Annotated in this window: 77 protein-coding genes, 8 tRNA genes and 1 pseudogene; 31 read left to right on the forward strand and 55 right to left on the reverse strand. The window is 39.4% G+C overall.

The genetic code is table 11. The annotated features are described in order from the left end of the window. Positions 1–105: 105 nt before the first annotated feature. Positions 106–264, reverse strand: a complete 159-nt coding sequence (locus FTV17_RS10415; protein ID WP_179999344.1) for a hypothetical protein — start codon at positions 262–264, stop codon at positions 106–108. Between the two features lie 376 nt (positions 265–640). Here FTV17_RS10415 and FTV17_RS10420 point away from each other — a divergent pair, with 376 nt between their 5' ends. The 5 genes from FTV17_RS10420 (at position 641) to FTV17_RS15540 (ending at position 7976) form a co-directional block, all read left to right on the forward strand. Further along, a complete protein-coding gene (locus FTV17_RS10420) occupies positions 641–1348 on the forward strand; it encodes a nitroreductase (RefSeq protein WP_179999346.1) in 708 nt (235 codons plus the stop codon). Between the two features lie 146 nt (positions 1349–1494). Next, positions 1495–3669 (forward strand): YccS family putative transporter, encoded by a 2175-nt coding sequence (yccS, locus tag FTV17_RS10425; RefSeq protein WP_179999348.1) that lies wholly within the window; start codon positions 1495–1497, stop codon positions 3667–3669. A 101-nt stretch (positions 3670–3770) separates the two neighbouring features. After that, on the forward strand, positions 3771–4331 hold the full coding sequence (locus tag FTV17_RS10430) for a YcxB family protein (protein ID WP_035268336.1): 561 nt from the start codon (positions 3771–3773) through the stop codon (positions 4329–4331). Positions 4332–4486: 155 nt separating this feature from the next. Continuing rightward, complete coding sequence (locus FTV17_RS10435; RefSeq protein ID WP_179999350.1) at positions 4487–7093, forward strand: sulfite reductase flavoprotein subunit alpha; 2607 nt, start codon at positions 4487–4489, stop codon at positions 7091–7093. Between the two features lie 391 nt (positions 7094–7484). Further along, positions 7485–7976, forward strand: a complete 492-nt coding sequence (locus FTV17_RS15540) for a YdcF family protein (RefSeq protein ID WP_257219927.1) — start codon at positions 7485–7487, stop codon at positions 7974–7976. A 5-nt stretch (positions 7977–7981) separates the two neighbouring features. Here FTV17_RS15540 and FTV17_RS10445 read toward each other — a convergent pair whose 3' ends face one another. The 11 genes from FTV17_RS10445 to FTV17_RS10495 form a co-directional block, all read right to left on the reverse strand. After that, positions 7982–8452, reverse strand: a complete 471-nt coding sequence (locus tag FTV17_RS10445) for a DUF2750 domain-containing protein (protein WP_179999352.1) — start codon at positions 8450–8452, stop codon at positions 7982–7984. A gap of 76 nt (positions 8453–8528) precedes the next feature. Further along, positions 8529–8604 (reverse strand) — tRNA-Val (locus FTV17_RS10450). Between the two features lie 92 nt (positions 8605–8696). After that, positions 8697–8773, reverse strand: a tRNA-Asp gene (locus tag FTV17_RS10455). A 51-nt stretch (positions 8774–8824) separates the two neighbouring features. Beyond that, positions 8825–8900: transfer RNA gene (locus FTV17_RS10460), tRNA-Val, on the reverse strand. A 23-nt stretch (positions 8901–8923) separates the two neighbouring features. Then, a tRNA-Asp gene (locus FTV17_RS10465) sits at positions 8924–9000 on the reverse strand. Between the two features lie 13 nt (positions 9001–9013). After that, positions 9014–9089, reverse strand: a tRNA-Val gene (locus FTV17_RS10470). A gap of 22 nt (positions 9090–9111) precedes the next feature. Next, positions 9112–9188: transfer RNA gene (locus FTV17_RS10475), tRNA-Asp, on the reverse strand. A gap of 49 nt (positions 9189–9237) precedes the next feature. Beyond that, a tRNA-Asp gene (locus FTV17_RS10480) sits at positions 9238–9314 on the reverse strand. Between the two features lie 22 nt (positions 9315–9336). Then, positions 9337–9412, reverse strand: a tRNA-Val gene (locus FTV17_RS10485). 212 nt (positions 9413–9624) lie between these two features. Beyond that, on the reverse strand, positions 9625–10152 hold the full coding sequence (gene elsL / locus FTV17_RS10490; protein WP_179999354.1) for a cell wall-recycling L,D-carboxypeptidase ElsL: 528 nt from the start codon (positions 10150–10152) through the stop codon (positions 9625–9627). 36 nt (positions 10153–10188) lie between these two features. Then, complete coding sequence (locus tag FTV17_RS10495; RefSeq protein WP_179999356.1) at positions 10189–10557, reverse strand: YbaN family protein; 369 nt, start codon at positions 10555–10557, stop codon at positions 10189–10191. 96 nt (positions 10558–10653) lie between these two features. On the opposite strand from FTV17_RS10495, the gene FTV17_RS10500 reads away from it, so the two are divergent. From FTV17_RS10500 to dapE, 3 genes are all read left to right on the forward strand, one after another. After that, positions 10654–11502, forward strand: a complete 849-nt coding sequence (locus FTV17_RS10500) for a DUF1853 family protein (RefSeq protein WP_179999358.1) — start codon at positions 10654–10656, stop codon at positions 11500–11502. 126 nt (positions 11503–11628) lie between these two features. Beyond that, the gene (locus FTV17_RS10505; protein WP_092766976.1) at positions 11629–11781 is read left to right on the forward strand and encodes an entericidin A/B family lipoprotein; all 153 of its coding nucleotides are present in this window, start codon (positions 11629–11631) and stop codon (positions 11779–11781) included. A gap of 138 nt (positions 11782–11919) precedes the next feature. After that, positions 11920–13053: a succinyl-diaminopimelate desuccinylase gene (gene dapE / locus FTV17_RS10510; RefSeq protein ID WP_179999360.1), complete on the forward strand. Its 1134-nt coding sequence runs from the start codon at positions 11920–11922 to the stop codon at positions 13051–13053. A 72-nt stretch (positions 13054–13125) separates the two neighbouring features. Here the strand turns inward: dapE and FTV17_RS10515 are convergent, their stop codons facing one another. From FTV17_RS10515 to pilG, 5 genes are read right to left on the reverse strand one after another with little or no spacing between them, the layout of a single operon-like run. Then, positions 13126–17184, reverse strand: a complete 4059-nt coding sequence (locus FTV17_RS10515) for an Hpt domain-containing protein (RefSeq protein WP_179999362.1) — start codon at positions 17182–17184, stop codon at positions 13126–13128. A 7-nt stretch (positions 17185–17191) separates the two neighbouring features. Then, entirely contained in the window at positions 17192–18811 is a 1620-nt protein-coding gene (locus tag FTV17_RS15545) for a methyl-accepting chemotaxis protein (RefSeq protein ID WP_179999364.1), read from the reverse strand. A 34-nt stretch (positions 18812–18845) separates the two neighbouring features. Beyond that, positions 18846–19400 carry a chemotaxis protein CheW gene (locus tag FTV17_RS10525; RefSeq protein WP_179999366.1) on the reverse strand — a complete coding sequence of 185 codons (555 nt, stop codon included), beginning with the start codon at positions 19398–19400 and terminating at the stop codon, positions 18846–18848. Beyond that, positions 19397–19771 carry a response regulator gene (locus tag FTV17_RS10530; protein WP_035269071.1) on the reverse strand — a complete coding sequence of 125 codons (375 nt, stop codon included), beginning with the start codon at positions 19769–19771 and terminating at the stop codon, positions 19397–19399. The genes FTV17_RS10525 and FTV17_RS10530 overlap by 4 nt, the downstream gene beginning before the upstream one ends. 18 nt (positions 19772–19789) lie before the next feature. Further along, complete coding sequence (gene pilG / locus FTV17_RS10535; protein ID WP_179999368.1) at positions 19790–20176, reverse strand: twitching motility response regulator PilG; 387 nt, start codon at positions 20174–20176, stop codon at positions 19790–19792. 276 nt (positions 20177–20452) lie between these two features. Here pilG and FTV17_RS10540 point away from each other — a divergent pair, with 276 nt between their 5' ends. The 4 genes from FTV17_RS10540 (at position 20453) to FTV17_RS10555 (ending at position 27183) form a co-directional block, all read left to right on the forward strand. Further along, a complete protein-coding gene (locus FTV17_RS10540) occupies positions 20453–21097 on the forward strand; it encodes a hypothetical protein (protein WP_257219928.1) in 645 nt (214 codons plus the stop codon). A 34-nt stretch (positions 21098–21131) separates the two neighbouring features. Further along, a complete protein-coding gene (locus FTV17_RS10545) occupies positions 21132–22253 on the forward strand; it encodes an efflux RND transporter periplasmic adaptor subunit (RefSeq protein WP_179999370.1) in 1122 nt (373 codons plus the stop codon). 15 nt (positions 22254–22268) lie between these two features. Then, on the forward strand, positions 22269–25373 hold the full coding sequence (locus FTV17_RS10550) for an efflux RND transporter permease subunit (protein ID WP_179999372.1): 3105 nt from the start codon (positions 22269–22271) through the stop codon (positions 25371–25373). 94 nt (positions 25374–25467) lie between these two features. Then, complete coding sequence (locus tag FTV17_RS10555; RefSeq protein WP_179999375.1) at positions 25468–27183, forward strand: proline--tRNA ligase; 1716 nt, start codon at positions 25468–25470, stop codon at positions 27181–27183. Positions 27184–27219: 36 nt separating this feature from the next. On the opposite strand, the gene FTV17_RS10560 is transcribed toward FTV17_RS10555, so the two are convergent. The 8 genes and pseudogenes from FTV17_RS10560 to apbC form a co-directional block, all read right to left on the reverse strand. Further along, positions 27220–28173 (reverse strand): DUF6160 family protein, encoded by a 954-nt coding sequence (locus tag FTV17_RS10560; protein WP_257219929.1) that lies wholly within the window; start codon positions 28171–28173, stop codon positions 27220–27222. Between the two features lie 32 nt (positions 28174–28205). Then, positions 28206–30674: a DUF6160 family protein gene (locus FTV17_RS10565; protein WP_179999376.1), complete on the reverse strand. Its 2469-nt coding sequence runs from the start codon at positions 30672–30674 to the stop codon at positions 28206–28208. Between the two features lie 25 nt (positions 30675–30699). Then, positions 30700–31389, reverse strand: a complete 690-nt coding sequence (locus tag FTV17_RS10570; protein ID WP_179999378.1) for a hypothetical protein — start codon at positions 31387–31389, stop codon at positions 30700–30702. A 106-nt stretch (positions 31390–31495) separates the two neighbouring features. Next, positions 31496–32905, reverse strand: a pseudogene (locus tag FTV17_RS10575) (hypothetical protein); the annotation flags it as partial. Positions 32906–33124: 219 nt separating this feature from the next. Next, the gene (gene dcd, locus FTV17_RS10580) at positions 33125–33694 is read right to left on the reverse strand and encodes a dCTP deaminase (RefSeq protein ID WP_004694514.1); all 570 of its coding nucleotides are present in this window, start codon (positions 33692–33694) and stop codon (positions 33125–33127) included. Between the two features lie 114 nt (positions 33695–33808). Beyond that, positions 33809–34402, reverse strand: a complete 594-nt coding sequence (locus FTV17_RS10585; protein WP_179999382.1) for a LysE family translocator — start codon at positions 34400–34402, stop codon at positions 33809–33811. A 272-nt stretch (positions 34403–34674) separates the two neighbouring features. Further along, entirely contained in the window at positions 34675–34830 is a 156-nt protein-coding gene (locus FTV17_RS10590) for a hypothetical protein (RefSeq protein WP_179999384.1), read from the reverse strand. Between the two features lie 143 nt (positions 34831–34973). Next, positions 34974–36257: an iron-sulfur cluster carrier protein ApbC gene (gene apbC / locus FTV17_RS10595; RefSeq protein ID WP_179999386.1), complete on the reverse strand. Its 1284-nt coding sequence runs from the start codon at positions 36255–36257 to the stop codon at positions 34974–34976. 376 nt (positions 36258–36633) lie between these two features. Between apbC and FTV17_RS10600 the strand changes: the two genes are divergently transcribed. Continuing rightward, a complete protein-coding gene (locus FTV17_RS10600) occupies positions 36634–36912 on the forward strand; it encodes a hypothetical protein (RefSeq protein ID WP_179999388.1) in 279 nt (92 codons plus the stop codon). 40 nt (positions 36913–36952) lie between these two features. On the opposite strand, the gene FTV17_RS10605 is transcribed toward FTV17_RS10600, so the two are convergent. The 3 genes from FTV17_RS10605 to FTV17_RS10615 form a co-directional block, all read right to left on the reverse strand. Next, a complete protein-coding gene (locus FTV17_RS10605) occupies positions 36953–37303 on the reverse strand; it encodes a hypothetical protein (RefSeq protein WP_179999390.1) in 351 nt (116 codons plus the stop codon). Positions 37304–37451: 148 nt separating this feature from the next. Next, positions 37452–38258, reverse strand: a complete 807-nt coding sequence (locus tag FTV17_RS10610) for a hypothetical protein (RefSeq protein WP_179999392.1) — start codon at positions 38256–38258, stop codon at positions 37452–37454. Beyond that, positions 38251–39495 (reverse strand): hypothetical protein, encoded by a 1245-nt coding sequence (locus FTV17_RS10615; protein WP_179999394.1) that lies wholly within the window; start codon positions 39493–39495, stop codon positions 38251–38253. The genes FTV17_RS10610 and FTV17_RS10615 overlap by 8 nt, the downstream gene beginning before the upstream one ends. 120 nt (positions 39496–39615) lie before the next feature. Here FTV17_RS10615 and metG point away from each other — a divergent pair, with 120 nt between their 5' ends. Beyond that, a complete protein-coding gene (metG, locus tag FTV17_RS10620; protein WP_179999396.1) occupies positions 39616–41673 on the forward strand; it encodes a methionine--tRNA ligase in 2058 nt (685 codons plus the stop codon). Positions 41674–41968: 295 nt separating this feature from the next. Here metG and FTV17_RS10625 read toward each other — a convergent pair whose 3' ends face one another. Further along, complete coding sequence (locus tag FTV17_RS10625; protein ID WP_306669586.1) at positions 41969–42118, reverse strand: hypothetical protein; 150 nt, start codon at positions 42116–42118, stop codon at positions 41969–41971. Between the two features lie 171 nt (positions 42119–42289). Between FTV17_RS10625 and FTV17_RS10630 the strand changes: the two genes are divergently transcribed. Both FTV17_RS10630 and FTV17_RS10635 read left to right on the forward strand, forming a co-directional pair. Next, positions 42290–43261 carry an MBL fold metallo-hydrolase gene (locus FTV17_RS10630; RefSeq protein ID WP_179999398.1) on the forward strand — a complete coding sequence of 324 codons (972 nt, stop codon included), beginning with the start codon at positions 42290–42292 and terminating at the stop codon, positions 43259–43261. A 75-nt stretch (positions 43262–43336) separates the two neighbouring features. After that, positions 43337–43693, forward strand: coding sequence for a hypothetical protein (locus tag FTV17_RS10635; RefSeq protein WP_035267298.1), 357 nt, complete (start codon positions 43337–43339; stop codon positions 43691–43693). Between the two features lie 60 nt (positions 43694–43753). On the opposite strand, the gene FTV17_RS10640 is transcribed toward FTV17_RS10635, so the two are convergent. From FTV17_RS10640 to FTV17_RS10650, 3 genes are all read right to left on the reverse strand, one after another. Next, positions 43754–44872, reverse strand: coding sequence for a DUF6670 family protein (locus FTV17_RS10640; RefSeq protein WP_179999401.1), 1119 nt, complete (start codon positions 44870–44872; stop codon positions 43754–43756). A gap of 133 nt (positions 44873–45005) precedes the next feature. After that, positions 45006–45629: a LysE family translocator gene (locus FTV17_RS10645; RefSeq protein ID WP_179999403.1), complete on the reverse strand. Its 624-nt coding sequence runs from the start codon at positions 45627–45629 to the stop codon at positions 45006–45008. 188 nt (positions 45630–45817) lie between these two features. Next, the gene (locus FTV17_RS10650; protein WP_179999405.1) at positions 45818–46012 is read right to left on the reverse strand and encodes an NF038215 family lipoprotein; all 195 of its coding nucleotides are present in this window, start codon (positions 46010–46012) and stop codon (positions 45818–45820) included. A 144-nt stretch (positions 46013–46156) separates the two neighbouring features. Here FTV17_RS10650 and FTV17_RS10655 point away from each other — a divergent pair, with 144 nt between their 5' ends. Together FTV17_RS10655 and FTV17_RS10660 are read left to right on the forward strand one after the other, a co-directional pair. Then, positions 46157–47017 carry a 1-aminocyclopropane-1-carboxylate deaminase/D-cysteine desulfhydrase gene (locus FTV17_RS10655; RefSeq protein ID WP_179999407.1) on the forward strand — a complete coding sequence of 287 codons (861 nt, stop codon included), beginning with the start codon at positions 46157–46159 and terminating at the stop codon, positions 47015–47017. A 102-nt stretch (positions 47018–47119) separates the two neighbouring features. Continuing rightward, positions 47120–48319: an NAD(P)/FAD-dependent oxidoreductase gene (locus tag FTV17_RS10660; protein ID WP_179999409.1), complete on the forward strand. Its 1200-nt coding sequence runs from the start codon at positions 47120–47122 to the stop codon at positions 48317–48319. 119 nt (positions 48320–48438) lie between these two features. Here the strand turns inward: FTV17_RS10660 and FTV17_RS10665 are convergent, their stop codons facing one another. The 3 genes from FTV17_RS10665 to FTV17_RS10675 all read right to left on the reverse strand — a co-directional run bounded on the left by FTV17_RS10665 (position 48439) and on the right by FTV17_RS10675 (position 50848). Beyond that, positions 48439–48648 carry a hypothetical protein gene (locus tag FTV17_RS10665; RefSeq protein WP_035267292.1) on the reverse strand — a complete coding sequence of 70 codons (210 nt, stop codon included), beginning with the start codon at positions 48646–48648 and terminating at the stop codon, positions 48439–48441. Positions 48649–48724: 76 nt separating this feature from the next. Continuing rightward, positions 48725–50395, reverse strand: coding sequence for a mechanosensitive ion channel (locus FTV17_RS10670; RefSeq protein WP_179999411.1), 1671 nt, complete (start codon positions 50393–50395; stop codon positions 48725–48727). A 201-nt stretch (positions 50396–50596) separates the two neighbouring features. Continuing rightward, positions 50597–50848 (reverse strand): hypothetical protein, encoded by a 252-nt coding sequence (locus tag FTV17_RS10675; protein WP_035267289.1) that lies wholly within the window; start codon positions 50846–50848, stop codon positions 50597–50599. Positions 50849–51006: 158 nt separating this feature from the next. Between FTV17_RS10675 and FTV17_RS10680 the strand changes: the two genes are divergently transcribed. Next, positions 51007–51429: a hypothetical protein gene (locus FTV17_RS10680; RefSeq protein ID WP_179999413.1), complete on the forward strand. Its 423-nt coding sequence runs from the start codon at positions 51007–51009 to the stop codon at positions 51427–51429. A 97-nt stretch (positions 51430–51526) separates the two neighbouring features. Here the strand turns inward: FTV17_RS10680 and FTV17_RS10685 are convergent, their stop codons facing one another. Continuing rightward, positions 51527–52288 carry a ferredoxin--NADP reductase gene (locus FTV17_RS10685; protein ID WP_179999415.1) on the reverse strand — a complete coding sequence of 254 codons (762 nt, stop codon included), beginning with the start codon at positions 52286–52288 and terminating at the stop codon, positions 51527–51529. 84 nt (positions 52289–52372) lie between these two features. Here FTV17_RS10685 and gigC point away from each other — a divergent pair, with 84 nt between their 5' ends. Continuing rightward, positions 52373–53251, forward strand: a complete 879-nt coding sequence (gene gigC, locus FTV17_RS10690; protein ID WP_179999417.1) for a LysR family transcriptional regulator GigC — start codon at positions 52373–52375, stop codon at positions 53249–53251. A gap of 29 nt (positions 53252–53280) precedes the next feature. Here the strand turns inward: gigC and FTV17_RS10695 are convergent, their stop codons facing one another. From FTV17_RS10695 to ndhC, 15 genes are all read right to left on the reverse strand, one after another. Continuing rightward, the gene (locus FTV17_RS10695; protein ID WP_179999419.1) at positions 53281–54270 is read right to left on the reverse strand and encodes a hypothetical protein; all 990 of its coding nucleotides are present in this window, start codon (positions 54268–54270) and stop codon (positions 53281–53283) included. A gap of 117 nt (positions 54271–54387) precedes the next feature. Continuing rightward, on the reverse strand, positions 54388–55023 hold the full coding sequence (gene upp, locus FTV17_RS10700) for a uracil phosphoribosyltransferase (RefSeq protein WP_035267277.1): 636 nt from the start codon (positions 55021–55023) through the stop codon (positions 54388–54390). Positions 55024–55155: 132 nt separating this feature from the next. Next, positions 55156–56712, reverse strand: a complete 1557-nt coding sequence (nuoN, locus tag FTV17_RS10705) for an NADH-quinone oxidoreductase subunit NuoN (protein WP_035267275.1) — start codon at positions 56710–56712, stop codon at positions 55156–55158. Positions 56713–56715: 3 nt separating this feature from the next. Continuing rightward, positions 56716–58335 carry an NADH-quinone oxidoreductase subunit M gene (gene nuoM / locus FTV17_RS10710; RefSeq protein WP_179999421.1) on the reverse strand — a complete coding sequence of 540 codons (1620 nt, stop codon included), beginning with the start codon at positions 58333–58335 and terminating at the stop codon, positions 56716–56718. Between the two features lies 1 nt (position 58336). Further along, positions 58337–60232 (reverse strand): NADH-quinone oxidoreductase subunit L, encoded by a 1896-nt coding sequence (gene nuoL / locus FTV17_RS10715; RefSeq protein WP_092766949.1) that lies wholly within the window; start codon positions 60230–60232, stop codon positions 58337–58339. Continuing rightward, positions 60229–60537: an NADH-quinone oxidoreductase subunit NuoK gene (gene nuoK / locus FTV17_RS10720; protein ID WP_004695395.1), complete on the reverse strand. Its 309-nt coding sequence runs from the start codon at positions 60535–60537 to the stop codon at positions 60229–60231. Before nuoK ends, nuoL begins: the two co-directional genes overlap by 4 nt. Then, positions 60537–61055: an NADH-quinone oxidoreductase subunit J gene (gene nuoJ, locus FTV17_RS10725; protein WP_171076777.1), complete on the reverse strand. Its 519-nt coding sequence runs from the start codon at positions 61053–61055 to the stop codon at positions 60537–60539. The genes nuoK and nuoJ overlap by 1 nt, the downstream gene beginning before the upstream one ends. Next, on the reverse strand, positions 61055–61597 hold the full coding sequence (gene nuoI / locus FTV17_RS10730; RefSeq protein ID WP_035267267.1) for an NADH-quinone oxidoreductase subunit NuoI: 543 nt from the start codon (positions 61595–61597) through the stop codon (positions 61055–61057). The genes nuoJ and nuoI overlap by 1 nt, the downstream gene beginning before the upstream one ends. An 18-nt stretch (positions 61598–61615) precedes the next feature. Then, positions 61616–62626, reverse strand: coding sequence for an NADH-quinone oxidoreductase subunit NuoH (gene nuoH / locus FTV17_RS10735; protein WP_179999423.1), 1011 nt, complete (start codon positions 62624–62626; stop codon positions 61616–61618). Between the two features lie 3 nt (positions 62627–62629). After that, on the reverse strand, positions 62630–65308 hold the full coding sequence (nuoG, locus tag FTV17_RS10740) for an NADH-quinone oxidoreductase subunit NuoG (protein WP_179999425.1): 2679 nt from the start codon (positions 65306–65308) through the stop codon (positions 62630–62632). An 11-nt stretch (positions 65309–65319) separates the two neighbouring features. Further along, the gene (gene nuoF / locus FTV17_RS10745) at positions 65320–66651 is read right to left on the reverse strand and encodes an NADH-quinone oxidoreductase subunit NuoF (RefSeq protein ID WP_179999427.1); all 1332 of its coding nucleotides are present in this window, start codon (positions 66649–66651) and stop codon (positions 65320–65322) included. Then, positions 66648–67157, reverse strand: coding sequence for an NADH-quinone oxidoreductase subunit NuoE (nuoE, locus tag FTV17_RS10750; RefSeq protein ID WP_035267260.1), 510 nt, complete (start codon positions 67155–67157; stop codon positions 66648–66650). Before nuoE ends, nuoF begins: the two co-directional genes overlap by 4 nt. A gap of 12 nt (positions 67158–67169) precedes the next feature. Next, entirely contained in the window at positions 67170–68957 is a 1788-nt protein-coding gene (gene nuoC / locus FTV17_RS10755) for an NADH-quinone oxidoreductase subunit C/D (protein WP_179999429.1), read from the reverse strand. 88 nt (positions 68958–69045) lie between these two features. After that, the gene (locus FTV17_RS10760; protein WP_035267257.1) at positions 69046–69726 is read right to left on the reverse strand and encodes an NADH-quinone oxidoreductase subunit B family protein; all 681 of its coding nucleotides are present in this window, start codon (positions 69724–69726) and stop codon (positions 69046–69048) included. 6 nt (positions 69727–69732) lie between these two features. Further along, positions 69733–70281, reverse strand: coding sequence for an NADH-quinone oxidoreductase subunit A (gene ndhC, locus FTV17_RS10765; RefSeq protein WP_035267255.1), 549 nt, complete (start codon positions 70279–70281; stop codon positions 69733–69735). 470 nt (positions 70282–70751) lie between these two features. Here ndhC and FTV17_RS10770 point away from each other — a divergent pair, with 470 nt between their 5' ends. Beyond that, positions 70752–71108 (forward strand): hypothetical protein, encoded by a 357-nt coding sequence (locus FTV17_RS10770; RefSeq protein WP_035267254.1) that lies wholly within the window; start codon positions 70752–70754, stop codon positions 71106–71108. Between the two features lie 55 nt (positions 71109–71163). On the opposite strand, the gene bfmS is transcribed toward FTV17_RS10770, so the two are convergent. Then, positions 71164–72813, reverse strand: a complete 1650-nt coding sequence (gene bfmS, locus FTV17_RS10775; protein WP_373687204.1) for a sensor histidine kinase BfmS — start codon at positions 72811–72813, stop codon at positions 71164–71166. A 47-nt stretch (positions 72814–72860) separates the two neighbouring features. After that, entirely contained in the window at positions 72861–73577 is a 717-nt protein-coding gene (bfmR, locus tag FTV17_RS10780) for a response regulator transcription factor BfmR (protein ID WP_035267251.1), read from the reverse strand. Positions 73578–74180: 603 nt separating this feature from the next. On the opposite strand from bfmR, the gene FTV17_RS10785 reads away from it, so the two are divergent. The 4 genes from FTV17_RS10785 (at position 74181) to FTV17_RS10800 (ending at position 79211) form a co-directional block, all read left to right on the forward strand. Then, positions 74181–77006 carry a ribonucleoside-diphosphate reductase subunit alpha gene (locus FTV17_RS10785; protein WP_179999432.1) on the forward strand — a complete coding sequence of 942 codons (2826 nt, stop codon included), beginning with the start codon at positions 74181–74183 and terminating at the stop codon, positions 77004–77006. 348 nt (positions 77007–77354) lie between these two features. Beyond that, positions 77355–77621 carry a hypothetical protein gene (locus FTV17_RS10790; protein WP_179999435.1) on the forward strand — a complete coding sequence of 89 codons (267 nt, stop codon included), beginning with the start codon at positions 77355–77357 and terminating at the stop codon, positions 77619–77621. A gap of 29 nt (positions 77622–77650) precedes the next feature. Further along, positions 77651–77782 carry a preprotein translocase subunit YajC gene (locus FTV17_RS10795; protein ID WP_179999438.1) on the forward strand — a complete coding sequence of 44 codons (132 nt, stop codon included), beginning with the start codon at positions 77651–77653 and terminating at the stop codon, positions 77780–77782. Positions 77783–77927: 145 nt separating this feature from the next. Further along, a complete protein-coding gene (locus tag FTV17_RS10800; RefSeq protein ID WP_179999441.1) occupies positions 77928–79211 on the forward strand; it encodes a ribonucleotide-diphosphate reductase subunit beta in 1284 nt (427 codons plus the stop codon). A gap of 180 nt (positions 79212–79391) precedes the next feature. Here FTV17_RS10800 and FTV17_RS10805 read toward each other — a convergent pair whose 3' ends face one another. After that, positions 79392–80078, reverse strand: a complete 687-nt coding sequence (locus FTV17_RS10805) for a hypothetical protein (RefSeq protein WP_179999444.1) — start codon at positions 80076–80078, stop codon at positions 79392–79394. Between the two features lie 91 nt (positions 80079–80169). Here FTV17_RS10805 and FTV17_RS10810 point away from each other — a divergent pair, with 91 nt between their 5' ends. From FTV17_RS10810 to FTV17_RS10835, 6 genes are all read left to right on the forward strand, one after another. Further along, positions 80170–80370, forward strand: a complete 201-nt coding sequence (locus FTV17_RS10810; RefSeq protein WP_179999447.1) for a hypothetical protein — start codon at positions 80170–80172, stop codon at positions 80368–80370. Next, positions 80367–80864: a DUF4123 domain-containing protein gene (locus FTV17_RS10815; RefSeq protein ID WP_179999449.1), complete on the forward strand. Its 498-nt coding sequence runs from the start codon at positions 80367–80369 to the stop codon at positions 80862–80864. Before FTV17_RS10810 ends, FTV17_RS10815 begins: the two co-directional genes overlap by 4 nt. Further along, complete coding sequence (locus FTV17_RS10820; RefSeq protein ID WP_179999452.1) at positions 80857–81201, forward strand: hypothetical protein; 345 nt, start codon at positions 80857–80859, stop codon at positions 81199–81201. The genes FTV17_RS10815 and FTV17_RS10820 overlap by 8 nt, the downstream gene beginning before the upstream one ends. Beyond that, entirely contained in the window at positions 81202–81846 is a 645-nt protein-coding gene (locus tag FTV17_RS10825) for a Tox-REase-5 domain-containing protein (RefSeq protein ID WP_179999454.1), read from the forward strand. It begins immediately after the preceding gene. 15 nt (positions 81847–81861) lie between these two features. Beyond that, positions 81862–82554 (forward strand): hypothetical protein, encoded by a 693-nt coding sequence (locus tag FTV17_RS10830; RefSeq protein WP_179999457.1) that lies wholly within the window; start codon positions 81862–81864, stop codon positions 82552–82554. 64 nt (positions 82555–82618) lie between these two features. After that, positions 82619–83302, forward strand: a complete 684-nt coding sequence (locus tag FTV17_RS10835) for a hypothetical protein (protein ID WP_179999459.1) — start codon at positions 82619–82621, stop codon at positions 83300–83302. A 1237-nt stretch (positions 83303–84539) separates the two neighbouring features. Here the strand turns inward: FTV17_RS10835 and FTV17_RS10840 are convergent. After that, on the reverse strand, positions 84540–88813 hold a 4274-nt coding region (locus FTV17_RS10840; RefSeq protein ID WP_179999462.1), incomplete at its 5' end, for a type I secretion C-terminal target domain-containing protein.

Genomic DNA, 88813 nt, shown 5'->3' on the forward strand with positions numbered 1-88813 from the left:
AAAGTCATTTGAATGATTTCTTCTTGGTCTACGTGTCATAAAATACTCCATATATTGATGTTTATAACATCATTTGGGGAGCAAAATATCACTTATAAGTGTTGTTCAAATTTCCTGATCCACCTCTTTTAACGCTTCAACTTCTTGGCGTAATTTTTGAATTTCATCTTTTTCAGTCGCTGCTTGTGCAGTAGAAACTGCAAAAGTTGCAACTGCGATTGCTAAACTTTTCTTTAAAAATGTTTGATGTTTTGATTGACTCATTAAAAATCTCCAATTATTTCATCTTGCATCCGTGCATATATGCTTGGTCAACCTGCTGAATCCCAATCACAACGTTTGATTAATTTAAAATAATCAACGATGCACTAAACTGCTTTTTTTAAAATTTGATGAATTGATTAAAATAAATACGTAACATAATGTGTATTCGTTGTAACTTAATCTAGCAACTTATGTTTCATAATTAAATGTTTTTTATTGTCAAAACCAATTTTCTCAATCACAATTTCTGATGATGAATTGAAAAAAGTTTATATCTGTATAATTTATAAAATCTTTATTTAAAAGCATACTCAAAATTATACCTTAGTCGTAGAGACATCATGGATCATCCAAAATCATTCAAATAGGAGTTGCAATGTCCACAGAACATACTCAAGCCGTTGATGAAGTGATCACTGGCCGCCAATCTATACGTGCCTTTTTAGATCACCCCGTAGACACAAAACTTATCCAAGAAATCTTAGAAGTCGCATCAAGAGCACCTTCTGGCACAAATACTCAACCCTGGAAAGTCTATGTGGTGACAGGCGCACGTCGTCAACGGTTAATTGATCAAGTTTGTCATGCACAAATGCAACTTTATCAAAACCCTGAACTTGCTCAACAATACACAGAGACTTTTGCTTATTATCCAGAAACATGGATTTCCCCGTATATCGATCGTCGTCGTGAAAATGGTTGGGGACTTTATGGATTGCTGGGCATTCAAAAAGGTGAAAAGGATAAGATGGCTGCACAACATCTTAGAAACTATCAATTGTTTGATGCACCTGTTGGCATTTTCTTTACCGTGGATAAAGCTATGGGCATTGGCTCTAAAATGGATATTTCCATGATGATTCAAAATGTTATGCTTGCAGCAAAAGCACGTGGTTTAGATACATGCCCTCAAGCGGCATGGAATCATTTTCATCAAATCGTCACTGATGTTCTTGAAGCTCCTGCCAACGAAGAACTCGTTTGTGGGATGGCTTTAGGCTATGCCGACCCAGATGCGCTTGTGAATACTTTCAGAACACCTCGAGTTCCAGTTGAAGAGTTTGCTGTTTTCTTGGAAGACTGATTTTTTAAGGATCAAAACGCTCATTCAGTTAGGGTGGTTTTATAAAGACAAACAGTTAATTTCAAGCATATAATCCCAATTTAAATTAGATGAATATTCAACTAATATTCATCTATCCCTATCCTATATTTATAAAGGGTTCTGGTTTGAACAAATGGCTGATTCAGCTTAAAAAAGCAACCTATAATACTTCATTCATGTATAACCTGCGGATGATTGTGGCTTTCGCAGGTACCGCGTTTATTCCCTATCTGTTAGATCAGCAATTAATGACGATCCCATTAACATTAGGGGTTGTTGCTGCTGGGCTGAGCGACATCGATGATCGCTTCTCAGTACGAATTATGAATCTGATTTATACCTATATTGGTTTCTTTATTGCGGCAGCTTCTGTTCAACTGTTATTCCCATATCCTGTGCTTTTTGCTTCAGGCCTGATCATCTCTTGTATTGGTCTCATTTTACTAGGCTCATTAGGCAGACGTTATGCCACCATCTCATATGGTTGCTTAGTAATTTCTGTATATGCCATGCTAGGTGTTGATATTTTTGACGAATGGTACATGCAACCTAGTCTTTTGGTGATTGGTGCCATTTGGTATGGGATTTTGTCTACGCTTAGTTTCTTGCTTTTTCCAGCTCGACAAGTTCAAGATCAGCTCTCGAAAAGCTATTCTTCACTCGGTGATTTCCTTTTTGCTAAATCCAATCTCTTTGATGTGGATATGACAGCGAATAGCTACCAAAAAAGTATGATCAGCTTGTCATTGGAAAATGGGAAATTAGTAGGTATTTTCAATGATATGAAAACCACACTCCTTACCCGATTAAAAGGAGATCGTGGTCAAAGTGATACCCGTCGCAGCTTACAATATTATTTTATTGCACAGGACATTCACGAGCGAGCTGACTCGGCACATATTGATTATCAACAATTAACCAAAGCCTTTGAACATAGTGATATTTTATTTCGCTTCCAACGTATTCTTACACTGCAAGCAAAAGCATGTAAAGATTTAAGTGAAAGCATCTTAAATCGCACAACTTACCAGCATAATCCACGTTTTGAACATGCATTTAGTAATCTCAGAAAGTCATTAGAAAAAATCCGTGATGAACAAAAACATGATCTTATCTGGGTTAATGCTCTTTTTGCCTTACTCCAGAACTTAAAAGCCATCGATGCTCAATTACGAAATCTTGAAACTGAACGGCATATTAAATTTGACCGCACTAAACATTTAGAAAACCAACTTAAAGATGACGATCTGAAAGGTTGGGAAGATATCGTTTCTCGTATCAAACAAAATTTAACCCCTGAATCCGTACTCTTTCGACATGCAATTCGTGTTTCCATCGTACTTTTCATCGGATATGTTTTTGTTCAAGTCACCAATATCGAATACGGTTATTGGGTACTGTTAACAGCCCTATTTGTTAGTCAACCAAACTTCAACGCCACAAAACGTCGACTGAGACTCAGGATCATGGGAACACTTGGTGGCATTATTCTTGGTTTTGCAATTCTGTATTTCGTTCCTTCTGTCGAAGGTCAACTTTTATTATTAATTGTGAGTGGTGTCCTATTTTTTGAATTACGCAGTAAGCAATATGCGCAAGCCACTGCCTTTATTACGATCTTAGCCTTAATTAATTTCAATTTGGACGGTTTAGGTTTCCAAGCGGCATTTCCTCGAATGTTAGATACTTTAATTGGCTGTGCATTGGCATGGTTTGGGGTGAGCTTTATTTTTCCAGATTGGAAATTCAGACGACTCCCCCATTCAATCAGACGTTCACTTGAAGCTCAATGCCAGTATCTTACTGAAGTCGTCCAACAGTACCATCATGGACGTAATAACAGTTTGAACTACCGCGTAGTCCGCCGCACTGCACATAATCGTGATGCTGATGTTGCATCACTCATATCGACATTAGCAACAGAACCTGATTTTGATCCAACACAAAAAGCTTTAGCATTTGAGTTCCTCTGTCTCAATCATACATTTATCAGCTATATTGCTGCGCTAGGTGCACATCGTGAAAAAATTCAAGATCAGTCAACATTAGAACTACTTCAACAAGCGTTAAATGATATCCAAGGTGCTTTTTTGCGAGATGAAGTGCCTGAGCTAAATCTGACAAATTTGGAGTCCGCGATTCGTGAACGTTTGAATAAAGATGATCAGGATTCACATAAATCATTGATTGTTTTACAGCAACTTTCTTTAATGCTTGGTGTATTAAGACGATTAAGTACATTAAAACAAAGTTTAAGTCATGAACATGATACTCAATCCAGCGCATTGGCATCACTGTAAACGTTGAATTTTCAAGGCAGTAAATTAGTACAATATACTCCCTGATTGTATTAATTTAATGCTAAACTCTGCTCAGATATACACATTTTGTTAACGAAACTATGACTGCAAAAAACTTATACGCCTATACTTTACAACCCGTTCCTTACGAGGTTACTGAAGCTGAACAACGCCATGCGCAACTCGCAATCTGGCGCAGCACAAATAAAATTGGAACTAAAGCTTGGGCTATTATGGGTGCAATTACTGCGCTTGCAATTTTGGGTCTAATTTTTATTAAAAATTACTCTACTGTATTTTGCTGGGTGGCTTTAGTCTGTGTGCTGACATACTTTTTAGTACGAAAGTTTGGACTAGAATGGTACGCTAAACGCAAAATGAATGAGTTTCCAGTACAAGAAATTACTGGAATTAAATTAGGTGTTCAGCCTCATGGTATCGTGATGCGTCAAAAAATGGGACTACAAGAAGGTGTAGGTTCAATTGGTTGGAAAGATATCTATGAGTGGTATAACACGCCAGATTTCATTTTGGTGAACTTTAAAGTTAAAGGTCAGCAAGGTGCTTATATCCTGCCAAAACGAATGAACAGCAAAAATTTCTCTTTCGAGACCATCCGTAAACATCTTAAAGAAAGCGTTGGTGAGCCAAAATCACTGTAAATACGGCTTTATATTAAAACCTCCAACTTTGGAGGTTTTTTTATCACAATTTTTTATATGAGAATGAGAATAAATATTATCTTCAAATACATTCCACTTTTTTTGAGTTAGGTTATAATCGCACCATTCAAAAATTCCAATTCACTCAGACCCTTATGTTCAAGAAAATATTTTTCCAGTTACACTGGTTTTTCGGAATAACAGCAGGCCTTATTTTGGCACTTATGGGTGTCACTGGGGCAATATATTCTTATGAACAGCAAATTATCAAGCTGATCAATCAGGAAAGTTATACAGTTGTTGCTGAACAACGCCCAAAATTAACGCCAGCTGAAATTTATCAACATTTCCAGCAGGAGCATCCTAATCTTAAAATCAATAGCATTACGATTGCTGCTCAACCTACTGACTCATCGAGTATCAATGTTGCGAAGGAAGGCGAACGTCGTGGTTTGACCATGATGATCAATCCCTACAGTGCTGAATTACTTCCTGAAATTAAAGGTCGAAAATTCTTTGCATTCGTACAACAACTTCATCGTAACTTGACAGTCGGACCTGTTGGAAAACAAATTACCGGTGCATGTACACTGATTCTTATTTTCTTTGTCCTCAGTGGCTTATATCTACGTTGGCCGAAAAAACACAGTTTCAAACAATGGTTTTCAGTTAAACCCAAATTAAAAGGTCGAAACTTTATTTGGGATTTACACGCAGTCGTTGGAACATGGGTGGCCATTTTCTATCTCATGTTGGCTTGTACAGGTTTATATTGGTCATATGACTGGTGGCGCAACGGCATGTTTAAAGTGCTTGGTGTTGAGCGCCCGCAACCCCAAATGCAAGCGGGTGGTCTTGGTTCAAATGCTGGACCAAACGCTCAACGTGAAGGACGTGAAGGACGTGAAGGACGTGAAGGACGTGAAGGACGTGAAGAGCGTAAATCACTCCAAACAGAACAGATTCAATTTGCGCTCAACCAATCTTGGTCTACATTTAATCAACAGTTTAAAAATCAATTTTCTTCCGTAACCTTCACCATTCCTAAACGTGCAAACGGTGAATTAGAACTGAGTTTCATTGATCCTGTTCCGCAACATGAACGTGCTCGCAACAAAGCGACTGTCGACTTAAATACGAATCAATTGAAAGATGTTGAATTGTACGAAGACAAAAAGCTCAATGAAAAAATCATGAGCAGCATGTTACCTGTACACCGTGGCAGCTTCTTTGGTCCTATTTACCAGTTCTTCGCGATGTTAGCTGCACTCGCTATGCCGTTATTCTTTGTGACGGGCTGGATGCTCTACCTCAAACGCCGCAAGCAAAAACAATTGACCCGTGAAGCGAAGCAAAATTTAGCAGTGGTTGATGTTGATCCAAATGCTAAACCTTGGCTCATCGCTTATGCAAGTCAAACTGGTGTATCCGAGCAATTGGCTTGGCGTACAGCTTCAATTCTGCAAGCAGCACGCCAACCCGTCACTGTTAAATCAGTGCAAAGCCTGACCACTGATGAGCTCCAAACAGCATCTCAAATTCTAGTGGTCGCGAGTACTTACGGTACAGGTGAAGCTCCAGACTTAGCTGCAAGCTTTGAAAAGAAATTGATGTCTCATCCACTGAATCTAAGTCATGCTCAATTCGCAGTTATGGCACTTGGTTCACGTGAATATCCTGACACTTATTGTAGTTTTGGTCATCGTATTTATGACTGGTTCAATGCATCTGGTGCAACTCCGCTCTTTAAGGTAATTGAAGTGGACAATGCCAATAACCAAGATATTCAAAATTGGACAGATGCACTCGCACAAGCTGCTCAATTGGAATTAGCAACACTATCTATTGATAAAGTCTTTGATCAATGGAAACTTCAAAAACGCACACTGCTCAATCCAAACAGTTTGGGTCAACCTGCTTATAATTTAGAGCTTGAGTCTGATCACGACGCGATCTGGCAAGCTGGAGATATTGCGGAAATTCAACCTAGCAATAACATTGAACGTATTCAAGCATTTTTACAACAGCACAACTTAAATGAGGCTTTAGTTCTCGCAACTACAGGTCAAACCTTAGTTGAAAGCCTGTGGAATAAAAATTTAAATAGCGAGATTCAGCCATTTGCTACAGCAGAAGAACTCGTTGAGCAGCTTGAAAATTTACCTACTCGTGAATATTCGATCGCAAGTATTCCAACTCAAGGCATGATGCGCTTGGTGGTACGTCAACAACGTGATGAACAGCAACAACTCGGCTTAGGCTCAGGCTGGTTAACACATCATGTTGCGGTTGGTACTCAGGTACAACTTCGTATTCGAACCAATGAATCATTCCATTTAATTGATGATAATCGACCGATTATCTGTATCGGTAACGGGACAGGGATCGCAGGGCTAATGAGCTTGATTTCAGCTCGCGTACGCTTGGACTACACTGACAACTGGCTCATCTTCGGTGAACGTCAACGCGAACATGATTTCTTTTATAAAGAAACAATCGAAGCTTGGCAAAATACAGCGATGTTAAAGCGTATTGATCTTGCGTTCTCTCGAGACCAACCAGAAAAAGTCTATGTACACCATATTCTGCGCCAAAATGCGGATGAAGTCGTTAAATGGATTCATCAAGGTGCTGTCATCTATGTGTGCGGCAGTATCAATGGTATGGCAAGCGATGTTGATCTAGCCTTAGTTGAAATCTTAGGTGAAACTACTGTAGATGAATTAAGACAAGCTGGTCGCTACCGTAGAGACGTTTACTAACACGGTTATTATGATCAGAACCGAGCACGATTTTTATTTAATCTGCTCGGTTTTTTTATGCGATATACTTTTTCTCATTTCCCACTAGTGATGACATCCAATGTATATAAAGATTTTAAAATTTTTCGCTTGGTTAATAGCATTGATACTATTAATCGATGGAATCATTTTAATGAGTCAAAATAAAATTCATTTGGGTACTGTACTTCCAGCATTTATTGGCATAGTGATCATTGTATGTCTACTTTTTAATAGGAAAATCCAACACTACCGTTTGAATCATTCTAACTTTAACTTGTTTTGGAAAATGTGATGGACAATTTTTTCCATCTGGTTAATCAGCTTGGCTATTTTTTTTAATTTTTTAGCTAAATCAAATCATTCCCCCATCATGAATACACCACCTGATGCGATTATTATTTTGGGTAGTGGTTTAATCAATAACCAACCCTCCCCAACGCTTCAGGCTCGATTAGACCAAGGGGCAACGATCGCCGCTCAATATTCCAGTAGTTCTATTATTGTAACTGGCGGTTTAGGTTTTGATCAGAAAATTACTGAAGCAGCAGTGATGAAAGCATATTTGATCGATAAGTATCGTATTCATCCACAGCGTATATTTGAAGAAAGTCAAAGCACCAGCACCGAATTCAATCTAAAAAACAGTGTTCCGCTGCTAAACAGAATAGGCTTAAACCAAGATAGTCATATTGTAGTTGTGACTAGTGATTTTCACACACCACGTGCCGCAGCTATTGCCCGATTTCAAGGTTATACCCAAATTACATCAGTCAGTGCTGAAACTCCTTTGGCCACACGATATAACGCATGGTTTAGAGAGTATTTTGCTTATATTAGTGGTTGGATTTTAAGAGAATACTAAATTTTCTATTTATCATGTATTCGGATTTTTCGAGGCGAAGGAACCCCTTCTTTATTTAATTTTTCAGGTTGATCGATCGATAACTGGTATAGATAAGCTTTTAGGTCAATTAGAAATTGTCGCCCCGATACCAAAACATTTTGACCTTCTGGCATCAAGTTAAGTGACAAATGAGTATTGTGTTGTCGAATATAAGGAACAACTTGTTCAATAAATGGTATCAGTTGGATTTCCTCCACATGATATTTTTCCCACTTATCACGAACCAATAATTGTGCCATACCTTTACTTTGCCAAACAGCAAGCGTGCGCTGACCAGATGGAGTGGAGCACAATGCCCAGCCATCATTATATAAACTATAAACTTTAGCCTGAGCGACAATTGTTTCCATAAATTGTTGGTATTGTTCTTTTGGAGAGACAACTGTAGAGGCAATAGAGGTACTTGAAGGCTTACGCTGGTATGGATTTCTCATAATTCTATTATAAACATGAATTCATCATATTTTATATAAATTATAGAAACTTAAAAGACTTTTTATAGAAAGAATATGGTGGGCGCTGACGGGATCGAACCGCCGACATTCTGCTTGTAAGGCAGACGCTCTACCAACTGAGCTAAGCGCCCTTGAGGAATAAAAATAGCACCGCTATTTTTAAGATGCAAGAAAGAAATCTTGCTGATTTAAACCATTATATCTAGACAAGGGATCTAGAAAATGGCGCAGCGGACGGGACTCGAACCCGCGACCCTCGGCGTGACAGGCCGATATTCTAACCAACTGAACTACCGCTGCAACGGCAACTGCTTACGCAATTAGGGTCATATAAGCTTTCCAGCATGAATATGGTGGGCGCTGACGGGATCGAACCGCCGACATTCTGCTTGTAAGGCAGACGCTCTACCAACTGAGCTAAGCGCCCTTATTAGGCTTTGATTTTTAGGATGGCGCAGCGGACGGGACTCGAACCCGCGACCCTCGGCGTGACAGGCCGATATTCTAACCAACTGAACTACCGCTGCATCACAAAAAATCTGGTGGGCGCTGACGGGATCGAACCGCCGACATTCTGCTTGTAAGGCAGACGCTCTACCAACTGAGCTAAGCGCCCTTAATAAGGTCATTACATAAAATGGCGCAGCGGACGGGACTCGAACCCGCGACCCTCGGCGTGACAGGCCGATATTCTAACCAACTGAACTACCGCTGCACTTATGTAATATCTCTATTAAAGTACAAACAATCTATTAAGCTTAAAGTGGCGCAGCGGACGGGACTCGAACCCGCGACCCTCGGCGTGACAGGCCGATATTCTAACCAACTGAACTACCGCTGCATTAAAACTTAACGTAAAGGCTTGGTGGGCGCTGACGGGATCGAACCGCCGACATTCTGCTTGTAAGGCAGACGCTCTACCAACTGAGCTAAGCGCCCTTTACGACTTCATCGTTTGTGTGGTGCATTATAGAGAATCCTCAGATACTGTCAAACGCTTTTCTACAGGTTTCTCAGTTTTTCAGTTTGAATGATTAAAAAATAGATCATTTCTCTTAAAAAATCGCTTTTTTGTCTATTATTTGCCTGATTAGAGATATGTTTTTATTTTTATTCAAAGTTTTTATCACAACACATTTTACGATTCTGATTTAAATTTGATCCAATTCGATCTCTTGTTCTGAAATATAGACTAAAGCGCCTTCGTCCAATGTATCAAATAGCTCAATGACATCTGCACTGTGCATTCGAATACATCCATGTGATTTAGGAATACCTAAAGGTTCTGACTCTGGCGTACCATGAATATAGATATATCGATTATAGGTATCACAACCCTCCCCTTGATTAAAACCAGGTTCTAAACCTGCTAACCAAAGAATTCGCGTTAGAATCCAGTCACGTTCTGGAAATTGCTTGCCAAGTTCCACATCATAGATCTCCCCAGTCCAAATACGTGCTTTAAATACAGCATTGATTGGGTGGTCATCGCCAACTTTTTGTTCAATACGATGCCATCCTCTTGGGGTTTTACCTGAATTTTCCTGTTCACCTATACCGTTCAATCCAGTAGACACCAAATAGCTTTTTTTCATACGTGGGACATATAGAACTTGTTTCGCCATATCAATCAGGATATCCGCCTGACTTAGGGTATAACTTTCAAGATTTGGGTTCATACAAAACTCAGCGTTAAATTATTTTTAATCATTTATTTAAACAATATTTTTTGATTCAGGTCTTAACCACAACCAAATCGCGACAATTAGCATGGTGAGATTCGTAAAAATTTTTACTAAATCAGGAGCATTTGAATAAAGCATAAGAATACCGCTGATCAACATCATCATCGAGGCGAGCCATTTTGCTTTGCGTGGAACTGTGCCATGCTCACGCCAATTTCGCAGTGTTGGTCCATATTTAGGATGATTGAGTAGCCAATCATCAACCTGTGGCCAACCTTTTGAAGCAGCCCATGCGGCAAGAATTAAAAAGACTGTGGTTGGCAATCCTGGCAATAGCGCACCAATAAAACCTAGAGTCACAAAAATAATGACCAAGCTCCGCCAAAACACGATTTTCATACCGCAACTCATTCAGTTGAATCTCACTAGTATATATGCTTTTGTGGTAGTGTCTGATTGTAAATTTATTTTCAGTTTTGAATTCTAGTTGGAGTAATGGTGCAATCTGATTTTTATGAGCCATGGCAGAACTTTCATCATGCAATTGTACGTCAACTGGCTTTTGTCATCGCAAGTCCTAATATTATTCGTTTTGCGCCTAAAGAATTAACGATCGTTCATCCTTTTGAATTGCACCATGAACAATTTTGGCAAACTCAGTACGAAAAATATATCTCCAGACTTCATGATCTAGATCAAAACCCACAAAAACTGATTGATTTTATTCAGCAACTTAAAAGTACGCGTCTAGGTTTGCGCTTTGAATATTTAATGTGGTTCTGGCTGCAAGATGATCAACGTGATCAAGCTGATTTTTCGCTGTTAGATCACAGTGTTCAAATCATTGACGGCCGCCATACTTTGGGTGAAATTGACTTTGTGATATTAAATCATCACACCCAAGAAATTGAACAATGGGAAGTTGCACTGAAATTTTATTTAGCAGAACAAGACTTTCAACTTCAACATTGGTACGGATTAAATCGAAGTGACACCCTATTTAGAAAGCTCAATCATTTTACGCAAAAACAATTTCAGTTTACTCAAGCCAATACTTATAAAATTGATCGAAAAATTGCGGTGATGAAAGGTCAACTCTACTTTCCGTATCATACCGAACTTCAAACCTTACCCAACTGGGTCAGCCCACATCGTCGTATAGGCACATGGGGACATCAATTACGATCATCTTTTTATCGACTGGAAAGACAGGAATGGATTTGTCCGAATGCGAGTCAGACTTCAAATGAAGCACATTGGTGGAGCAATGGGCTTTATCACAATGTACAGACAAATCAGTTTTATATGTACCGTCAACCAGCATTAAAGCTTCCTTACGTGTAGTTCGTGTAATAAAAAAATGTATCAAATACAATTAATAACATTCTGATAATAAAACTCTCATATTCTTCTAAATGATTAATTTTTATTCTGATTAAGCATCAAAATAATTTACAATCATTGGAGATAATGATGAAAAAAGTATTAGCCGCTTCATTCGTAGTTGCATTTGTATTAACTGGTTGTAATACATTCAAAGGTTTTGGACAAGACGTTTCAAAAGCTGGGGAAACTGTAACAAATACTGCTGAAAAAACTTCAAACGAAATTCGTAATAACTAATTCGAAGTTGAAGCTAAAAGCCCTATTTTTTAATAGGGCTTTTTTTATTTAAATTTGATTCCCTTGAATGATTAATATTTTGCATCAAATTCAACATACTTTATGATAGTTCGACTTTGACCAATTCGATTTCTTTCCATGACCCAATCTGCAACACTCGATTTAAGCTTACAATTACTTCGCCAACCTTCAGTGACTCCAGTCGATCATAACTGTCAAAATATTATGGCTGATCGATTATCAAAGATTGGTTTCAGCATTGAAAATATGCGTTTTGAAGATGTAGATAACTTATGGGCTCGTCGCGGGACTGAATCACCTGTGTTTTGTTTTGCGGGTCATACTGATGTTGTTCCTACAGGCAATCTAGAAGCGTGGAACTCCGATCCATTCGCCCCAGAAATTAGAGATGGAAAGTTATACGGGCGTGGCAGTGCAGATATGAAAACGGCGTTGGCAGCCATGGTAATTGCCTCTGAACGTTTCGTTGCTAAGCATCCAGACCACAAAGGTTCGATTGCTTTTTTGATCACTTCAGATGAAGAAGGTCCATCTATCAATGGAACAGTGAAAGTTGTAGAAACTTTAGAAGCACGCCAAGAAAAAATGACATGGTGTTTGGTCGGTGAACCGTCAAGTACGAATACTTTAGGTGACATTGTTAAAAATGGCCGTCGTGGGTCTCTCAACGCCAATTTAACCGTGAAAGGTAAGCAAGGGCATGTGGCCTATCCACATTTGGCGATTAACCCCATTCATACTGCTTCAAAAGCAATTGCTGAATTATGTGAGACAGAATGGGATCAAGGCAATGAGTATTTCCCTGCAACGTCTTTCCAAATCTCGAATATTTCTGCTGGAACGGGTGCAACCAATGTTGTGCCTGGCACGATGAACTTATTATTTAACTTCCGCTATTCTACAGAAGTTACTGCTGATGAATTAAAAGCACGTACACATGAAATTTTAGATCGCCACGGCGTTGAGTATGATATCGAGTGGACACTATCAGGTTTACCATTCCTTACCCCTGTTGGAGAGCTCGTCAATGCTGCCAAAAAAGCGATTTTGGATGTGACTGGTACGACAACAGAATTATCAACCAGTGGTGGTACATCAGATGGCCGCTTTATCGCACCAACTGGAGCTCAGGTTCTCGAACTGGGAGTACTTAATGCCACGATCCACCAGATTAATGAGCATGTTGAAATCGCACATTTGGAACCTTTGGCTGAAATTTATGAAAAAATCTTAATTGAGCTATTGGCATAACATTAAAATTTAAAAGCAATGAAATATAAAAAAGGATGCGAATGCATCCTTTTTTAATTCGCTTAAAATACTTCAATCCTGTTTTAAAAGCTGATTGATCTGCTCAATCAACACTGCTTCTTGGAAAGGTTTACCCATATAAGCCGATACACCAAGTTCAAGAGCATGTTGTTTATGCTTATCCCCCACTCGTGAAGTGATCATAACCACAGGTAAGTTCTGCAAATGTGGTTGATTTCTCAGCCATTGCATCACTTCAAAACCATCCATTCTTGGCATTTCAACATCAATTAACATTAAAGCAGGTGTTGAGTGCTGTAAATGTTCAAGTGCTTCAATACCATCTATAGCTGTGACAATCTGGTAACCATGTCGCTCCAGTAGTTTAGATGTCACTTTTCGAACTGTGACCGAATCATCAACCACTAAAATCGTAGGTGCCTCATTGTCATGCTCTAAATTAGAGGGCTTCGACTCTAGATGTATAGACCAATCCTGCTGAGTGAGATATTGAACCACACGATTTAGATTTAAAATTGGGCAAATTTCTCCACTGCCCATAATGGTTACACCGCTGAGATAATCAATTTGATGGATCAGCCCCCCAGTCTGTTTAACAATAATTTGTGAGTTAGTTCCTAAGACTTCATCAACGAATAAAGCCACAGGTTGAGACTGGTGCATATTTACCAAAATCACTGGAACTTTTTGGGTTTCTGAATATGGTGAGTTTCTTTTTATATGTTGATTTAACAATACGAAGTCAGCCAAATCGTTTAATTGATAACTTGCTTCATGCAGCCTCAACAACCGACCCTGTTTTTTTGCGTGATTTAAATCATGTCTATCGATCATTTCAACACGTTGTATTTGATGTAACGGTAAGGCAAAGAATTGATCCGCAACTTTTACCATCAATGCTTCAGTAATAATTGAAGATTTAGGAATTCTGATTTCAAAACAAGTTCCTTGTCCTCTTTCCGAAGAAACATGAACATGCCCACCCAGTGCCTGTATTTCACTTTTTACGACATCTAAACCGACACCACGTCCTGAAACGGTTGTTAATTTTGCAGCAGTGGTAAAGCCTGGTCTAAAAATCAATTGTAATAGTTCAGTTTCAGAATATTCCCGTTCAGCATTGAACCAACCAAATTCAACAGCTTTTTGCGTAATTTCTTGTGAATCAATTCCTCGACCATCATCCTTGATCAAAATACTCAGCTCATTGTGATGATTCACTAGTGTCAGTTGAATGACTGCTTGTTCAGGTTTATTTAATTTCAACCGCTGTTCTGCTGACTCAATTCCGTGATCAATCGCATTACGCAGAATATGCTCAAGCGAAGTGATCATCTTTTCAAGAATACTACGATCTAATTCGATGTCTGCATGTTCAATCTGTAACTGAACAGATTTATTCAGATTCGTCGAAAGTTGCTTGCATAAGCGTTCAAGACGCATTTGTATCGTCTTGAATGGTACGACACGAGTACGCATCAACGAGTGTTGGATGTTGTTTTGTATTCTTGCCTGCTGAATCAATATACTTTCTGCAGATTGAAGCTTTTCATGCAGAGAGTTTCTGATATCTAACAAGTCTGATGTTGACTCTGATATTGATTTTGAGAGTTGATTAAGTGATGAATATTGATCCATTTCTAAGGGATCAAATCCATGCTCGGCGGAATTATGTGATCTACGTTGTAATAAAATTTGGGATTCTAATTCCCCTTCCATCCGTCTCAATTGTGAAGTAAGGCGCTGAATGGTTTGATCCATTTCTACCAAATTTGACCGATATGATTTTAATTCTACTTCAACTTGCGAACGTTGAATCAAATCCTCCCCAATCAAATTAAGGGTTGCTTCAATTACAGCAGTAGAGACTGAAAGTGTCTCATTCGCTACGGCAGATTGCACAAACTTTTGCAAATTGCCACTCATTGGGGGCGGTAAAGCACTCTCCTTAGCGTTAGATGGTTCATTCTGATGTGAGTTTTGCTGAATGGAAGAAGAGTCAAACTTTGATGAATTATTATGCGTAGTGACTAAATCACTTAAATTGGTTTCAAGGTCCGCTGATAAAGTTGAATGAATACTAAAATCTGAAGACATGTGGTGAGTGATATCATTTTGCATCGAATGTACTAAGTTCAGCTTCGAGTCACCACCCTTAAGATTTAAATGTCCAAGCTCAATTAAACCCTGAATAAGCCTTGATGCCTGCTCTATCGGATAATCAACAGACTCAGTTTTAATGATATTGACACGCCGTACCAAATCCTGCCGTAAGGCTTTAATCAAAATAATGAAACTTTTTATATCAATTTGTTGCTCTGAAATGAGTTGAAGATATAGAGATTCAAGCTCATGGATTAGATTTGCAAAGTAATCTGCTTGCAACATGTATGCACCACCTTTCAACGTGTGCAATTGCCGCATAATTTTTTGGATACACGTAGCATCTTCTTGATACTCTAACCATGTATTGAACAAGTCTTCGATTTGAGACAAGATTTCTTCCGCTTCCTCGACAAAAAAACCACTTACTTCACGATCTAAGCCCTGTTTTGCTTTCGCTGAATCTTTGAGTGCGTAATCTATATTGAGTAATGTCAGAATTGTGTCATCTGAGGAGCGAGCAGATACTTTGCTCTCCTGCTCTATAGTGGAAATGCAATTCGATTGATTGGAAAAGCTGAAGTATTCATGATTAAGTTGTTTTAAATCACCTAATAGCTGCTGAGAAGCTTCATTATTTTGAGCCAATTGACCTATAGCGAGTTCATCAAATATTTCTAAGAGTTTTTCATGCCCTTGTTGTAAAACTCGGTGGACATTTGAGTAGGCAATTGAATTCGGTTCTCTTGCAATGTTGAAGTGAATTGAACTCAAAATTTCTGAAATTTTTTGAAGGAGATCAAAATCAACTTGAATGGCAAATTTAACAATTGAACTGAGTTGTTGACTCAGTAAGCTCGAACGTTCAGTAGTACGTGTAGAACTAACGAGGTTAGAAATACCATCTTGTACAAAGGTATCGATAAGGAAAACATCTTCTACACCCAAATCTACAATTTTCTTAAGTAATTCTTGCGGGTCAAGATTTGGATCTTCCTGTTTAATCTGTTCTGAGAAGTCTCTCAATGCGATTAAAAAAGTATGCTCTAATGCCTGAAACTGTTGTTGTCTCGTTACGTTGTCACCTTTTGTTTGCAAACTTTCTAAGTAATACTGGATTAAATCAATATACTGCGTTGTGAGCGCTTGCAATTGTTTATTGTTGGCATCAAGAGATGGGTTACGTTGTATTATTTTTTCGAATGACTGACTCAATACTTCAATTTTCTCAAGTCCAAGAATTGCAGAACTCCCCCTGAGAGAATGAACAACACGTGCAAGCGTATCCATTTGAAATTGTTGTTTGGATTTATCCAACATATCTTGCAGGGATTTCAATTGTTCTGAAGCCTCAGCATAAAAACTTTGCAGAACCTCGTTATCCCATATTTGAGTATTCTCAATTGTGGCTGCTGCTGAGAGTGAATTTGAGTCACTCAAACAATGACATTCAATCCTGAAATCTAGATCTAGCTGTGTGAGATGAGCGTTGATCGCCAACAAAGGATGCAATGATTGATCTATGGTATTTGAATGTTCTAATTGCCGACCTAAAAGCAATAGAGGTTTAACATCTAATTGAATCGCTTGTTTAACTGTTAAACCAGGCACAATAATGTAGCGATATATACGAGAGATCAGCTCAACATACTCAAGGACCATTTGACTCCATGAACGTTGCTGATCAAGCCTAATATTCAGTATTTTCTCAACGGTCCATGCAAGCTCAGAAACTGAGTTGAATCCAAGCATTCGACCCGAACCCTTTAAGGTATGAAAATTACGGCGCAATGCTTGCCAAATATTTACCTGTTCTAAATCATTCGATAAGACTTGAAGATTTTCTGATATTTCTAGAAGTAGTTCCTTGAGCTCTTCAGCAAAGGTGGTAATAAGCTCCTCATCTTCAAAATTTAATTCATCCTGAGGAAGCTGCATATCTATATATGCACGATAGAGTACTTCTGAAAGATATAATTGTATTTTATTAGGATTATTATTTTTCATGGCTCAATCACTCAGGTAATTTAAAGTTTGCAACTGATTTCCTTAAAGAATCAGCCATTTGAGTGAGTTCTGCTATCGATTGAGCAGTATCTAAGGTTGAAGCATGATTTTCTCGTGTGACATCTTGCACAAGCGACATTGTTTTCGCAATTTGCCCCGCAGCAGCTGACTGAACTTTTGAAGATGCTGAAATATTCGCAATCAGTTGAGCCAACTGTTTTGAAATCAACTGAATATCTGCAAGTGCTGCTCCTGCATCTTGAGCAAGTCCAGTCCCCTTAACCACCTCAGAAGTTGTTTGCTCCATAGAGCGAACGGCCTCATGCGTATCTAATTGAATATTTTTTACTAATATCTCAATATGTTTGGTCGCAGCAGTTGAACGTTCAGCTAAACGCTGCACCTCATCAGCAACACCAGCAAAACCTCGTCCAGCATCGCCTGCCATTGCGGCTTGAATGGCTGCATTTAATGCCAACAGATGCGTTTGCCCTGCAATGTCTTCAATGGTTGCAACAAAGTTTCCAATCTCTTGAGTAGATTCACCCAGTCTTTTAATTTTTTTAGATGTTTCTTGAATCTGCCCTCGTATTTGATCCATTCCATCTATTGATCGTTCAACCACTTCTCCCCCCTTCGCTGCGATAAGTACCGCGCGCTGAGCAACTTTTGCAGATTGCGCTGCATTTTCAGAAACGTGATCAATTGAGTCTGCCATGTCATGAATGGCAAGCGATGTATTTTGGATTTCACGAGCTTGCAGCTCTGAAGATTGAGCCAATTGTGAACTCATATACTGAGTTTGATGAATATATTGGGTAACTTGTTGAGAAGCCTGATTAATTCTCATCACCAAATCACGCAAATGATCTATCGCTACATTAATTGAATCCGCGATTGTCCCCGTAAAATCTGCAGAAACCGCAGCATATTTGGTCAAATCGCCTTCAGCTAAATCACCAATTTCATCTAAAAGTCGATAAATCGCGGTTTGATTTTTCTTATCTTTATCCACCAGTTCCATTAAACGCAAACGATCTTCTTGGCTTCTTAAAATGAAAAGTTTAATCACTGCAAAGGTGAAGCTCGATAAACTAATCAACAATAAAAGTGACAGTAAAATCAGTAACCACGTCGAACCTGTGCGAATTTCATTGAGAGCAACTTGAATTTTTTGTAACTGAGATGCCGTGATATTGCTTTGAGACTCTAACCACAGTCGATCTACTTCATTTAAAGCTGGACTATAAAAATAAACTGATTTTACATTTTCAAGTTGTGAACTAAAAATAAGCTGAGAGTTTTTGAGAATCTGTAATGTGTAATCTGTAGGATTATCCTCAAACTGTTGAGTCTGAATAATCATCATTTGATTGAGATATTTCAGTTCCCCCACCCCACGACTTTGCTCCACCGTGCGCGGGAGATTAAACATGAGAAACAATAAAATCAGAAAAGCACAAACGAGGCTAATAATAGCCATGATTAAATAAGACTTCGTTTGGGCAGATTGCCCAAACAGCTCTGAAAACTGTTCAAGTTTTAACTTAAGTGAAGCTTTCCATCCCTGTGTGTTGGAATCTGAATCATTCACATTCCGACTGGTCTTTTTTAACCGTAAACTCACTCAGCTCCCCCAAAAAACTATTGCTGACTAGACGTTAAATTGAATTAGATGTGAACATGTGCTTTAGGCGATCATGCTCATATAGCTGACTCATCATCAGCACAGCTACAGGTGTTGAATGATCGAGAAAATAACCTTGGCAAAATGATCTATATGGTTCTGCGATCAAATTCGAACCGGCGCTATAGGTATTATTCTTATAATGTTTTACACCGAGGACTTCATCCACAAGCAATCCAACACAGTCTTGTCCCACGTTAAAACATAAAATTTTAACATTAGCGTGTAATTGTGTGGTTTTACTCAAAGCAAATTGCTTTAGATCCAATACGGACAGTACTCGACCTCGCAAATTCGCCAAACCTAAATACCACGGTGGCGTAAGTGGTAATGAGGTAATGCTCAGTAAAGGGCTAACCTCCGCAATATCACCAAGTGGGGTAATAAATTGCTGCTGCTCAATTTTAAAACATACACCAGACCAGAGGTCCTGATTTAGCATATCACGGTACTCATTTGCTTGAGCCGAATTAGCATTACTGGCTTGCGTTAACCAGTGTTGTTGATCACTTTCATCTTGAATGATCATGCTGTGCCTGTATTTAAATATTGCTGAATGACATCAAGTAATCTTGATTCATCTACAGGTTTGATCAGGTAGTCGACAGCGCCTTGTCTTTTGCCCCAAATTCGATCCGTATCCTGATCTTTGGTACTGACAATGACAACTGGAATATGCTTCGTTACATCAGCTCTTGCAATTTGCCGAGTTGCTTGAAATCCATTCACACCAGGCATCACCACATCCATAAGTACAAGATCTGGTTGCTCTGCTTGCGCTAAGGTAACACCATCTGCACCATTGGTTGCTTCTAGCACTTCATAGCCATTTTTAGACAGAATTTCTTTAAATCTAAACATTTCTGTTGGAGAGTCATCTACCACTAAGATACGTGTCATATTTTGTTTTCCCAGTACTTAACGTGAAGCGACAAGTTTACGAATCGCATTCAATAGCTCATCTTTACTGAATGGTTTCGTGAGGTATTCATCAGATCCAACAACTCGTCCTTTTGCCTGATCAAACATACCATCTTTACTGGATAACATGACCACTGGAATATGTTGGAAATTTTGTGAGTTTTTTAACAGTGCGCACGTTTGATACCCATCTAAACGCGGCATCATAATATCTACAAAAATAATATCAGGTCGAGTTTCAGCAATTTTAGCTAATGCTTCAAATCCATCTACTGCAGTTACAACGTCATATCCTTCACGCTGTAATAAAGTTTCTGCGGTCCGACGAATCGTTTTTGAATCATCAATGACCATCACTTTAATATTTTGCAGATTATCATCCATTGAATGATCCTTCCTGAGATGAGATTTAAAGAAAAATGAAATGCTTAATTTAGAGAATAACCATTATTTTCTAACATAACATTACATTGATTTTCAATGCAGTTGAGTACTCGCGGAGAGATTGTGTCACAAAGCTTCATAGAATTTAAGGGTGAATCAGATTAAGCGTAAATTATTTAACGGTTTATATTTATAAATTTACCAGAACCACATAAAATGCTTGTTATTAAAAGCAAAAATTAAAAAATTGAATTGATATCACGGGGGCCAATTCCAATGTTTAATCTTTCGCACAAATCAAGAATTGGGTTAAAGCATCTTCATCATAAAACATTCTTAGTGATCATGATGACATTTGGTTTATGTATCAGTGAAGCAGTTGCTAATACCACAGTGACCAAACCGTCTTGGTATCGTTATTATGATAAAAATGGCGTAGCTAATATTAGTAGTTCGGTAACACCAGAGCATATTCGTCACGGTTATGAAGCACTTGACCGTAATATGCAAGTGATTAAAAAAAATCGACCTTATGATGCCGATAAAGAACAGCAACAAAGTGCTGTACGTACGCAACAAGCCAAACAACATGAACATGATCTACGCTTAAAACGCGCTTATGGTTCTAGTAAAGTGGCTGCGAACAAACGTGATGATATGTTGAAAAACATCAACAAACAAATCACCTTTCAAAAACAACAGTACCAACAACTGGAGCAAGATCGAATATTGTTTAAAAAGCAGGAACAGACCTATATCAAGAAAGGGAACCCTGTCCCTAAAAACTTACAAGATCGAATCACTTATAATGCGCAGAATATGAGTAATATCCAAAAAAACATTGAATCTTTACAAACAAACTATCGAAATACTAAGTCACAATACGACAATATTATCAAGCGCTTAAAAACTCTTGAATAATGAAGAGTTTGTCTGAATGGAAAGGAAGTATCACATGCCGAATGCGACTCGACACAGCAGTCAGTTTAAGAAATATCTCGTATTAGGAACGCTGTGTACGAGTTGTCTTTTAGCCGCTTGTCAAAAAAATGACGAAAGTGTACAGCCTACTTCATCCCCCCCTCAAAAAATTGAATTAATACAACAGGACTTTGTCAAAGTTGAAGATGGGGTCTCAAATCTGCAATTTGCTTTCACGGGCACCATACGCGCTGTGAATCAAAGTACAATTCAAGCGCAAGTGAGTGCCACTGCTAGTCAAGTCTCTGTACAAGTCGGTGAAAAGGTGAGTAAAGGACAAGTCTTGGTACGTTTAAATAATCAAGATAATGCAGCCCGACTCGCACAAGCTCGCGCTAATCTTGCTTCTGCACAAGCGCAGGCACAACAAGCTGCAAATATGGTCACTCGAAAAAAACGACTTTATGATCAAGGATTTATTTCTAAGGTTGAATATGAACAAAGTCAAGTGGAGCATAAAGCTCAACTCGAAACTGTACGAGCTCAGCAAGCAAATGTGGATATCGCACTGAAAGCCGATGCTGATGGATTAATTCGTAGCCCCATTTCTGGCGTAATTACCAAACGTCAAGTCGAACCTGGTCAAACCGTTTCAATGGGTCAAACATTATTTGAAATCGTAGATCCACAAAAATTAGAGATTCAAGCAAAACTCCCTGTCGAATCTCAACATGCGCTCAACATTGGAAACAATATTGAATATAAAATTCAAGGGACTACCCAAAATTATACTGCCAAGTTAACACGCATTTCCCCAATGGCCGATCAAATCAGTCGTCAGGTTGAGTTTTTTGCTCAACCGAATGAATCAATCAATTCACTGAGTATTGGTGCTTTTGTCGAAGGTTTCATCTTAGATACAAAGCAGATTCAAGGACAAAAAGTTCCGCTTGATACTATTCAAGATGCAGATGGCAAACCTTATTTGTGGATCATCCGTGATCAGAAAATTCAGAAAGCCAATATTCAAATTTTGGATCGACAACCCAACGAGAATATTGCAATGATCAGTGGTCTTCAGCCAACGGATTACATCAGTAGAATTAAGTTTAATAATGATGACTTAAATAAAACAGTCTCAATTGCTTCAAAGTAAGACAGGATCTGAACTATGTGGTTAACTCGAATCAGTGTGAAATATCCTGTCTTTACGATCATGATGATGCTATGCCTGATGGTATTGGGCTTATCATCATGGCAACGAATGGGAGTTGAAGAATTCCCTGATGTCGATTTCCCATTTGTGGTCGTGTATACCACTTACCCAGGTGCTTCTCCTGAAACTGTTGAATCTGAAATTACCAAAAAGATGGAAGATCAGATCAATACGATCTCAGGTGTTAAACAAGTGATATCTCAGTCGAGTGAAGGACTCTCTACAATCATCACTGAGTTTAATTTGGATGTTCCTTCAACCGTTGCAGCTCAAGATATTCGAGACAAAATTGCGCCAGTGACAGCTGAATTTCGTGATGAAATTACTGATCCTATTGTTGAACGCTATGACCCTTCCGCAGGTGCCATCATGTCGGTGGTATTTGAGTCTGAGAATATGTCACACCGAGAGCTCAGCTCTTATTTAGATCAAAAAATTGTTCCTCAATTGAGAACTGTTCGTGGGGTAGGTACAGTTAACCTGCTAGGTGACTCGCAGCGTCAAATTCGTATTGAAGTTAATCCACAAAAATTACAAAGTCTTGGTGTTGGCGTTGATCAAGTCATTAACACACTAAAAGGCGAAAACATTGAAGTCCCTGGGGGCACACTCAAACAGTCAAATTCAGAGCTGGTTGTTGAAATTAAATCAAGAGTAATTCATCCCCAATCCTTTGGGGATCTCATCGTCGCGAGTAAAAATGGCACGCCAATCTACTTAAAACAAGTGGCTGAAATTTACGACAGCCAAGCTGAACTCGAGTCGAGTGCATTCATTAACGGTCAAAATGCTGTCGCGTTGGATATTCTCAGAAGCTCTGATTCAAATGTAATTGACGTTGTAGATGCGGCTTATAAAACACTAAACCGTATAGAACAACAACTCCCGCAAGGGACAACATTGAAAGTAGTTGTCGATACATCTCGAGGCATACGAGCAAGTATTGGTGATGTTGCCCGTACAATTATTGAAGGTGGTGTCCTTGCGGTTGTCATCGTTCTACTGTTTTTAGGTTCATTTAGATCGACGATTATTACAGGCCTTACCCTGCCAATCGCCTTACTTGGTACATTAACGTTCATTTGGGCTTTTGGTTTTACCATCAATATGATGACTCTTCTTGCCCTGTCTTTAAGTATTGGTCTTCTTATTGATGATGCAATTGTGGTACGTGAAAATATTGTTCGCCATGCTGATATGGGGAAAGATCATGTGACTGCTGCTTTAGATGGAACCAAAGAAATTGGGCTGGCAGTTCTCGCAACCACTTTAACTATTGTTGCGGTGTTCTTACCAGTTGCATTCATGGGCGGTATTATCGGTCGTTTCTTCTACCAATTTGGCGTGACAGTGAGTACCGCCGTACTGATCTCAATGTTTGTCAGTTTTACGCTCGATCCAATGCTCTCAGCACACTGGGCTGAACGTCATCATCCAAATAAAAAACCGAGCGCATTGAAACGCTTCTTCAATGGGATCTCAAATAAACTTGATTCATTAAATGAAGTGTATGAGCAGCTGCTAAAACTGGCACTAAGATTCCGCTTTCTAACAATTGTCGTTGCTGTTGCTTCACTGTTTGGCGCGCTCGCGCTATCGAAAATGGTGGGAACAGAGTTTGTACCTGTTCCAGACAAAGGTGAAATTCGGATCAAATTTGAAACACCCGTAGATGCTTCACTCGAATACTCTCAGGCAAAGTTAAAACAAGTTGAATCTATTATTCGACAGCATCCAGAAGTTAAAGGAACGTACGGCGTTATTAATGGGGTGACTGATCGCGGGAAAAACCACGTAAGCATCCGAGTCAGTTTGAGTCCTCGCCAAGAGCGCTCTCAGACACTGACTGATTTAACCAATGAGTTTCGTGATCGACTACAAACAGTGGCGGGTATTACCCTCACCTCTATTGCTTCAGCAGATGAAACTGTGTCTGGTGGTCAAAAGCCTGTCATGATTTCTATCAAAGGACCGGAGCTAGATGAATTACAAAAAATTTCTGATCGCTTCATGGTGGAAATGGCAAAAATTGATGGTGTCGTCGATTTAGAAAGCTCGCTCAAGGAGCCTAAACCTACCCTTGAAGTGCATGTAAATCGTGTACTGGCAAACGATTTAGGATTATCAGTCAGCCAAATTGCCAATGTGATCCGCCCTCTCCTTGCTGGTGATGATGTAACGACGTGGAAAGACGAAAAAGGTGAAACCTATGATGTCAATTTGCGCCTCTCTGAAGATCAACGTACGCTTCCAAGTGACATCAATAATTTATATTTAAAATCGCAAAAAGTGGATGCGAATAATCAACCTATCTTGGTTCCGCTCTCAAGCGTAACAAACACACAAGAAAGTTATGGTGCATCTCAAATCAACCGTCGTGATTTAGCACGTGAAGTCATGGTTGAAGCCAATACTTCAGGTCGACCTGCAGGTGATATTGGTCGAGATATTAAAGCATTGCAAGATAACTTCGAGATGCCTGCCGGCTATGGTTTTGAAACACAAGGTGCAAACGCAGATATGGAAGAATCGATTGGGTACGCTGTTACAGCCGTTACACTTTCTATTGTATTTATCTATATTGTTTTAGGCTCTCAATTCAATAGTTTTATTCATCCTGCGGCGATCATGGCCTCATTACCATTGTCATTGGTCGGGGTATTCCTTGCATTATTCTTATTTAACTCAACAATGAATTTATTTTCCATTATTGGCATCATCATGTTAATGGGATTAGTAACCAAGAATGCGATTCTCCTCATTGACTTTATTAAGAAAGCTATTGATCGCGGTGAGACACGTTTTGATGCCATTATTGCTGCAGGTAAAACACGACTTAGACCCATTCTGATGACCACGAGTGCGATGGTCATGGGTATGGTGCCATTGGCATTAGGCTTGGGTGAAGGAGGTGAACAAAGTGCTCCGATGGCGCATGCTGTCATTGGGGGCGTCATTACATCCACCCTGCTGACCTTAGTTGTCGTTCCCGTTATCTTTACTTACTTAGATGACTTTAAGAATTTTATGGTGCGTCAAACACGAAAATTCATGTCATAATGTAGAGAATTGTCATGAGGTGTCATTTAAAATGCTCACCTCATTTTTTATCGTATAATCTTATGCTTTAACGCTCATTATTAGGACAAATTCCATGCGCGCGAGTCGCTTTTTATTTGCAACGTTAAGAGAAACCCCAAGTGATGCTGAAGTAATCTCTCATCAGCTGATGCTTCGTGCGGGTATGATTCGTAAATTGGCTTCAGGATTATATTCTTGGTTGCCAATGGGCGTACGTGTGTTAAATAAAGTCGAAGCGATTGTTCGCGAAGAAATGGACCGTGCTGGTTCACTACAAGTATTGATGCCTGTGACCCAACCAGCAAGTTTATGGGAAGAATCTGGTCGCTATGTGCAATATGGCCCAGAACTTTTACGCTTTAATGACCGTCACAACAACCCGTTTGTTCTCGGCCCTACACATGAAGAAGTCATTACTGATTTAGCGCGTAACGAACTCAAAAGTTATAAACAATTACCCGCTAATTTCTACCAAGTTCAAACTAAATTCCGTGATGAAGTTCGTCCTCGTTTTGGCGTTATGCGCTCTCGTGAATTTGTGATGAAAGATGCTTACTCATTCCATGCAGATCAAGCTTCATTACAAGAAACTTACGACACGATGTACGATGCCTATTGCCGTATTTTTACTCGTTTAGGTTTAGACTTCCGTCCAGTTCAGGCGGATACAGGTTCAATTGGCGGTTCAGGTTCGCATGAATTCCATGTATTGGCATCTAGCGGTGAAGATGATATTGCATTCTCAACTGAATCAGATTACGCAGCCAATATCGAAATGGCTGAAGCGATTCTTGTAGGTGAACGTGCTGCACCAACTCAAGAATTAAAAATTGTTGAAACACCAAATCAAAAAACTATAGCTGATGTATCTGCTTTCTTAGGTACCGATGCAAAACAGTCTGTCAAAGCTTTGTTGGTACAAGGAATCGCTGAAGAAGGTAAAACTGCGCCTGTCGTAGCACTATTCCTTCGTGGGGATCATGAGCTAAACGAAATCAAAGCTGAGAAACATCCGCTGATTGCATCACCACTTACATTTGCAACTGAAGAACAACTGAGTGCTTTAGGCTTAACCGCTGGTTTTGTTGGTCCTCAAGGTCTGGTCGAAAAAGGGATTAATGTCATCGTTGACCGAGCAGCCTCAGTATTGTCTGACTTTGTTGCAGGTGCAAACGAAGCAGGCAAACATGCGACAGGTGTGAACTGGGAGCGTGATGCTCAATTCACTGAAGTTTATGATCTTCGCAATGTTGTTGAGGGTGATCCATCTCCAGATGGTAAAGGTGTACTTCAAATTAAACGTGGTATTGAAGTTGGTCATATTTTCCAATTAGGTCAAAAATACTCTGAAGCTCTGGGCTGCAAAGTATTAGGTAAGGATAGTAAACCATTCACTGTAACAATGGGTTGTTATGGTATTGGGGTGACTCGCGTAGTCGCGGCTGCCATTGAACAAAATTACGATGAAAAAGGAATTATTTGGCCTGCTGCTATCGCGCCTTTCCATATCGCAATCGTTCCGATGAATGCTCATAAATCACCTCGTACTGTAGAGGCTGCTGAAGCACTTTATGCAGAACTTCAAGCTGCTGGTTATGACGTGCTTTTAGATGACCGTGATGAACGACCAGGCGTTAAATTCTCTGATATCGAAATTACAGGTATTCCGCACCGTATTGTTATCGGTGAAAAAGGTTTAGATGCTGGTACTTTTGAGTACAAAGGTCGTTCTGATACTGAATCAAGCAACCTGAGTAAAGAAGAAATACTCGCTAAAATCGCCCAATAATTTGAGCATAAAAAATCCCGCGATTCGCGGGATTTTTTATAGACCGTTGATATTCACTTTCAAATCTTTCACAGATGTACCAATAGCCCCAAAGCTCCCCATTGAGCCATTCGCTAAACCATTAAAGACCGTCGGGCTACTCGCCCCCTCACGTCCCAACATCATATTGTTGAGACCAACATTCATTTTACTAGATTGTCCTGTATTTCCGATGTAAATACCTGAAGGTGCAACACCTGCATGGAAACCAGATAATGAAAAACCATTGTTTTGATCAGTAGCTTTAGCCTGAAAATCGAATTTTGCAGATGAATTACCAGATACGAATGCAATAGGACAGCCTGTGCCACAGATTGATTGAATTGCGCCTCCAAATTGGACCATGTAGCCTTGTGGCACATTACCTAATTGAACATTGATTTGGGGACGTTGAGATTGATTTAATGTAATTTCAAAGTTTCGATCAGCACTGCCTATTTCTAAAATTTTAGCGACGCCAGGTACCAATTGCTTCAGATCATTATAAATCGATTTAGTTTGTGTAGCACTAGACACCTGATTACTGCTGGCGATATAAAGTGCGAATGGACTCAATTTAACCCCCGTAATTTGCTCCGCAAAAGTGATACCTATATTGGCAAATGGCGTGCCATTGCCTCCGTCTGTATCAATTTTTGCATTGATTGTAGACGAACCAGGGGTATGACCTAAAAATTGAACCTGAATTGGATTACCAGTTGGACCTGCGACCACTAAGCCAGCAGCTTGTGAATAATTTTTTCCTAATATTGGATCTTTAATTCCGTCTTGATCAATGATCACAGCCTGTGTGAACTCGATCTTATCCATTCCAATACCAATGCTGATCCCATCTTGACCAGTAGTAGATGAAAGAGACTGATCATCTAATGGTTGCATAGCAAAACATGGAAAACCCACCGCAGCAGTCAAAATAAGCAAACTGAATCGTTTTGTTTTTATCATATTCATGAATTTATCCCTCAACTTTCTATTTTTACTTATTAATTTCGAGGTGTAATGCGCAATTCACTATTCAAGCGACCGCCAGTAATAGCCAATTCACCTAAACGAGCGCCAGCACCTACAGTTGGAGGATAGAAGTTGATGTCTCTTGCTCTAAAAACACCTGAAGTTGTCTTTTGAGGATTGAACATCAAGGCAGCATTCACACCAAATTGTCCCGCACCATTTTGATCTTTACTAACAACCAATGCATTATTAAATGCAATTTTACCTGTCAAACGGTCTAAACCAAGTGTTGAACCATTATGAGGATCGGTAATTTGGAAGGTGTTATTGTCACCTTTCAGCTCTAATTCACCTACAAAAGTTAAGTTCTGACCATCTTCAGCAGCATTGTTTGGAATTAAAGAAAAATCAACATCACCACCAAGACGTGATTTCACCACAAACATCACATCATCAGCTAAAGCAAAATTGTTGTCTGGAGATGAACTTCGCGTAGAACATCCTGCTGCTCCACTATTTAATTTACAGGTTTTATAAATCGTACCTGGCAGATATCCCGCAGCAACTTCTGTTGATAGAACAATCAACATATCGCGCAAGCTGACATTTACACTACCATTCTCTACGCCCATATTTCCTGTACCCTTCGCGTACAGATCAATATTACGTAAACCCATATAGTAATCGGTTGATGTTGCCGTATCTCCACTGCCCACCTTACCTCCATCAACCACTAAAATTGACGTGGTTTTATTACCTAGCGCTTGACCATTAGCTCGATCTACCCCAGAGGTACTCATTGCAAAAGACAAACCAATTCTTGAGGTATTACCCGCTGTAGCAATCATGTTTTTAACAACATCGGAGCCTGCTAAAGTGTAATAAAAAGCTTGATCTGCACGAACTGATGTTCCATATAGAGCAAGATTGGCATTTAGATTATAAAAAGGCAGTGCCAAGCCCCACTCATTTTTAACATTTGTATTCGCAAACAAGTTAGCTGCTGGTGTTCCTGCACTATTGGTAAAACGTCCACGACGGGAAATAGACTGAAATTCAGCACCACGAATCGCAGCAATCAAGCTGTATGGATTATCACCTGTTACTGCATTATGAATTTGGTGCTGATAATCAGTTGCTAAGGTTAAATAACTTCCATTACCAAAACGACTTTTTTGGAACACTTCGTTTTCAGGTAAGCGCAGTGTCTTTGTATCGGCTAAATTGAGATACACATTACCACTGTCAAAAGATGCTCGAGTATTTGGTCTTAACCCTGTTAAGTTACTAAATTCAAAACCGTATGCATTTAGACCTGCCCCACCAATTTCTAAAGTCGTTGCTTGTCCATCACTTCCGAGCATTGAATCATTGTCTTTGGTAAAGTCAGCTTTCATACGGAATCCGATTCCAGAATCACCAATTACACTATTACTGGATGAAGCCGTTGGACTATTGGCATTTCCTAGAACACTTTCATTGCCTTTTGTACCACGAAATTGCAACGATGAATTGACCATTCGCCCGCTGGCACCTACACGGATGAGACCTTTAGCTCCTTGAGGATTATTCGTATTGCTATTTAAAGCATATGGGTCATTTGAACTCACGTTCTTATTCAACATGACTTCGATATTTAGACCTGAGTTTGTTGTTTCACCCTCAGCACCTGACTTACCATTACCATAGGTTCCTGTGTTAATAAAACCTGCTTTTTTTGAAGCCGAATTTGCAACACGGTTTAAATCCACATAACCCAAATTATCATTAGGCGTACTACTCATACCGGCAACATTATCTGTCGACCCTGTACGTGTATTCGACTGCATTCTCAATCCCTCAACCTCATCGACAAAAATGGCACCACGTGCTTTGAAGTTGAAGTTGAAGTTATTTAAAACAAGTTGGTTGAGTTGATTTCGTGCATCAGTCTGCCCTAAATAGATATTGGCATTTTTAATCCCTAGTGCGATTTCGCTAAGGTTCTCTTTGCTGAATAATCCGTGAATCGTTCTAAGCGATAAATCAGTATTGGAAGTAGTTTGTAAAGCCAATTGACCCATTGAAAAACTACAACGGCTTGAGCTCTCATTATCACAAATTTTGAGATTATTCATGGTCACTAAAGCAGGTGTCACACTGGCATTGAAGTCTAAACCTGCTTGGTTCGCATTGCTTCCAGCATTAATTTTAATATCTGCCCCTAATGTTTGATTAGAGACATTACTTTTTCGAATAGAGACATTATCTGCTGTTGCCTGCAATGTATTATTGGTTGCTCCACTACTGCCACGACCTGCTTGATCTTGCCAATAGACCTGATCCATGTTGGCTTCAGTCAATGTTGTCGATATATGCACACCATCTTGACCATTTACATTTCGTAAAGCTTCATCATGCATCACTTCTAAAGCAATGGCATGACCGCTTGCAAGCAAGATACTCAGGCTTAATGCATTCATAACCAGCAATGAGCTGTGATTATATTTTTTATTGTTCATCACATTTCCTTATGCATGTCTAATTTCAACAACGCTGGTGACTGCCGTCACAACCAAACATCATGACTTTACCCTGAACAGCTAAATTACCATTCATTTTTAAACCCATAAAACCAGTTTCTCGCCCATGGTCATATGCAGAACGAGGAGCATTAGATGAATCATAACGTGTCACTTGCAGGTAACCATAGTCAGCAGGACTTGTTCCTACACCCTCAGTGGTGGCATTACTGGTAAATTTATCCTGACCAAAAGCCAAAGCATCAAAACCAAAATTACGAATTTGAATTGGCTTAGATGCATCAAAGCTTAGTTGCATCGCTGCTTTAAGCTGATCAGTACCAGAATCATTTTTATAGCTGAGATCTACACCATCCAAGCCAATCTTTTGAATATTTAGAGTGCCCTGAATCCCTTTAAAAACAAGCCATAATTTAAAACCATCTGTACTACTTGCTTGACCATCTTTGATATAGCGATTATTGACAGCAAGCGCGAGACGACAATATTCCACATCCTTACACAGTGCATCATCAAACACATAACGTTGAACATTATTCTCAGTCACTAACTTTTGGTTTAAAGAAAGTTTTAATGAGAGATCAGCTCCAGCTTGTCCTTCAACATTTTTTAAAGCTTCATCTGACATGGGCTCAAGTGCATAAGTCATTGATGCTATAACACTGAATAGGACAGCGACTAATGAATTTTTCATGAATGCTCTCCTATAATCCTTTTGTGGTGATTTTCATATGCTGAATAAGAACACCATCAATGACCGCAGAACCCATATTTTTAAAATTTGACGGTGGCAATGCGGCATTAGGCGTTTGGGGAATTGGATTGACTGCACCAAAACTTATACCTACTGCATCTGATCCTTTATAAGCACTTAAAGTATTATTCGCAGCGTTATAAGAAGTACTTCCAATAGTGATACTGCTATGTGTTGCATTCGTCCCTTGATAGCCATTCAAACCATTGTTACCACATTTATAAAAGTTACAGGTTGAGCCCGCATATTCTGTCGAGTTTGGATTGCTATAATCTGTGTATATTTTTTTATAAATTTCAGGTTTATTTGGAATACGCGTGAGTTCCAAACTAAAGTTTTTACCATCAGATCCTAGAATCAAAGGCTGATAGAGTGAACCCAATACGATATTGGCATTCAAATTATGAATAAAGATACCCTCATTGGCATCAAATACTGGTGCCAGAGTATTGTTGATGGCAGGGGTTTGTAAATTAGGAGTGTCTGATGTTTCACGCGTACTCAATCTGAGAATATTGGCTGTTTTATTCCCCGTCGTCAGATTTTGACCATCACCTGAGTTCAAACGCACAAGTCCAGCAACACCCAAGGTGTTGTTATAAAATGCACTCATGCCTGCTTGGTTACTTGCACCATTTAAAGTTTGAAAGATTTTTATATTACTTCCATTAATGGAAAAATTATTCCAAATGGCCTGTAAACGAAGTCGATTAGCACGATCCGCATTACTCGTTCCTGCTTTTTCACCCAATTGGTAAAGTAGTGGATCCCCTTCTTTACGAGAAGGATCAAGTACAAAAGCATCCGCCCACATGGCCATCTTCAATTTGTAAGCATCAAGACCATTGGCTGCATCCGTAGGACGAACTGTGTCCATTAATGGGGCTTCAAGCGTCAAGAATGGAACCTGACAGCTAGGATCATTACTTATACATGTTTTATTTAAATCAAAATTTGGAACCTGATTTTCAGTACCGACTCGAAGTAGCCATGGATTGGTTGCTGTTCCCCATGATCCTATACGTGCATCTTTATCTGTCGCAGCTAAGCGCGTATTGTGATTATTATCAGATTTAGATAATGCGAGACCATACACGAACAAATCAGCCTTACCCACAGAATGATCTTCTGACCCTACTGTTCCATTTTTATTGGTATCCAATGCCGCATCCGTTAGCGGGCCCACTGGAATGAGATGAATATAACCCGTATCTTTTTGGCGATTCATTAAATCTGCCGCAGTTGAATTTTCCCCTTGAAAAACAAAATAAGCATCTTGAGGAATCATGGCGACACCCTCTCCAGTCGTCGCGCTTAAATTTTCATCCGAAAGAGGCTGCAATGCATAGACCGAAACTGTAATAAGCGTCATTAAACTTGCAAGTAAAGTCTGATTAAATATGTTCGTATAATTAAGTGCCATCTCGACCTTCCCGTATACGATGCCTTGCACCATATTTATATTTTTAATTGTTCAGAGAAGAATTCCATGCTTCTCTTTTAATATTAAGATTACATCACAGTTTATAGTATATAAATGAAGTGGAATTTGCAAAAAATTGCGATTGGGTTGGCATTTTTTCCGATAAATGAATAAGCTCAATTTTTAAGACACTTATAAAAAAAAGCAAACTCATTGAGTTTGCTTTTTGCATGAAGTCTTACAATTGAATACTTAGGTTTTAGGTAAAGTTACACCTGTTTGACCTTGGTATTTTCCACCACGATCTTTATAAGATGTTTCACACACTTCATCAGACTCAAAGAATAACATTTGAGCAACACCTTCACCAGCATAAATACGTGCAGGTAAATTGGTTGTATTTGAAAATTCCAAGGTCACATGACCTTCCCACTCTGGCTCAAGTGGCGTCACGTTTACAATAATACCGCAACGCGCATAGGTTGATTTACCTAAACACACCGTCAAGACATTACGTGGGATACGGAAGTATTCTACTGTACGAGCAAGCGCAAATGAGTTAGGTGGAATAATACACACGTCAGCTTCGATATCGATAAAACTTTTATCATCGAAATTTTTTGGGTCAACAATAGCAGAGTGAACGTTTGTGAACACTTTGAACTCACGTGCACAACGAACATCATAACCATAGCTTGAAACGCCATATGAAATGAGTTTTTGACCATTTTCGTCTAAACGAACTTGGTTTTCTGCATACGGTTCAATCATGCCGTGTTTTTCGCTCATTTCGCGAATCCAACGATCAGACTTAATTGCCATTTATTTATTCCCAGAATACATATTCAATTACTGCGCTGTACTTTAACTGAAAACCCCGTCAATGGAAATAACCCACGATTTGTATTCCTGTTCAGTCTGCTGCGGTGAATCCTCTTAAAGACTTAACAATGCCGAATAACTCATTGGAATTGAGAAACTCATCAGGACTAAGGATGCTGTTTTTTGCATATTGGACTGGTTTAACCATTTAATTTTATTATTGGCTAACAGCGACCCAATGAGTGTCCAAATAAAAGCGATGGGTAGGAGCAATAAAATAAACATCAACATGTGCGCAATATAATCATCTACACTCACCCAAACAATAGCAGGGAAAATAGCCGATGCAAAAAGCAAAGCTTTAGGATTAAGTAAAGTTGCACAGAATAATTCAGAAGCTTTAATGGTGGGCTGATTCAACTGATGTTCTACGTTGGCAGTGCGCCATAATTTGATGGCCAGATAGATAATATAGAATGAACTAAATAATTTTAATATCACTGGCAAAATTGGCAAATGAGTGGTGACACGACCAATTAAAAATCCCCATGCAGTGATGGCAATAAGATAGCCTAATGCTTCCGCGGGTATTAAGCGAAATGACTTTTTAATACCTACCTGTATGCCTGAAGATGCAAGTAAAGTATTGGTTGGTCCGGGTGTGAATAAAATCGTGGTAACCAACGCAATAAAGAGCCATGAAATCATAGGATGACCTCGCTGATAATGCGCTCAGATTAATCAGGTTTATTTCAATTGGCAAAATATTATTTGTGTGAAAATTTCTCAAGAATGAAACACAATTTTTTTTGTAATATTTTTCATCAGGTTAGTTTGTCATTTAAATTATCACTCTGAAGTCACACAATGTAATCGAAACGAAAAACATGATGTACTCTTGCAAAAATGCTTATAGCACGTTCTTTATCGATGAAATTCAGCATCACAGTCCATTCACGCTGTGATGCTGAGTTCAAGCATTAATTTGACTGTTGTTCAGCTTCTTGAACCTGAATATTTAAAGATTTCTTTTGGAATTCTTCAGGATAATCAACATAAGGAATAATGGCAGCAGAAGCTGTCGTTGACAGAATGAGAGAAATCATAACCATCTTCATTGCAGTGATTGAACGCATTTCTATACCCATATAACGTGAAATTTCACAAAATATTTTAGGTAGAAAAATTAGAGTAAATAATCCTAAAACGACGAACGGTCAACAAAAAAACCTGCCTAAGTCAAACTTAGACAGGTTTAACATTAAGTCTTTTCAAATACTTAGAAAATCCGACTTTGATCTCTTTCAGCTTTAGGCAATGCAGCTGCAATCTTCTGTGCAATTTCAATATAACTATCTGCTGCATCATCACCAATCAATACAGATGGTTTACCTTCATCGGCATGCTCTCGTATTTTCGCATTCAATGGTAAACGTCCAAGTAATGGAATATCGTATTGCTCCGATAACTTATCACCGCCACCAGTACCGAAGATTTGCTCTTCATGGCCACAGTTTGAACAAATATGTGTCGACATATTTTCCACCACGCCCATCACAGGAATTTGAACACGGTTAAACAATTCAATACCTTTGGTCGCATCCATGAGTGCCACGTTTTGTGGTGTCGTCACGATCACTGCACCGGTCACTGGAATACGTTGTGCCAGAGTTAATTGAATATCCCCTGTTCCTGGTGGCATGTCGATCATCAATACATCAAGGTCAGGCCAAAGGGTTTGGTTGAAAAGTTGCATCAACGCGCCTGTTGCTTTTGGACCACGCCAAGCCACAGGAGTATTGTGATCTCCTGTCAGATGACCAATTGACAACACCGCCATACCAAAAGCATCCAACGGTACAAAATGTTCTGCCTCGATCATTGGGGTTTTACCGGCATTGCCAAGCATCGTTGGGATACTTGGACCATAGATATCTGCATCCAATACACCTACTTTCAGCCCGAGCTTTTGTAATGCCAAAGCTAAATTGACCGTAGTGGTTGATTTGCCTACACCACCCTTACCAGACGAAACTAAAATCACGTTCTGGATACGTGGATGCTTAGGTACATCACGTTGCTGTGGTGCAGCTTTTTGAATCGGTGCTTCTTCTTGTTGAGGTTGGTAATTCGCATTCGCTTGTTTTACCGCATCCTGGCTTGAAGATGCATCTACAACAGGAGGCAAATTGTTTTTTGGGGCCTCAGCTTTTTTACTTGAACAGCTTTCACCTGCTGCATGGTTGTGCCCACAGCCACCTTGTTGTTGAGCATGACTTCCAGTTTTCTGCTGAATGACATGCATATTCAGCTCTTTAATCCCACACTTTTCCAAAGCATCAGCGAGTTCATCGTGAATTTGCTGTAACTTATCTTTTTCACTTGGCACGGTATTAATGGTAATTTGAAGTACATCACCTTCAACATTGACTTGTGTAATTCGATCTTTCAAAAAATTGTCAGAATTCGGCAAAACGTAGTGTTGTAATACGTGTTGTACAGCCTCCTCATTCACCTCCTTTGACGGTGAAAAAACAGATTTGAGTGAAGAAAGCCACGACATACCGTACTCCAAGTCTGGACAGAAACTGATAAAGGAATAGTTTAACGAGAAATATCAACAAGGTTAAGCAACAATATATTGATCCCCGTTTGAATAGAAATATGTTAGTCGAATTCCAACTAAATTAGTCAGCTTTTTTATTATTTTTATTGGTGTATTTCCGATGCTGTCATTGATAAGGGCTATAAACTTGATTTCACTGTTAAACACCTTGATTCATGTTGCAAGTGATTCATTCCTTCAACAAATAGCAACACAATAGCGAATTTTTCACATTAAAATTGAAAAGAATATAAAACCAAAATAACATTTCGATATGTCTTTGAAACAAATAAATCTGAAACTTAAATTAAAAACACGCTCAATAACTGCCTTAATGAGCACAATACTCCTTCTACCAATTTTAGGCTATGCCGCCAATGAATCCCGAAGTTTTCGTACTCCTTCAGGACAAATCATCAGCTTAGGTGACTCTTATGCAAAATTAAGCTCACACATGAAGCAGACGCCGACTTCAACACAAAATTATGAATGGAAAGAAGGAAAAAATCGTTTTACGGCTTATAGCTATACCTACGAATTTCATGATCTGATTTACACGTTTACTGTGGTGAATAATGAAATTAGAAAAATCGAATGGATTAGAAAAAATTAAAAAAAAAGCTCATCTAATGATGAGCTTTTTTGTGATCAATTTACTTTTTCAGTTGATCAATTTTCTCTGATGCTTTTGCTTTAAGATCCGCAAATTTTTCACTCGCTTGATCTTTTAGGTCATGCAATTTATCTGCTGCTTGCTCTTTTAAATCTACCGCTTTATGTTTTAAATCATCTAAAGTTGAATGCGCTTCAGAAGAATGTTGCTGCGTATCATGTTTTAGATCATTCAGTTTTTTTTCACCTTCAAGCTTGGCTTCTGCTGCACCATGCTTCACTTGATCCAATGCTTTCTCGCCTTTCAGCTCAGCTTCCTTCGCCTTCAATTTCAGATCATCGCCGAGTTCTGAAGCTTTGTTTTTTAAGTCATCAATTTTATTATTCGACATCTTCAATCCTCTTTATCGCTTTGATAGTGAATCTTAGTTATATCGAAGATTTGCTGTGCTCATCGTAAATGTTTCGAATCACTACAATTTCTCACATGATGATGTAGAACAACACTACGCTGTAACTTTTGAGTTGAAAATGATGAATTTAGGAGCGAATATTCGACATAAAGTTCAATGCAGAAAACAACCAAATAAATAAAATAAAGCTTCGTGCTTGTGTGAAATGCTCGACATCCGTGCCATGCAAAATATTATGACGTGTCGCGGTCACATTCGAGCTTGAATCCATTTTATAAGCCGCGAGTTCTGCAAAGTATGGATTAAGCTCAATGGCAATCTTAGATTTATGCCAAAGGCTCTTAATTTCATTGCCTTTCAAACCTGGTACAATTTTATAAACATCGACTAACTTGGTGCCATTTTGCTTTAAGAAACCTTGTTGAATCAGCACATCTGTCAGTAACCCTTCAAGTTGGGCATAGAGTAATGGTACACAACCTGCATAACAGCCGAGTTTATACATTTTAAAAGCTTCGATAATCACAGGACGACGCAAGGCTTTATTCTGCTCATCAATCTGTATAGCATCGAAAGTGGTCAACACATCTTTTTGAAAAGCTTCAGTGTTAATAACATCAAGTAAGTTAAAACTTTGCACATCTTCATAAGCATGAATTTGTTGCCAAAAGTGCATCAGATTTAACGCATCATTGGCAACTTTCGAACCGACAGGTTGATCCAACTGATCGGCAAGCACATTAAAATATTCATCTTGCTGGGCAAGTTCAGTCAGATGCCCGATTAAAAAGGTATGCTCACCCTGTGTAATTTGATCAAGATAATCTTGTGCCTGAGTCAGAGTCTGTTTACCTAAATTTGGCAAGTCCTGCACATTAGATTTAATTCGCTTTATAGGTTGATTGAACTCAAAATCATCTTCCAACTCATACATTTTTCATTTCACTCAATTTTTCGATGATATCAGCCCCTAATGTTCTTGTATTTTTATCATTACCTCTACTGTTTTTTGTATTTATATTAATTTCTCTCGCTAAATTTATTAAAATCGGCTTCACTGGCGCCTGTATAACTTTGTTTTTAAGGATAGTAATCGTTTTATTGGAAAATTTTTGAATACAATAGTCTTGATAAAATACCTCTTGAACTATTACAGCATTTTCATTGATGATATTTATTTCATATCCCAAAGAATCGGCTTTATCTAAAATAGATTGAATATTACCAATCCCCCACTGATTAGAAATTACAAATTTTCCTTCTTCCAAATTAAGAACTTCGTATTCGTTCATGAAATATCTTGAAGATTCATTTGTAAATGCATCATTGAACTCTCTAAATAGTTTCTTTCCTTTCCTTAGATCTTGGGGAAATTCCTCTAAAAGCTGTCTATATGATGTTATGCCTTTATTTTTAATATGTTCATGTATGATTTCTAATACTAATTTCCGCTTATTTAATTCTTTACCATTAAATAAATATCTTGAATTATCTCTTACAGCTATACTTTTCTGTTTTTCTCTTCTTTCTTCAGCTTTTTTCTGTGCTTTAACCTGATAATCTTTTGCCTCTGGTAAAGGTATAATTTGTTGAATATCTAATAAAATATTATCTTCAAATTTGTATGGCTTCATTCTTACACATGTTATATCAAGATCACGTTCATTCAACCAAATAACAGATGTAGTCAATTCTTTGGAAAAGTCAGCCGAAACTAAAACTATTCGAACATCATTGCCAAAATTAGTTTCATCTAATTCAATTTCTACGAAGTTTTCCAAATCTGCTAGTGCTTCTTCCTTTGTTAAATCAATATCACCATTTTTATGTTTATAATTTCGATAAACATCTACTGCATGTTCAAGTGTCATAGTCGAAATCATTGAAGCATAACGGAGAGCTTGTAGCTCCATATGATCACCAGAATCTGTACGTTTTAGTTCAATAATTACTAAATTTGCTTGCTGATCAATTGCTAGTAGATCTATTCGTTTACGTGAAGAATCCCATTCAGCATATTCTTCTGCCAAAATTAAGCAATTTGGTGCTACCACACTAATATTTTGTTGTATTGCTTTCTGTAAATCTTGACGTTCTAGGATCGACTCACTAGCGAAATTAGTAGTAGCAACTTGATTTAACTGTCCATTTTTTAAAGAAAATATGCTCATATAATTTCTATTGATTAACTATTTCTATTTAAGGTTAGCATAAACCTTTACTTTGTATTCCCTCGCGCATCAGGTAAAATCATGCACCTTGCATAAAATACGAATGAGAGAGTCAGATCCGTGCGTAATATCTTAGTCACTAACGCCCTTCCATACGCCAATGGCCCGATCCATATGGGTCACTTACTCGGTTATATCCAAGCAGATATTTGGGTACGTGCGATGCGTGCAATGGGTCATAACGTGACTTATGTCTGCGCGGACGATGCTCACGGTACAGCAATTATGCTGCGTGCTGAAGCCAACGGCATTTCACCTGAACAGCAAATTGCCAACGTGCAAAAAGAACATGAGCGTGACTTTGCCGGCTTCAAGGTTGATTTCGATCACTACGACTCAACCAACAGCGCTGAAAACCAAGCTCGCGCTTCTGAGATTTATATTAAGAACCGTGAAGCAGGCAATATTGCGGTGCGCCCTGTAACGCAATTGTTTGACCCTGAAAAAGGCATGTTCTTATCAGACCGTTTTATTAAAGGCACATGCCCGAAATGTAAAGCGGAAGATCAATACGGCGACTCATGCGAAGTCTGCGGCACAACCTACAACGCAACTGAATTACTCAATCCAAAATCGACTTTAAGCGGTGCGACTCCTGTTGAGAAATCTTCAGATCACTACTTCTTTAAACTACCAAACTTTGGTGAATACCTACAAAAATGGACACGTGACGAAGGTCGTTTACCTGTGTCGATTGCCAATAAGTTAGATGAATGGTTTGAAGCAGGTTTGTCTGATTGGGATATTTCTCGTGATGCGCCATATTTTGGTTTTGAAATTCCAGATGCGCCAAACAAATACTTCTACGTTTGGGTGGATGCGCCGATCGGCTATATGTCGAGCTTTGAAAATTACATCAAAACCAAACGTCCTGACCTAAGCTTTGATGATTATTGGAAAAAAGATTCTCAAAATGAGGTGTATCACTTCATTGGTAAAGACATCGTTTACTTCCACGCATTGTTCTGGCCTGCAATGCTTGAAGGTGCAAACTACCGCACGCCAACAAGCTTATTCGTGAATGGTTTCTTGACTGTAAATGGTCAGAAGATGTCAAAATCTCGTGGTACGTTCATTAAAGCGGAAACGTATTTAGAACATTTAAACCCTGAATATTTACGTTACTACTTCGCATCTAAACTTTCTGACAAAGTTGAAGATTCTGACTTGAACCTTGATGATTTCGTTCAAAAAGTGAATTCTGACTTGGTGGGTAAAGTCGTGAACATCGCAAGTCGTTGTGCGAAATTCATTAACACCAAGTTTGACAACAAACTTTCTGCGACTTGTGCAGAGCCTGAACTCGTTCAAAGCTTTATTGATGCAGGTGATTCAATTGCGCAAGCATACGAATCACGTGAATTCTCAACAGCGATTCGTGAAATCATGGCGCTTGCAGATAAAGCCAACCAATACATCGATGAGAAAAAGCCTTGGGCTTTAGCCAAAGTTGAAGGCGAAGAACAACAAGTTCATGACGTATGTTCTGTAGGTATTAACCTGTTCCGTCAATTGGCGGTTTACCTTGCGCCTGTATTGCCAACATTGGCAGAACAAGTTCAAGCGTTCTTACAGTTAGACAGCTTTAACTTTGAATCTCGTAAGCAAATCTTGGTTGCGCATGAAATTGCATTGTTCAAACCATTGATGCAACGTGTTGACCCGAAAGCAGTGGCTGCAATGGTCGATGCATCTAAAGATTCTTTAGCTGCCCCTGCTGAAGCACCAAAAGCTGAAAAGAAAAAAGAAAAAGCCAAAGAGAAGAAAGCTGAGCCTAAAGTCGGTGAAGCTGAAATCATTAATATTGATGATTTTATGAAAGTTGACCTACGCGTGGCTGAAGTTCTTGAAGCCGCTCACGTTGAAGGTTCTGACAAACTTCTTCAATTGACTTTAAATGTTGGTGAAGCTGAGCCACGTAATGTGTTTAGCGGTATTCGTGAGTTCTATGAGCCTCAAGACCTTAAAGGCAAATTGGTGGTGATGGTGGCTAACCTTGCGCCACGTAAGATGCGTTTTGGTATTTCTAACGGTATGGTTTTAGCTGCGGGTAATGGCGACGGCGTTTGGGTGATTTCACCTGAAACTGGTGCGAAGCCAGGTGATAAAGTGTCTTAATTGATAGATTAAGATAAGAAGAAGCCTCTACTGATGTAGGGGCTTTTTTATGCCTTTAAGTTCCCTCTCTTTTTTAAAGTATGAGCGTTATAACGCGCAAGAGGGAGAGGATTTATTAAATCACTGCCCTGCTTTAAGATTAAAACTCAATTTTCATTGCGTAGGCATTACCTTACTTTTGAAAGATCAAAAGTAAGGCGAGAACATATAACGCTATTTTTCCTAACTTTTAATAGAAGGAAAACAAAAAAGCCTCTATCTAGTAGAGGCTTTTCTAATACAGCTAGAAAATGAATTACTCGACTGCAATCATCACTTTCATCGCATTTTCATCTGCTGCATGCTTAAACACATCGTACGCTTTTTTAAACTCAGCAAACTTAAACTGGTGCTTCCTCAACTTTTCTAACGGTAATTTGCTCGAACAACAAGTTTTCAGCGACATGCCTATATCCCTCACCCCGACCCTCTCCCATAGGGAGAGGGAGAACGCATTACTATAATAATTTCGTGCAGTTCCCTCTCCTTTTAGGAGAGGGTTAGGGAGAGGTCATTTTATAAAACAACTATAAATATGATAAAAAAGAAGTAATCCTTTAAAATCTAAAAGAAGCCTATGAAAACTTTAAAACCCCTATTCTTCGCATTCGCCCTAAGTACCACATCTTTCACCACTCAAGCCGTTGAACCCACCAACATCCCAACACAAAAACAAGTCGCTGGCTACTACCATCACCAAATCGGCAATACTCAAATCACCGCCCTACTTGATGGTACAAACTACCTCAATCCATCTATGTTTAAAGGCTTAAGCGACAGTGAAAAAACTGAGATTCTTAAAAAATACGCTGCGGTGAACGACAAAGGCATCCAAACCTCAGTCAACGCCTTTCTCATCAATACAGGCAACCAACTACTGATGGTCGACAGCGGTGCTGCTAGCTGCTTTGGCACACACTTAGGTTCAATCTATAACAACCTCAAAGCATCGGGCTATCAGCCTACGCAAGTGAATGGTATCTTCCTCACTCACTTACACCCTGACCATGTTTGCGGTATCTCAAACAACAGCGTAGCGAATTATCCAAATGCGACACTACATATTTCAAAAACCGAATATGACTATTGGCTGAGTCCAAACACCGTAAAAAAACTGCCAAAAGATAAGCAAGCAGGCTTTTTAGGAACAATTGAAAAAATCAAAGCAGCACTTGGGCCATATGAAAAAGCGAAACAAGTAAAAGTCTTTTCAGACAAATCTTTACGCTTCGGCGATGTCGAATTTAAACCATCCTTTGGTCATACACCAGGACATTACAGCTTTAAACTGAAAACTGATGGTCAGGACGTGATATTTATTGGTGACATCGTACATTCACATACCTTGCAGTTCGACAAACCTGAAACAGCAATTGAGTTTGATCTAGACCCACAAACGGCAATACAAACTCGCTTAAAACATTTTGCTGAATATGCCAAAGATGGACAGTTGATTGCAGCACCGCATTTACCCTTCCCGGGGCTTGGGCACATTTATTCCAAAGATGGACAAAGCTACCAATGGATACCGGTTCACTTTAAAGATTAAACTAAAGTCACGTAATGGTTGAAATTTCAAGTATTTTTATTTAAAGTTCCCTCGCTTAAAAACGGGGGTAAACTAATGAAAAAATTATTAATTTCAATTATCGCAGCAACTTCAGTATTGGCGACAGGCTGTTCAGTTCGTATGGCTGATATGACAGTTGCTTCAACTAAAAACTACAATCTTAACTCAAATCAGTTCGTGAAAGGTGAACGTGTAACAGGTGAAGATAAGGTCCCAGTTGTCTTGTTCCCTTTAGGGGTTCCAAACTTTAAAACTGCTGTAGATCGTGCTATTGAAAAAAATCGTTGCGCTGTGGCTCTTTCTGATGTGGTGATCACTCAATTGAATCAAGCATTCATTGTTGGTCAAATTGGTTATCGTGTAGAAGGTACACAAGTAATTGACCGTTCACAGCCTGAATGTAAGAAATAAGATTTTAAAAAGCCTCTAATACGTTTAGAGGCTTTTTTATTGGCGTATTTAAATCAAAAATTAGGTGTCTAAATTTACGTTCTGTCTTCGGTCAATATATTCAACATAACCTCGCCCCTTACGTTCAGTTCCATTCAGCAAACCACTCCACTGATAAGAACTCACATAACCTGCGGCTAAACCATAACAATATTCCGTATCTGCCACCGCAAGAATATCTAACACTTTCTCACCTTGATGATGCGCAATCCATCTAAAAGACTGAGGCACCTCCATTTCAAAACCGTCAGGTGTTATTTTCGGATCAGGCTTTAATGCAATCACTTGAAAAGCAACCTCACCATCATATTGGATAGAGGTACCATCAATATGGCGATAAGACACGGCGGTATAAGTAGGTTCACCTGCAAAACCGATATAGGCCAAGACCAATTGTGACTCATCATCTATGTTGATGACTTGATAACTAAAACTGTCTAACGGCACCAATCCTGTGGTCGGTTTAATCGGACTCGGCAACATTGAACTTGAGACTGCTTTCCAATGTTCTAGTGTACATAGTCCTTTAACTTCAACACGTTTTCCATGTTGGGTGAGATGACCTTCATATTGCATCAATACACTAAAGTGCTGATATAACATGCTATGTGCAAACCACGTAATGGCAGGCGTTGGGGTTAACCAAATATCAACTTGCAGATCATCACGTTCAGATACTAGATGATAACTCCCTTCAATTTCAGCAAGGAAAGATTCTCGACCAAACTCAACCTTAAATGGCTTTTGATGGAATACAATTTCGTCTTGAATATTATAAATGCGGAAGGCTTCTTCATCTGTCGATAAGGCTGTTCCATGGACCAAAGTAGCGGTATTTTCAGGACTAAGACCAGAAATCGACTTGGGTAAATGCGTTATCTTCGCACCGACATCACCAATGACAGAAGCATAGGATAGATATCGAAAAGGCTCAGGCAAATCTGGAATCATAATTCCATAATGCGTACTCGCGAATTGACGATGAAAAACATGCGCGTCTAAATTATATTCGCGCGGTAAAAGTGCTTGTTCTTCTGGCTCTACTGCACCCAAAAGGTTTTTGGCCATTTGACCCAATTGATAGTAGAACTTTTGTTGTAGACTTTTATTTTTTGAATGACTACTGAGGAGAGAATACATAACAAACTCACAAACAATGAGAGATGTTTACACCCTAAACAACCTCTCCTCAGTTCTTTATAGCTGATCAGGACTGGCAAATGTGAATTCAGGTCAGATCATAAAAATTGTTAGACAATATTAAAAATGTGATCTACTTCACACCAAAAATCAATTTCAATCCGAGCACAGACATCACAATGCCCGCACAACGATCAAATACTTTCTTAAATTTTAAATATACCGCACGCGGCTTTTCCGCTGATAATGCAACCGCCACCAACGAGCACCAACCAGCATCGATAAAAAAGCACAGCATTGGTAACACAAAGTAAAAATACAACGGAATCTCTTTGGGTAATAAAGCTGTGAAAATACTGGCAAGTACAATGGCAATTTTAGGATTCGACAGTTGAGTAATTAAGCCTGTGGTAAATGCACGTCGTAAACTCATCGGGTGCGATGCAGAATGATCAGCTTCGATTGGATCTTTGGCATGTTTAATGATTTTATAAGCCAAAAACAATAAATATAATCCACCGCAGATTTTCAAAGCCAAATATGCTGAAGGCACTGCAAGTAAGAATGCCTGTAAACCTAATACTGCCAATAAACCAAAAATCGCAGCACCGAGACCAGTTCCTAGTGCAGTAAATAAACCATGTTTACGCGAAATAGCGATTGAATTTTTAGCGACATAGATTGAAGTCGGCCCCGGACTCATTGCGCCCAGTAAAAGTGCTGCTGCAATCGAACCTAAAATCCAAATTGATTCCACATTAATTCCATAGTAGATGATTGATTTATCGCGTTATTCTACTTGGAAGCCTTATGAATATTTCCCTAATTATTTGAGTGATTTTTTTAAATATTAAAATTATTCACTATTTATTTCATTATTTTTAGCGAATTAATTTACCGTATAAATTAAATACAATTGATTTTATAAAAAATAGCCAAGTCATGCTAATCATCATCTGACAGTGCTTCATTATATGCAGTTTCGTGCGGAGACAGACGATAGTCCCTTTCCTGTACAGGTACGCCAGCAATAACCATACTTCGTGCTTCAGTTTTCGGTTTGTTTAGAAAATCCTGCTCACAGCCTAAGGCCGTTAAAACGAACAAACCCAATAATAAAATGGATAAAGCTTGCTTCATGCCGCCCTCCCAAAATTCCGTTTTCTTTCAGATTAGCACTTTTGATTATTTTTTAAACATATTTTTCACTGTTTTTTTAATTTCTCCGAGTAAGAGCTAAGATTCGAAATCCGCTATACTCTTAAAAAACCAAATTCTCGCACTATGTTTGATACGATAGCCCAACAGGTTCAAGATCAGGAAATTTCTTTAAATGGTTTAAACATCACCGTTCGCCGTTTAGACCAAATTCATCCACATATCTCTGGAAATAAGTTTTATAAACTGAAATACAATTTTATTGAGGCAAAACGTCAAGGCTTTGAGAATGTAATGACCTTTGGTGGGGCTTATTCAAATCATATTGCCGCCACAGCGTTTGCTGCGCATCAATTTGGCTTTCAGTCTATTGGGATCATTCGTGGTGAAGAACTCAAAAACTCAGCACGCAATCACACCCTCGCTACCGCAGAACGTTTTGGTATGGCGCTGCATTTTATCTCACGAGATGCATATCGACACAAAAATGATCCTGAGTTTTTAGCTCACTTAGCGCAACGCTTTCCTGAAAGTTATCTAATTCCAGAAGGTGGCACCAACTCGCTTGCCATTCAGGGCACTCAAGAAATTTTAAAAGATGCTGATCAGACCTTTGACTTCATTTGTTGTGCTGTCGGAACAGGCGGTACGATTTCAGGCTTGATTGAGCGCAGTTTAAACCATCAAAGAATTATTGGATTTTCTGCATTAAAAGGCAATTTTCTGAATGATGAAGTAAAACTACTAACGGGTAAAAACAACTGGCATATCACGGATGATTATTGCTTCGGAGGCTATGCCAAAACCCAACCCGAACTGATTCAATTTATTGAAAAGTTTGAATATGAATACCGTATTCCACTTGAACAAGTCTATACCGGAAAAATGATGTTTGGCATTCATGATCTTATACAACAAAACTATTTCCCTAAAAACGCTAAAGTTTTAGTCATTCATTCAGGCGGGCTTCAAGGTCGAACGATTTAGTTGATCTTCATCCTGCTTCTGTTCGCTTGAATTAATCCGATAATGCTCAGTTCATCGTAATTTACCGTTATAATTGCGCTGTTTCGTTTTTTGATTATTTTCATGTCTTCCAAGCAATACGATGTTTTAGTAATAGGTGCGGGTGCATCTGGTTTAATGACCGCATATATGGCTGCTCAACGTGGGCGTCGTGTCGTGGTGGTTGAAAAAGCCAATAAAGTGGGGAAAAAAATTCTCATGTCAGGTGGCGGTAAATGTAACTTTACCAATCTGTATGTTGAGCCTGATAACTATATTTCACATAACCCGCATTTTGTTATCTCAGCACTCACTCGTTATACCAATTGGGATTTCATTGGATTGATCTGCGAATATGGCATTGAATACGAAGAACGTAAACACGGTCAGCTCTTTACCCTCAACGGCGCGAAAGAAATCTTGGCCATGTTACTTGCTGAGTGTGATAAAACTGGTCTAGTCGACATCAAGACCAGTTGCGAAGTGAAAGTCGTCAACGCCCTTGAGGAGCACGGTTTTCAAGTGGCAACCAATTTAGGTTATTTTGAAGTTGAATCTGTCGTGGTCGCATCTGGTGGTCTCTCAATTCCGACGCTTGGTGGCTCAGGCATTGGCTATGAGATTGCTAAACAATTTGGACACTATGTTTATCCGACTCGTGCAGGTCTAGTCCCCTTTACTTTTTCTGATGGTTTCAAAGAAGTGACGACACGACTCAGTGGAAATGCTGTTGAAGCGACATTAAGCAATCATCTCAATAGCTTTACTGAAGCACTCTTGTTTACGCACCGTGGTTTAAGTGGTCCAAGTTCTTTACAGCTCTCAAACTATTGGGATGTCGGTCAAAGTTTTAAAGTCGACTTTTTACCAAGTATCGATCTCTTGAATTTTTTTAAAACTAAAAAACAAAATCAACCTAAAGTGTTACTTCGCACCTTACTCGCTGAACACTTACCGAAGAGTGTCGTAGTTGAATTGCAACAGTTGATTTGGATGGATCAAGCTGAAATATCAATCGGGAATATCAGTGATGAGAAGCTAGAGGCGATTGCCCAGCGCCTTCATGCATTTGAAGTTAAACCTTCTGGGACTGAAGGTTACCGTACGGCTGAGGTGACTTTAGGTGGAGTTGATACCACTGAAGTTTCCTCAAAAACAATGGAAAGTAAAAAGCAAAAAGGGCTTTTCTTCGTCGGAGAAATACTCGATGTAACGGGCCATTTAGGTGGATTTAACTTTCAATGGGCTTGGTCATCTGCACATGCTGCATCTGAGTATGTCTAATTAACAACAAGTATTGTTCATTTTGTAATTAAAGGGGCATCCTTTGCCCTCTTTGACTATCATCCCTATTGATCAATCGAATGCTTCATTATTCATTTATCTTTTCTAAATGCAGCAATTTATGAGGGTCTTTGGGCGTTGGTATCAGTTGAATCAATCATTTGTGTGGTTGGATCTGTTACTGCATCATCAATAGATGGTGTATTGAGTCTGTTGTTTTCAGTAGCTTTTGAATTTGCAAAAACAAAGCGGTAAGCGCTTGCTAAAAAACCCACGGTGATACCCGCAATCACTATTGGGGCAAATAATTTATTAAATTTCTTACTCATAATTTTTTCTCTTTTTCATGAGGATCAGCCAAACCATGCTGACTGATCCCGACACAAATTTACATGTTATTTAGGGTCATTTTTTTGGCGGTGTATTTTGAACTGACTCCCCTGTAGATCCATAAGGATTATTCAATGGTTGAGTTGGCGCCTCTACATCAATTTGCGTGGGTGGAATATCTTCATCTTGATATTCTTCCGCAACTGTTGAAGCATCCATTTGCTCAGTAAGTGGTGGCGTGACTTGTTCAGGCTGATTTGGTCTTGGCTTATTCGCGTCAGATTTCGCTTTATCGATTAAGTCAGTCAACAATCGCTCTGCAGGTTGGCGACCACCTAGACCAAATGCAAGTGCAAAAGCGACAGCAACCGCTCCAAGTGTTAATCCAAAGGCTAAATTTACGATCGAGTCAGCGATTCCCATTGCACGCAAGCCCATTGCCACTACTAAACCAATGATCAGTACTCGGACAAGATTTGCTAACCAATGTGCGCTATTGGTCTCACCACGTTTCACCACATTGGCAACTAGATTTGCTAGCCAGAAACCAATGACGAGGATAACTGCACCTAAAAGTACATTCGCTCCGAAATAAATGAACATCGCAATCAAATCACTAATTTGATCGAAGCCCAAACGATTCGCAGCTTCAGACACCGCAAAGAGCATGGTGAAGAATACAATCAAATGACCGACAACTTTTGATATTTTGGTTTGACCCAAAAAGCGTTGCATATCGAGCTTATGAGGAATGTTATCAACACCTGTCCCAGCGATCACTTCAACCACAAGATTAGATACGAAACGTGAGACCACATAAGCAATGATCAGGATTAAACCTGCTGCGATGATATGCGGAATTGCATTCATGATTTCATACAACATTGCTGTTGCTGGTTGTGAAATCGCATCTACACCCAAAGCCTCAAACGCAATAATCAGTGAGGTAATGATTACTAAGGCAAATACAAATGATCCTAATAGCTTAGGCAGATTGGAATTTTTAAAAACTCCGATTTTTTCAGCTTGCTGTTGGACATTCAAACTTGAAAGTAGCCCTTCGACAATACCGCGTACAATTTTTGCCAAAATGTAACCAACAAATAAAATCACACCTGCCATAAAGATATTCGGCAAGTAGGCAACGGCTTCAGTCACCATATTCTGAACTGGATATAACAAACCATTTAAGCCCAAAATAGACAGCACGATCGGTAAGAACAGCAATAAAATGAGCCAGTAAACAATTTCACTGATATTTTGGCTAAATGAGCTCACACCAACGTCTTGACTGAGTTTTTCATCCAGTTGCGTACGACTGAGTAGTCGAGTTAATCCAACTTTGACCAAATTGGCTACGATCCATCCAATAAAACCAACTGCTACTGCAGCCAATAATTGTGGGATAAATAGTAAGAATTGTTGAACCATATTACTAAACGGACCACTCACACTGGTCAGGTTTAAAACATTGAGTGAACCGATAACAGCAATAATGAGAATCAGCCAGAAAACGACTCTGGAGATGATATTTTCTATATTTGAGCGATGTCCTGTCGCGCTACTTAATTTTTGATTGGTATTTAATTTTGCAAGTACCTTCTTAACCCCTGCGGCAACGATTAAAGCGATGATCCATCCTATGAGTAAAATGGCCACTGCAGCAATAATTGGTTGGAATTGCTCCCAATAATACATTGCATCAAAGCCCCCATTTCGAGTGAAGCCGTTATATTCATCATTCATTGGTTACGCCTCTTCTTATGTTAAGTGTTCTGAATTACGATTGATTTAATTCTTTTTCCTAGATCATTTTTCGATCGCGTCATCACACCATAAATTTCGAATATTTTTTAATCAACTCAAAGCATCATAAATACAACACATTGTTGCAAATCAAGAAAAAACCCAGCCGAAGCTGGGTTTAAACGTGAAAAGTGTAGTGGTTTATTGATCGTTTGCGACCGCAGTAACGGTATTATCCACTGCTGAATCTGTTGCCGTTGCTGTATCTGCATTATCTTGAGTTGCAGGAATAGTCGTATCAGCAGGAATTTGACCTGGTGTTGGTTCACGATCAGCAAGCATATAGAAAATGAAGGCTGCTAAAAAAATACCAACGATAATCAGAATATACACTGGGATCTTACTTTTCTTCTTTTGATCATTATGGGTCGGATGATTGGATTGATCTACCATGATGCCCCTCTTATGTATTTTGATGATTTTTTATACTAGCAATCTATCATGTTGTTTTGTGTGAAAAAACATTATCAATTCGTACTGATCAAAGCACATGAGCTGTGATGCAAAATAGAGTATAATATGAACCCTCCTCATTTTTATTGTCGATCTGTATGACCTATCGCCGACAAAGTGTCTCTTTAGATTTAGACACAGATGTCACTCATGCCTGTTCTTTGCATCATACCCGTGATGGGCATTTGATTGGAATTATTGAGTTTACGAAACCAAGCTATGTGCTGAAGTGGGGTGACTTAGAGTATTTCCGCCGTCGCACTGAAGAGTTTTCGGTGATGCCCTTTCCTGAATGTGTCAACGGCATGATCATCGACATTCGTAACATCGCTTGCTTCTTAGATAATGAAGTGCCCATTATTCCTTGGCGTTTAATCGAGGAAGAATGCCCAATTCGTTTAGTGGTTCCACACGATCGCTTGGAACATTATGCAGGTTTATTTGAACCGACTTGGCTCACGAGTGATGTCGATACTGCGATTCAAGAGATTCGTCAATTTATGGATATGTTTGTCCATTAAGTATGTCGCATAGTATTCCTATGTAATTTAGAAAAATACCTCCGAGATGGAGGTTTTTTGTGCCGTAATTCTCCTCGTAGGATAGGGTGATTAGGACTTACCAATAGTTCTCTACTGCAATATTTCCTTCACCACGACGATTCATGGTCAGGCCACGAGCTTTCAGTGCCTCTTTTGTATCTTCAACCATTTGGGGATTCCCACACAGCATGATATGAGACGTTTGCGGATTAAAATCGAGACCAACGGTTTTCTCTAAGGCTCTATTTTCGATCAATACTGGCAATCGATCATGCAATGGCGCATTTGGATCACGTGTAATAATTGGCACAAATTTAAATCCAGTATGACCTTCACCAAAAGTATCCGCGACTTCCTGAATTCGGTCTACGTAAGCCAATTCACTTGCTGTTCTCACACTGTAAACCAAATGAATATTTTTATATTTTTGCCATACTTCAAAGTCATGCAACATAGAAATAAATGGTGCAAGCCCCGTGCCTGTCGCCAATAACCACAGGTCATTTGGCATAGGTAACTGGTAACGTGCTAACGTCAAAAATCCATAAGGAATCTTTTCCAAATAAAGTTCATCGCCGAGTTTGAGATGTTGTAAATTTGATGTAAAAGCACCATCTGGTACAACAATTGAAAAGAATTCTAAGGTTTCATCAAAAGGCGATGAAACGACAGAATACGCACGTACCACTAAATCATCGCCAACTTTCAAACCAATACGCGCGAACTGCCCTGCGGTAAATTTAAAATGTGCGGGGCGCGTCATGGTAAAGCTAAATAAAGTGTTGGTCCAACGATGTACAGAAAGGACTTTTTCTACGCTAAATTTTTCAATTGACATAATTTCTACGTGGCATGACAGACTGCGCTCATGGTAGCATGACAATATAATTTATTAATATTTTTTCACATTAAGGCTTCATTCATGCGCATGACATTACGCCAACTGGCTGTTTTCGTAGCTGTCGCTCAAGAGGGTACAGTAACTAAAGCAAGTGATGCTGTACGACTCACACAAAGTGCTGCAAGTATGGCGTTAGCAGATCTTGAAGATGGTCTCGGTGCACCATTATTTGATCGCTTAGGAAAACGACTTCAACTGAATGACTTGGGTCGTTTTTTACTCCCACAGGCGCTTGAAATTTTAGGTCGATGTGAATCATTTGAACAAGCGGCAAAAGGCGAGCTTCAAAGTATTGATCTTCGTATTGGGGCGACTTTGACCATTAGTGATTATTTGATGCCTGATTTAATGGCTGATTTTCTTCAATTACAACCACAAGCACATTTGCAACTTCAAGTGGGCAATACGCGTCAAATGATTGAAGCTGTTAATCAATTCCAACTTGATTTAGCACTTATCGAAGGTTCATGTCATTTACCTCAATTACAATCGATCCACTGGCGTGATGATGAGCTTGCTGTGTGTTGCTCACCAGATCATCCCTTGGCGAAATTAGACCGCCCTCTGACCATTGAAGACTTTAAACATGCTGAATGGATTTTACGTGAAGAAGGTTCAGGGACTCGTGAAGTCTTTGACAACGCAATCCTGCAAGACTTACCGAATGCCAATATTCGTTTAACTTTGGGTCATAATGAAGCTATTTTGAAAATTGTTGCTGGTGGTTTAGGCATGTCATGTATTTCAAAATTAGCTATTGAACCATTAAGAGAAAAACAGCAACTGGTGATTTTAGAAACGCCGTTCTGGCAACTCACACGTCCTTTATTTATGTTAGTACACCGTCAAAAATATCAAGGACCTGGTTTAAAAGCCTTTATGAAATTCTGTGATGCTTAATTAAAAAAAGCTCCTCATAGGAGCTTTTTTTATTTCTCAGCTTCTTTCTTTTGTTCTTTAATAATGTGTTCTTGTTCTACCGCATAAATTTTTGCTTTTGCGTCTTGCTCTTCTTTGTATTGCTCATATTTTTGAAATCCCCAAACACCCAGATTAATGAACACTAAAATAGGGACAATACTTGCAAATATCCATGGATTAAATTGCTTGTTTGGATCTTTTATCTTCTTGGCTTTTTTCTTAGATTTTTTATCAGCTCCGAATTCATCAACACGCGAACTCGTAATGAATTTTTGCGCATTAAATTTTAATTGAAAATGCGTTTTAACATCAGGGACTTCTTTACGTACAACTTTTGGTGGGCGCCCTTTTGCATGGGTTGGCTCGGGTAAATGATCATCTACGTTCTCTTCAGGCGCACTCTCATTCAAAGGTTGAACTTTCGTGAGTGGTACGACAGCTGACTCATCTAAGACTGGCACACGGCGACTTGGCTTTGATTCGAGCATTTCTTTAATTTTCTCTTCCTCAAGAGGTTCACCTAAGGAAATTTTAGTTGCTGGATCTGAAACTTGATCTGCAAGATGTTCAGCGCTAGAACCATCTAGCACGATTGATTCTTTACTCAGTGTATTAAAATTTAGTTCAAAATCTTGGATTTGTGTTTGTGAGTTAAGCGTACTTTCCTGATCTGCAAGACGCTTTTCGATCAGCTCATCTAGCTCTTGTTCAAACTTCTGAGACTCACCTTCTAAATCTTCGTGCGCACGATAAAAAAGTTGATTCAAGGGTTGTTCGACGCGTGCATGTTTATTGTCTAACCGCACGATAAATTTTGCATGACGTTGGTCGTCTTTATCGACCACGATACATTTCACACGCTCACCAATTTGAGGCGTGATACTGGAATTTGCCATGTCATTCAATACGAAATGTACATCAAAATCATGATCATTGATTTTGATAATTCCTGCTTTCAATGCAGGGTCGTACGAATGTAAAACACCCCTGTAAAACATGTTATTTCCCCAGCATAAAAAAGATTGATTCTTAGTAATTAGTTTTTTAAATTTATTGATGAATCAAAATCTTAATAAAAAAGGAGGCCTTAGCCTCCTTTATAATTTAATCAAATTTTAATCTTTTTGTACAGAACCAAAAATTTTATCGCCAGCATCTCCAAGACCTGGAACGATATAACCATTCTCATTTAAACCGTTATCTACAGCTGCGGTAAAAATGACAACATCAGGGTGTGCTTCTTCCACACGTTTAATGCCTTCTGGTGCTGCAACCAGAACCATCACTCGGATATCCTTACAGCCACTTGCTTTAAGCACATCAATAGCAGCAACCAATGATGAACCAGTCGCAAGCATTGGATCAATAATCATCGCTATACGGTTTTGTACGTCAGGTACCAATTTCTTATAGTAAGTACGTGCTTCTAATGTTTCCTCATCACGCTCTAAACCAAGAACAGAAACTTTTGCACTAGGAATAAGATTTAAGAAACCATCAAGCATACCAATGCCAGCACGTAAAATTGGTACAACAGTAATTTTTTTACCTGCAATACGCTGTGTTGTCACCGGGCCATTCCAGCCATTAATTTCGTGATCTACAACAGGTAAATCTTTGGTTGCTTCGTAAGTCAGTAACATTGTGACTTCTTGCGCTAACTCACGGAAGTTCTTCGTGCTGATATCTGCACGGCGTAATAAACCTAATTTATGACGAATGAGCGGATGACGAATTTCTTGGATTGGCACGGGAGAACACCTGAAGCATAAATGTAAATTCTGTCTATTATAAATGTTTTTAATATAAGAAATAAGAAAAGCCCTCAATGAATGAGGGCTTTTTTTGTTAACAACAATAGTTTTTTTAGATTAATCGATCAACTATTGAAGAACGATATGTAATGGCGCGATCAATTGTGCTTGATTTGCCATCGCAATGACTGGATCTGGATATACACCGATTACAAGCACTGCAAGCGCAGCAAGCAATACCATAATACCACCCACTTTTTGACCCCAATGTTTATCAGCATCAATACGTGGAGTGTCTGGTGGCGTCATATACATGACGATCATGACACGTAGGTAATAGTATAGACCAATACCAGAACCCACAATGATCATCGCAGCGAAGAACCAATGTGCTTCAGACACAACTGTCATGATCAGCATGAATTTACCGATGAAGCCTGCAGTTAACGGAATACCTGCAAGAGATAGCATCATCACAGTCAGTGTTGCCGTCAATACTGGACGACGCCAGAATAGACCACGGTAGTCTGCAAGTGATTCTGCTTCGTCATTGTTGTTATATGGGCTAGACATCAACGCTACAGCACCAAACGCACCAATCGTCGTTAATACATACGTTAATACATATAAACTTACTGACGTTAAGCTTAAGAAAGATGTCGTAACAACAGCAAGGAATAAGTAACCAAAATGCGCAATTGACGAGTATGCCAAAATACGTTTTAAGTTCACTTGTTTCACTGCAAGCATGTTACCAATCAAGATTGATAACACTGCAATGACGATCAAAATCGTTTTGATCGATTCGATACCAATTACACCTGAAGACAGTAAGTAACGTACGAATAAACCAATCATTGCAACTTTAGCTACAGTAGCAAGGAATGTTGCAATTGGTGCTGGAGCACCTGCATACACATCTGGCGTCCATTTATGGAATGGCGCTAAAGACAATTTAAATGCAACAGCTGCGATGATTAAACCAAGACCTAAGATTCCAAATACAGTGGTAAGTTTCTCACCAAATTGAGGAATATAAGCTTGCAGCGCCATCATCAATTGAGGATCTTGAGACTTAGTTAACGCCCAGAACATATCATCCACTTGACCCGCAAATGATAATGAACCTAGAACTGAGTAAACATAAGCCATACCCATCAACAACATTGCAGAAGCAGTTGCTGAAAGTACAAGATATTTAATACCCGCTTCGAGTGACTTACCGCGTTGGTAGGTATAAGCAATCAGACCGTACACTGGAATCGACATTAACTCTAAGCTAATGAAGAATGATGCAAAGTGTGAACTTGTTACCATTAACATTGCCCCTGAAACAGAGATCAACATTAATAGATAAAGTTCTTCACGATTATCTTTATAGGTTTCGATATATGCATGTGACAGTGTGCAACAAGCCAATGCAGCAATCAAAATAATCACTTGATAGAACAGACCAAAAGCATCAACCATAAATAGGTTCATGACATTTGGTGAGATCTGAGAACCTGTAAACAACGTGAATAGAATATTCAACAATGCAAGGTTAAGACCGATAACAGATACTGTCGCAATCAAATTATGATTACGTTTGATTGCAGTCAAAATCATTACGATGATTGCTGTTAAAGCAACAATCATCACAGGAGCTAATGGCATTAGCTCAGAAAATGATAGTGTGAAGTTCATGACTTATTGCATCTCCACATTTTCGAGTTGAGTTGTGGCTTGTTCAACCACTTCAACTACTTCTTGTACTGGAATGTAGCTATTCGCAATCCAAGCCAAACTTGATTCTGAAATATCAAGGAAGCTTTGTGGATACAAACCAAGCCATAACAGACCGAACGCACAAATTAACAAAATACCAAGCTCACGCGCATTAAGATCTTTTAATGGGTTCGCATAGTGTTGTTTTTGCTCTTCGTTTGGCACACCAAATAACGCTTTATGAATCAGGATTAAACCATATAGACCCGCAAATACTAAGCTGATCGCAGCAATAATCGTGAATGTAGGGAATTGAGCAAATGCACCCATCAAGATGAGGAACTCACCAATGAAGTTACCTAAGCCAGGGATACCTACAAGCGCAGCAATAAAGAACATCAAGAAGAATGGTAAATACTGGAATTGACCACGAATACCACCCATCAAGCGTAAATCACGTGTGTGAAGACGCTCATACACTTGACCACACATAATGAATAATGCTGCTGACGATAAACCGTGAGCCAACATCATGACCATCAGACCTTGGAAGGTCAGGATGTTACCTGCGTAGATTGCAAGTAAAACAAAACCCATGTGTGAAATCGACGTATACGCCAATAAACGTTTCATATCGGTTTGCTGGAAAGCACACCAAGCACCGTAGAAAATACCGATTAAACCGAAAATGATTGCTACATCAGCAAACTGCGCTGAAGCAACTGGGAAGAATGGAATGACGAAACGAAGTAAACCGTAAGCCGCTGTCTTAATTAAGATACCCGCAAGGTCTACAGAACCTGCTGTAGGTGCTTGTGCGTGCGCATCTGGTAACCAACCATGCAATGGGAATACTGGAAGTTTGACCGCAAAACCAATAAACAAACAAATCATAAATGCAAAGGCAATTGATGACGTTTGTGGGTTAGCATCCAATGTATTCGCAACAGCGAGTAAATGGTTATAACTGAAGCTGATTGTATCTGTCATCATGAAACCGTAGATCACAAGACCTAAGATACCAATCAACATGATCAGACCAGCCACCTGCGTGTAAATAAAGAATTTAGTCGCAGCGTAAACACGAGATTTACCAGAAGCACCTTTGTGGCCCCAGAGTGCAATCAAGAAGTAGATTGGAACGAGCATCATCTCCCAGAAGAAGAAGAACAAGAACAAATCAACAGCCAAGAATACACCGATCACGCCACCTAAAGACCATAAAAGGTTTAAGTGGAAGAAACCAACATTCTTCTGAATTTCACCCCAAGAACAGCCAACCGCCAATACACCTAGTAAAGCAGTTAAACCGACCATTAGAAGTGAAAGACCATCCACCGCTAAGTGGATGTTAATGCCAAGGGTTTGAATCCAAGGTACATAGAACTCTGCAGACCAAGTCGGTACAGTTTCACCAATTTGGTAGCTGTAGGTACCTGATTGCCATAAAGCAACGGTGATGCCCAAAGTAATGAGCATACCCACAAGTGCGATATAACGTGGTAGGTGTTGATCTAATTTATCAACGACCCAACAAATAAAACCAGCAATGAACGGAATGAGGATCAGCGCGGGTAAATACCAGTTATTGATGTTTTCCATCTTATTTCCCCACGATCTGAGTCACGATCAGAATCATGATAATCACCACGATACCGAACGCCATGCTCGATGCGTACTCACGCAAAGAACCTGTTTGACGTGAACTAGTGAAGCTATGACCACCTTTAACAATCGCTGGCAATACAAGCCATACGCCATCAATCGGGTCACGACCAATCATTTTTGCAATAAATAAGTAAGGTTTAACAAACACGAGGTCATATAACGCATCGAAACCAAGCGCATTACGACAGATATTTGCAAGTCCAGCACCCAATGAAGTGCGAGCAAAACCTTGAACTGCTTTATAAGCAAAAGCAAATAAGACAACACCAACCGCTAAACCAGCAAGTGCGATTGCAATAGCGACATATTCTGCACCATGCGCACCAGCTTCTAGCGCTTCAGGAATAACAAATGCAGGGATTTGTGCAGCATCAAGAATACTCATGACTGGCGCTTTAAGTACGATTGCCAAACCTGTAGAAAGGACAGCAAGAATCGCTAAAGGAGCCCAGTAAGTTGCACCTTTGATTTCGTGATATGGCGTTTTCTCTTCGCCAAAGAACACAATCCAAATTAAACGGAACGTATAGATTGATGTTAAGAATGCACCAGCAACACCGACCCAATACAATGTATTGAATACAGGTAAACCTGCGATATGACTTTGTGTCCACACAGCCGCCAAGATTGCGTCTTTTGAGAAGAAACCAATCGTTAAGAATGGAATCGCTGCTAAGGCACCGCCACCGATCGCGAAACAAGCAAATAAGAATTTATTACGCTTGAACAAACCACCCATTTTGAAAATGTTTTGTTCGTGATGGTATGCAAGAATCACCGCACCTGATGACAAGAACAACAACGCTTTGAAGAATGCGTGAGTCAACATGTGGAATAGACCAGCTTGGTATGCTTCAGCACCTACAGCCATAAACATGTAACCCAACTGACTCATGGTTGAATAAGCAAGAATACGTTTGATGTCTGTTTGAACCAGTGCAGCAAAACCTGCAACTAATAATGTCACCGCACCTGTGATTGAGATAAACACCATGACTTCTGGTGCCATTTCAAATACAGAGAACATACGGCAGCATAGGTAAACACCTGCTGTTACCATTGTTGCAGCATGGATTAATGCAGATACTGGTGTAGGACCCGCCATCGCATCTGCTAACCATGTTTGTAATGGGATTTGCGCAGATTTACCTGCAGCACCCAAGAACAACATTAATGCAGTCCAAATGGTTAAAGATGAGCTTTGTGTCATTACCACAGGCGCAGCAGCAACGATTTCAGCAATATTCAATGTTCCAAATTGTTGGAAAATTAAGAATAATGCGATGAGTAAGAAAACGTCACCAATACGTGTCACGGTGAATGCTTTAATTGCAGCAGCACCATTTGCTGGATTTTGGTAGTAATAACCAATCAGCAAGTATGAGCACAGACCAACACCTTCCCAACCTAAGAATAACAACGCAAGGTTGTCACCTAACACAAGCAATAACATGCTTGCAACGAATAGGTTGAAATAGGAGAAGAAACGTGCAAAGTCTTCTTCACCACGCATATACCATGATGCAAAGATATGAATTAAGAAACCCACACCCGTAATCATGCCAAGCATAAGTAAAGATAAACCATCTAAGTGCAAGCTAATGCCTGGTTCAAAACCACCCACACTGAACCAAGTCCAAAGGTGAGTCACTTGAGATGTTTCACCGCTGTTGATGAAATTCATACCAGCCAATAATGCACATAGTGCAGAAAGACCAACTGAACCCACACCAATAATGGCAGCTACAATTTCAGGAAGCTTATTACGCCCTGCCGCTAAAAGGATAAAACCAATGAGCGGAAATAATATGGTTAATGCTAATAAACTCATCCGCGCATCTCACTAGCAGCATCTACATCCAAATGATGGAAGCGATGATAGAACTGAAGGACGATCGCAAGCCCGATACACGCTTCTGCCGCAGCAAGCGTTAAGATCAAGATAAACATGATCTGACCATCTGGTTGCACCCATGCACTACCAGCGAGGACGAATGCAAGCGCTGCTGCATTCATCATGATCTCAAGGCTCATTAACATAAATAAAAGGTTGCGTCGCACCATTACACCGTAGAAACCGAGTGCAAAAAGAATGGTTGCAACAATCAAACCATGCTCTAAAGGGATATTACCCATTATTCTTTTTCCTCTTCTGCACTTGGTTCACGTTTGCCTAAGTGGAATGCAGCAACTAACGCAGCAAGCAATAACATTGCGGCAACTTCAACCAATAATAAATATTGTGTAAAGAGTGCTTGACCAACTTCTTTAGGGCCTACAACTTCTGTACCCATTAAAGGACCAGAAATGCTGTGCTCTGAAGTCATTGTCCAAACTAAAACCAGACCCATTAAAAAGCTCATCAATGCAGGGTAAGCCCAAGCATCAGATGTTAACCATTTACGTTCTTGTTCAACAGTTTGAGAACCAAGGTTCAACATCATCACAACGAAGACGAAAAGAACCATAATTGCACCAGCGTAAACAATAATCTCAAGTGCACCTGCAAATGGTGCACCCACGATCATGAACATACCAGCAACTGCAAGTAACGAAACGATTAAGCTTAAAAGTGCGTGTACTGGATTCGCATTAGTCACAACACGAACCGTAGAAACGATGGCCACAAGTGCCATCAAATAAAATGGCCACATCATGGTAATAAGCTCCGTACATCGACAGGTGCGCTTTCGCGCTGAGCCTGACCTTTGTCTTTACCAGCTACAGCCATACCCGTTACACGGTAGAAGTTATAGTCTGGATATTTACCAGGACCAGAAATGAGTAAGTTTTCTTTCTCATAAACTAAGTCTTGACGAACGTATTCACTGAGTTCGAAATCAGGTGTCATCTGAATAGCAGTTGTAGGACATGCTTCTTCACACATACCGCAGAAAATACAACGAGAGAAGTTGATACGGAAAAATTCCGGATACCAACGACCATCTTCTTTTTCAGCTTTCTGTAATGAAATACAGCCAACAGGGCAAGCTACAGCACACAAGTTACAAGCTACACAGCGCTCTTCACCATCTGGGTCACGTGTCAATACGATACGGCCACGGAATCGTGGTGGAACGATTTCTTCAGCTTTAACTTCAGGGTATAAAATAGTGTCACGTTTACGTGTTGCGTGGCTGAATACCATCCACAACGAACGTACAATTGACCCAAACCCAGCTAGAATTTTATACATAATGTTCTCCCTGCTGTCCTAGGCCTGATTCATCAGAATCACAGCACCAGTCACCAACAAGTTGACCAACGCTAAAGGCAAACAAATCTTCCAACCAAAGTTCATCACTTGGTCATAACGTGGACGCATTAATGAACCACGTGCCAAGACAAACATCATCACGAAGAATGCTGTTTTACTCATGAACCAGAATGCTGGAGGTAGGAAATCTAGACCAAATGGTGCTAACCAACCACCGAAGAATAAGGTTACGATCAAAGCTGAGATCAGGACAACGTTGACGTATTCCGCAACGAAGAACATCCCCCACTTCATACCACCGTATTCGACATGGTAACCTTCCGCCAATTCTTGTTCCGCTTCTGGTTGGTCAAATGGATGACGATGCGTTACCGCAACACCTGCAACCACGAAGATTAAGAAACCTAAGAATTGTGGAATGACAAACCATACATCTTTTTGAGCTTCTACGATTTCACGCATGTTGAATGAGCCTGCAATTGCAACCACACCCATCAACGAAATACCTAAGAAGACTTCATAAGAAATCGTTTGCGCTGCTGAACGAAGACCACCGAGTAATGCATATTTGTTGTTTGATGACCAACCACCAAATAAAACTGCATACACTGCAATACCCGCCATTGCCATAAAGAACAATAGACCGATACTCATGTCTGCAACACCTAAATAAGGTGATACAGGGATAACCATGAACGATAGCACCGCAGTTGCCATCGCAACTGCTGGAGCTAAACGGAAAGTCAATTTATCTGCAAACTTTGGTGTCCAGTCTTCTTTGAACATGATCTTCAGCATGTCGGCAACAATCTGGAACATACCCCCAGGACCTACACGGTTTGGACCGTAACGGTCTTGCCATAAGCCAAGTAAACGACGCTCAATGAAAGACATCAACGCAGCAATCAAAACTACAACGAGCAAGATCACAATCGCTTGAACTACAGAGTAGGCAATTGGCCAGTTCTCAGCCCAAAGCGGCGTTTGACGGATTAATTCTTGTTCCATGAATTATGCTCCTACCGCGACTGATACAGGCTCAGCTAACGATACCGTTGGCGCGAGACCAATTGGGTAACCAATATAACCTGTAGGTAAATATTCAATGACTTGAACAGGAAGAACGATCGAAGCCTCACCTGCTTTCACAGTAATGTTTTGGCCATCTTTCACATTCAAGCGCGCTGCATCTTGCTCACCCACTGCAAATACCGCTTCTGGAATACGAGACTCCATTGCAGGTGTTTTCACTGTGAATTCACCAGATCCAAAAATATGATGCATTGGAACAAGGCGGAAACTCTCAGCATTTACAAGAACTGGTGCTGGTGCAACGTATGTGCGTGCTGGTAATTTCGCAAGCCGATCAAATAAACGAATACCTGAATCACCACCTTTTAAAGAACCGCCCACTGATTCTTGGAACTTATTCCAAGCTTGTGGTGAGTTCCAACCTGCTGACCATGCAAATGGAACTAACGCTGACGGCGTTTGGTTCCCGACATAACCTTCCATAGAGAATGTTAATGCAGAGTCGTGATCAGTTGGTTGTTTAGGCTCATGGACAGATAACGGCGCACGAAGTGAAGTACGACCAGAGTAACGACGTGGTTCACGTGCCACTTTAAGACCATGGACACGGAATCCTGCATCTGGTGCTACATCTTGAATCGCTTCAAGCGCAGGTACATTCTTGGCAACTGATTCGATGACATCATCAAGCACAGTCCAAGAAATTGCTTTGCCTTTCACGCCAGTTTCAATGGCATGTAACCAACGCCAAGATTCTTTGATCGCAAGTTCTGGTTTGTAGTAACTTGGGTCATATACTTGATAGAAACGTTGTGCGCGGCCTTCTTGAGATACCACAGTACCGTCACCTTCAGCAAAGCTCGCTGCAGAAAGAACAATATTCGCTTTTTTCACCGTTTCAGTTTCTGAATGGTCAAGCACGATCACGTCTTTACCAGACAAAGCAGCATCTACTTGCGCCGCAGGTAAACGACGATAAAGGTCGTTTTCTACAATCACGACAGTGTCATAGTCTTGTGCAAATGCTTGCTCAAGGCTGTTACCGCCAAAGATTGCTAAGCCCATTGAGTTCACTTCAGGAACAGTCAATGTTAAGCCTGCATTGCCCAGATTCTGCGCAACTTGTGCAGCAGCTTCCATAATTGCAGCTTCTTGCAAGCTTGTACCAGAGATAATCAATGGTTTTTTTGCAGCTTTTAAAGTGTCAGCAATGGTTTGAGCAAATGCTTTTGCATCTTCTTCTAAACCAGTAATACTTTCACCTTTCACCGCCGCAGCAACAGCGAAACCTAAACGTGCGATATCATTTGGAGAAGCAACGACTTCACCAGTAGCTACGTCAGATAAACGTGTTTGAGTCGCAGCCAAGATATAAATTGGTGATTTTTCGTCTTGAGCAATACGTTGTACTGGCTCAGCCAACCATTCTTGTGTACGGCGTTCTGCAGCCATTTCTTTGGCTTTGTTCTTCGCAGCTTGACGTACTGACAATGCCATACGTGGTGCAGTTTGTGTTAAATCTTCACCGAGAATTAAGACAGCATCGTAGCTTTCAATTTCACGCATACCTGGGTTATATACACCCTCGGTTTGCATAATGGATGCAGCAAGTTCAACCAAGTTTTGCTCTTTTTGAGACATACCTGTTGAATAGTTTGCTTGTCCAACCAATTCTCGAAGCGCAAAGTTAGACTCAAGAGATGCACGTGGAGAACCAATACCCAACACTTTTTTGCCTTGGATTTTCTCAATCACGGTGTCTAACGCTGTATCAACTGAAACAGTCTCTACATTGCTACCTGAACGGAATTGCGGTTGACGTGGACGGTCTTCACGGTTCACATAACCCGTACCGAAACGGCCTTTATCGCACAGGAAGTATTGGTTGACTTCACCGTTAAAACGGTTTTCTACACGGCGTAATTCACCATAACGCTCACCCGGAGAGATGTTACAACCTGAAGAACAGCCTTGGCAGACGCTTGGCGCATACTGCATGTCCCATTTACGGTTATAACGTGCAGAGTGTGTTTTGTCTGTGAATACGCCCGTCGGACATACTTCAGTTAAGTTACCCGAGAACTCAGACTCTAAAGTACCTGATTCTGGACGACCAAAATAAACACGTGAAGCGTTTGCATACACACCGAAGTCTGTACCACCTGCGTAGTCTTTATAGTAACGAACACAACGGTAACATGCGATACAACGGTTCATCTCGTGTGCAATAAACGAACCAAGTTCTTGGTTGTAATGCGTACGTTTCGTGAAACGGTAACGACGACGGTCATGTTGTGTCATCACCGTCATATCTTGGAGGTGACAGTGACCACCTTCCTCACAGACTGGACAGTCATGTGGGTGGTTCGTCATCAAGAATTCAACAATAGACGCACGGAAATCTTTTGCTTCTTTGTCTTCAATCGAGATGTAGGTATTGTCAGCTGCAGGTGTCATACATGACATAACTAAACGACCGCGAGTATCTTCTGGATTCGCGTATTGAGTTACAGCACATTGACGGCAAGAACCGACAGAACCTAAGGATGGATGCCAACAAAAGTACGGGATATCAATACCCAAAGACAAGCATGCTTGTAGCAAGTTCTCTGAGCCATTGACTTCATACGATTTGCCATCGACATGAATTGTAGCCATAGTCGAATTCCTTAAGCTTGTTCTACGTTGCTAACTTGAGCAGCGGCATTCACCACTTTTGCTTCAAATTCGCCACGGAAATATTTGAGTGCACCCATGAGTGGTTCCATAGCACCAGGAGCGTGAGCACAGAAAGTCTTACCAATCCAAAGCTTACGTGTAAGCTCTTGCAAATGATCGATGTCTTCTTTCTTGCCTGTACCATCTTCAAGTGCTTTAAGCGCTTTCACCGCCCAAGGTAAACCATCACGACATGGTGTACAGAAACCACATGATTCACGCGCAAAGAATTCTTCTAAGTTACGTGTTGCTGAAACCATACATTGAGTTTCATCAACCACCATGAGCAAACACGTACCTAAACGCGAACCTGCTTTCATGATGCTTTCCGCATCCATTGGAAGATCGATGTGTTCAGCTGCTAAAAAGTCAGTTGATGCACCACCTGGTAACCATGCTTTAAGCTTTAAGCCATCACGCATACCACCCGCATATTCTTCAATCACTTCACGTGCAGTTGTACCGAATGGAAGCTCCCAAAGACCAGGGAATTTCACTTTACCTGATGCACCATAAATTTTAGTGCCTGGATCTTTCGACTTACCTGCAGATAAATTGATATACCACTCAGGACCACGCAGCATAATTGCAGGTAAGTTATTGTAGGTCTCTACGTTGTTAACAATCGTAGGACGACCCCAAGCACCTGCAACTTGTGGGAATGGTGGTTTTGTACGTGGATTTGCACGGCGACCTTCAAGCGAGTTAATCAATGCAGTTTCTTCACCACAGATATAACGACCCGCACCAGTGTGCACATGTAATTCAAAGTTCCAGCCAGAACCAAGGATGTTTTCACCCAAGTAACCTTTGGCACGAATTTGCTCTAAAGCTTGGTTCAAATACTTCGCAGCTTCGATGTATTCACCACGGATAAAAATATAACCATGGGTTGCTTCAAGTGTATAACCTGCAATTAACATCCCTTCGATCAATTGATGAGGAAGCTTTTCCATCAACAAACGGTCTTTGAATGTACCTGGTTCCATCTCATCGGCATTACAAATCAAGTAACGAGGACCTGAATTGTCATTTGGCGCCATGAGCGACCATTTAATCCCTGCAGGGAAACCAGCACCACCACGACCTTTAACAGTCGCTGCTTTAATGATTTCCAATACATCTTTAGGCGGCATTGTGAGTGCTTTCTTGAAACCCTCATACCCTTCAAGAGATTCATAGTCTTCTACACTATGAACAAATTCTTGCTTGCTCAAACGCCATGTTAATGGGTGAGTTTCTGGGTTACCGTCGCCATAAATCGGTTTTGGTTCAGTATTCATACATACTTCTCCAATAACTGTTTCACTGAAGAAACCTCTACTAGACCGTGAGTATCTTCATTAATCATCAAGGTTGGACCCTTATCACAGTTTCCTAAACAGCAAATCGGGAGCAAAGTAAAACGACCATCAGCAGTCGTTTGACCAAATGAAATCCCGAGTTCGCGTTGGAATGCTTCTGCTAAAGTTTCTGCACCCATCAAGAAGCAAGCAATAGAATCACAAAGCAAAATTACGTTGCGACCTACTGGCTGGCGGTAAATACGGTTATAAAATGTTGCCACACCTTCCAAATCAGCAAGGCTCATTGACAACATCTGCGCAATCGCATTCATTTGCGCATCATCCACCCAACCATTACGACGTTGAACGCATTTAAGCGCATCTAAACATGCCGCACGTGGGTATGGGTAATGACCAATGTGATGCTCGATTTCGTGGATTTCTTCCGCAGTTAAAATCCCTTCGACATTCACACGTGGCTTTTTATCAGTCAAAATCATCATAATGCGTACCCCTTAGCGATCCACGTCAGCCATTACGACATCAATCGTCGCTAAATAAATGATTAAGTCAGATACGAGACTGCCGTTAATTACAGAAGGAATTTGCTGTAAGTGCGTGAAGGTTGGTGTACGAATACGGGTACGGTAACTCATCGTTGACTTGTCTGAAGTCAAGTAGTAGTTCGATGCACCTTTTACCACTTCCGCCATAACAGATGCTTCACCTGCTGGCATGACAGGACCCCATGACACGCTTAAGAAGTGCGTAATCAAAGTTTCAATGTCTTGTAGTGTCTTATCTTTCGGTGGTGGAACAGCCAATGGGTGATCCGCTTTATAAGGACCAGATGGCATGTTATCCAAGCACTGTTTGATGATTTTTAAAGATTGTTCGATTTCACGGTAGTGAACGATCACACGTGCATATGCATCGCCCTCGTATTCTACAGGCACTTCGAAGTCGTAATTTTCATAACCGCTATATGGACGATATTTACGTACGTCAAAATCAATACCTGTTGCACGTAAACCTGTACCTGTTACACCCCATGCCAATGCAGATTTTGCATCGTATTGCGCAACATTACGGGTACGACCTTCAAATACCGAGTTTTTAAGTGCTGCAGTATGATATTCCTTCAAACGTTTAGGCAACCAATCCAAAATTTCACGGATCAAATGTTGCCAGTTGTTTGGAAGATCGTGTGCAGTACCACCGATACGGAACCATGCTGGGTGCATACGGTAACCAGTGATTGCTTCAATCGCGTCATAGATCTTTTGACGATCGGCGAACATATAGAATACTGGGGTCATACCGCCGGCATCCTGAATCGCTGTACCGATATAAAGCAAGTGGTTATTAATACGGAATAGTTCCGACATCATGACACGAATACATTGCGCACGTTCTGGCACAGTGATGCCTGCCATCTGCTCCACACCCATCACATAAGGCATGTTTTGCGCACAACCACCTAAGTAGTCAACACGGTCAGTATACGGAATGAATGAATGCCAAGTTTGACGTTCAGCCATCTTTTCCACACCACGGTGGTGATAACCGATATCTGGCACACAGTCTTTCACTTCTTCGCCATCTAACTGCAAGATCACACGGAATGCACCATGCGCAGATGGATGGTTAGGACCCAAGTTCAGGAACATGAAGTCTTCATCAGCATTACCGCGTTTTAGACCCCAATCTTCAGGCACAAAACGTAAATGCTCTTGTTCGAAATCTTGTTTCGCTTGGTTCTGACGGTAAGGTGTGTATTCGGTCGCACGTGCAGAATATTCTTTACGCAACGGATGACCTTCCCAATACGTTGGCAATAAAATACGACGGAGCATTGGATGCCCTTCGAAGTTAATGCCAAACATATCGTAAGCTTCACGTTCGTACCAGTTGGCATTTGGCCAAATGTTGGTTGCTGTTGGAATATTGAGATCAGACTCATTCAACGCAACTTTAATACGAATATCCGTATTACGCTCTAATGACAACAAGTGATAGAACACAGTGAAGTCAGACGCAGGTAACCCATCGCGGTAAGTACGTAAACGCTCATCTACCGCTGACAAGTCAAACAACATCACGTAAGGACGTGACACTGTACGCAAGAACATTAATACGTCTTGTACACGTGAGCGCTCAACCCAGACTGTTGGAAAGTCTTCAAAAGTCGTTTGCACGTAGAAATTCTCACCAAACTTGGTTTTGAGCTCTTCTACAATTGCAAATGCTGGGCGTGAATCAACTGGAGTTGATTCTGGCATAGCAATGTCAGTTTCAGCCATTGGCTTGGCTTCCTATTTAATACAAATTCATTCAACCAAAACGACAATTACACCCAAGCGGGTGCATCAATATTATTTGCCGTTAAGATTATTTAATTTCATCCATAGAGCGTAAGTGTTTTACTGCAATACGTTCAGCATTCTTACGGTCACGTTCAGGCTGCATCTTTGGCTTATAAACTGGCTTAAGATCATCACCGATCACCGCAGAAAGCGGACGACGCTCTAATTGAATTTGGTCTTGCAATAACATCAACGCTTGGATTAATGCTTCAGGACGCGGTGGGCAACCTGGAATATACACATCCACTGGAATGATTTTATCGACACCTTGTACAACCGAGTAAATGTCATACATACCGCCAGAGTTTGCGCATGCACCCATTGAGATCACCCATTTAGGTTCTAACATTTGCTCATAAAGGCGTTGAATTACAGGTGCCATCTTCACGAAGCATGTACCCGCAACAATCATCAAGTCCGCTTGACGTGGTGAAGCACGAATTACTTCGGCACCAAAACGTGACAAGTCATGCACGCCTGTTAAAGTCGTTGCATACTCTACGTAGCAGCAAGATGTACCAAAGTTGAACGGCCAAACTGAGTTTTTACGACCCCAGTTTACTGCTGTATGTGCCAAATCCTCTAAACGAGTCATGAACACATTCTTATTCACTTCTTCTTGCAGAAGCGGATCTTCTACAACGATACGCTCTTGAAGTGGATACTGATCAGCATCCGGATTCGCACGGGTTAATGTATATTTCATCCCGTATTACTCCTTATCAGATGATGTAGTCGTTGGCGAAGCTTTTACACGACCAGATGATTGCGCTGGAATTTGACCTGTAGGGTCAACCACCAACTCCTCAATTGAGTTGAAGCGAGTAATTTCTGCGAGATCCATATTTGGCGAACCAATTTTAGGTTTGATCCCTGCTGCTTTACGCTTATCAGATGGCGCCCAATTTAATGCACCAGTAGACAACTCATAAATCAAGCCAACGAGTAAAACTAAAATAAATACAGCTGCTGCTGCAAAACCGATCCAACCCACTTCACGAACTGATGCAGCCCATGCATAGAGATAGAGCGCTTCTAAGTCAAACACAACGAAGAAGATTGCAACCAAATAGAATTTTGCAGATAGACGAATTCGTGCTCCACCAGCACTAACTACGCCTGACTCGAACTGCTCTTGCTTAGCACGTCCCCACGATTTACCCCCTAGGAGTAGCGGGACAGTGAGCATAAAGACGCATAAAAATGTAACGCCGATCACGAAGGCAATTATTGCCCAATCGTATGGAGTAATGGCACTCATGCGGGGATAACTCCTGGCAGGCCTATTTATTAACAAAGAATGTATGTATTGGCCTTCAAATACACCAAACACAAAATTAATCCCGCCAATTGTACCTGATTTATGATTTCTGTTGCTAGCCAATCCCTCTAAGTCTTTAGGATGAATTTTGCCCTTTTTCCAGATTTCATGGTGATTAAAGTCAATAAAACCTTATTTAATCGTAGAAAGTTATCAAGGTGATAAAACTGATTATTTTTTCCGAATAATCATTCAAAAAATTCAATCGACCCCAACCTACCCACAATCATTTTTTAATTTTTCATTCGTGTTAGATTGGCTTCTTTTTTTGCACCAATATAGCTCAATTATTTTAGATTTATTCTATTTTAAAAGTTTTAAATTTTAATTGCTTACAATGTTTTAATTAACTTTATACAAATCGTGCTAATTTTCGTTATATGCTCAATTAAATAATAAGGAGAAGATCTATGAGTCTAGAATTCACACACAAACCTAACTATTTTTTATTTGCTCAGTTGATCGTCCATCATTTAGACAGCTATATCAAAAAACATCCTGATGCAACGAATGCTATTTTTGATTTACGCGATATTTATCAAATTTTCCGCCAAGACCTCGCCTCTACAACCACTAATCTTGATGCTATTCTCAACATCGCAGATGAATATACAGTTGAGACCATTCACGGCGATCAAAAACTGATTAGCAATTATCATGTTGATGCAACCAATAACAGTTTACTGATCGATTTCAATGCCGATGCTTTAAATGCACTTAAGGAAGGAAAACGCATCATTGAACCGAATGCCAATAATTACCAATAAAAGGCAATATAAATTATAAGAAAAGCGCTTAATCGCGCTTTTTTTAATTCTCGTTTTACTCTGATGTTTGACTGGTTTGTACAATCTTCTTCTTTTTAAATCTTTTGGCTGGCCACTGCATGGTGAATCTTGCACCACCCATTTTAGGACTTTGATCCACTTGAATCGCACCACCAAACCAATAGGCGATTCGGCTTACAATAGACAAGCCTAAACCATATCCGCCTGAGGCACGTGTACGACTATCATCCAAGCGAGCAAAAGCTTCAAACACTCGCTTACGATCCTCTTCTGGAATCCCCGGACCATCATCTTCAACTGAAATATAGGCCATTCCTTGAGCATCAATCCCACCAGTGATCAACACTGTATCATCACAGTATCGGATCGCATTTCCGACTAAATTTTGCACTACACGATGCAAATACCGGCGTTCCGCATCCACCACCAAAGCTTGTGATGGCAAGTGTAATTGAATATTTTTATTGGTTTTTAATGCTTTAGTTTCAATAGCGACTTGCTCAAGCACTTCGTATAGTCGAATTTCCTCGAAATCAATAGAGGGCATGCCTTGCTCAAGTTTAGCATAGGTCATAATTTCATCAATGAGCGTGTTTAAAGCCTCAATGTCTTTATCAATCATTTCTACTTGTTGCTGACGATACTCATAATCCTCTTCATCAACCAACATTTCCATACCAAAGCGAATACGTGCGACTGGCGTTCGTAGCTCATGTGATACAGCTCTCATTAACTCTCGCTGAGCTTCGATTAAACGCTGTATATGATCTGACATACTGTTATAGCTGGCTGCCAAATGTGCTAACTCATCATATCCTTCGACAGGAACGCGAACGGACATATCCCCTTTTTGCATAACATTTAAGGCTGAGTTAACTTGCTTCAACTTGCGTTGCATTGGGACAATCAGACCATACACACCAAGCGACAAAATAAACATACTCAGCAAAGTAATCCCTGCCGCCAATTGGAATGGCATCCAATTGAACATTGGCACTGGTCCCATCACCAATACATCACCCGACGAATTCGTCATTGGAGAAATGACAGAAATCGTAGTACCACGAATGCTAGCGCTATCCTGATACAGGATAACCCCTTGATCCGCACGTAAACGACCAATTTGCTCAGAATCTAAATTGAGATCAGACAGATTTTGAATGCTTAAATCATAAGAAAAGTGTTGCTTAATTTTTGCAAGATACTCCCTTTCCTGCCCTGGATAATAAACCAAGTATTCCCATACAAAGATTGGTAAGGCCTTCATTTGACGCTCACCGATATTATCCACTTTTACATAAAGTAAATGCTCAGGGTCATCTATTAAACCAATAATGACATAAGCAATACTTTCTTTGGCGTCATACCGCACAACTGCTTTGCGCTTTTCTAAACGATATTTTTCGGTGCGTGAAAGTTCGACTTTATCAGATTCTAGATAATAGATTGGAAGTTCGAGCAAATCAGATGCATCTGATATCCAATCCATTCTTTGTTGCATGGTTTGTTGTCTTGAAACACCCTCGCTAATGACGTACGAAATCCCATCAGTCAATGACTCACGGTATTCCTGCGCGCGTTGATAGTTGATGATTTGCACAAGCAAATAACCAAATATGGCAACCAGCACCACCAAAATGACGAGACCTGCGTAGATACGCAGGAATATACTGTGTTTAGACACTAAGGTATGACCTTCTGAGGAGTGAGGGCATTACCGCGGGGATGTGATTACATCCCGTTGGTTTCTTTAACGAATAAATATCCTTTGCTACGCACTGTTTTAATACGTTTAGGATTTTCAGGATCATCACCAATTTTTGGACGGATACGAGAAATACGAACATCAATTGAGCGGTCTTGACCATCATATTCAATACCACGTAGACGCTCAAAAATGTCTTCACGTGAAAGGATACGACCAGCATTAGATGCCAACAACCATAATAAGTCATATTCTGCACTTGTGAAATCTACAAGCTCACCGTTTAAGGTTACAGAACGACCACCATTATCAATCACTAAATCATCAAATTCGATACGTTGAGCAACTTCATCCTCTGGTGTTTTGTCTGTACGACGAAGCAAAGCACGAATACGCGCTAATAGAACACGTGGCTGAACTGGTTTCGCAACATAATCGTCTGCACCCATTTCAAGACCCAATACTTGATCCATGTCTTCAGTACGAGCAGTCAACATTAAAATCGGTTGATGATAATGTGGCCGAACCTCACGACATACGGTGAGACCATCAGCACCAGGAAGCATAACATCCAGCACCACCATATCTGGTTGCTCTGCTATAATACGACGGATTGCACGATTACCGTCTGGTTCTACCCCAACTTCTAATCCATTACGAATTAAATACTCTTGCGTTAAACGCGCAAGACGCTCGTCATCTTCAACGATCAAAATCTTTGGTAACTTTTCTTCTTGGCTCATAGAATGCCCCTATATTGTTACGATATCTGCTGATTAAACTTCACAGATTTACATCGATATGTTTTGCAATATACACACGTTTACATTGTAAACAAGAGCCTGTTCACGAAACTGATACACGAGCGTAGTCTTTTGTTATCTTTTTATTAACTATTGATAAATAGATAGTTTTGCCAAGTCGATCAATATTTGCAATCAACTTTAAACTTTCAAACACAAATCAATTTGATGATATTTTAAACAAAATATTTCAAAAAAATTATTTTCGAGAAGCAATTTGCACTTTCAGAGTTATCCACAAACTTATCTATAAGCACTCTAAAAAGTCTCTGTTATGCTTGCACCCTGTGACGCTGACTACATAACAAAAATGGCGGAACGTGGAAAAAGTATAGGGAAATTTGAGTGTTAAACTCAGAAAAAAAATTATCAAAATGTCAATATTGATCTACCCTGAAATTTACCGTATCTTGTGTCTTAATTTACATTAAACCACTAAGTCTTGTGTTTACCCTCAAATATCGCGATAGCTCATTTTTTGAGTTTTTATCCGATTCAAATGGTCCATAAGCATAAAAATGATGAGAATGGAGCGACGCTGAAATGAGCGCTAATACAACCCCTGGTCAACTTCAAGTGATTAAACGCACTGGTGATGTTGCCACTTTTGATGCAGATAAAATCTCTGTAGCAATTGGTAAAGCATTTTTGGCTGTTGAAGGTCAACCAAGTGCAGATTCGAGCAGAATTCATGATCGTATTACTCAGCTGACTGAGATGGTGATGAATACATTTAAGCGTCGTTTACCTTCTGGTGGCACGATTCATATTGAAGAAATTCAAGATCAAGTTGAATTAGCTTTAATGCGCACAGGTGAACAAAAAGTAGCGCGTGCATACGTGATCTATCGTGAACAACGTGCTGAAGCGCGTAAAGAGTTAGGTGCTCATCATCACCCTACTCTTCAGATCACAGGTCAAAATGGTCAGCTCCAACCATTAGATTTGAGTCGTTTACAAGCGAAGATTGAAAAAGCTAGCGAAGGCTTAGAAGGCATTGATGTTCAAGCGATCATCGATGAAACTGTAAAAAACCTATACAACGGTGTTAAAGCATCAGACATCTCTACAACGATGATGATGGCGACACGTACACGCATTGAACAAGAACCAAACTATACGTATGTCACTGCACGTTTATTGCGTGACAACTTAGTTGCAACAGGTCTTGAGTTTCTTGGTCTATCTAAAGACACGCTTGAAAATGATGCGCTTGAAACCTTCTTGAAAAAAGGTGTTGAGCTAGAGCTTCTTTCTCCAGAATTATTAAATTTTGACCTTGTAAAATTAGCGGCTGCGATTAAACCAGAACGCTCTAATCAATTTACATATTTAGGTCTTCAAACATTATTTGACCGTTACTTCATCCACTCTGATGGCGTACGCTTCGAATTACCACAATTATTCTTCATGCGTGTTTCTATGGGCTTGTCGCTCAATGAAGACAACCGTGAAGATCGTGCAATCGAATTCTATAACTTACTTTCTAGCTTCGATTACATGGCATCTACGCCAACCCTATTTAACTCAGGTACATTACGTCCTCAATTATCAAGCTGTTATTTAACAACGATTGATGATGACTTGTTCGATATTTATGGCGCTATGCGTGATAACGCAATGTTGTCTAAATGGGCAGGCGGTTTAGGTAATGACTGGACACCAGTTCGTGCCTTGAACTCATACATCAAAGGTACTAACGGTAAATCGCAAGGTGTTGTTCCGTTCCTCAAAGTAGCGAACGATACAGCAGTTGCAGTTAACCAAGGTGGTAAGCGTAAAGGTGCGGTATGTGCTTATCTCGAGACTTGGCACTTGGATATCGAAGAATTCCTAGAGCTTCGTAAAAACACGGGTGATGACCGCCGTCGTACACACGATATGAACACTGCAAACTGGGTTCCAGATTTGTTCATGCAACGTGTATTTGAAGATGCTGAATGGACATTATTCACACCGTCTGAAACACCAGATCTTCACGATTTAACGGGTGCTGAATTCGCAGAACGTTATGCTTACTACGAAAGCATTGCGAAAGAAACAGACATGCTGCATAAGAAAGTCCGTGCGAAAGACTTATGGCGCAAAATGTTATCAATGTTATTTGAAACAGGTCACCCGTGGATCACATTCAAAGACGTATGTAACTTACGTTCACCGCAACAACACGTAGGTGTGGTGCACTCTTCTAACTTGTGTACTGAAATTACATTGAACACAAGCAAAGATGAAATTGCGGTATGTAACTTGGGTTCAATCAACCTTGTTCAACACGTTCAAGGTGGTCAATTAGACCGTGAGAAACTTGCTCGCACGATTAAAACTGCAGTTCGTATGCTCGATAACGTTATCGACATTAACTACTATGCAGTACCACAAGCGCGTAATTCAAACTTGAAACACCGTCCAGTGGGTATGGGTATCATGGGCTTCCAAGATGCACTATACGAAATGAAGATTGCTTACGGTTCTGATGCTGCGGTTGAGTTTGCGGATGAGTCTATGGAAGTGATTTCTTACTACGCGATTCAAACTTCAAGCGATTTGGCGGTTGAACGTGGTACGTATGAAACATTTAAGGGCTCATTGTGGGATCAAGGTATTTTACCAATTGACTCTCTTGAGCTGGTTGCGAAATCTCGCCCAGAACGCATGTTTGAAGTCGATCGTACACAACGTTTGGATTGGGACACGTTACGTGCCAAAGTCCAAAAAGATGGTATGCGTAACTCGAACGTGATGGCCATTGCACCGACTGCAACCATTTCAAATATTTGTGGTGTATCTCAATCTATTGAGCCAACATTCCAAAACTTATATGTGAAATCGAACTTGTCTGGCGAGTTCACTGTCATCAATCCTTACCTCGTTCGTGCATTAAAAGAACGTGGTCTTTGGGATTCTGTGATGGTCAATGACCTGAAACATTTTGAAGGTTCAGTACAAAAAATTGCGCGTATTCCTGAAGAGTTAAAAGCAATTTTCGCGACAGCATTTGAAGTTGAAGCACGCTGGATTGTTGATGCTGCATCACGTCGTCAAAAATGGATCGACCAAGCACAATCTCTTAACCTTTACATCTCTGGTGCAAACGGTAAGAAATTGGACATCACATATAAGATGGCATGGTTACGTGGTCTTAAGACGACTTATTACCTTCGTGCATTGGGTGCGACATCTGCTGAGAAATCTACGATTAACACAGGTGCATTAAACGCAGTTAAACCTGCGACAGTTGCAGCACCAGTGGCAGCAGTTGCTCAAGAAGCTAAGCCTGAAGCAGCCGCGACAGAAGAAGGTTTCGAACAAGCAGCGCCAGTACCAATGGCATGTTCAATTGACAATCCTGATTGCGAGGCTTGTCAGTAATCTGACAACCTTCCCTACCCCCTCCTAAAAGGAGGGGGATCACATCCGACAATCCAAGGTATGGAAGTCCCTTTTGATTCAAGATTGATTTAGGAAGGTTAAATTTTTGAATTAATTATTTAAATGGTTAATTCAACTCAAAGGTAAAGTAATTCCTACTACTGAACCCAAGAGACAAATTTTAGACATAAAAAAAGGGAATCTTCCTACAGATCCCCTTTCCAGTCTAAGAAGCGAGTTCTTCGACATATTGCTTCGCAAAAAGCAGGTGAATAATCGCCTGATCTCGCAATATCGTCAAGGACTTTTAAGTAACAACTGTCCAACATATATGCGAGGTAAAGCAAAATGACAGTTTATTCTGTAAGTTATGACTTAAATAAGTCTGGACAAAATTATAGTGGTCTAATCAAAGAGCTCGAGAGCTTTGATGGTTGGTGTCACCCAATGAAGTCCTATTGGTTAATTTGTTCAAATCTAACAGCTAACCAAATTCATGAATTACTTAAGAAATATTTAGATCAAAATGACTGGATTATTGTGATGGAAGCTTCTAAAAACCATTCAGGCTGGGTTCTTAAAGATGCTTGTGACTGGATAAATAAACATATTTAAATATGTTTATAAAGATAAAGGAAAAGACCATGCCCCATATGACCCATAACTATATGTTAGGACTTGCGGTATTGGTCTTTGCCTTTATTTTCTTTTACACGCCGATGGTCTATGCATTTTTAGCCATTCGCAAACAACAGAAGCGTAAGCAAAATAAGTAGTGCGGAAATTCAATCTACTCAAATGAACAAATTGAGTACATTCATCGGCAAAACTTAATTTTGCTTACACAATATAAGCGTATAGTAGGATGTCTCACGTTGAGATGTCTGAATAAAAGATATAAGCAACGTAGAGAGAATTGATATGTCTATCCTCAGTTGGGACGATTTCGAAGATGATGAACCGAAACAAACTGCACAAGCACAGCAGTCTGCGCCCATCGAACCGCAAAAAGCGCCTAATCCACAAGTGGTATCTGATGCACGCAACGAATCGACGCGTGTGGCAGCTGCACAACCCGCTCGAACCAGTTCAAGCGGAACAACAAATTCAGCCGATCCGTTGGCAAGAGCATCTAACGCCTTAGAACATTTGGACGTTGCTCCAGGTCTTGAAGAGTTAGAAATGGGCGCTCAACGTGTTCAAGTTGATGATAAAGCAATGATCAACTGTCGCGCTGACTTGAACCAACTTGTACCATTCAAATACGAATGGGCTTGGCAAAAATATCTAGATGGTTGTGCGAACCACTGGATGCCACAAGAAGTTAACATGAACCACGATATCGCACTTTGGAAGTCAGAAGATGGCTTAACTGAAGATGAGCGTACCATCGTGATGCGTTCTTTAGGCTTCTTCTCTACTGCCGATTCGTTGGTTGCAAATAATTTGGTTCTTGCGATTTACCGCCACATTACGAACCCTGAATGCCGTCAGTACATCTTGCGTCAATCATTTGAAGAAGCGATTCACACGCATGCTTACCAATACTGCATCGAATCTTTAGGTATGGATGAAGGCGAAGTCTTCAACATGTACCGCGAAGTTCCATCAGTTGCGCGTAAAGCTGCATGGGGCTTGAAGTACACTCAAGAATTAAGTGATCCAACATTCAAAACAGGCACACCTGAAACAGATCAAATCTTGCTTCGCAACTTGATCGCATTCTACTGTGTTCTTGAAGGTATTTTCTTCTACTGTGGTTTCTCTCAAATCTTGTCAATGGGTCGTCGTAACAAGATGAATGGTGTTGCTGAGCAATTCCAGTACATCTTACGTGATGAGTCAATGCACTTGAACTTTGGTATCGATATGATTAACCAAATCAAGATTGAGAACCCTCATTTGTGGACTGCTGAGTTCCAAGAAGAAATCATTCAGATGATTCTTGAAGGTACAATGCTTGAAATCGAATATGCACGTGACACAATGCCACGCGGTGTATTGGGTATGAATGCTGCAATGATGGAAGAATACTTGAAGTTCATCGCAAACCGTCGTTTAGCTCAATTAGGTTTACCTGAGCAATTTGCTGGTGTGAACAATCCATTCCAGTGGATGTCAGAAATGATGGATTTACGTAAAGAGAAGAACTTCTTCGAAACTCGCGTAACAGACTATCAAACTGGTGGTGCGTTAAGTTGGTAATAGCTTTTTAGCGTCGCGCGACACATAAGTTGTCTTTAAGAAACCGCCTATAATGGCGGTTTTCTCTTTCTAGCAAAAAGTACTTTTCACTAATTGCATTGACCCATTATTCTTAACTTAAAAGCTAAGACAGCGTTCATGCATTTCAACTTTACATGAGAGATTTATCTTACATGTGAGTCATTTAGTTGAAATTTCTTTGAATTCTAAGGTTTTATTTTGTGTATTCGGGATATGACCATAAAAATATTCATCTTTTGTCTGAAAAAATAAGTCAAAGCTTTGACTCATCATTGGATCAACTTTGCTCTGCTTTTGATAGATGGGTGCAATACGGTTAATGTAGTAATTCATCCAGTCAGTTTGATTCATAAAAGATGCGTAATCTTTTAGATCAGCATAAAGATTTTGTAGATCCTCAGAAATTGCCTCAATGTTAGGATTAAACATCCATACTGTAATGTCCATTGGTTCTACAAGAACCATACGATAACTCTGTTTGTCATCCATACTTTCGAATTTATAAAGCTGAGCTCCATATTCGATAAAACTTGAGCAGATCAGTTTAGTTGTCTGAATCTGAAAATGCTCCGTACCTAATTCAACTTCTCGAATATGCCTAGAAATTTCTAAACATTTAGTCAATTCATTGATTTCTAAACCATCAAACTCTTTAAACAAGGCAACAGTAATATGGATAAGATTACTTTCACCCGTACCTGTAATAATGCCTTTTTCCCATGAATGCATTTTTGAAATGGAATTTTCTTGATGTGTTGTGCTTTCACCTTTTTTAATTACAACTTCTTTATTGTCTGCCGTAACAATGATGCTATCATTTAGTTGAATGGCTATGATGAAAGTCATGCTTTGACTAAAAAAATTTAATTGGTTAACGTTTATATTAAGCCAAAACAGAGCTTAATTTTTAAATAATTAAAGAAAAATAGGTAAACCTATGGCAGGTGGTTCTCAAGTCATTATTAATAAGAATGGAATTACATTCATCACGCCTGCAAAGTTTGAGGCTAAAGCAGGACAACATCTTTTTCAGTCAGGTGCTCAAGTTCCAATGCTTAAAAATGTACTACCTGAACCTATCTGCATTGAATGTCTTGTGAAAGCAGCGAGAGAAGGTTTAGGGATAGTTAGAAGATGAGTTTACAAAATTACAATCTAGATCAATTAATTAATAATCAAATTATTAACGATTCATTTTTCTTATTAGTTGATGGGGCGCAAATTGATCGTACTGGGATACACAATATTTCCTACACATATGGGGATGGTATTTATTTATTCAAAGGAACATATGAAGAGGAAGCCCATGAATATGGACCTATATTGTTTGATTTATCAAAACTAAAACAGGATCAAATAAGTAATCACATAAAACTTATGAAAGCTAAAGACTCTATGATTTTGATCAGAAGTTTTTTGGATACAAAACAATTAAAAAATAAACTATTAGAAAAACTCTATCTTGAATTCGAGGATGGTGGAATTGGAATACTTAGATATTACGACCCTCGTGTAATAAATCGTTTTTCTTTGATCTTTACCAATGAACAAAAAAAGCAATTAATGGATGGTTTGGAATCAATTTCTTATTTACTTAATCACTTCATATACGAGATAACAAGCGATGCTTAAGTTAAATAAAAATCAAATAGATAGCTTGGAAAAAGTAAAAAATAGAGAAGATTTATGTGAAAAAATTTATAATTATCTTTTAGATAACAAACAATCTTTTCTTGAGTATCAAGTCAATTATGAAAAGTTAAAGCCAGCAATTTATGAAAGTTTTGATTTATTGATTTCATTGTTATTAACAGATAACGAAGTAATTTCACAACTTATTGTATGGAATAGCATCATAAGAAAAGATCTTCTCCAGGATCTAAATGTACAGAAATTTATATATGGGTCAAATCTTAGAGGAAAAGACCTATTGTCTACTTTAGAGTTTCATGAATTAAGTGAGAATTAAATGGTAGGATTCCTTATAAGCTTAGGGCGATTAGCTACAGTTGGAGGCCGAGGAGCAACAACTGGCACAACGGGAGGTGCTACAGCACAAGGAGGTACGACGATTGCTATTGAAGCTGCCAAAGGTATGGCTGCTGTTGTTTTAGCTAAAGAGGTCAGTAAAGATATAACTAAGCAACAGCGTTGTAATAAATGTGAACCTTATCAATTAGGTAATAAGCATCAAATAAAACGCCCAATGGGTAATGAAATCAATACTGAATATCAAATTAAAATAGCCAATTTATCAAGCTACCCTTTAACATTCCAAGCCTCAGAGCCATATCTTGTTTCAGGAAATAAAAAACAAACAACAGAAATACAAGAGTGGGTATTATCTGGTGTCTCATTTGATGGGCTATGGCCAATGGAATGCATACTAGTCGAAGCCAAAGGTCGTTATGAACAATTTTTAGATCCTAAAATGAAAGAGTTTATTAGAGACTCTGTATATAAGGGTTTAGTTAAAGAAGCTCAAAGCCAAAGGATTGTTAAGAATGGTTTTAAAACTGCTAATTTGAGTTGGTATTTTTATGAACAAGCTGCTAAACGTCATTTCGATAGAGTTAGTAGCAGAATTGTGACTACAATATTTATGCCTCTATAGAAATAGGATTTCATAATGAAAGAATTTTTCCTAAGTACTCGTATTTCAAAAATAATTGGGTCATCCGAAAATGAGATTAATGCTCAATTAAAAAATTTAGAAATTTTTATCAAAGATATAGCTAAAATTGATCCTATTTTTGCTAATTGGTATGTAAATAATGCTAGTGAATCTAGTTTAAAAGCTCCTTTGGATTATCCATTTCCTTCAGATGTTGCCAACGAATATTTGTTTAATCTTAAAAAAAATGATGATCTAGAAAGCTACTTATTATGGAATGGCTTAGAAGAAAAAAGTTCATATGCCAGCTTTAGTTTTGATAGTTTCGGTATAATGATGACGTTTAAAAAAGTTTTAAAAATAGAACAAATCATTGAACTTTTTAAAGCATTTTTAAAAATATTAAAATTTGAATACATCTATCTAAATAGCTACTTTTTTGGAGATATCAATGTTTTTCCTCATCGGTTAGAAACGACTTCCATTTGCTATATACCCATTAAAATAGATGAAAAATTAATACCCCACCTTTACAAAATTGTTGATGTTGATACCCCTCTAAATGAAGGCACTATTCTAGTTTTCGGTGAGGATTGGTCCGATGAATCTGATGAAATGAAGAAAAAAGTACAAGAAAATTCTTTAGCCTTAGTTGAACTAGGAGTAATTCCTGAAGCTGAATTACCTGAAGATTTTTTTGAGCATTAACGGTTCCTAAAATTAAAATAATAAGTGATATATACAACTATTTTCATTATAAAAAGGATCGAACATGAGCGAATTTTTTCTTAATACTCGTTTTTTTAAACGACTACCATCATCAAGCAGTGATATTCAATCGCAGTTGAACACATTAAAAGAAATCGTAAAAAAAATTGTTGTAATCGATCCTATTTTTTCTACATGGTATATTAATAATCCAACTGGCAAAAACCCTCCTCTTGATCATCCATTTCCTTCAGAAAAAGCGGATAATTTTTTAATAACATTAAAAGAAAAGGATCCATTTCAAAGTATTTCCTTATGGAATGGCGAAGATAACTCAAATTTCGGAAGTATTAATTTTGATACTTTTGACTTCAGAATGAACTTTGAAAAAATAATGACATATGAGCAAGTAGTGGAAATTCTGAAAGTTCTACTTGAACATATCCAATTTAAATATATGTACCTAAGTAATAATTTTTTTTCAGAGATAAATGTATACCCTCATAGACTTGTAACTACTTCAATTTGTTATGTATCTAAAACCATTGATATAGACTCTATTCCTCATTTATACAAAAATATTGAAATAGATAATGATCTAAATAAAGGTAATATCCTTGTTTTTGATAAAAATTGGACAAGTGAATCAGATGAAATGAAGAGAAAAGTACAAGAAAACTCTTTAGCCCTAGTTGAACTTGGAGTGATTCCTGAAGCTGAATTACCTGAAGATTTTTTTGAGCAATAGCAATTCCTAAAATCAAAGTAATAGGTGTTATAGACAATTATTTTCATTTATTAGTTTAAATCACACTCTTATGACATAACGAAAAAACCCGATCATTTCTAATCGGGCTTTTTTGTCGTAGCCTTCCGTGATTTCTTTTTAAATACTGTTACACGGTTTTATGTGGTCTATCCTAACTTGCAAATGGCCAAACTCCCACTTTGACTTAAATAGTTATTATTTTCATAACTTTCTTAAGATGTTCAACTACATTCACGATATTCACACTTTATATAAATCAATTATCTAGAGGTATTTTTAATAATACCTTTAAAACCCTGTATTTATCAAAATGACACAGGTTGTGTCGCTAAAAATGTCATTATGTGTCGCAACGATCGTTAACTTATTGATTTACACTTAGAAAAATGACAACTTATGTGTCGCGTGACGGCAATTCTATCTAAAATAAAAGAGCCTTATATGGCTCTTTTATTTTTTAGACTCAAGTAGGTTTAGTAAGGTACAAGAATAAAAAAATAAAATAGCAGGGTTAAGTTTTCAGATTAAAAATTTTCATATTCACATGTTTATTTAAGCATCAAAATCAATCAAAGTTAAAGCACTGAGTTTTCAACCAATTTAAGAATATCGAATTATGCAAGCACTCCTTTAAATCCAATGTGAATAATGAGTAATGAGCGGATTATTCTTCAAACTCAGGCAAAATGATCTCTATAATCTAATTCTGCAACACATATCGAGTTATAAAATTAGAAATTACTACTACCCCCATACTAGCCACCTGAAAACACAAATAAAAATGAGCAAGGTTAACTTTTTTAACGGAGCGAGTGTTTGTTTCTATATTCTATTTAATAACGTTCAAAAACAGGTCTAAATATAGAGATGAAAATCTCTTTGGAGTAGGAATTTAATTTTTTGAATCATTACCATTTTTTATTATCAATAAATCCTAAACAACATTTTTTTATGATTAAGCCTACCCCTGATGACTAACACATAAAGCTCTATAAAATGGTGCTTAGATATGATTTTTTTTGTTGCAATCGCGTCTCCATAATGAATTTTTTTATTAGAATATTTTTCAAATGACGAAATAACAAATACAATTTTTGTTCTTCAAAAATTATTTATTCAAATTATTAGTATTTTATTTTTTTCATACCAACTACTTTTGATTTCACATTTTTAAAAATAAAAAGAGGTCTCGAAAGACCTCTTTTCATTTGTTTAATTAAATTTGATTATATTTTAACAGATCATCGATCGCATAAAGACTGCTATCTGTATTTTGCAGAACAATAAGCTCAGTTGGGTTATATTTCGTTTTAGCCCCATCAGTATCAACACTAATCACCGTATTTGCACCATCTTGTTTGATCGTTACAAATTCACCAATGTTAGACGATGTAACATTCTGATCTTTTAATAAAGCAGAAATATCAACTCGATCACCTTCAGCTTGATTAAAGTCAGTCCAAATATCTGGACTTTCGGTATGTTGAGCTTGATTGAGCACATCATAAAAGACTGTATCTGCACCTTCACCAAGAGTAAAAGTATCGATTGAAGCAGATGCTTGTACGGTATCTGCCTCCTCACTTCCAGTTAGCGTCATCGAAACATTAATTTCAAGTGTTGCAGATTGTGATGTTCCCGCTTTAGAAACTGTTGTATAGGTGAATGTTTCAAGACCTCCACTTAAACCTGATGGTTGATACTCATAGGTGCCATCTTTGAACACAGTAAGGACACCATGCTTACCCTGAACTGTGAACTCTTGACCACCTTTAGCTGGATCATTTACATAAAGCTCTTTAGATCCAATTTTCAGAATATCAATTTGGTCGATAGCTGTATCATTTTCAAATAAATCACCCTCGAGCAATGGTGTATCAGTTGGAGTAATATTATTGACCATTATTCCAGTAATTGATGCACTAGAAACATTCACTGAATTAAATGTACTACTCGTTGTGTTAATTGAAATAACATAATCACCTGCATCGAGCACTTTGCCATCATCTAAAATAATTTCTGAGGCATAAGTCGTTGATGTCGAAGGATTCAATATTGTTCCAGCTGGCCATGTAATACTAACATTTCCGGTATAAACTTGTTCAAGCACTTGCTGTTCAACGCCGTTGACAAGCTGAGTAGTCACCTTATTAATCACAACACTCATTGAAGGATTATCATTAGTTAAAGTACGAGTGATATTACCTTGGAGATCTAAGCTACTAATATAAGATCCTTCTTCAACTTTAAATTCTAATGTACGACTTGCAGATCCAATAATTCCAGATTCTACAGATTCATTGAGCGTTGAATAGTTTGCCGCTTGAACGTCTACAACTTCTGCATCGTTAGCTACTGTATTGGTATCAATCTTAATATTGAGAACTTCAATGTAAGTTGTACCATCTGCTCGTTCCACTACAACCTCAAAACGATCAATCTCACCATATGGTGGAGTCCAACCCACTGTACTTTGTGGAACTGTAACATTGTAGGTATAAGTACCGTCAGTATTAATATTGAGTGAGCCATATTGACCCTGTACAACTAAAACTTCTCCTTCCACCACATCAGTGTTATTTACCAATATTAATTTATCTGTCGTAATCGGGGTTGCATCACCTTGAACTGATCCAGTTATCGTTTCTGGGTTTGCATAATCATAAATATTGACATCTGTAACTTGAGCCGATGCTCCTCCAATTACGTTTACACCACTAGTTTGTTTGATAATACCAACGTAAGTACCCTCACCAAAACTCAATGTTACAGGAGTTGAAACACCACCGCCGATGATCACTTGAACAAAATTCGGAATTTCATGTACTTGAACCAACTGTTCAGTATTCTCATCTAAACGATAGATAACCAAACTAAATGTTGAAAGTAGCGTTACCCCGCCCGCGGAACCAGTAAAGGTCATTTCTTGGAAAGTACCGTCTTCAACAGTAAAGTCCATGACACCTTCCGTACCAATTACACTTGCAGACAACACATCACCAGCAATACCTAGATCAAGTAAATTCAATGCGACTGCATTTGAAATACCTAATGCTTCGCCTGTGGTTTCAGTTAAATCAGGAGTAACATCAAGTAATACTGTATTATCAATGATGGCATTTTCATCTGTGGCAACACGCACTAATTCAATATTTAATTCAGCTGTGCGTTTTTCACCATTTGGTGCCGTTACCTCATATACAAAACGATCAACTTCACCGTAATCTCTAAATAATGGATCTACTGTATATGTATATTGTCCATTTTCAGAGATAGTTAAAGTGCCATACTCCCCTTTAATTGTAGCAATACCATCTGTAAATTGATTAATGGTATCTTCACCATGAGTAACTCCACTGATTTTACTACCCTCTGGGACGACATCTGTACCATTTTGATAATCCTGATCGGTAATCACATTACCGTTTATTGTTCCTGTCACAGCTTCTGGATTATTAAAATCACGTACAGCATCTGATTCAAATCTTAATGTATACCCCGTAACAGCTGACAACCCTTGGCCGTTACCTAATACAATGAGCCACTCTCCTTCATCTAAAGAACGACTTATCGTTTCTGACACACCACCTAATACAACGAGATACCAATTATCAATTTTTTCTTTTAATTCATATTCACCAGTTGACTCATTTAACTTATACATAAATAAGTTCATCGTCCCTACTGTAACACCACCAGCATCAGCATAGAAACTAATATCTCTTTCGGTGCCTTCTTCGACTGAAAGGGAAACTGAAGAGCTAAATACGCTTTCAAGCACACTTGCATTTAACACTGGACCTAAGCCAACAGAACCCACCGTAAATCCTGTTGAGTTAAGCTCTGTTGGTGTTTCATTAACATCTACAGTCGGTGTGATATCCAATACCAATTGCACATCATTATTCGCTGTTGCAAATGGCTCAGGTACCTCAATATCTACGAGATCATCTATTCTTTCTTGCAATAGAGCTTTTGCAGCTTCAATCGCGTCTGAAGTTTGATCAATATTGTCTAATGCTTGTTGTGCAAGAGTTTTTGCTGCCTGAGCAGCTTCTAGGGACTCTTGCAATTTATCAGCCTCTGCCTGTGTTACAGTACCGTCTTGCAAGGCGTCAGCTAAATCCTCTTCAGCCGTTGTATAAGCTTCTTCAGCACTTTCTATTAAAGCTTCGACCCCCGCTAATAAAGTATCAATATCATCAGAAATATCATTTTCATTTTGATCATTTACTGTTGGTAAAGTGATATCAACCAGATCATTTAAACGACCTTGTAGCGCATCTTTTTCTGCTTGTACTGCCTCAGGTAACGCTGTCACTTTTGTTTGTGCTTCTGTTTTCGCAGCAAGTGCATCATCACGTGCTTGAGTCAGTGCAGTAAGTTCTGTTGGCGTGATTAAACCATCTGCTTCGGCATCTGCTAGTGCTTGCTCTGCCTCAGCATATGCTGCTTCAGCCGCCTCTACTGCCTCTGTCGCTTCTTCAAGTGCTGCAACTGCATCATCCACACCATCTTCGTTTTCATCATTTACTGCTGGTAAGGTGATGTCGACTAGATCATTTAAACGACCTTGTAGCGCATCTTTTTCTGCTTGTACTGCCTCAGGTAATGCTGTCACTTTTGTTTGTGCTTCTGTTTTCGCAGCAAGTGCATCATCACGTGCTTGAGTCAGTGCAGTAAGTTCTGTTGGAGTGATGAGGCCATTGGCATTTGCATCGATCAGCGCTTGTTCTGCCGCAGCGTATGCTGCTTCTGCTGCCTCTACTGCTGCTTCGGCATCTGCCAATACTTGTTCGTACTCATCTGCTACGCCATCTTCGTTTTCATCATTTACTGTTGGTAAGGTGATGTCGACTAGATCATCTAAGCGTGCATCCAATGCGTCTTTGTCTGCTCCTTCTGGAAGTGCATCAACTTTCGCTTGTGCATCTTCTTTAGCAGCAAGTGCATCATCACGTGCTTGAGTCAGCTCAGCAAGTTCTGTTGGCGTGATTAAACCATCTGCTTCGGCATCTGCTAGTGCTTGCTCTGCCTCAGCATATGCTGATTCAGCCGCCTCTACTGCCTCTGTTGCTTCTTCAAGTGCTGCAACTGCATCATCCACACCATCTTCGTTTTCATCATTTACTGCTGGTAAGGTGATGTCGACTAGATCATCTAAGCGTGCATCCAGTGCGTCTTTGTCTGCTCCTTCTGGAAGTGCATCAACTTTCGCTTGTGCATCTTCTTTAGCAGTAAGCGCATCATCACGTGCTTGAGTCAGCTCAGCAAGTTCTGTTGGCGTGATTAAACCATCTGATTCGGCATCTGCTAGTGCTTGCTCTGCCTCAGCATATGCTGCTTCAGCCGCCTCTACTGCTTCTGTCGCTTCTTCAAGTGCTGCAACTGCATCATCCACACCATCTTCGTTTTCATCATTTACTGCTGGTAAGGTGATGTCGACTAGATCATTTAAACGACCTTGTAGCGCATCTTTTTCTGCTTGTA

The organism is Acinetobacter sp. YH12239, from assembly GCF_013417635.1.
In the GTDB taxonomy this organism is placed as follows: Bacteria; Pseudomonadota; Gammaproteobacteria; order Pseudomonadales; family Moraxellaceae; genus Acinetobacter.

Excerpts from the sequence above, each read along its gene's own strand:
- FTV17_RS10415 (WP_179999344.1), bottom strand. The coding sequence starts at position 264 with ATGAGTCAATCAAAACATCAAACATTTTTAAAGAAAAGTTTAGCAATC.
- FTV17_RS10420 (WP_179999346.1), top strand. The coding sequence starts at position 641 with ATGTCCACAGAACATACTCAAGCCGTTGATGAAGTGATCACTGGCCGC.
- FTV17_RS10430 (WP_035268336.1), top strand. The coding sequence starts at position 3,771 with ATGACTGCAAAAAACTTATACGCCTATACTTTACAACCCGTTCCTTAC.
- FTV17_RS10435 (WP_179999350.1), top strand. The coding sequence starts at position 4,487 with ATGTTCAAGAAAATATTTTTCCAGTTACACTGGTTTTTCGGAATAACA.
- FTV17_RS15540 (WP_257219927.1), top strand. The coding sequence starts at position 7,485 with ATGAATACACCACCTGATGCGATTATTATTTTGGGTAGTGGTTTAATC.
- FTV17_RS10445 (WP_179999352.1), bottom strand. The coding sequence starts at position 8,452 with ATGAGAAATCCATACCAGCGTAAGCCTTCAAGTACCTCTATTGCCTCT.
- elsL (WP_179999354.1), bottom strand. The coding sequence starts at position 10,152 with ATGAACCCAAATCTTGAAAGTTATACCCTAAGTCAGGCGGATATCCTG.
- FTV17_RS10495 (WP_179999356.1), bottom strand. The coding sequence starts at position 10,557 with ATGAAAATCGTGTTTTGGCGGAGCTTGGTCATTATTTTTGTGACTCTA.
- FTV17_RS10500 (WP_179999358.1), top strand. The coding sequence starts at position 10,654 with ATGGTGCAATCTGATTTTTATGAGCCATGGCAGAACTTTCATCATGCA.
- FTV17_RS10505 (WP_092766976.1), top strand. The coding sequence starts at position 11,629 with ATGATGAAAAAAGTATTAGCCGCTTCATTCGTAGTTGCATTTGTATTA.
- dapE (WP_179999360.1), top strand. The coding sequence starts at position 11,920 with ATGACCCAATCTGCAACACTCGATTTAAGCTTACAATTACTTCGCCAA.
- FTV17_RS10515 (WP_179999362.1), bottom strand. The coding sequence starts at position 17,184 with ATGAAAAATAATAATCCTAATAAAATACAATTATATCTTTCAGAAGTA.
- FTV17_RS10525 (WP_179999366.1), bottom strand. The coding sequence starts at position 19,400 with ATGATCATTCAAGATGAAAGTGATCAACAACACTGGTTAACGCAAGCC.
- FTV17_RS10530 (WP_035269071.1), bottom strand. The coding sequence starts at position 19,771 with ATGACACGTATCTTAGTGGTAGATGACTCTCCAACAGAAATGTTTAGA.
- pilG (WP_179999368.1), bottom strand. The coding sequence starts at position 20,176 with ATGGATGATAATCTGCAAAATATTAAAGTGATGGTCATTGATGATTCA.
- FTV17_RS10540 (WP_257219928.1), top strand. The coding sequence starts at position 20,453 with ATGTTTAATCTTTCGCACAAATCAAGAATTGGGTTAAAGCATCTTCAT.
- FTV17_RS10545 (WP_179999370.1), top strand. The coding sequence starts at position 21,132 with ATGCCGAATGCGACTCGACACAGCAGTCAGTTTAAGAAATATCTCGTA.
- FTV17_RS10550 (WP_179999372.1), top strand. The coding sequence starts at position 22,269 with ATGTGGTTAACTCGAATCAGTGTGAAATATCCTGTCTTTACGATCATG.
- FTV17_RS10555 (WP_179999375.1), top strand. The coding sequence starts at position 25,468 with ATGCGCGCGAGTCGCTTTTTATTTGCAACGTTAAGAGAAACCCCAAGT.
- FTV17_RS10560 (WP_257219929.1), bottom strand. The coding sequence starts at position 28,173 with ATGAATATGATAAAAACAAAACGATTCAGTTTGCTTATTTTGACTGCT.
- FTV17_RS10565 (WP_179999376.1), bottom strand. The coding sequence starts at position 30,674 with ATGAACAATAAAAAATATAATCACAGCTCATTGCTGGTTATGAATGCA.
- FTV17_RS10570 (WP_179999378.1), bottom strand. The coding sequence starts at position 31,389 with ATGAAAAATTCATTAGTCGCTGTCCTATTCAGTGTTATAGCATCAATG.
- dcd (WP_004694514.1), bottom strand. The coding sequence starts at position 33,694 with ATGGCAATTAAGTCTGATCGTTGGATTCGCGAAATGAGCGAAAAACAC.
- FTV17_RS10585 (WP_179999382.1), bottom strand. The coding sequence starts at position 34,402 with ATGATTTCATGGCTCTTTATTGCGTTGGTTACCACGATTTTATTCACA.
- FTV17_RS10590 (WP_179999384.1), bottom strand. The coding sequence starts at position 34,830 with ATGCGTTCAATCACTGCAATGAAGATGGTTATGATTTCTCTCATTCTG.
- apbC (WP_179999386.1), bottom strand. The coding sequence starts at position 36,257 with ATGTCGTGGCTTTCTTCACTCAAATCTGTTTTTTCACCGTCAAAGGAG.
- FTV17_RS10600 (WP_179999388.1), top strand. The coding sequence starts at position 36,634 with ATGAGCACAATACTCCTTCTACCAATTTTAGGCTATGCCGCCAATGAA.
- FTV17_RS10605 (WP_179999390.1), bottom strand. The coding sequence starts at position 37,303 with ATGTCGAATAATAAAATTGATGACTTAAAAAACAAAGCTTCAGAACTC.
- FTV17_RS10610 (WP_179999392.1), bottom strand. The coding sequence starts at position 38,258 with ATGTATGAGTTGGAAGATGATTTTGAGTTCAATCAACCTATAAAGCGA.
- FTV17_RS10615 (WP_179999394.1), bottom strand. The coding sequence starts at position 39,495 with ATGAGCATATTTTCTTTAAAAAATGGACAGTTAAATCAAGTTGCTACT.
- FTV17_RS10625 (WP_306669586.1), bottom strand. The coding sequence starts at position 42,118 with ATGTCGCTGAAAACTTGTTGTTCGAGCAAATTACCGTTAGAAAAGTTG.
- FTV17_RS10630 (WP_179999398.1), top strand. The coding sequence starts at position 42,290 with ATGAAAACTTTAAAACCCCTATTCTTCGCATTCGCCCTAAGTACCACA.
- FTV17_RS10635 (WP_035267298.1), top strand. The coding sequence starts at position 43,337 with ATGAAAAAATTATTAATTTCAATTATCGCAGCAACTTCAGTATTGGCG.
- FTV17_RS10640 (WP_179999401.1), bottom strand. The coding sequence starts at position 44,872 with ATGTATTCTCTCCTCAGTAGTCATTCAAAAAATAAAAGTCTACAACAA.
- FTV17_RS10650 (WP_179999405.1), bottom strand. The coding sequence starts at position 46,012 with ATGAAGCAAGCTTTATCCATTTTATTATTGGGTTTGTTCGTTTTAACG.
- FTV17_RS10655 (WP_179999407.1), top strand. The coding sequence starts at position 46,157 with ATGTTTGATACGATAGCCCAACAGGTTCAAGATCAGGAAATTTCTTTA.
- FTV17_RS10660 (WP_179999409.1), top strand. The coding sequence starts at position 47,120 with ATGTCTTCCAAGCAATACGATGTTTTAGTAATAGGTGCGGGTGCATCT.
- FTV17_RS10665 (WP_035267292.1), bottom strand. The coding sequence starts at position 48,648 with ATGAGTAAGAAATTTAATAAATTATTTGCCCCAATAGTGATTGCGGGT.
- FTV17_RS10670 (WP_179999411.1), bottom strand. The coding sequence starts at position 50,395 with ATGAATGATGAATATAACGGCTTCACTCGAAATGGGGGCTTTGATGCA.
- FTV17_RS10675 (WP_035267289.1), bottom strand. The coding sequence starts at position 50,848 with ATGGTAGATCAATCCAATCATCCGACCCATAATGATCAAAAGAAGAAA.
- FTV17_RS10680 (WP_179999413.1), top strand. The coding sequence starts at position 51,007 with ATGACCTATCGCCGACAAAGTGTCTCTTTAGATTTAGACACAGATGTC.
- FTV17_RS10685 (WP_179999415.1), bottom strand. The coding sequence starts at position 52,288 with ATGTCAATTGAAAAATTTAGCGTAGAAAAAGTCCTTTCTGTACATCGT.
- gigC (WP_179999417.1), top strand. The coding sequence starts at position 52,373 with ATGCGCATGACATTACGCCAACTGGCTGTTTTCGTAGCTGTCGCTCAA.
- FTV17_RS10695 (WP_179999419.1), bottom strand. The coding sequence starts at position 54,270 with ATGTTTTACAGGGGTGTTTTACATTCGTACGACCCTGCATTGAAAGCA.
- nuoN (WP_035267275.1), bottom strand. The coding sequence starts at position 56,712 with ATGAACTTCACACTATCATTTTCTGAGCTAATGCCATTAGCTCCTGTG.
- nuoM (WP_179999421.1), bottom strand. The coding sequence starts at position 58,335 with ATGGAAAACATCAATAACTGGTATTTACCCGCGCTGATCCTCATTCCG.
- nuoL (WP_092766949.1), bottom strand. The coding sequence starts at position 60,232 with ATGAGTTTATTAGCATTAACCATATTATTTCCGCTCATTGGTTTTATC.
- nuoK (WP_004695395.1), bottom strand. The coding sequence starts at position 60,537 with ATGGGTAATATCCCTTTAGAGCATGGTTTGATTGTTGCAACCATTCTT.
- nuoJ (WP_171076777.1), bottom strand. The coding sequence starts at position 61,055 with ATGTGGCCATTTTATTTGATGGCACTTGTGGCCATCGTTTCTACGGTT.
- nuoI (WP_035267267.1), bottom strand. The coding sequence starts at position 61,597 with ATGTATAAAATTCTAGCTGGGTTTGGGTCAATTGTACGTTCGTTGTGG.
- nuoH (WP_179999423.1), bottom strand. The coding sequence starts at position 62,626 with ATGGAACAAGAATTAATCCGTCAAACGCCGCTTTGGGCTGAGAACTGG.
- nuoG (WP_179999425.1), bottom strand. The coding sequence starts at position 65,308 with ATGGCTACAATTCATGTCGATGGCAAATCGTATGAAGTCAATGGCTCA.
- nuoF (WP_179999427.1), bottom strand. The coding sequence starts at position 66,651 with ATGAATACTGAACCAAAACCGATTTATGGCGACGGTAACCCAGAAACT.
- nuoE (WP_035267260.1), bottom strand. The coding sequence starts at position 67,157 with ATGATGATTTTGACTGATAAAAAGCCACGTGTGAATGTCGAAGGGATT.
- nuoC (WP_179999429.1), bottom strand. The coding sequence starts at position 68,957 with ATGGCTGAAACTGACATTGCTATGCCAGAATCAACTCCAGTTGATTCA.
- FTV17_RS10760 (WP_035267257.1), bottom strand. The coding sequence starts at position 69,726 with ATGAAATATACATTAACCCGTGCGAATCCGGATGCTGATCAGTATCCA.
- ndhC (WP_035267255.1), bottom strand. The coding sequence starts at position 70,281 with ATGAGTGCCATTACTCCATACGATTGGGCAATAATTGCCTTCGTGATC.
- FTV17_RS10770 (WP_035267254.1), top strand. The coding sequence starts at position 70,752 with ATGAGTCTAGAATTCACACACAAACCTAACTATTTTTTATTTGCTCAG.
- bfmR (WP_035267251.1), bottom strand. The coding sequence starts at position 73,577 with ATGAGCCAAGAAGAAAAGTTACCAAAGATTTTGATCGTTGAAGATGAC.
- FTV17_RS10785 (WP_179999432.1), top strand. The coding sequence starts at position 74,181 with ATGAGCGCTAATACAACCCCTGGTCAACTTCAAGTGATTAAACGCACT.
- FTV17_RS10790 (WP_179999435.1), top strand. The coding sequence starts at position 77,355 with ATGACAGTTTATTCTGTAAGTTATGACTTAAATAAGTCTGGACAAAAT.
- FTV17_RS10795 (WP_179999438.1), top strand. The coding sequence starts at position 77,651 with ATGCCCCATATGACCCATAACTATATGTTAGGACTTGCGGTATTGGTC.
- FTV17_RS10800 (WP_179999441.1), top strand. The coding sequence starts at position 77,928 with ATGTCTATCCTCAGTTGGGACGATTTCGAAGATGATGAACCGAAACAA.
- FTV17_RS10805 (WP_179999444.1), bottom strand. The coding sequence starts at position 80,078 with ATGACTTTCATCATAGCCATTCAACTAAATGATAGCATCATTGTTACG.
- FTV17_RS10810 (WP_179999447.1), top strand. The coding sequence starts at position 80,170 with ATGGCAGGTGGTTCTCAAGTCATTATTAATAAGAATGGAATTACATTC.
- FTV17_RS10815 (WP_179999449.1), top strand. The coding sequence starts at position 80,367 with ATGAGTTTACAAAATTACAATCTAGATCAATTAATTAATAATCAAATT.
- FTV17_RS10820 (WP_179999452.1), top strand. The coding sequence starts at position 80,857 with ATGCTTAAGTTAAATAAAAATCAAATAGATAGCTTGGAAAAAGTAAAA.
- FTV17_RS10825 (WP_179999454.1), top strand. The coding sequence starts at position 81,202 with ATGGTAGGATTCCTTATAAGCTTAGGGCGATTAGCTACAGTTGGAGGC.
- FTV17_RS10830 (WP_179999457.1), top strand. The coding sequence starts at position 81,862 with ATGAAAGAATTTTTCCTAAGTACTCGTATTTCAAAAATAATTGGGTCA.
- FTV17_RS10835 (WP_179999459.1), top strand. The coding sequence starts at position 82,619 with ATGAGCGAATTTTTTCTTAATACTCGTTTTTTTAAACGACTACCATCA.